At 48.7% G+C, this 114,814-nt stretch carries 114 protein-coding genes, 1 riboswitch and 1 other annotated feature (1 of these 116 only partly in view); of the genes, 44 read left to right on the forward strand and 70 right to left on the reverse strand.

The features are described 5' to 3' along the window. Positions 1 to 256 precede the first annotated feature (256 nt). On the reverse strand, positions 257 to 457 hold the full coding sequence (locus ABIC15_RS03465) for a cold shock domain-containing protein (RefSeq protein ID WP_012371294.1): 201 nt from the start codon (positions 455 to 457) through the stop codon (positions 257 to 259). 250 nt (positions 458 to 707) lie between these two features. Here ABIC15_RS03465 and ABIC15_RS03470 point away from each other — a divergent pair, with 250 nt between their 5' ends. The 8 genes from ABIC15_RS03470 (at position 708) to ABIC15_RS03505 (ending at position 7,811) form a co-directional block, all read left to right on the forward strand. Beyond that, a complete protein-coding gene (locus ABIC15_RS03470) occupies positions 708 to 1,214 on the forward strand; it encodes a competence protein ComK (RefSeq protein WP_026827557.1) in 507 nt (168 codons plus the stop codon). A 94-nt stretch (positions 1,215 to 1,308) separates the two neighbouring features. Then, a complete protein-coding gene (locus ABIC15_RS03475) occupies positions 1,309 to 3,225 on the forward strand; it encodes a serine/threonine-protein kinase (protein WP_354019719.1) in 1,917 nt (638 codons plus the stop codon). Between the two features lie 9 nt (positions 3,226 to 3,234). Then, positions 3,235 to 3,525, forward strand: a complete 291-nt coding sequence (locus ABIC15_RS03480) for an EscU/YscU/HrcU family type III secretion system export apparatus switch protein (RefSeq protein WP_012371297.1) — start codon at positions 3,235 to 3,237, stop codon at positions 3,523 to 3,525. Continuing rightward, positions 3,522 to 3,914 carry a flagellar export chaperone FliS gene (locus ABIC15_RS03485; protein ID WP_290827633.1) on the forward strand — a complete coding sequence of 131 codons (393 nt, stop codon included), beginning with the start codon at positions 3,522 to 3,524 and terminating at the stop codon, positions 3,912 to 3,914. The genes ABIC15_RS03480 and ABIC15_RS03485 overlap by 4 nt, the downstream gene beginning before the upstream one ends. Further along, positions 3,914 to 4,807 (forward strand): flagellin N-terminal helical domain-containing protein, encoded by an 894-nt coding sequence (locus tag ABIC15_RS03490; RefSeq protein ID WP_354019720.1) that lies wholly within the window; start codon positions 3,914 to 3,916, stop codon positions 4,805 to 4,807. Before ABIC15_RS03485 ends, ABIC15_RS03490 begins: the two co-directional genes overlap by 1 nt. Positions 4,808 to 4,825: 18 nt before the next feature. Beyond that, positions 4,826 to 5,266, forward strand: coding sequence for a YaaR family protein (locus ABIC15_RS03495; RefSeq protein WP_114595095.1), 441 nt, complete (start codon positions 4,826 to 4,828; stop codon positions 5,264 to 5,266). Between the two features lie 23 nt (positions 5,267 to 5,289). Beyond that, a complete protein-coding gene (locus ABIC15_RS03500; protein ID WP_214849558.1) occupies positions 5,290 to 5,958 on the forward strand; it encodes a DUF2225 domain-containing protein in 669 nt (222 codons plus the stop codon). Between the two features lie 101 nt (positions 5,959 to 6,059). Continuing rightward, positions 6,060 to 7,811: a diguanylate cyclase domain-containing protein gene (locus ABIC15_RS03505; RefSeq protein ID WP_354019721.1), complete on the forward strand. Its 1,752-nt coding sequence runs from the start codon at positions 6,060 to 6,062 to the stop codon at positions 7,809 to 7,811. A 34-nt stretch (positions 7,812 to 7,845) separates the two neighbouring features. Here the strand turns inward: ABIC15_RS03505 and ABIC15_RS03510 are convergent, their stop codons facing one another. Genes ABIC15_RS03510 through ABIC15_RS03530 form a run of 5 tightly spaced genes read right to left on the reverse strand, consistent with a single transcriptional unit; the run spans position 7,846 to position 10,723 of the window. Next, complete coding sequence (locus tag ABIC15_RS03510) at positions 7,846 to 8,025, reverse strand: hypothetical protein (RefSeq protein ID WP_026827549.1); 180 nt, start codon at positions 8,023 to 8,025, stop codon at positions 7,846 to 7,848. Between the two features lie 27 nt (positions 8,026 to 8,052). Then, positions 8,053 to 8,406 carry a hypothetical protein gene (locus ABIC15_RS03515; RefSeq protein ID WP_354019722.1) on the reverse strand — a complete coding sequence of 118 codons (354 nt, stop codon included), beginning with the start codon at positions 8,404 to 8,406 and terminating at the stop codon, positions 8,053 to 8,055. Then, the gene (fliS, locus tag ABIC15_RS03520; RefSeq protein ID WP_131502214.1) at positions 8,403 to 8,774 is read right to left on the reverse strand and encodes a flagellar export chaperone FliS; all 372 of its coding nucleotides are present in this window, start codon (positions 8,772 to 8,774) and stop codon (positions 8,403 to 8,405) included. The genes ABIC15_RS03515 and fliS overlap by 4 nt, the downstream gene beginning before the upstream one ends. A gap of 12 nt (positions 8,775 to 8,786) precedes the next feature. Then, a complete protein-coding gene (fliD, locus tag ABIC15_RS03525; RefSeq protein ID WP_354019723.1) occupies positions 8,787 to 10,349 on the reverse strand; it encodes a flagellar filament capping protein FliD in 1,563 nt (520 codons plus the stop codon). Between the two features lie 17 nt (positions 10,350 to 10,366). Further along, entirely contained in the window at positions 10,367 to 10,723 is a 357-nt protein-coding gene (locus ABIC15_RS03530) for a flagellar protein FlaG (protein ID WP_014971207.1), read from the reverse strand. Between the two features lie 139 nt (positions 10,724 to 10,862). Between ABIC15_RS03530 and ABIC15_RS03535 the strand changes: the two genes are divergently transcribed. Continuing rightward, positions 10,863 to 11,693 (forward strand): endonuclease, encoded by an 831-nt coding sequence (locus ABIC15_RS03535; RefSeq protein WP_354019724.1) that lies wholly within the window; start codon positions 10,863 to 10,865, stop codon positions 11,691 to 11,693. 394 nt (positions 11,694 to 12,087) lie between these two features. Here ABIC15_RS03535 and hag read toward each other — a convergent pair whose 3' ends face one another. The 6 genes from hag to ABIC15_RS03565 form a co-directional block, all read right to left on the reverse strand. After that, complete coding sequence (gene hag, locus ABIC15_RS03540) at positions 12,088 to 13,035, reverse strand: flagellin Hag (RefSeq protein WP_354019725.1); 948 nt, start codon at positions 13,033 to 13,035, stop codon at positions 12,088 to 12,090. 223 nt (positions 13,036 to 13,258) lie between these two features. Then, positions 13,259 to 14,542, reverse strand: coding sequence for a methyl-accepting chemotaxis protein (locus ABIC15_RS03545; protein ID WP_354019726.1), 1,284 nt, complete (start codon positions 14,540 to 14,542; stop codon positions 13,259 to 13,261). Positions 14,543 to 14,736: 194 nt separating this feature from the next. Next, positions 14,737 to 16,251, reverse strand: a complete 1,515-nt coding sequence (locus ABIC15_RS03550) for a peptide ABC transporter substrate-binding protein (RefSeq protein ID WP_354019727.1) — start codon at positions 16,249 to 16,251, stop codon at positions 14,737 to 14,739. Positions 16,252 to 16,347: 96 nt separating this feature from the next. Beyond that, positions 16,348 to 16,583: a binding site (T-box leader), on the reverse strand. A gap of 62 nt (positions 16,584 to 16,645) precedes the next feature. Further along, positions 16,646 to 17,038 (reverse strand): hypothetical protein, encoded by a 393-nt coding sequence (locus ABIC15_RS03555; protein ID WP_354019728.1) that lies wholly within the window; start codon positions 17,036 to 17,038, stop codon positions 16,646 to 16,648. A gap of 364 nt (positions 17,039 to 17,402) precedes the next feature. Continuing rightward, entirely contained in the window at positions 17,403 to 18,233 is an 831-nt protein-coding gene (locus tag ABIC15_RS03560; protein ID WP_354019729.1) for a GNAT family N-acetyltransferase, read from the reverse strand. 88 nt (positions 18,234 to 18,321) lie between these two features. Beyond that, positions 18,322 to 18,804, reverse strand: a complete 483-nt coding sequence (locus tag ABIC15_RS03565; protein WP_354019730.1) for a hypothetical protein — start codon at positions 18,802 to 18,804, stop codon at positions 18,322 to 18,324. Between the two features lie 137 nt (positions 18,805 to 18,941). On the opposite strand from ABIC15_RS03565, the gene ABIC15_RS03570 reads away from it, so the two are divergent. Then, positions 18,942 to 19,445 (forward strand): hypothetical protein, encoded by a 504-nt coding sequence (locus tag ABIC15_RS03570; RefSeq protein WP_114595083.1) that lies wholly within the window; start codon positions 18,942 to 18,944, stop codon positions 19,443 to 19,445. Positions 19,446 to 19,495: 50 nt separating this feature from the next. On the opposite strand, the gene ABIC15_RS03575 is transcribed toward ABIC15_RS03570, so the two are convergent. Both ABIC15_RS03575 and ABIC15_RS03580 read right to left on the reverse strand, forming a co-directional pair. Further along, positions 19,496 to 20,761, reverse strand: a complete 1,266-nt coding sequence (locus tag ABIC15_RS03575) for a HAMP domain-containing sensor histidine kinase (protein ID WP_354019731.1) — start codon at positions 20,759 to 20,761, stop codon at positions 19,496 to 19,498. Further along, complete coding sequence (locus ABIC15_RS03580; RefSeq protein ID WP_354019732.1) at positions 20,758 to 21,417, reverse strand: response regulator transcription factor; 660 nt, start codon at positions 21,415 to 21,417, stop codon at positions 20,758 to 20,760. Before ABIC15_RS03580 ends, ABIC15_RS03575 begins: the two co-directional genes overlap by 4 nt. Positions 21,418 to 21,546: 129 nt before the next feature. Between ABIC15_RS03580 and ABIC15_RS03585 the strand changes: the two genes are divergently transcribed. The 4 genes from ABIC15_RS03585 to ABIC15_RS03600 all read left to right on the forward strand — a co-directional run bounded on the left by ABIC15_RS03585 (position 21,547) and on the right by ABIC15_RS03600 (position 27,833). Then, a complete protein-coding gene (locus ABIC15_RS03585) occupies positions 21,547 to 22,680 on the forward strand; it encodes a hypothetical protein (protein WP_354019733.1) in 1,134 nt (377 codons plus the stop codon). Between the two features lie 431 nt (positions 22,681 to 23,111). Further along, entirely contained in the window at positions 23,112 to 25,937 is a 2,826-nt protein-coding gene (locus ABIC15_RS03590; protein ID WP_354019734.1) for a sensor domain-containing protein, read from the forward strand. A gap of 81 nt (positions 25,938 to 26,018) precedes the next feature. Next, a complete protein-coding gene (locus tag ABIC15_RS03595) occupies positions 26,019 to 26,900 on the forward strand; it encodes a YitT family protein (RefSeq protein WP_354019735.1) in 882 nt (293 codons plus the stop codon). A 30-nt stretch (positions 26,901 to 26,930) separates the two neighbouring features. Continuing rightward, positions 26,931 to 27,833: an alpha/beta hydrolase gene (locus ABIC15_RS03600; protein ID WP_318928860.1), complete on the forward strand. Its 903-nt coding sequence runs from the start codon at positions 26,931 to 26,933 to the stop codon at positions 27,831 to 27,833. Positions 27,834 to 27,881: 48 nt separating this feature from the next. Here the strand turns inward: ABIC15_RS03600 and ABIC15_RS03605 are convergent, their stop codons facing one another. The 15 genes from ABIC15_RS03605 to ABIC15_RS03675 all read right to left on the reverse strand — a co-directional run bounded on the left by ABIC15_RS03605 (position 27,882) and on the right by ABIC15_RS03675 (position 38,681). Beyond that, the gene (locus ABIC15_RS03605; protein ID WP_354019736.1) at positions 27,882 to 28,706 is read right to left on the reverse strand and encodes a squalene/phytoene synthase family protein; all 825 of its coding nucleotides are present in this window, start codon (positions 28,704 to 28,706) and stop codon (positions 27,882 to 27,884) included. Positions 28,707 to 28,833: 127 nt separating this feature from the next. Further along, positions 28,834 to 29,061: a carbon storage regulator CsrA gene (csrA, locus tag ABIC15_RS03610; protein ID WP_026827533.1), complete on the reverse strand. Its 228-nt coding sequence runs from the start codon at positions 29,059 to 29,061 to the stop codon at positions 28,834 to 28,836. Next, positions 29,061 to 29,501 (reverse strand): flagellar assembly protein FliW, encoded by a 441-nt coding sequence (gene fliW / locus ABIC15_RS03615; protein WP_318928862.1) that lies wholly within the window; start codon positions 29,499 to 29,501, stop codon positions 29,061 to 29,063. The genes csrA and fliW overlap by 1 nt, the downstream gene beginning before the upstream one ends. A 4-nt stretch (positions 29,502 to 29,505) precedes the next feature. Next, positions 29,506 to 30,084, reverse strand: a complete 579-nt coding sequence (locus ABIC15_RS03620) for a DUF6470 family protein (RefSeq protein ID WP_114595073.1) — start codon at positions 30,082 to 30,084, stop codon at positions 29,506 to 29,508. Positions 30,085 to 30,101: 17 nt separating this feature from the next. After that, entirely contained in the window at positions 30,102 to 31,061 is a 960-nt protein-coding gene (gene flgL, locus ABIC15_RS03625; protein WP_131502233.1) for a flagellar hook-associated protein FlgL, read from the reverse strand. A gap of 7 nt (positions 31,062 to 31,068) precedes the next feature. After that, a complete protein-coding gene (gene flgK, locus ABIC15_RS03630; RefSeq protein ID WP_114595071.1) occupies positions 31,069 to 32,598 on the reverse strand; it encodes a flagellar hook-associated protein FlgK in 1,530 nt (509 codons plus the stop codon). 12 nt (positions 32,599 to 32,610) lie between these two features. Continuing rightward, the gene (locus tag ABIC15_RS03635; protein ID WP_114595070.1) at positions 32,611 to 33,018 is read right to left on the reverse strand and encodes a flagellar protein FlgN; all 408 of its coding nucleotides are present in this window, start codon (positions 33,016 to 33,018) and stop codon (positions 32,611 to 32,613) included. A gap of 92 nt (positions 33,019 to 33,110) precedes the next feature. Next, the gene (gene flgM / locus ABIC15_RS03640; RefSeq protein WP_114595069.1) at positions 33,111 to 33,359 is read right to left on the reverse strand and encodes a flagellar biosynthesis anti-sigma factor FlgM; all 249 of its coding nucleotides are present in this window, start codon (positions 33,357 to 33,359) and stop codon (positions 33,111 to 33,113) included. Positions 33,360 to 33,395: 36 nt separating this feature from the next. Further along, positions 33,396 to 33,776 carry a hypothetical protein gene (locus tag ABIC15_RS03645; RefSeq protein ID WP_114595068.1) on the reverse strand — a complete coding sequence of 127 codons (381 nt, stop codon included), beginning with the start codon at positions 33,774 to 33,776 and terminating at the stop codon, positions 33,396 to 33,398. Between the two features lie 42 nt (positions 33,777 to 33,818). Further along, positions 33,819 to 34,223, reverse strand: coding sequence for a ComF family protein (locus ABIC15_RS03650; RefSeq protein WP_251135966.1), 405 nt, complete (start codon positions 34,221 to 34,223; stop codon positions 33,819 to 33,821). Further along, on the reverse strand, positions 34,210 to 34,335 hold the full coding sequence (locus tag ABIC15_RS03655) for a hypothetical protein (protein ID WP_354019737.1): 126 nt from the start codon (positions 34,333 to 34,335) through the stop codon (positions 34,210 to 34,212). Before ABIC15_RS03655 ends, ABIC15_RS03650 begins: the two co-directional genes overlap by 14 nt. 127 nt (positions 34,336 to 34,462) lie before the next feature. After that, positions 34,463 to 35,677, reverse strand: coding sequence for a helicase-related protein (locus tag ABIC15_RS03660; protein WP_354019738.1), 1,215 nt, complete (start codon positions 35,675 to 35,677; stop codon positions 34,463 to 34,465). A gap of 159 nt (positions 35,678 to 35,836) precedes the next feature. Then, on the reverse strand, positions 35,837 to 36,682 hold the full coding sequence (locus ABIC15_RS03665) for a DegV family protein (RefSeq protein WP_354019739.1): 846 nt from the start codon (positions 36,680 to 36,682) through the stop codon (positions 35,837 to 35,839). 134 nt (positions 36,683 to 36,816) lie between these two features. Continuing rightward, positions 36,817 to 37,512, reverse strand: a complete 696-nt coding sequence (locus tag ABIC15_RS03670; RefSeq protein ID WP_012371334.1) for a response regulator — start codon at positions 37,510 to 37,512, stop codon at positions 36,817 to 36,819. Next, a complete protein-coding gene (locus ABIC15_RS03675) occupies positions 37,509 to 38,681 on the reverse strand; it encodes a sensor histidine kinase (RefSeq protein WP_131502238.1) in 1,173 nt (390 codons plus the stop codon). Before ABIC15_RS03675 ends, ABIC15_RS03670 begins: the two co-directional genes overlap by 4 nt. A 98-nt stretch (positions 38,682 to 38,779) precedes the next feature. Here ABIC15_RS03675 and ABIC15_RS03680 point away from each other — a divergent pair, with 98 nt between their 5' ends. From ABIC15_RS03680 to ABIC15_RS03690, 3 genes are all read left to right on the forward strand, one after another. Beyond that, a complete protein-coding gene (locus tag ABIC15_RS03680) occupies positions 38,780 to 39,421 on the forward strand; it encodes a YigZ family protein (protein ID WP_354019857.1) in 642 nt (213 codons plus the stop codon). Positions 39,422 to 39,489: 68 nt separating this feature from the next. Beyond that, the gene (locus ABIC15_RS03685) at positions 39,490 to 40,521 is read left to right on the forward strand and encodes an LCP family protein (protein WP_354019740.1); all 1,032 of its coding nucleotides are present in this window, start codon (positions 39,490 to 39,492) and stop codon (positions 40,519 to 40,521) included. After that, positions 40,496 to 40,927, forward strand: coding sequence for a GNAT family N-acetyltransferase (locus ABIC15_RS03690; RefSeq protein ID WP_354019741.1), 432 nt, complete (start codon positions 40,496 to 40,498; stop codon positions 40,925 to 40,927). Before ABIC15_RS03685 ends, ABIC15_RS03690 begins: the two co-directional genes overlap by 26 nt. 296 nt (positions 40,928 to 41,223) lie before the next feature. Here the strand turns inward: ABIC15_RS03690 and chrA are convergent, their stop codons facing one another. From chrA to ABIC15_RS03710, 4 genes are read right to left on the reverse strand one after another with little or no spacing between them, the layout of a single operon-like run. After that, a complete protein-coding gene (chrA, locus tag ABIC15_RS03695; protein ID WP_354019742.1) occupies positions 41,224 to 42,381 on the reverse strand; it encodes a chromate efflux transporter in 1,158 nt (385 codons plus the stop codon). A 54-nt stretch (positions 42,382 to 42,435) separates the two neighbouring features. Further along, positions 42,436 to 43,557 (reverse strand): DUF418 domain-containing protein, encoded by a 1,122-nt coding sequence (locus ABIC15_RS03700; protein ID WP_354019743.1) that lies wholly within the window; start codon positions 43,555 to 43,557, stop codon positions 42,436 to 42,438. Between the two features lie 56 nt (positions 43,558 to 43,613). Next, a complete protein-coding gene (locus ABIC15_RS03705) occupies positions 43,614 to 44,657 on the reverse strand; it encodes a glycosyltransferase family 4 protein (RefSeq protein ID WP_012371341.1) in 1,044 nt (347 codons plus the stop codon). A gap of 57 nt (positions 44,658 to 44,714) precedes the next feature. After that, positions 44,715 to 45,116: a Rok-like winged helix domain-containing protein gene (locus ABIC15_RS03710; protein ID WP_012371342.1), complete on the reverse strand. Its 402-nt coding sequence runs from the start codon at positions 45,114 to 45,116 to the stop codon at positions 44,715 to 44,717. A gap of 292 nt (positions 45,117 to 45,408) precedes the next feature. Here ABIC15_RS03710 and ABIC15_RS03715 point away from each other — a divergent pair, with 292 nt between their 5' ends. Next, entirely contained in the window at positions 45,409 to 46,875 is a 1,467-nt protein-coding gene (locus tag ABIC15_RS03715) for an N-acetylmuramoyl-L-alanine amidase family protein (RefSeq protein WP_354019744.1), read from the forward strand. Positions 46,876 to 47,026: 151 nt separating this feature from the next. Here the strand turns inward: ABIC15_RS03715 and pgmB are convergent, their stop codons facing one another. Further along, positions 47,027 to 47,689 (reverse strand): beta-phosphoglucomutase, encoded by a 663-nt coding sequence (gene pgmB, locus ABIC15_RS03720; protein ID WP_354019745.1) that lies wholly within the window; start codon positions 47,687 to 47,689, stop codon positions 47,027 to 47,029. Between the two features lie 276 nt (positions 47,690 to 47,965). Here pgmB and secA2 point away from each other — a divergent pair, with 276 nt between their 5' ends. Then, positions 47,966 to 50,326, forward strand: coding sequence for an accessory Sec system translocase SecA2 (gene secA2, locus ABIC15_RS03725; protein WP_354019746.1), 2,361 nt, complete (start codon positions 47,966 to 47,968; stop codon positions 50,324 to 50,326). Then, positions 50,310 to 51,068 (forward strand): SLAP domain-containing protein, encoded by a 759-nt coding sequence (locus ABIC15_RS03730; RefSeq protein WP_354019747.1) that lies wholly within the window; start codon positions 50,310 to 50,312, stop codon positions 51,066 to 51,068. Before secA2 ends, ABIC15_RS03730 begins: the two co-directional genes overlap by 17 nt. 50 nt (positions 51,069 to 51,118) lie before the next feature. Here the strand turns inward: ABIC15_RS03730 and ABIC15_RS03735 are convergent, their stop codons facing one another. Beyond that, on the reverse strand, positions 51,119 to 51,451 hold the full coding sequence (locus ABIC15_RS03735; protein ID WP_236624326.1) for an Asp23/Gls24 family envelope stress response protein: 333 nt from the start codon (positions 51,449 to 51,451) through the stop codon (positions 51,119 to 51,121). A 51-nt stretch (positions 51,452 to 51,502) separates the two neighbouring features. Next, entirely contained in the window at positions 51,503 to 52,570 is a 1,068-nt protein-coding gene (locus ABIC15_RS03740; protein WP_354019748.1) for an acyltransferase family protein, read from the reverse strand. Positions 52,571 to 52,613: 43 nt separating this feature from the next. Here ABIC15_RS03740 and ABIC15_RS03745 point away from each other — a divergent pair, with 43 nt between their 5' ends. Both ABIC15_RS03745 and ABIC15_RS03750 read left to right on the forward strand, forming a co-directional pair. Further along, positions 52,614 to 53,354, forward strand: coding sequence for an SGNH/GDSL hydrolase family protein (locus ABIC15_RS03745; RefSeq protein ID WP_290827703.1), 741 nt, complete (start codon positions 52,614 to 52,616; stop codon positions 53,352 to 53,354). 363 nt (positions 53,355 to 53,717) lie between these two features. Further along, positions 53,718 to 54,185 (forward strand): hypothetical protein, encoded by a 468-nt coding sequence (locus ABIC15_RS03750; RefSeq protein ID WP_354019749.1) that lies wholly within the window; start codon positions 53,718 to 53,720, stop codon positions 54,183 to 54,185. A gap of 62 nt (positions 54,186 to 54,247) precedes the next feature. Here the strand turns inward: ABIC15_RS03750 and ABIC15_RS03755 are convergent, their stop codons facing one another. Beyond that, positions 54,248 to 54,847 (reverse strand): alpha/beta hydrolase, encoded by a 600-nt coding sequence (locus ABIC15_RS03755; protein ID WP_354019750.1) that lies wholly within the window; start codon positions 54,845 to 54,847, stop codon positions 54,248 to 54,250. After that, positions 54,844 to 55,782, reverse strand: coding sequence for a VOC family protein (locus ABIC15_RS03760; protein WP_354019751.1), 939 nt, complete (start codon positions 55,780 to 55,782; stop codon positions 54,844 to 54,846). Before ABIC15_RS03760 ends, ABIC15_RS03755 begins: the two co-directional genes overlap by 4 nt. Before the next feature lie 178 nt (positions 55,783 to 55,960). Here ABIC15_RS03760 and ABIC15_RS03765 point away from each other — a divergent pair, with 178 nt between their 5' ends. The 3 genes from ABIC15_RS03765 to ABIC15_RS03775 all read left to right on the forward strand — a co-directional run bounded on the left by ABIC15_RS03765 (position 55,961) and on the right by ABIC15_RS03775 (position 58,544). Further along, on the forward strand, positions 55,961 to 56,854 hold the full coding sequence (locus ABIC15_RS03765) for an ABC transporter ATP-binding protein (protein WP_354019752.1): 894 nt from the start codon (positions 55,961 to 55,963) through the stop codon (positions 56,852 to 56,854). After that, the gene (locus ABIC15_RS03770) at positions 56,844 to 58,046 is read left to right on the forward strand and encodes an ABC transporter permease (protein ID WP_214849610.1); all 1,203 of its coding nucleotides are present in this window, start codon (positions 56,844 to 56,846) and stop codon (positions 58,044 to 58,046) included. The genes ABIC15_RS03765 and ABIC15_RS03770 overlap by 11 nt, the downstream gene beginning before the upstream one ends. A 66-nt stretch (positions 58,047 to 58,112) precedes the next feature. Next, entirely contained in the window at positions 58,113 to 58,544 is a 432-nt protein-coding gene (locus ABIC15_RS03775; protein ID WP_354019753.1) for a hypothetical protein, read from the forward strand. 107 nt (positions 58,545 to 58,651) lie between these two features. Here ABIC15_RS03775 and ABIC15_RS03780 read toward each other — a convergent pair whose 3' ends face one another. From ABIC15_RS03780 to ABIC15_RS03815, 8 genes are all read right to left on the reverse strand, one after another. Further along, positions 58,652 to 59,281, reverse strand: a complete 630-nt coding sequence (locus ABIC15_RS03780; RefSeq protein ID WP_012371356.1) for a helix-turn-helix domain-containing protein — start codon at positions 59,279 to 59,281, stop codon at positions 58,652 to 58,654. Between the two features lie 25 nt (positions 59,282 to 59,306). Next, the gene (locus ABIC15_RS03785) at positions 59,307 to 61,241 is read right to left on the reverse strand and encodes an ABC transporter permease (RefSeq protein WP_354019754.1); all 1,935 of its coding nucleotides are present in this window, start codon (positions 61,239 to 61,241) and stop codon (positions 59,307 to 59,309) included. Then, entirely contained in the window at positions 61,207 to 61,971 is a 765-nt protein-coding gene (locus ABIC15_RS03790; RefSeq protein ID WP_214765902.1) for an ABC transporter ATP-binding protein, read from the reverse strand. The genes ABIC15_RS03785 and ABIC15_RS03790 overlap by 35 nt, the downstream gene beginning before the upstream one ends. Further along, positions 61,964 to 62,956: a sensor histidine kinase gene (locus ABIC15_RS03795; RefSeq protein WP_354019755.1), complete on the reverse strand. Its 993-nt coding sequence runs from the start codon at positions 62,954 to 62,956 to the stop codon at positions 61,964 to 61,966. The genes ABIC15_RS03790 and ABIC15_RS03795 overlap by 8 nt, the downstream gene beginning before the upstream one ends. Further along, positions 62,953 to 63,639, reverse strand: a complete 687-nt coding sequence (locus tag ABIC15_RS03800) for a response regulator transcription factor (RefSeq protein WP_012371360.1) — start codon at positions 63,637 to 63,639, stop codon at positions 62,953 to 62,955. The genes ABIC15_RS03795 and ABIC15_RS03800 overlap by 4 nt, the downstream gene beginning before the upstream one ends. Before the next feature lie 82 nt (positions 63,640 to 63,721). Further along, the gene (locus ABIC15_RS03805) at positions 63,722 to 65,638 is read right to left on the reverse strand and encodes an ABC transporter permease (protein ID WP_354019756.1); all 1,917 of its coding nucleotides are present in this window, start codon (positions 65,636 to 65,638) and stop codon (positions 63,722 to 63,724) included. Next, complete coding sequence (locus tag ABIC15_RS03810; protein ID WP_354019757.1) at positions 65,625 to 66,386, reverse strand: ABC transporter ATP-binding protein; 762 nt, start codon at positions 66,384 to 66,386, stop codon at positions 65,625 to 65,627. Before ABIC15_RS03810 ends, ABIC15_RS03805 begins: the two co-directional genes overlap by 14 nt. 165 nt (positions 66,387 to 66,551) lie before the next feature. Then, on the reverse strand, positions 66,552 to 67,055 hold the full coding sequence (locus tag ABIC15_RS03815) for a PTS sugar transporter subunit IIA (protein ID WP_012371363.1): 504 nt from the start codon (positions 67,053 to 67,055) through the stop codon (positions 66,552 to 66,554). Between the two features lie 174 nt (positions 67,056 to 67,229). Between ABIC15_RS03815 and ABIC15_RS03820 the strand changes: the two genes are divergently transcribed. After that, on the forward strand, positions 67,230 to 68,936 hold the full coding sequence (locus tag ABIC15_RS03820; RefSeq protein ID WP_290827726.1) for a M3 family oligoendopeptidase: 1,707 nt from the start codon (positions 67,230 to 67,232) through the stop codon (positions 68,934 to 68,936). A gap of 105 nt (positions 68,937 to 69,041) precedes the next feature. On the opposite strand, the gene ABIC15_RS03825 is transcribed toward ABIC15_RS03820, so the two are convergent. Both ABIC15_RS03825 and ABIC15_RS03830 read right to left on the reverse strand, forming a co-directional pair. Next, positions 69,042 to 71,843: a putative bifunctional diguanylate cyclase/phosphodiesterase gene (locus ABIC15_RS03825; RefSeq protein WP_354019758.1), complete on the reverse strand. Its 2,802-nt coding sequence runs from the start codon at positions 71,841 to 71,843 to the stop codon at positions 69,042 to 69,044. Between the two features lie 138 nt (positions 71,844 to 71,981). Then, a complete protein-coding gene (locus ABIC15_RS03830; RefSeq protein ID WP_012371366.1) occupies positions 71,982 to 72,404 on the reverse strand; it encodes a CBS domain-containing protein in 423 nt (140 codons plus the stop codon). Between the two features lie 176 nt (positions 72,405 to 72,580). Here ABIC15_RS03830 and ABIC15_RS03835 point away from each other — a divergent pair, with 176 nt between their 5' ends. The 3 genes from ABIC15_RS03835 (at position 72,581) to ABIC15_RS03845 (ending at position 77,359) form a co-directional block, all read left to right on the forward strand. After that, positions 72,581 to 74,824: a methyl-accepting chemotaxis protein gene (locus tag ABIC15_RS03835; protein WP_354019759.1), complete on the forward strand. Its 2,244-nt coding sequence runs from the start codon at positions 72,581 to 72,583 to the stop codon at positions 74,822 to 74,824. A 168-nt stretch (positions 74,825 to 74,992) separates the two neighbouring features. Next, positions 74,993 to 76,147: a helix-turn-helix domain-containing protein gene (locus ABIC15_RS03840; protein ID WP_214849623.1), complete on the forward strand. Its 1,155-nt coding sequence runs from the start codon at positions 74,993 to 74,995 to the stop codon at positions 76,145 to 76,147. A gap of 21 nt (positions 76,148 to 76,168) precedes the next feature. Further along, positions 76,169 to 77,359: a CDP-glycerol glycerophosphotransferase family protein gene (locus ABIC15_RS03845; protein ID WP_354019760.1), complete on the forward strand. Its 1,191-nt coding sequence runs from the start codon at positions 76,169 to 76,171 to the stop codon at positions 77,357 to 77,359. 103 nt (positions 77,360 to 77,462) lie between these two features. Here the strand turns inward: ABIC15_RS03845 and ABIC15_RS03850 are convergent, their stop codons facing one another. The 11 genes from ABIC15_RS03850 to ABIC15_RS03900 all read right to left on the reverse strand — a co-directional run bounded on the left by ABIC15_RS03850 (position 77,463) and on the right by ABIC15_RS03900 (position 89,426). After that, positions 77,463 to 77,837: a hypothetical protein gene (locus tag ABIC15_RS03850; RefSeq protein ID WP_354019858.1), complete on the reverse strand. Its 375-nt coding sequence runs from the start codon at positions 77,835 to 77,837 to the stop codon at positions 77,463 to 77,465. Next, positions 77,782 to 78,426, reverse strand: coding sequence for a hypothetical protein (locus tag ABIC15_RS03855; RefSeq protein WP_354019761.1), 645 nt, complete (start codon positions 78,424 to 78,426; stop codon positions 77,782 to 77,784). Before ABIC15_RS03855 ends, ABIC15_RS03850 begins: the two co-directional genes overlap by 56 nt. 178 nt (positions 78,427 to 78,604) lie before the next feature. Further along, entirely contained in the window at positions 78,605 to 79,969 is a 1,365-nt protein-coding gene (rlmD, locus tag ABIC15_RS03860; RefSeq protein ID WP_354019762.1) for a 23S rRNA (uracil(1939)-C(5))-methyltransferase RlmD, read from the reverse strand. A gap of 29 nt (positions 79,970 to 79,998) precedes the next feature. Continuing rightward, positions 79,999 to 80,967, reverse strand: coding sequence for a diacylglycerol kinase (locus ABIC15_RS03865; protein WP_012371373.1), 969 nt, complete (start codon positions 80,965 to 80,967; stop codon positions 79,999 to 80,001). Between the two features lie 146 nt (positions 80,968 to 81,113). Continuing rightward, entirely contained in the window at positions 81,114 to 82,547 is a 1,434-nt protein-coding gene (gene gatB / locus ABIC15_RS03870; RefSeq protein WP_012371374.1) for an Asp-tRNA(Asn)/Glu-tRNA(Gln) amidotransferase subunit GatB, read from the reverse strand. A gap of 13 nt (positions 82,548 to 82,560) precedes the next feature. Continuing rightward, the gene (gatA, locus tag ABIC15_RS03875) at positions 82,561 to 84,003 is read right to left on the reverse strand and encodes an Asp-tRNA(Asn)/Glu-tRNA(Gln) amidotransferase subunit GatA (RefSeq protein WP_354019763.1); all 1,443 of its coding nucleotides are present in this window, start codon (positions 84,001 to 84,003) and stop codon (positions 82,561 to 82,563) included. A 16-nt stretch (positions 84,004 to 84,019) separates the two neighbouring features. Further along, complete coding sequence (gene gatC / locus ABIC15_RS03880) at positions 84,020 to 84,310, reverse strand: Asp-tRNA(Asn)/Glu-tRNA(Gln) amidotransferase subunit GatC (RefSeq protein ID WP_026827487.1); 291 nt, start codon at positions 84,308 to 84,310, stop codon at positions 84,020 to 84,022. 201 nt (positions 84,311 to 84,511) lie between these two features. Next, positions 84,512 to 85,732, reverse strand: a complete 1,221-nt coding sequence (locus tag ABIC15_RS03885; RefSeq protein ID WP_354019764.1) for an Nramp family divalent metal transporter — start codon at positions 85,730 to 85,732, stop codon at positions 84,512 to 84,514. A 151-nt stretch (positions 85,733 to 85,883) separates the two neighbouring features. After that, complete coding sequence (gene putP, locus ABIC15_RS03890; protein ID WP_354019765.1) at positions 85,884 to 87,395, reverse strand: sodium/proline symporter PutP; 1,512 nt, start codon at positions 87,393 to 87,395, stop codon at positions 85,884 to 85,886. 71 nt (positions 87,396 to 87,466) lie between these two features. Next, the gene (gene pruA, locus ABIC15_RS03895) at positions 87,467 to 89,011 is read right to left on the reverse strand and encodes an L-glutamate gamma-semialdehyde dehydrogenase (RefSeq protein ID WP_012371379.1); all 1,545 of its coding nucleotides are present in this window, start codon (positions 89,009 to 89,011) and stop codon (positions 87,467 to 87,469) included. Between the two features lie 127 nt (positions 89,012 to 89,138). Further along, positions 89,139 to 89,426, reverse strand: a complete 288-nt coding sequence (locus ABIC15_RS03900; protein WP_012371380.1) for a HesB/YadR/YfhF family protein — start codon at positions 89,424 to 89,426, stop codon at positions 89,139 to 89,141. Positions 89,427 to 89,554: 128 nt separating this feature from the next. Between ABIC15_RS03900 and ABIC15_RS03905 the strand changes: the two genes are divergently transcribed. The 4 genes from ABIC15_RS03905 to ABIC15_RS03920 all read left to right on the forward strand — a co-directional run bounded on the left by ABIC15_RS03905 (position 89,555) and on the right by ABIC15_RS03920 (position 93,755). Then, positions 89,555 to 90,397: a hypothetical protein gene (locus ABIC15_RS03905; protein WP_354019766.1), complete on the forward strand. Its 843-nt coding sequence runs from the start codon at positions 89,555 to 89,557 to the stop codon at positions 90,395 to 90,397. Positions 90,398 to 90,409: 12 nt separating this feature from the next. Further along, positions 90,410 to 90,859: a thioredoxin-dependent thiol peroxidase gene (bcp, locus tag ABIC15_RS03910; protein ID WP_012371382.1), complete on the forward strand. Its 450-nt coding sequence runs from the start codon at positions 90,410 to 90,412 to the stop codon at positions 90,857 to 90,859. 326 nt (positions 90,860 to 91,185) lie between these two features. Further along, complete coding sequence (locus ABIC15_RS03915) at positions 91,186 to 92,835, forward strand: peptide ABC transporter substrate-binding protein (RefSeq protein ID WP_354019767.1); 1,650 nt, start codon at positions 91,186 to 91,188, stop codon at positions 92,833 to 92,835. A 269-nt stretch (positions 92,836 to 93,104) separates the two neighbouring features. After that, positions 93,105 to 93,755, forward strand: a complete 651-nt coding sequence (locus tag ABIC15_RS03920; RefSeq protein WP_012371384.1) for a homing endonuclease associated repeat-containing protein — start codon at positions 93,105 to 93,107, stop codon at positions 93,753 to 93,755. Positions 93,756 to 93,977: 222 nt separating this feature from the next. Here the strand turns inward: ABIC15_RS03920 and ABIC15_RS03925 are convergent, their stop codons facing one another. Next, entirely contained in the window at positions 93,978 to 95,675 is a 1,698-nt protein-coding gene (locus ABIC15_RS03925; RefSeq protein WP_354019768.1) for a GGDEF domain-containing protein, read from the reverse strand. Between the two features lie 128 nt (positions 95,676 to 95,803). On the opposite strand from ABIC15_RS03925, the gene ABIC15_RS03930 reads away from it, so the two are divergent. After that, positions 95,804 to 96,412, forward strand: coding sequence for a YktB family protein (locus tag ABIC15_RS03930; RefSeq protein ID WP_354019769.1), 609 nt, complete (start codon positions 95,804 to 95,806; stop codon positions 96,410 to 96,412). A 32-nt stretch (positions 96,413 to 96,444) separates the two neighbouring features. On the opposite strand, the gene ABIC15_RS03935 is transcribed toward ABIC15_RS03930, so the two are convergent. The 6 genes from ABIC15_RS03935 to ABIC15_RS03960 form a co-directional block, all read right to left on the reverse strand. Next, entirely contained in the window at positions 96,445 to 96,954 is a 510-nt protein-coding gene (locus ABIC15_RS03935) for a hypothetical protein (protein WP_012371387.1), read from the reverse strand. A 134-nt stretch (positions 96,955 to 97,088) separates the two neighbouring features. Continuing rightward, entirely contained in the window at positions 97,089 to 98,162 is a 1,074-nt protein-coding gene (locus ABIC15_RS03940; RefSeq protein ID WP_354019770.1) for an ABC transporter substrate-binding protein, read from the reverse strand. 3 nt (positions 98,163 to 98,165) lie between these two features. Continuing rightward, the gene (locus ABIC15_RS03945; RefSeq protein ID WP_012371389.1) at positions 98,166 to 98,969 is read right to left on the reverse strand and encodes an ABC transporter permease; all 804 of its coding nucleotides are present in this window, start codon (positions 98,967 to 98,969) and stop codon (positions 98,166 to 98,168) included. Next, complete coding sequence (locus tag ABIC15_RS03950; protein ID WP_012371390.1) at positions 98,966 to 99,772, reverse strand: ABC transporter permease; 807 nt, start codon at positions 99,770 to 99,772, stop codon at positions 98,966 to 98,968. Before ABIC15_RS03950 ends, ABIC15_RS03945 begins: the two co-directional genes overlap by 4 nt. Further along, a complete protein-coding gene (locus ABIC15_RS03955; RefSeq protein WP_012371391.1) occupies positions 99,772 to 100,869 on the reverse strand; it encodes an ABC transporter ATP-binding protein in 1,098 nt (365 codons plus the stop codon). The genes ABIC15_RS03950 and ABIC15_RS03955 overlap by 1 nt, the downstream gene beginning before the upstream one ends. Positions 100,870 to 100,882: 13 nt before the next feature. Then, positions 100,883 to 101,428, reverse strand: coding sequence for a helix-turn-helix domain-containing protein (locus ABIC15_RS03960; protein ID WP_012371392.1), 546 nt, complete (start codon positions 101,426 to 101,428; stop codon positions 100,883 to 100,885). Between the two features lie 186 nt (positions 101,429 to 101,614). Between ABIC15_RS03960 and ABIC15_RS03965 the strand changes: the two genes are divergently transcribed. From ABIC15_RS03965 to ABIC15_RS03975, 3 genes are read left to right on the forward strand one after another with little or no spacing between them, the layout of a single operon-like run. Next, positions 101,615 to 102,460, forward strand: coding sequence for a DegV family protein (locus ABIC15_RS03965; protein WP_354019771.1), 846 nt, complete (start codon positions 101,615 to 101,617; stop codon positions 102,458 to 102,460). 59 nt (positions 102,461 to 102,519) lie between these two features. Next, on the forward strand, positions 102,520 to 103,248 hold the full coding sequence (locus ABIC15_RS03970) for a TspO/MBR family protein (protein ID WP_012371394.1): 729 nt from the start codon (positions 102,520 to 102,522) through the stop codon (positions 103,246 to 103,248). Positions 103,249 to 103,299: 51 nt separating this feature from the next. After that, entirely contained in the window at positions 103,300 to 103,647 is a 348-nt protein-coding gene (locus ABIC15_RS03975) for an iron-sulfur cluster biosynthesis family protein (RefSeq protein WP_131972264.1), read from the forward strand. Between the two features lie 255 nt (positions 103,648 to 103,902). Here the strand turns inward: ABIC15_RS03975 and ABIC15_RS03980 are convergent, their stop codons facing one another. The 3 genes from ABIC15_RS03980 to ABIC15_RS03990 form a co-directional block, all read right to left on the reverse strand. Next, complete coding sequence (locus ABIC15_RS03980) at positions 103,903 to 105,945, reverse strand: putative bifunctional diguanylate cyclase/phosphodiesterase (RefSeq protein ID WP_354019772.1); 2,043 nt, start codon at positions 105,943 to 105,945, stop codon at positions 103,903 to 103,905. 195 nt (positions 105,946 to 106,140) lie between these two features. Next, positions 106,141 to 106,899: an anti-sigma factor gene (locus tag ABIC15_RS03985; protein ID WP_354019773.1), complete on the reverse strand. Its 759-nt coding sequence runs from the start codon at positions 106,897 to 106,899 to the stop codon at positions 106,141 to 106,143. After that, positions 106,899 to 107,444, reverse strand: coding sequence for an RNA polymerase sigma factor (locus tag ABIC15_RS03990; protein ID WP_012371398.1), 546 nt, complete (start codon positions 107,442 to 107,444; stop codon positions 106,899 to 106,901). Before ABIC15_RS03990 ends, ABIC15_RS03985 begins: the two co-directional genes overlap by 1 nt. A 229-nt stretch (positions 107,445 to 107,673) precedes the next feature. Between ABIC15_RS03990 and ABIC15_RS03995 the strand changes: the two genes are divergently transcribed. The 4 genes from ABIC15_RS03995 (at position 107,674) to ABIC15_RS04010 (ending at position 110,281) form a co-directional block, all read left to right on the forward strand. After that, the gene (locus ABIC15_RS03995; RefSeq protein WP_012371399.1) at positions 107,674 to 107,937 is read left to right on the forward strand and encodes a metal-sensitive transcriptional regulator; all 264 of its coding nucleotides are present in this window, start codon (positions 107,674 to 107,676) and stop codon (positions 107,935 to 107,937) included. A 148-nt stretch (positions 107,938 to 108,085) separates the two neighbouring features. Further along, a complete protein-coding gene (locus tag ABIC15_RS04000; RefSeq protein WP_131502291.1) occupies positions 108,086 to 108,610 on the forward strand; it encodes a YceI family protein in 525 nt (174 codons plus the stop codon). Between the two features lie 36 nt (positions 108,611 to 108,646). Next, entirely contained in the window at positions 108,647 to 109,450 is an 804-nt protein-coding gene (locus ABIC15_RS04005; protein ID WP_214767472.1) for an SMP-30/gluconolactonase/LRE family protein, read from the forward strand. A 102-nt stretch (positions 109,451 to 109,552) separates the two neighbouring features. Beyond that, positions 109,553 to 110,281: an MBL fold metallo-hydrolase gene (locus ABIC15_RS04010; protein ID WP_354019774.1), complete on the forward strand. Its 729-nt coding sequence runs from the start codon at positions 109,553 to 109,555 to the stop codon at positions 110,279 to 110,281. 101 nt (positions 110,282 to 110,382) lie between these two features. Here ABIC15_RS04010 and ABIC15_RS04015 read toward each other — a convergent pair whose 3' ends face one another. Beyond that, the gene (locus tag ABIC15_RS04015) at positions 110,383 to 111,993 is read right to left on the reverse strand and encodes an alpha-glucosidase (RefSeq protein WP_354019775.1); all 1,611 of its coding nucleotides are present in this window, start codon (positions 111,991 to 111,993) and stop codon (positions 110,383 to 110,385) included. A gap of 163 nt (positions 111,994 to 112,156) precedes the next feature. Here ABIC15_RS04015 and ABIC15_RS04020 point away from each other — a divergent pair, with 163 nt between their 5' ends. From ABIC15_RS04020 to ABIC15_RS04030, 3 genes are all read left to right on the forward strand, one after another. Then, the gene (locus tag ABIC15_RS04020) at positions 112,157 to 113,344 is read left to right on the forward strand and encodes an aminotransferase class I/II-fold pyridoxal phosphate-dependent enzyme (RefSeq protein WP_354019776.1); all 1,188 of its coding nucleotides are present in this window, start codon (positions 112,157 to 112,159) and stop codon (positions 113,342 to 113,344) included. Positions 113,345 to 113,406: 62 nt separating this feature from the next. Then, positions 113,407 to 113,510, forward strand: a riboswitch (SAM riboswitch). A gap of 82 nt (positions 113,511 to 113,592) precedes the next feature. Beyond that, a complete protein-coding gene (locus ABIC15_RS04025; protein ID WP_354019777.1) occupies positions 113,593 to 114,606 on the forward strand; it encodes a methionine ABC transporter ATP-binding protein in 1,014 nt (337 codons plus the stop codon). Continuing rightward, a protein-coding gene (locus ABIC15_RS04030) for a methionine ABC transporter permease (protein ID WP_354019778.1) crosses the window boundary here: on the forward strand, positions 114,596 to 114,814 show its beginning. 447 nt of this gene lie beyond the right edge of the window; only the first 219 of its 666 coding nucleotides appear in the window; its start codon is at positions 114,596 to 114,598; its stop codon lies off the right edge, out of view. The genes ABIC15_RS04025 and ABIC15_RS04030 overlap by 11 nt, the downstream gene beginning before the upstream one ends.

The following is a 114,814-nucleotide window of genomic DNA, read 5'->3' on the forward strand; positions in this document are numbered from 1 at the left end:
AACCTATGAATTCGTCATCGTTTCAGTCGTTTCCTTCTGAAGATTCAAAATTCTTTTGGTTCGTAATTATTATACCACGATAAGCCCTGCAAGGAAATGAAAACGGTGACATTCTGTTGAACATCTCCTGCTAAACCTAGCGTACTATAATAGTTGTTGCCTGTTGATATTAGCGTATATACCCTTAACAAATTGAGATGAAACAAAAAAACCGCTTTTAGGAGATTCCTAAAAACGGTGGTGGCTGCTAACAGAATTACAGTTTCGAGACGTTTGCCGCTTGCGGGCCACGATCGCCGTCGACGATTTCGAATTCTACTTCTTCGCCTTCTTCAAGTGATTTGTAGCCATCTGCTTGAATTGCCGAGAAGTGGACGAAGACGTCTTTTGCATCCGATGTCTCGATGAAGCCGTAACCTTTTTCAGCATTAAACCATTTTACTTTACCTTGTTCCATTCGAATTCACGTTCCCTTCGCAAACTGGATTGCGAGAGCAAGCTCTCTACCGAGTATACTATCAAAAGAAGCAATTATTGACAATTAAAAATTCTGATTAATTTGAATTAAATATTCAATTGAATTAAATTTCCTTATTTATTGCTCTATTTTTCAAAAAATTACATTGTCATTACAGGTGTAGTATTGTATTATATCGTTAGTAATTACCTATTTTATCCATTGTCCTATCTAAGGAGGATGTAGTCGAATGCGACCATTCCATAATGACGAAAAGTATCGAATCACGAAACGGACCGTTGCGATCTTACCGTGCTATGACATGATGAAACAATCCATCATCGTCTTAGAAGACGGATCAACGATCATGACGCCGCTTCGTCCGTATCAACTCCTGCAGCTCTCTTGCAGACAGTACAACAGTTCCATCGAGGAACGGATCGTCACCGCCAAACGTGTCGCTTCCGTGAAAGGAAAAGTCCCAGTCGTCATCGAACCGACACTCGGTCTCGTCTTTTTCCCTACCAAATCACCAAAACGTGATGATTGCGAGTGGTACGCCTGGAGCCACATGTCCGAAGTCATCGAGGAAGACGGACAGACCAAACTCAAAACTCGTAACGGCATGATCCTTCCCGTAAACGCCTCTCCTTACATCGTCCGCAACCAAATGAAAGCAACCGGCGAGCTGATGGCTCGTTACCAGCAATTGAACGCGATGACATTAGAGGACCGCTTTAATGCAATTAAATCGTAAAAAAAATGGGTTGGGCGATGATTTCGCTCAATCCTTTTTTGTTTGTGCCGATATATAATAAGATGAAGAATTTTTCAAGAAAGGAGGTTCATCGATGAACATCCAGATGAATCCAACGAGTCCGACCCGTTCCGCCCCCACGACCACCTTATCGGAGACCAAAACATACAGCGGGACCGTCCTCGAAAAAACGGGTCCGAACACGGCCCTCGTCCAGGTCGGCCGCGAAAAGGTCGAGATGACCTTCACCGGTGATGTTCCGGAAGGCACGTTTCAATTCCAGGTCAAAGGCCAGACGGCAGAAGGTTATCTGATTGAACAGGTAACGGAACAGACCGAGCCCGATGTCCCGGTAACCGGACCAACGAAACCGGATTCGTCTGGTGTCGATGCGACCTTACTCGACGATCTCCCGCCGGAATTAAAACAAGCCGTCGCCCGGTTGCTTGCGACCGGTCAACTGCCTCAGACGCCGGAAACGGTTGCCCGGCTCGTCGCTGCCCTGCAAGGGACGTATAAAGATTTAGTCTTACAACTCGTAATCCGTCCGTCCGACAGTGCGTTGCCGGCTGACGCCGACGTCCTGATTGCCCAGTTGCTCGGCTCAACCGATTCGTTGGTCCACGTCTTACCGGAGCGCCAGGCGGTCCTCGAGAAACCGACGCTCAGCAACGTCATTGCACTCGATGTTGCCCGTGCGACGCTTCCGACGCATCACGATATCGATCAAGCGACACCGGTCGCCCTCCGGCAGATTGCGGCGCATGTCCCAGCAGACGCCCGACCGGATCTCCTCGCCCAAATCGACCGCGGTGAACTACCAGAAGTCCGTGAACAGTTGCGGTCTTATTTCCCGAGTGAACGTCCGGTACTCTCGGAGCGACCAGCGCCAAGCAAACTCGAGCAATTGACGGCTGTCATTGCCCAAGCACAAGCAGCACCGGCGGAAAAAAACGTTCCGTCCGCTGCACCGATCCGGTCGAATTTGACGGTCATCGCTGAAGTGACACCCCGGCTTGCCGAAGTGACCAATGATTTCCGGCGTGAGCAACGAACAATCGTCTCGCAACTGCGGCAAATCGAACCGCTTGTCGAAGAACGCCCACTCCAGATGGCCCAGGTCATCGAAAGTACGGCAAATCGTCTGCGGCAAACATTCCAACAGACGGACGCGATGTTACATACGAGCATGCGTGATGAAAAACAACTTATTCAACTGTTATCGAAACTCGAACGGGGAACGGAACTCGCCCTGCTCGGACGCGGCGCGGAAGCCAAAGCCGTCGTCCAGGAGGTCCGCCTGATCCTGGAAGCATTCCGCTATGCTCCGGCAAACGTCCGGACCGCTTACTTACCGGAACTGAATCCAAGCTTACGTCCGGCTGTTGCCAACACGCAGCAAACGCCGGTTCCGTCACAAAGCCAGCCGGCTTCGACCGGACAACGACCGATTCCCTATGAGCCGGGACAAAACAGTCCGCGTGTCCTGCAGGAGACAGTCCAAAAAACACTCCAGTTGCAGACGGCGGAATTGAAACTCGCGACGCCGGCAGCGAACCCGGAAGCGGCAAAACTGCAAACGTTTCTGAATACGCAGCAACAGGTCAATAAACCGGATAACAACCAGCAGTTGCAGCAACTGTTGCTCGCCCTGCCCGTCCAACTCGTCGAAGGCACCGCCGGACTGCACGTCCACTTACAAAATAAACGACCGGATGAAGTCATCGACTGGGAAAACAATACGTTATATGTCCAGCTCGAGACACCACGACTCGGCGACATCGGCGTTCGTGTCGAGACCGTCAACCGGAAGATGCAGATTACGATTGAAAATGATTTTCCACTGCTCGAGCGTCTGGCAACACCGTTCCTCGAACGGACGACGGAAGCCCTGCAGGCGACCGGTTACCAGGACGTCCGGATCCGCTTCGATGCCTTTACGAAAGATCAGACAATACCGGAAACCGTCAAACCGGACGAGACACCGACCGGTTACGACTACCGGATTTAAGGAGGCCCTATGTACCAGAAAATTGATTTAAAACACCGGAAATCAGCGGCCGTCCTCCGGTACGATGAAGCGTCCGGTAATGCCCCGATCGTCGTCGCCCGGGCAACGGGTGCCGCAGCCGACCGGATTTTACAGGAAGCCCGTGCCAGCGGCGTCGCGATCGAACAGGATACGTCGTTGCTCGGTCATCTGCTCGACCTGGATCTCGGAACGGCGATCCCGCCGCAACTGTATGATGTAATGGCCGAATTGTTATTATTGATTGAAGAACTTGATCACGCGAAAGGACGGAACTCATGACCGAACAGGAACTGTATCAAATGACTCCCCAACAATTGACGGAGACGATGTTAAAAGGTCTCGTCTTTCAATATGAGCAGGCGATTCTCAATCGCGACGAGCACCGGTTCGATACCGTCAACGTCCGTCTGCAAAAAGCCTACCAATTGCTTGAAAAACTGCAGGCCGGTCTGAACGACGAAGGTGGCATCATCACGGCCCAGCTCGATCAACTTTATTACTACTTAGCGGAACAGACATTACAGGCTTACCTCGAGCCAATGCGTTTAAACGAAGTGTTACAACTGACGGAAGAATTGTTGGTCACCTGGCAAGCGGCCAGTCTGAAGAAAGACCGTCCCCTCGTCCGGGCGGCACACCATGAGCGTTACGAAGGGATGGACTATTAATGCGGATTTCAAACAATGTACAGGCTTTGAAAGCCTACCGAAACTTAAGTGCCAATCAGATGAACGTCAAGACGACGATGGATAAACTGTCGAGCGGTCAAAAGATCAACCGCGGTGCTGATGACGCGGCCGGTCTCGCAATTTCTGAAAAGATGCGGAACCGTCTTAAAGCGCTTGATAAAGCGGAACAAAACGTCCTCGACGGCATTTCGATGGTCCAGACGGTCGAAGGCGGACTAAGTGAAACACACAACCTGTTGCAACGGATGCGGGAGCTGGCCGTTCAAGCCGGTAATGGAACACTTGCGACGGAAGACCGGACGGCGATCCAGGAAGAAATCAACCAGTTGACGAATGAAGTCTCACGGATTGCCGAGACAACCCAGTTCAACGGTAAAAAACTATTGACAGGCGGCTTCAGTACAGAAGACAATGCTGTCTTCATTCAGACGAATGCCGGGGCGAACGAAGGCATTTCTTTAACGATTGATGATATGCGTGCGCGCAACATCGGAATCAGTACGACCGTCAAACCAAATGCCGACGCCCGGGCACTCGATTATCCAAGCGTCAACACAACACCGGAATACGCGCTCAGCGTCATGACGAGCAGCGACGCCGATGAAGCTATCAGCCGTTATACACAGGCCATCGATACGATTTCCCAGCAACGGGCAAAACTCGGAGCAATCCAAAACCGGTTCGAAGCAACATCGTCCGTCCTCAGTGTCAGTAAAGAAAACCTGACGGCGTCTGAGTCACGCATTCGTGATACCGATATGGCGCGTGAGATGATGGAGTACGCGAAGTATAATATCCTCAATCAGTCGGGTATGGCGATGATCGCCCAGGCAAACGCCTTACCGCAAGGCGTCTTACAACTACTCAACTAATCAAAGGAGGAATCCCCGATGGACATCCGGCGCATTCAAGAAACAAGCCGCCTGCAGACACCGAAGACCGGACCACGTGAGGTCGAAGCATCGACGACGTTTTCTGCCTTGATGCAGGATAAGCGTGAACATAAAGGCTACGAACGTCTACAACAAAAGTTGATGCTCGTCGAAGAGCACGGTCAGTTGCTGGCGGAAAGCCAGACAATCGAACACCTCGAAGCTTATAAAGAAAAAATTAAGGACTTCTTAAAAGATGCCCTCGATCAGTCACAACAACTCGAAGAAAAGCGTGGCTTCAATCGCCGTGGCCGAACGAAAATCTACAAGGTTGTCGAACAGGTCGATGCGAAGTTGCTGCAACTGACCGACAACGTCATTTCAGGCGAATCCCGTCGACTCGAGATTCTCGACCAGGTAGGTGAAATCAAAGGAATGCTCGTCAACGTTTTTGTCTAAATTCATCTTGAGGAGCACGTATCATGCCTGATCTTTATCTTAAAAAATGCCGTTGCCCCTACTGTCTCAAAGAAACGGAGACGAAACGTGTTCTGAGCCGCCATATTCGTGTCGAACACACCGATATGGATGGCTTCGTTCATTATCAGGGACCTAACGTCTATTTTTACGAACCCATCCAATGTAGCCACTGTCGTTTCATTTTCCATGAAGCGTTTGAAAAACTACGGCCTGATGTCCGAACGCTACTAGAAACGGACATCTTATCAATGCTTCCGGTCTTACCTTTCTCTGCAACAGAACGTTCTGTGAAACAGGTACTGTATCTATACAAACTATGTTTGTATATGGCACAAGTCACGTTACAAAAAGACAGCATCCAAGCGATGCTTGGTATTCGAATTTCCTGGATGTATCGGTTGCTGGAAGATTTGGAACAGGAACTTTCTTGGACGATGCGATCTGTCCAAAAATACGAAACCATCTACTTAGAGTATTCGGATGCGGTCCGAACGGGCATTCCTCACGATGTCTTACTTTTACGGATCAGTGATTTGTATGCGACGTTAGGCGATACAGATAACGCCAAACAATGGTACGGTCTCATTTTCCAAAGTAAAACGGTTTCCGATCGAATTAAAAAAGAAGCCCGCGAGCACTGGGAACTGTACCGCGAACAACATCCCATTTAATTTTCTCCCCTGTTTGTCTGCGATGTGTTGGACGAAACAGGGGTTTTCTTTTTGGTTGACGAAATCCATACATATAAGACATCGAGGAAGGAGGCGAACACATGACGAGACCTTACGCAACCAGTCTTTATTTACTTGTGACCTATCTGATTCTAGCATTGACGTTTGACCAGACGTGGACCCCTGCCATCGCCGGCAGCATTACCTTAATCGGCTTAAGTTTCTGTTCCTGGTCAGCGTTGGTTCATTTTTTAAGACGACCGAATCATCCGTACCGTAGAATCGGTCAGGCGATTGTGTTATTTTGGCTCGGAATTGTCATCAACTCTGTCTTAGCATCGTTACCCGACCGGTTCCACCCTATTTGGTCTGACGCCTTGGCAAATGTGACACTGACACTTTTCTTATTCTTGACCGCGATGACCTTGGCCCAACTAATCGATTGGTCCTCGTTCCGCCAACATCGGTTACTTTATCTTGACGGTTTTATTTTATTCGGCATGTCGTTCGTCTTCGGTTACGTGATGATTTTACAGGACGTGCCTGATTTTGCCCGAAATACCGTCGAACTGATCGCGATGACCATCTATTCGCTCTGTTTCATGGCACTGATTTTGTTTTCTCTGATCCTCTACACGACGGGGCTAAGCGATACAGTACGTCACCTGACGCTCATCCAGGCCATTGCCCTGTTTTGTGTGGCGAACTTCGGTTACTACACGTTTTTGATTCGTGACCAGCTTGATCTTGCCGCTTTTTTCTTACCGCTTTATCCACTCAGCTTGTTCGGACTCATCCGTTACTTCCGCTGCGTCCCGGTATCGACGACACGAAAGTATACGTTGTCCCGTCCGTATTTACCGTACGTCAGCCTGATGCTGTTGCTCGTCTGGATTTCCTTTTTCCAAGTTCCGCTTCTCGTTTACGTCTTGTCAATCGCCTTATTGTTTTCGTTGTTTTTAATTCGTCAGTACTTTTCAGAACGGCTAAACCGGCGTTTATTAGAAGAATACGAAGTCATCCAGCTTGATCTCGCGCAGCAGGTCAAGGAACAGACATCCCTCCTCGAACTGCGGAAAGAAGAGTACCGGCGATTGTTTCTCGATCATCCAGAACCGATTCTTCAAGTCAACCGGACGGGGACTCTCCAAACGATGAATCCGCCGGCCTTGCAGCATTTCGGTCAGCAACTCCCGGAATACCTGTCGTCACAACTCCGTCGAGAAGTCGGGCGCCTGGAGATAAGCCGGAAGCTGTTGTTGCATGAAGGAACCAAAACATACGATACGACGCTGATTCCCGTCCCCGATCACGAATATGTCTACGTCCTGCTGTCGGATATCACTGAAACGCTCGAACAGCAACAGTGGCTCGAAGAACTTGGCTATCATGACGCCTTAACGCGGTTACCGAACCGCCGTTATTTCGAAGACTTCCTGCAGGACCGATTGACGCAGATTGAAGACGGTTCGTTGCTGTTCATTGATCTCGACGGGTTCAAACAAGTCAACGATCGGTACGGACATGACGCCGGCGATTATGTCCTACAGGAGACGGCGAACCGGCTCCTGCTTCATCTCCGGGAACATGAAGTTGCGGCCCGGCTCGGCGGAGACGAGTTCATCGTCTTCTTACCGCGTTCGAAAGCAGAGACGATTCGCTATACGGAAAACTTGATTGATCAACTCAACCAACCGTTCTGGTTTCAGGGAACGGCGATGTCGATCACACCGTCGATCGGGATTGCCCGTTATCCGGAAGACGGTGCAACGACGAGCCTCCTGTTGATTCAGGCCGACGAAGCGATGTACAGTGTCAAACAGCACGAAAAAAATGCATACCGTTTTACATGAAAGAGGACCTCCCACGGTGGAAGGTCCTCTTTCGTTACAACGACTCGCGTCGATATTTTTCTTCTTCATACGCATCCGGTAAATCGGAAATCGGCCGTTCGGCCTCTTCCCACGATTCCGACTCGACATCCGGTTCGATGAACTGATCGTACGAGCCGTCGGAACGGTAAAATGGTTTGACGACCTTTCGTTTCTTGTCTTCACGTTTTGGCACGCGAGATCCCTCCCTACGTCTAGAAAGTTACTGACGAGAATCAAAATACGGTGAAAAACTACCTTCGACTTCTTCGTACGGATCGATATACGATTTCCGACTTGTTTTCGTCTGACGCAATTGATTGATTTGTACCCCTAATTTAGCGGTTTCTGACGATAATTTCAAGTCGATTTTTTGACTTTCTGCAACTAGCTCTTGAATGACGGCTTGATTGGCGCCGGCCAGTAAGTTCGAATGAGCGGCGATGAACGCTTCCCGCTCATTCAATAAGTTTTGAATCTTCACTAGCCACTCGTCGTAGACGTCTTCCTCCGGCGTTTGCTCCAGCAACTCCATCAGATGTTTCGTCTTCAGACGGAGCGGGTCAAGCGGACTCATCGTTGACGCGCGAGCTTCATCGCTTCTTTCCAGGTCTCACGGAACTCTTCCGCAAAACCGATCACTTCGTCGATTGCCACAACATCATTTTTGACATTGGCGTCAATCAGACGACCTTGCATGTAGTCGTATAAATTATTTAAATCTTTTGATAAGGCAATTGACTGGTTGAGTGTCAGCTGAAGTTCGAGGATAATTGCCTGCGCTTTTTGAATGTTCGTGTTTTTTTGTTCAATCAGACCCTGTTCAATCGACCGTTTTGCAAGCATCGAAAATTTAATCAGTCCTTCATACAGCATTAACGTTAAATCTTGGGGTAGTGCGGTTGTAACAGAATTCGTTTGGTACGTTGCATAGGGGTTGGCCATCTGAAGTCCTCCTTATTGTCCTAAGTATGAAGCGAGTGTCGCCGACTGGCTGTTCGCCTGGTTCATCGCCTGTTCCATTGCAGCAAAGCGACGATAGTAGGCATTCTCTTTTGTTTTTAACTTATCTTCCCAGGTCAGCATACTCTTATCGAGATCAGCCAGTGATTTTCCGAGACGATACGTTGTCGAAACCGCGCCGTCTAGTCCTGCGACCTTCGAGATTTTATCGCGCATCGTTGTGGCGAATCCTTGAATTTGCCGGACGAATCCATCGAGTCCACCTAGATTTGGTGTAACTGAGCCATCAGGATTCTTAACAGGTTCCGGAGCATCAGCTGTAAACAGTTTATAGACACCTTCCGGCTGTTCTTCGAGCATCTTCTTTAGTTTCGTTTCATCAATTTTGAGCTTTCCACCATCACGGAAGTCACTTGTTGAAGTGATTCCAATTTGCGACATGTAGTTCAATTGAATCGTATCAGTTCCCGACGTATACGAATATCCTGTATCAATCTTTGCAGAGATTGCACTCCGGAACGACGTCATCCCATCACGAAGAAAACTGTCATTTTTCAATACACCGCTCATCGCTTTCTCTTCCCATTTCTTGACTTCGTCTTCACTTAACTCTTTGCGCTGCGCATCCGTCAATGGTTGGAAATCACGGTATTTTTCTTCACGAACTTTTTTATTCATCTTATCAATCAAGTCATTATACTTATCAACAAACTTCTTAATGGAATCAAAGTTTGCTTGTGTGTCGAGTTTTGTATTGATGGTTGTCGCGGTTGTCGACGTTCCGTTCAATGTAATCGTCAGACCGTTTTGCGTGAAGGTATTGGTCCGCTGCTCAAGCTCTTGTCCACCAATCGTATACTTGGCATTTTTGCCATCTTGTCCAACACCATCAATTTGAGAATTTACTTTTTCTGTACCTAAATTCGCATCGATAATTGTGATATCGGCTCCACTTGGATTCAGTTTTCCGGTACTTGTTTTGGTTAAGACCAACTTACCCGTAATGTCGTTATAGACAGCACTCATGCCGAGACTCGATTTACCATTAATGGCTGTTGTTAAATCAGACAGCTTTTGTGTCGAATCCAACGAAATCGTTTCACTAATTGCTGTTCCATCAGCAGAAAAGCTGTTGATTTGAATATTAACTTTCCCATCTGTCACATTAAACATGCCACTCGCAGCAAGTGTGGTATCGGATGAATTCCCTACTGTTGTCGTCATCGTTACAGAAGCTGCTGACGCTAACTGGCCAATTTTATCAATCGTTACACTGCCAGCTGTTGCGGCCGGGCTTGCGGTAACCGAGACCTTTGATGCGTCCGAACTGGTTGCCGTTTTTGCGATATAGTTTTTAGACAACAGCATATCGCTCGCTGCTGTTCGTAAATCGAGCAAGCCACGATTCATTTCGCGGTAAGCATCCCGTTGCCATGTTAAGGTTTGTTTCTTTTGTGACAGACGATCTACTGGTGCACGTTCTGCCTGCATTAATTGCTTAATCATCGTTTCTGTATCAATCCCACTTGCGAGACCACTAAGACGTATCCCTGCCATCCAATCAGTCCTTTCTCTTAAATCCGCTTATCGATTAATTGATTAAATTCCATAAAGGCTGCAAAAAAATCGAGTTCCTTTTTACTCGGAATTTCTTGAACGACATGGTTATTCGTATCAACGACTTGAATATAAAATTCATTGAGCTTTTCATGTTTGACGAACTTTAAACCAGTTCGTTGTGCTTCAAGCTGAACATTCGCTTTCTCAATGGCCGTTTCGAGCTTTGTGATATGTTGTGGCGTCGGCAAGATGACGATGCCGTCCTGTGCCAAATCTTCTTGATTCGCTTCGACGAAGACGTTTCGTGTCGCTTCGTAAGGTAACACATTTTCAGGCAGATGAAGCCGGATTTCCGTATTGATGGAATTCATGGACAAACACTCCTTTTTCTTCTCTATGTATTATATCGGTTTGGACTATTCTTTTTATTAGTTTTATTTTAAAGTTTAGAAAATCGGGAATAAAAGAACATATGTTCTTTTATCGAAAGGAGTTTCCTTAATATGTTGATTGATACATTATCATAAAGCTCAACAATCTGTTTTACTGGCCAGTATTTTAGCAGATGGTGAAATCACAAAATGTTATCCAAAGTCCCGACGAAAAAATAACAGTTACCGGGAGCACTTTGGTGAGACACAACGGTTTTATCGGGAATGGAAGCAAAAGCAACTTCCCGATATCTTATACATTCGGCAAAGCAACCTTGTCTCTAAATCATTGCCAATAATGACCGAACTGTATCACTATTTTTATCAAAATCATAAAAAGATAATTCCATTTGAACTGCTCTCGCGTTGTGCACATCCGTTATTTCTATTAATACTCTATTTAGATGACGGTTCACTTATGATTTCTAAACGCACGAACCACGCCAATCAGTTGTATGTCACACCTTCCATCGCACTTTATCTACAGTCGTTTTCAAAAGAAGAGCTGATTCCTTTTTGTAATTGGTTAAATCAGACATTCCATCTCAACTTTCGTCTATCACAAACATCCAACGGTTGCGGTTATTTCTTGAAAACGACTCGTGTCACAGATACGCTCACATTTTTGGAGCAAGTTGCACCATATACAGCGGACTTGCCAAAGTTTGCTTACAAGTTAGACTGGGAAGCTCGTCTCATGCAACTTCAGCATGGACATCCACAGTATCAAGTACTTCCATCAAACCCTTCAAGACCATATACATTAGAAGAGTGCACTACTATTTTAGAACTCAAAACAAGTGGATGGACGACACAAGCCATTGCTGAAAAACTCAACCGGACATACTGGTCCGTCACTTATAAGTTTGGACAACTAAAAAAGGCCATGGAACAAGTCCATGACCTTTAAGTAAGCTATACGACCAATTACGATTAACGGAGTAATTGGAGAACGCCTTGCGGCTGTTGGTTCGCTTGCTACGCGCATTAACTTTCGCTAATGATAAGACTATATCTTCATCCTAGGTATACTAGGAGCTGGGCGCTTCCCCCGCCGTTTACGGAGTACGGATTTCATAACCATCGGAAGTCTCCATTAGGTCGTCTATCCTAGTCGTTGAACCTTCACCAAGGTTTCCCTACAGGTGCTTGGCTGCTGATTGTCCAATCCTTGACGTTTTTCAGAACGGTCACGCTCGCCGTTTCCAGCCACGTTGTCGTACATCAAGGCTCTAAAGGAGTTCCAGCAATTCACCCAGTCATGCTCTGACCAGTTACCCGATCAGACGCCCGGTGGAATCAAATTACCGAAGGAGTTGAAGAACGCCCTGGGGTGTTTGATTCGATTGAGCCAACATTGCTTGTGCAGCTTGTCCAAGAATCGAGTTCTTCGTTTGGTTCATCATTTCTTTCGCCATATCAACGTCACGGATACGTGATTCCGCAGCTGTTAGGTTTTCAGAAGATGTTTTGAGGTTGTTGATTGTGTGCTCGAGACGGTTTTGGTTTGCACCGAGCTTCGAACGTTCAGCAGAAACACTATCGATTGCTGTCTGGATTCTAGTCACAGCAGAACCAGCAGTAGCTGAGGTAGAGAGATCTAATGCCATTTCGGCTGGTGTATTATTTGTTCCATCCGTTACCGTATTAGCTGCCGTAAATCCTGCACCAGTTCCTGTAATGCCAAGTGCTGCCGCACGCATATCAGTAAACTCTAGCGTCATCGTTTGGTTTTCGTTCGCACCAATTTGTGAAGTGAAAGATGATTTGGCTGGAACTGCGGCAACAGCTGGAGGTCCAGGTGCTGCGACAACTGCTGCAGTAACAGTACCTGCAGTTGCATTCAACAGTTTTTGACCATTGAACTCAGCCGTGTTACCGATACGGTTGATTTCACTTGTTAATTGGTTAACTTCTTTTTGAATTTCTCCACGATCTGAAGTTGTGTTTGTATCGTTACCAGCTTGGACAGCCAGTTCACGCATCCGTTGAAGGATATCGTGCGTTTCGTTCAAAGCACCCTCAGCCGTTTGGATCATTGAAATTGAATCCTGTGCGTTACGTCCAGCTTGGTCGAGACCACGGACTTGCCCACGCATTTTTTCAGAAATCGCAAGACCTGCTGCATCATCGCCTGCTTTGTTAATACGAAGACCTGAAGCCAATTTCTCCATTGATTTCCCTTGAGCTGCAGTTGCGCTCGAAAGTTTGTTGTGTGTGTTAAGTGCTGTAATGTTGTGATTGATAATCATTTTAAGTTTCCCTCCATAGGAATAAATTTTTTGTCTCTTTGAAGATCCTTCTTCTCCGAGATGCGCCCCCTGGCCGGCCCAAGAGTAGCGCGGTGGTTGTAGTCGATGACTGCTTCCACTCTATATATCGTCGCCGTACCGAAATGTTTAACAGTTTCTCTCAAAAAAAATAAAAAAGTTCAAACAAAAATCGCAGACGCTACTTCCGTCCACGATTTCTGATTTACAGACGCGTCGCGCCTGTCTCTTCCTGTAGTTGTTCCGCGACTGCAACCAACTCTTCCATCGCGCCGTTGACCTCACCAAGTGAAGCCGCTTGATGGCTTGATGCCTGCAAGACCTGCTCCGCGTGTTTCGATGCTTCTTCGACCATCGCGAGGATATTCGCCGTCGTTAAACCAACCTGATCGATTTCCTTATCGGACTTGATAACCAATTGATCGACCGACTGAACACGGGAATAGACACTTTCCGTCGACTGGTGAATCTCTTCAAACGACGAACCGGCTTGTTCGACGAGTCCGACACCAGTCGCCACTTCTTTTTGGACGTCCGTCATCGCGTTCGCTGTATCATTGACGAGACGTTTAACACCGGAAATCAAATCGGTGATTTCTTTTGCCGACGTTGCGGTCTGTTCGGCGAGTTTCTTAACTTCCGCTGCAACAACGGCAAATCCACGCCCGGCGTCACCGGCCCGTGCTGCTTCAATCGAGGCGTTGAGACTGAGTAAGTTCGTCTGGGCCGAGATGTCACTGATAACATCGGTAATCCTCGAAATTTCACCTGTCATGCCGGTCAGTCGACTGTTCAATGTCGCTGATTGTTCCATCTTACTTGAAATCATATGCATCGCTTCGACAGAATCTGTCGCCAGCGTCTTCCCGTTCTCCGCTTCCGTCTGCATGACGGTCGCCGATTTCAACGCTTCGTTCATCTCTTTTGCCACTTCATCCATCGTCCGTTTGACGGCGCCGAGCGCGTCCATCGACAGATAAGCTTGATCGACGTTTTCATTCATCTTCGTTGACAATTCTGCCATCGCTGAACGGATGCTTTCGCCCGATGCATTGCCTTCTTGGACAGCCGCCGCAATCTCTTGCGCTGACGCGGTCAATTTGTCACTTGAACTGCCCATCTGCGTTGCCTGTTTGCGGATATGTAAGACCATGACTTCGAGTTCATGCATCAACTGATCAACTTCGTCGCCGCGTTTCGCTTCTTCAAAATCAACGTTAAAGTTACCGTTTGCGACTTCACGCGCTGTTTCCGTCGCCTTTTCAATCGCTTTGATTGGTTGACGGAGAATCAATTGGATCAATGCCGAACCGATGACGGATAAAACTAACCCAATCCCGGCGCCTAACCAAATCGACGGTCCGTCAGCGACATTAAGTCCCCGGTTTAAGAACAACGTCAACTGTGTTGAAATCCCACCCGTAATGACTGAAATCGCCAAGACCCAGACAAACAACCGCATCTTTAAATTTTTCCGTAGCTTACTCATCTTCGAAACTCCCTTTCCTGTTTCAAATCTCATCACCTTCTTTATCGGTCACTTCTGAGAACGCTTTAATAGGATTGACCTGATTTTACAGTTCTTCCTTCTCGTGCTTTTGTCACAAATGCAACTACGCAAAAAATACCCAAGCAACACTTCTATAGAAAGAAGGTTACTTGAGTATCTGCAAGGTGAATTCGTTACTTACGGTCAATCTCGACATATTTATACGAGATATCTGTTCCAACATTGTGACGGGTCAGGTTTTTGACTTCCGTATTTTGAAGGAAGGCATTTTTCCGTTGATAAACCGGTGAAATCGCTTGATCGTCAAGCAACATCGTTTCTGCTTTGCTTAACAGTTCTAAACGTTTATCTTGATCAAGTTCGTTTTCCGCCTGTTTCAAGAGACCATCGTACTTCTTGATCGAGTAGTCCATCATGTTAAACGGATTCCCTGTCATGAAGAGGTTCAAGTACGTTGTTGCATCTTGATAATCTGGAGCCCAGCTCGCGAGTGACAAGTCGTAATCCCCTCGTCCTTCACGCGCCAACCGTTCTTTTTTCGGCAGTGACAACAGTTTAACGTCGACGTTTTGTTGTTTCAGTGAACCTTGGATGTACTCACCGATTTTCTTCGAGACATCGTCGTCTTCAATGATCATCGTCAGCTCAAGGTTTTGACCAGCCAAGACTTGTTTCGCTTGTGCCGCGTCAAACGACGCTTCGATTTGACGGGTCTTGTCGTATTTCGGATCAAGATCTTGCGGGACGATGTAATCAGCCGGCAATGAACCGTTTCCGAGTAAGGTTTCCGTCAGTGCTTTTTTATCGTAGGCCGCATCAATCGCCTGACGTGTCTTCTGATCTTTCAGTGCATCTGTTTTTTGATTCATCCGGATGAAGAACATTCGCGAATCGCTGAACGTGTTGTACTCTTTTTTGTTTTTGTACGTGACGACGTTTTCTGAGTTGAGTGGTGCAACGTCGAGTTCGCCTGTTTCAAACAAGTTGATCGCGAGCATCGGATCCTTGATGATTTTGACATCAACTTCGTCGATCTTGACGTTTTTCCGGTCGGCATAATCGGCATTTTTCGCAAGCGTATAACCTTGCTCCGCCTGATATTTCTTGAACGTAAACGGTCCGTTGTAGACGTTTGTTTCCGGGTCCGTTCCGAACTTGTCGCCTTGCGCTTTGACGATGTCTTCCCGGACCGGCATGTATGTGCCAAACGTCGTCATGCTGAGGAAGTATGGTGTTGGGCGTTTGAGTTCAATTTGTAACGTCTGATCGTCGATGACCTTTGTTTCTTTAACCGGCTCAAGCAGGTACGCGAACGGTGAATTCGTTTCGATGACGCGCTCGTAGGCATAACGGAAGTTTTCCGCTGTGACCGGTTTGCCGTCAGACCATTTAGCGTTTTTGTCCAACTTAAACGTATAGACTTTGCCATCTTCCGACACGCTGTGCGACTTCGCTGCTGCCGGGACCAGTTCATTGTTTGCATCAAAGCGGTAGAGTCCTTCATAAATCTGGTTAAAGATATTTGATGTGATGGCGTCTGCCGGGTCGACCGACAAGAGGTCATAACTTTCCATCGTGTGCAGGACTTTCTTGTCATTCTTATTTGGTGTTGCTTGTTCTGTATCCGTTGTGGAGCATCCTGCGAGCAGGAACGCCGTACTTGCCGCCGCAATCAATGTCTTTTTCATAAATAATTCCTCCTAAAGATAATGTGCGTTGGATGATTCGGCGTTCCTTGACGTAAACAAAAAAGACGCCCTCTATGCCACAGCAAAAGCTGATGCATAGAGGACGCCTGTATCCGCGCGGTGCCACCTCTAGTTGAGATTAAAAATCTCCTCTTGTCGCTGGTCCAACAACCAGCTAGCCCGGTAACGGGGGCAACCGTCCTGTCTACTGAATCGTTCAACAGGCTCTCAGCGGTCCATTCCCTAATCAGCTTACCGCGTCAGGCTCTCACCTTTCCTGACTCGCTTTGTCGGCAGTGTTGACGGTACTTACTCCGCGTCGTTGATTTGTTTGATATGGCTTAACTTGTTGTTTACTTTACACGGCTTGTTTTCTCCTGTCAACGAAAAAAACTTAGAACGGATGGTCTTCTTTGCGTTCCTGTTCTTTCCGGACCGGACGCGGACGGATCGGTTCGACGCGTTCCACATGTGTCCGCGTAAGAATCCGACTTCCGAATGCCGCATCCAGTAAGATCGTGATTGCTGCCGCCATATGCAACAGCATCCCGACGACCGGAATGACACCGACTGTCGACGCGACAATTCCGACGATGTTCCCTTTTGACACTCGACCCGCTCGTGCCGTCAAGACGACGACCACGATGTGAAACGCGAGCATTAACCAAAGGGCATTGTAACCTGAGAAAATGACAATCGAACCACCTAAAAACGGAATCCCGAGCACCGCTTCCATTCCACCTGATACCCACTTCAACGTCCGTAATGAATCCTGTCGACCGTTCATGACGTCGCCTCCTCTTTTTTTCCATATGTGTAGTATACGACAAAACCGAGAGAAGGTTTCAGTTTTCCTTTAGATTATGAACTTGTTTTTTTATTTCATCTTTTCACTGTACCTGAACAAATTTTCCATGTAAAAATTTCCGTTGTCCGGGCGCGACTCCTACGGGAAAAGGAAGGGCTTGTCCCTTCCGTCAGGAACAGGCAAGACCCGGTCGTCCGAAGAGGACGATCGCGGCTTGCGTTCCGCCCGAGGAAAGCGCGCCAACGGACGAGCGGAAACTTTTAACATGAGAAGATCTGGGGTCTCATTTTTTAATACGATTCCATAAAAAAAAGCCCACTCGCGTGGACTTTCTGCAAAACAATTACAAGCCAAGTACGTGGAATTGGTAACCACGTCCGACAACGAACCCAGCCTCTTTATAGAGATCAAGTGCCCGGGCATTATCCGTCTCAACATCAAGTTCAAGCTGCGTCCGACCTGTGCGGAACATCGCCTGGACCATCAGCTTCAGCATCTTCTTACCGTATCCGTTGCCCTGTGCTTCCGGACGAACGGCAAAGGCATGAATGCTCGCCTGCGTGTCAGACGCGAGATACGCCCGAATGACACCGACCGGTTTGCCGTTTGCGACACCGATATACGTGACTCGATCGTCTGACTCGATCGCCTGATAGATCGATTCTGCTTCATCCGCCGTGTTGCCAAATGATGAACCAAGTGTCTCAACGATGAACGGACGATCGTCCGCTGTTGCTTCCCGCAGTTCGAAATCCGGGTCCGCTTTTAAGAACAATTGCGCTTTTTTCAGAACCATATTGTATTCCGTCATCCGGTACTCGGCACCGAGCTGACCCAGGACGGCTTGTCCCGACTTGCTTTCATCATCAATGACGAACGTAAACGCTTCGACGCCTTGCGGACGAGCTGCTTCTTTTGCCGCTTCAACGAGTTGCGTGAAGACACCCTGTTTCCGGTAATCCGGATCGACGAAGACATTGATTTCCCACTCCGTCGGTAAGTAGGCAAATGCCTGAAGATAACCGATTAATTTCGTATCGTCATAAATCGCGAAGTCATTTTGTCCGACCCAATCCGCAGCGACTTTCAATTCAATGCCGTCGTGATCGTTGACACATTTCTCAAGTTGTAAGACTTCTGTTGTTTGTTTAACTTCTGTTACTGTCCATTCCATTTCACTTCACCTCAACCTTTACTATATCGGACCATCAAAAGAAGCACTAGCAAAAGCTAGTGCTCCTTGCAGTTTCCTCGCAGTTTCCTCATTTTAATTTGAATGTCTTCATCATCGCCGGAACGTCGCGTGTGATCAGGTCGGCAATCTTTTGCTTTCCGGCTGCACCTTTGACAGCTTCCGTCGGTTGCACATAATAGTATGTTTTATTGCCTTTTGTGCCGAGATAAGTTCCAAACCCGACCTGCTTCTCAAATTGTTTTTTCGTTAATTTTTTCGGTTCAAAGTTCAAGTTGACGAGCATTTGATCTTTGCCCTTTACTTTATAGTAGAGCGAAAACGTCCCGCTGCGTGTCACGGTGCCGTATTTCGTCTTGACGGTTTTGTTTTTGACGACATCGACCTCATCCTGCTTGATTGCTGTCTGCAAGGCGGTCGTCGCCTTGACGGAATAGCCGAAGTCCTTGTTTTGAATCGTACCTGTTTTGTACGTTACGTTACTTGCGCCGAAAGCTGTCACCGGAATTAGACATGCTCCGATTAATACCCCTGTCATTGCTACTCGTTTCATGCTAACTCCCCCTTAACTCTTCGATAGTAGAGGAATTCCCTTTTGCGAAATAGGTAAACTCTATTCTTGAAAAAGATTTGACGGAATTGTCTAAATTTCTTACGATAGAACTAACGAAACGAAATGGGGTTAAACTGATGGCTGAACAAGAACTATTAACGCAAGAACAGCTCGATAATCTGCTGAAGAATTCGTTTGCGATGCAGGTACCAATCCTCGAGAAGTTCATGAAAGATACACATGACCGCTATGCACTTGCAACGACATCGTTCAAACGCGACATGGATACGATGAAAGAATCAGAGTGGCACCAGTTCTTCGCCGGTAAATTGTTACCGCACTTCTTCCTCGAGCATCTTGGTTTCGGGGCGTCGTTCCGCTTTAACGGACACGACAAGGAAGTCGATCTTCCGGAAAACGTTGTCCCGGTTCGGAATGATGCCGATGATCAAATCGCAAAAGTCGTCCTCGGCGTTGAAAAAGCGATGAAGGATATGCACATCAAAAATCATAGTCTGGTCGCGAAATTCTACCAGGAGACACTTGAGCTCGCCTGTCAGATGGGCAGCCGCGTCGGGATGAGCGATGAGTTCTATACGCTCGTCAAACCGAGTCTCGTTCAAGCCAACGATTCTGAATAACCAACAGGTCCCGCTCTTCACTCAGGTGAATGACGGGACCTTTTTTCGTTTTATTTGAACCGGATATAAAAGCAGGCCCCGCCGAGCACACTGTCCCGGACACCGTATGTTAAGCCGTGACTGTCGAGAATCAACCGGCTGATCGCAAGACCAAGACCATGCCCGGAACCGCCGGTCTGTTTGACATACAAATCCCAGATTGTTGACCGGTCGTTTTCTGCGACACCCTTTCCGGCATCTTCGACCGTCAACTCAGTGGCCGTCAGCCGGACCAACACGTCGCTTCCGACCGGTGCCGCGACTTGAGCGTTCACCAGGAAGTTGACGAGAACCCGTTCAAACATCCGCCGATCCAGCGAAAGCCGAACTGGTACTGTCTCGACCGTCAAACGGAGACCGTCTTTTTGGAACGTCGATTGTAACCGTTCCGCTGTTTCCTCAACTAATTGATCGAGTACCACTTCTGTCCGGTCCAATGGCATCATCCCGCCGGCCAGTTTCGAATAAACTAACGTCTCGTCAATCAACAGCCCGAGCCGATCTGTTTCTTCGATGATACTGGTTGTGACGTCCGGCAGTTCGTCGACTGGAATCACTCCGGCCGCCAGAGCTTCCGTCTCGTTGCGGATGATGGCGAGCGGCGTCCGCAAATCGTGGGTGATTCCGGCAATAAACGATTTCTGCAAGGCTTCTTTTTGGATCAGCTGTTCCTGCATCTCGTCGACGGCATGAATCAAATCACCGACTTCGTCGTTAGGCCGGACCGGCAACGCGACGTCCTTTCGACCGTCCCCAATCTGTTTGGCGACCGTCCGCAATTCCATGATCGGCCGGATGAATTGCCGTCCCATGTAATAGGCCAGCCCGGTTGCCAGCAGTAAGGCGGCAAGTAACGCCACACCGATTGCCAGATAGACGCCGTCGAGGGCACTGCTTGCGAGCGGTGCTTCGCGAATCGTCGTGATGACCGTATCGCCGCTCGTCAACTGATAGGTCAACAGCCGGTTCCCCTGGACTTCGATGATGTCTTTTTGTTTGAGATCGTCAAGAATCGGCAGTTCGATGACTTGCCGTCCCCGTCCCCCGATTCGTTCCGTCACCCCGTCACGCGTGATAAACCCTTGGATTTCCCGCGGTACCGGACGATTTTCCGCCAGTGCTTCCTCGATGATATTTGCTTCCCGCATCAACTGACTGTAACGTTCATCTTCCGCAAACCGGTTGACGAGGAACGCCGTCAGACTGAAACTGAGTATACCCATAATCAATAACGGCGCAATGACAGCCAGCAAAAACTTTCGCATCAACTTACTCATTCGATTGCCTCCAACCGGTAGCCGACCCGGTGGACCGTCTTCAACTGTTGTTTAATCGTCGGCATCTTATCCCGCAACTGTTTGACATGTGTATCGACCGTCCGCGTATCGCCTCCGAACGTATAGCCCCAGACTTCATCGAGAATTTGATCGCGCGTCAGTGCTTCGCCCATGTGCTCAAAGAAATAGACCAACAGTTCGAATTCCATCTTCGCGAGACTGACGGTGTCCGGTCCACTTTGGACACGGCGCGCCTTCTCATCAATCGTCACGTCCCCTAACTGCCGACCGACCGGCAACCGTTGCTTCAATGCCCGCTCGAGCCGGATGATCAATTCCTTGAGGACAACCGGTTTAACGAGATAGTCATCTGCTCCCAGTTCCAGTCCGAACACCCGGTCGTCCGCTTCCCCGCGTGACGTCAGCATGAAGACGACAGGCGCCGGGACGGTCGCTTTGATGCCCGGGACAAGCGACCAGCCGTCCCCGTCCGGCAGGCGGACATCAACGAGGGCAGCGTCAAACGATGTTCTTGCAAGTTTTGTTTTAGCCTCCGCAAGCGACGCCGCGATTGTGACCGTATAGCCGTGATGACGCAGGAACCGTTCCGTCACCTGTGCCAGCTTCAGTTCATCTTCTATCACTAAAATGTTCATCTTCATCCCTCCACTTGTAGTGTACCGTCTTTTTTGAACGGTTGACGTTTCTTTGCGATTTCCTTGCAACTTCCTCACAACTTCGCAGTCGTGTCCCGCTAACATAAAGGGTGAAAGGAGTGATCACCCATGCAATTCAAAAAACAATGGATCACCGCACTGACAATCAGCGCCTTAACAGTAGGAGGCGCGTCTGCTTATGCTGCAACCAATGACGACAGCTCAACAGAAACGAAATCAGAACGTCCGCATTTCGAAGGGATGAAACGACTCGATTTTACATTACTGCTCAAAAAATTGAATCTGACGGAAAAGCAGGTCGATGCGGCCCGTGAAAAAGGTTTATCGATCGCAGATCTGGCCAAACAAAAAGGAATTTCGTTCAGTGACTATAAAAAGGCGGAACTCGCCGCCGCAAAAGAACAGCTCGCTTCACTCGTCAAATCAGGTAACTTAACGAAGTCGCAGGCAGCGGATATGTTAAAACATCATACAGAACGTTTTAGCGGGGTTTCGAGTTATGCTGATTTAAAAGAACAGATGCCAAAAGGACATCGCGGTGACAAAGGCGGCTTCTTCAACGAATCGTTGATTGCCGACGTCTTGAAGGCACTCGGTCTGAGCCAAGATACATTCGATGCAGCCAACCAATCGCTCGCTGCTTATGCGAAAGCCCAGTCCATCAAGTTCGCAGATTACAAAAAAGCATTGCTTGCGGCGCAGACGACACAGCTCGATCAATTCGTCAAAGACGGGAAGATGGCGAAAAAACAGGCGACCGAGATCAAAGCCCGCCTGACAGAAGAGTTCTCGGATGCCAACAGTTACGATGACTTACCGGACCGCGGTCAACATGGACCAGGCGAACACGGTGGACCCGGTCATGACGTCTTCGGTGATACAACGTCCGCTATCTTGAAACGGCTGAATCTCGATGCGACGAAGTTCAAGGCAGCGAACCAACCGTTACCGGAATTTGCGGAAGCGAACAACATCTCCTTCGCTGCTTTTGAGAAGGCTGTCCTTGCCGAACAAACGAAAGCAATCGATGCGAAAGTCAAAAGCGGTGCCATCACGAAAAAACAAGCGACGGCGATCAAGAAACGGATGCAGGAACGGGCCGATGAAGTCTCAAGCTATGACGACTTACAGCAAGGACCGCGCGGACATGGACCGGGACGCCATCATGGCATGAACGATTCCGACCGACCGGATCAGGCTGATCCCAATGCCAGCGAGACTTCTGTTGATCTTGCCATCTAATATGTAAAGCACGGACAAACTCCAGCATATGCCATTCAACAGGCATCGGCGGGGTTTGTCTTTTTGTCTTTCTGTACGTTTCCTTCATTGATGATTTTTTATATTTTTTTGCCCGATCGAATGATTCGGGTACGTCTGCTTTCGAAGCTCGACTTCTACGGGAAAAGGAAGCTTTGCTTCCGACAGGAACAAGGAAGACCCGGTCGACGGTCACGACGACCGCGGCTTCCGTTCCGCCCGAGAAAAGCGAGCGAAAGAAAGCAGACTTCCCGTCCCACCCTCTTCTTTTCCATTCCACTTCCTCCCATTCTCCAAAAAATGATTCGCTTTTTTTGAAAAAAAAGTCTATTCTTCGAACTTTGATTGCAATTGATCTTCGTTTACTCCGATACTAAGAGTGAGAGAAAAAATTCGAGTGAGGAGATTTGTCTATGACTTTTTTCGACGCGATGCAACGGCTGAGCCGTTCATCTACATCCCCTCTGCTGATTGGCGGGTTAGAACTGTCACGACCAGAACGTGTGGAACCTTTTTTTCAGCAAAGTACAGATGCTGTCTTTTTCTTTAATCATCTTGGTGAAATCATCTATTTCAACGAACAACTTCCACGGATGCTCGGTTATTCGAAGGAAACTTTATATAATCATTTCGCCGTCTTTAATCCACCGGAACAGCATGCGTCCGTCACGGCGTTTTTCGAGCGGGCCCTGGCCGGTGAGACGGTCCACTATACGGCACAAGGTCTGCATGCCGATCAACACCGGCTGACGCTCAAAATCACGAACATGCCGATTGAACAGGATGGTCATGTCGTCGGGGTGTACGGGATCGCACGTGACATCACACGCGAAAAACAGTTGGAGGATGATGTCGTCCATATCCGGTCGCAACTGGAACTGACAGAACAGATTCCGGAACTGGTCGTCTTTCACTACGATCCAACGAGCCGGACGATCGAGTATTCACCTTCGTTAATCAAGTACTTAGGCATCGAGTCCAATCCGGTGCAACCCTTTACGAATGAACAGTTACATCAACGTATCCATCCGCGTGATTTTGATCCGCTCCGCTTTCAGATGATCCGCCTGCTTGATGGAGAAATCGATACGTTCGAACAGGAAGTATCCGTCCTGAATGCCGACTACGAATATCAACTGTTACGCCTGAAGGCATTACGACGCGACGGTCCGACCGGATTGATTTCTCTGATTCTTTATGATTTGTCAGAAGTCAGCGAAGCGCGCCGTGAACTGGCACGCGAACGGGAACAGACGCGTGAAATCTATGAAGCACTCGAAGCCGCTATTTCACAAATCGACTTATCAACCGGACGCCTGTTGTTTCATTCCAAAGGATTTTTCCAGATTTTCGAAGAGTTGCCGCACGATCTGATCCTCAGTCAGGACTGGCTGTTCGAGCGACTCGATCCGCGTGACGTACCGGCGATGAAACGATTCATCCGCCGGCTGACGTCCGGAAAGCCGAGTACGATCCAGTATCGTCTGCTGTTCCCGGATGGGCGTATGAAATGGATTGAGGACCAACAAATTCCAGTCTTCCAGCTGGACGGTTCGATTGCCTACACGAACAGCATCATGCACGACATTACGCTTCAAAAAGAGTACGAGGAACGCTTGCAACAGCTGGCGATGTATGACTCGGTCACCGGTCTGCCGAACCGTCTTTCGTTGACGGAGACAATCCGTGACTGGATGCAGGCGAACACGGCATTTTCGATTCTGTCGATTTCGTTTAACCGGATTTCGGATATCAACAATGCGTTTGGTCATGCTTCCGGTGACCAGTGGATTCAGGCGACAAGTGCACTCCTCAACACCTCAAAACCGGAGGGTGTCTTTTTCGGACACCTCGGAGGCGACGAATATGCAATCCTCGTTCCGTCGAGCCTCAAGGACGATGTCACGTCGTATGCGGAAACGTTATTGTCTTTATCCGTCGAACCGATTTTAATTGATCCGTACGCCTTATTCACCCGCGTTTCGATCGGCATCAGCCGTTTTCCGGACGACAGCAGCGATCCGGTCGAATTGATGAAACATTCGTATACGGCGCTCCGGCGGTCACGACGTGAAAATCAGAGTACCGTCCATCATTATGCGTCCAATCTCGATATCGATTATTACCGCCGTTACCGGCTCGAACAGGATTTACACTATGCGATTGAACGGAAGCAACTGTTTCTTGAGTACCAACCGAAAGTCGACAGCTGGACGGGGAAAATCATCGGTCTCGAAGCGTTAATCCGCTGGCAACACCCGGAATGGGGACGGATTCCGCCCAATGATTTCATCCCGCTCGCCGAGGAAAGTGCCCTGCATATCGCAATCGGCGACTGGGTCGTCGAGACAGCGTGCCAGGCGATGCTTGACTGGTCCAGTGCCGGTGCCGATCTTGTCCCGGTATCTGTCAACGTCTCGCCGAAACGGTTTTTGATTCCCGGGTTCGAACACCAGATTGAACAGATACTGGCTGCGTATCAATTGCCGGCCGGGCTGCTGGAACTGGAAATCACCGAAGCGGCATTGATCATGGATGATCCGAACATCAGCCGGACGCTGGAACATGTCAGCCGGCTCGGCGTCCGGATTGCGCTCGATGATTTCGGAAAAGGCTATTCATCAATGGTCTACCTGCAACGGTACCCGATTGATGTCGTCAAGATCGATCGCCAGTTTGCGGTCCATATCGCCGAGGATAAGAAAGCCCAAGCCATCGTTAAAAGTATTCTCTACATGGCGAAGGAGTTTAATCTTGCCGTCATCGCGGAAGGGATTGAAACGATTCAACAGCTCGAGACGTTCCGGTCGCTTGAATGTCCGAACATCCAAGGGTATTTATTCAGCCGACCGGTGTCCGCGGCCGTCATGGAAAGTTTTCTGATCCGGGAAGTCTTGTATCCGATCGAAGCCTGTTCGCTTGCCTCGGATAATGTCCCGAGCTTTACGGTCCAAGGCAAAATTAAGATGCTACAACATCAAAATCAGACATTCGACTTTAGTTTTTCCGAGATTCAAGCCCACCGGACGAGTACACGTCACCTCTACTTTACGACCGATACTCCCTTACCTCTGCAAACCGCGACGTTTGAAGTCCGGTTGTCGGAAGGTCTGCAGCTGGTCTCCTGCACCCTGACTGTCACTGCTTTTGAGGACGGACAATATGCCGGACGCTATACGACGACGCAGGAAGCGGAACTGGTCTTACGGTTTTTCCAGACATTACGCTACAACGGGTGAAATAAGCACTAAGGTCGTTCTCGCGTGCCTTAGTGCTTTTTTGTTATAGTAATGAAAAGTGTATGTAAAAGGAGGGGTTCGATGCCCGCAGCTGAACAGGCCAAACGACACCGCCGTTCAACGAAATGGCAACTGGTCCGTCGTTTGTTGTTGCTTACGATCGGTGCCGTGATTTTCGCTATCGGACTCAAAGGATTCCTTGTTCCGAACAGTATCATCGATGGAGGGATTGTCGGCATTTCCATCATCGGATCGAAACTGACCGATTCGACACTCGCATTGTGGTTATTCTTTCTCAACATCCCGTTCATCTTCTTCGGTTATAAACAAATTGGGAAAACGTTTGCCTTATCAACGCTTTATGCCATTTCCGTCATGGCAATTGCGACGAAGTTACTGGAAGACATCGGTCCGATGACACGGGTCGATCTCCTCGCAACCGTCTTCGGCGGGTTGATTCTCGGAATCGGGGTCGGGATCGTCATCCGGGCGAGTGGTTCACTCGACGGGACCGAAATTTTAGCAGTCTCGTTCAGCCGCTCGACCCCGTTTTCCGTCGGCGAAATCGTCATGTTCTTCAACGTCTTTATTTTAGGGGCTGCCGGTTTCGTCTTCGGTTGGGACCGGGCCATGTATTCCTTGATTGCTTACTTCATCGCCTTCAAGACGATTGATGTCGTCATCGACGGGCTCGATCAGTCGAAGAGTGTCTGGATCATTTCGGAAAACCATGAAGAGATCGGTCTTGCCATCATGGACCGGCTCGGCCGGACGATGACGTACCTGAACGGGGAAGGCGCTTTTTCCGGCGATGACAAAAAAATCATCTTTTGTGTCATCAGTCGGTTGGAGGAAACAAAGCTGAAGGAAATCGTCCGCGATTTTGACGAAGAAGCCTTTATCGCGATCGGCAACATCCATGATGTCCATGGCGGTCGTTTCAAGAAAAAAGATATTCATTAACGTATCCTACTGCAGAGAGGAAGAATCGCCGTGTCGTTTTTGAAAAAACATCGCAAGAAACTGATTGCCGGACTGATTGTCCTCATCGTCTTAGTGTTGATTGCCATCGTCGGTATTTCTGCTTATGTCGGTTCTTCCTTAACGGAGCCGCCCCGGGAACCGTTGACGACCAATCCGAAAAAGGCGGAGGATCTGGCGTACGAAAATGTCTCGTTCCGCTCTTATAAAGACCGGACCCGTTTATCCGGCTGGTGGATTCCAAGTGAAGACGCCAAGTTGACAATCGTCTTTGCCCACGGGTACGGAAAAAACCGGGAACAAAACGATGTCCCGGTGTTGCCGCTGTTCAAAAAGTTCCATCAAGCCGGCTATAACGTCCTGACGTTTGATTTCCGCGGCTCCGGTCAGTCGGAAGGAAAACGCGTCACGGTCGGTGCGAAGGAACAGGATGATTTATTGACCGCCGTCCGCTACGCGAAATCCCGGGCCTCGGAACCGGTCGTCCTCTACGGCATCTCGATGGGCGCGGCAACGTCTCTCGTCACGGCACCGAAAGCCGAAGTCGCAGGTGTCATCGCGGACAGTCCGTTCAGTGATCTCAAGAACTATCTTGCGACGAATCTGCCGGTCTGGAGCGGTCTGCCGAACTTCCCGTTCACGCCGGTCATTCTCCAGGTGACACCGCCTTTGACGGGACTGAACCCGGAACGTGTCCAACCGCTCGAAGCCATCCGCCGGATTGATTATCCGATCTTGATGATTCACGGCAAGGACGATGATGCGATTCCGGTCACGGAAAGTATGCGGCTGCAAAAAGCGGCACCGCGGTCTGAATTGTATGTGACGGAAAACGGCGGACACGTCCAGTCGTACAAACATGACCGGAAAGCCTATGAAGAAAAAATCCTATCGTATCTCGAAGATATTCGCTAAAAAAAGGAGGCACTGTTCCGAGGAACAATGTCTCCTTTTGTCTATCCATTATCGTTTTAGAACGGCACTCCCGACAATTTTCATGACTTCCGGCCGGCTGAGTTTTTCTTTTCCCCGTGCGAGCGCATCCAGTGTTCCGTGGGCGAGTGCAAGCGGAATCTTGCAGAACTCATAAATCGTCGTCTCTCTTGGAATCGAGGCGAGATATGCATCGGCTTCCGCCAGATTCTCCCGGGCATACTCGAACATCGTCTCCGTCGTCCAACCCGGTGGGAAATAGCCGACACCGCGTTCGGCGTCCTCCTGTTGATTGCGCAGGATGTTGACGGCCTGCAGTCCCCGTCCGAATCCGATTGCCTGTTGCTTGTCCGTCACGATACCGGCTTTCCAGTACCAGATGTCGGATAACATGACACCGACCAGTCCCGCAACGTAATACGTGTACTCGTCAAGATCTGCTGCCGTTTTGACCGTCCAGTCCCGCTCGGCCCAAGTGGCCATGCCTTCTGCCATCTCGGCTGTCGATTCCAGGACTTTCGCCCGAATACCGACCGGACAATACGCAATCCATTCTGACAGGCGCAGCGTCACTTCCGGCAACTGATTCGCGTAAGGGGCGATCATCGTCCGGTATGTCTGCTCGTCGAATGTTCCCCGCATCATTAACGCCGTTTCGCGCAATAATGTCGTCTTGACCCCGGTCGGCAATTCTTCGTGGTCCTCGATTTCATCGATCGCCCGCATACATAAGTAAGCCGCACCAACGGCTTCCTGTAGTTCCTGTGACAGACGGCTGATCGGTATATAAAAGGTCCGGCTCGTCGCTTTTAATACACGATTCGCATCTTTCTTCAGCTGCTTCGTCTCATTCATCCATTACACTCCCTCTTTAGTCAAAAAGGTTTCTTTTCTCTACATTACTATACACGATTCAAAAGAAATGAGCATTTTTTTGTTGAACGAAAAAACAGGACCGACATTGAAGTCCGTCCCGTCCTGGTCATGTATCTGTCCGTTGTTTTAATAATTGGCTCATCAGACCGGTACTTTGCGAAGCTTCCGCGTTTTCATCCTGAATCGCGAGATAGATTTCTTTGCGGTGGATATCGATTTGCCGGGGCGCGTTGATGCCGAGTTTGACCTGATCCCCTTCGATTGCGAGAATCGTCAACTCAATATCATCCCCGATTTGAATCGCTTCTCCCGTTTTTCGTTTTAAGACGAGCATCAGTGGCCACCTACTTCGGTCAAACTGCCGATCATCCGACGATTCGCATACGTTTCATCGAGAATGATCTGTTTCGCTTGACGGCGTTTCGTCTCCATGACGAATGGTGCCCGTAAGTTCGTCGTCGATTCCTGGAACGGTTCACGTAACGTGACCGTCGTATAGACGGCGACTTGTGCCGTTTCCTGAATCCCAAGTTGTTCCTTCGCCGATTCCGGTAATTCAAACACGTAATCCGGATCAATCCAAAATGGATTCGTCACGACAAACGCACACTCCGGCTGGTCAATCGATTGGAATGACCAAAAAGGAATCCCTTCTCCGAACGGTAAGAGGATAAAGCGTCGTGCTTCCGGAAAACCCGGTACTTCCGAGGCGAAGGTGATGATTTCACTTTCGTCGACTTGAACCGGACCAAAAAAATCAGTCATGATTTGCATATGATTATCCTTCCCCATCGAACATGCCGCCGACCGGCCACATATCCAGTTGATTTTGTTCCCGCAGATAAATTTCGACCGTACCTTCCGTCACATTCAACTCCGGTCGATTGACCTGAACCTCGATTCGCGGTCGTTCTGCTGTGTAATTGAGTTGCACTTCCGCCGGTGTATAATTGATTTTGACGCGTTCGAGACTGCGTGGCGAAAAGCCGAGTGTCGTCACTTCAGCAGGCGGTGTGTCCCGCGATTTTGCGACGCGGGAGACCGCATTTCCCCCTTGCTCGATTCGCATCAATTGATCGCCTTCAGACGCTGCCCGGCCAACTGCCTGTTGCCCCATCTGACGACCATATTCTGCATAACGCTGGACTGACTCAAAAGCTGGAAGTCGTCCCGTTTCAATCATCGCTTGGGTCGAATCAATTTCGAGTCGTGCTGCGACGGTTTCAATCGACAGATTCCCTTTTGGCTGTTCAATCGATAATGTCGCCGGTGCCTGATGTTGCTCAAGTGTCGCACGGGTGGTGTTGATTCCAATCTTCGCTGACGTTTGACGCATCTCAAGATGTGGCAGATTCACCGTCCGTCATCTCCTTCTTAACGTAAGAAATCAAGCAAGGTTGGCTGAATGATCCGCGCCCCCGCGCTGAGTGCCGCACGATGTAACGTTTCATACGACTTCAGTTCCATGATGACTTTTTCGGCTTCGATGTCTTCGTTATCCGACATGACCGATTTTGCGATAATTTCTTGATCTTCCAGACGAGATGCGTTCAGTTCAAGTCGGTTGACCCGCGCCCCAAGGTCAGCACGCGTTTCGACCGTCTGATTGAGCATACTATCAAGATCTTTTAACATCCCTGATAATTCGGCTCCATTATTTGAACTATCAACGGCACCTGCGTCTGAAACCCCACCAAGAGCATCGTATAATTTTTTGAGCGTCGTGAACGTTTCCGGACTAAATACATTTGTCGGTGAAACGTTGACTTGAACTTCAATTCCGGAAGAGATTTCATAACGGATGACTTCTTCTTCTTTTAGAGTTGGATCACCGTCTGTAAATACGGTATTAACCGCCTTACCCGGTGTTGTTAAATATTCTTTCAGACCTTCCATCGAAATGAAGGGTTGATCCGTCTTTGTTCCATTAAAAATGGCTTTTTCATTATATTTCGTGTTCGCCAGTGTCCCGATATGTTCAATCAGCTGACCCACTTCGCTCTGAATTGCTTTCCGTTGCGTAGCATCATACGTATCCGTCGCAGCTTGTGTCGTCAATTCGCGGACCCGACTCATGGCGGATGTCACTTCGTTGAGCGCCGAGTCCGTCAAGTCCATCCAACCTGTCGCTTCATTGACATTTTTTTTGAACTGTTCGACTTCACGCACTTCTGTCCGGTAACGAATCCCTTGCATTGCGACGACCGGATCTTCAGATGGTCGCTGAATCTTTTTTCCACTGATTAATTGTTCCTGCATCGCACTCAGTTTTTGATAACTGGCGGAAAGATGTCCGATATTTGTTTTCGTCAGCATCGTTTGTGTTACGCGCATTTAGTCATCACCGTCCTACGATTCCCATACCATTGATGATTTTATCAAGCATCTCATCAACCGTAGTAATATTACGCGCTGCCGCGTTGTATGCATGTTGGTACTGAATCATCATCGTCATCTCTTCATCGATTGAAACAGCCGAAACCGACATACGGCGCTGTTCCGCACTTTCCATCAAAACGGCAGAACTCTGACCGAGCCGAGCGACCTGATCCGTCGCGACTGCCATATCTCCAATGACATTTTGATAAAACGAACCGATTGTCGTCGTCGTATCGGATCGTTCAAAACGAATGTTTGCCGTTTTCATGTTGGCCAGTTTCAAGGCACCGGCACTATCACCGATGTTTCCGTCTGTCGAGGTAGCAATGTTATCCAGGCTCTTTTTAATGTCTGCTCCAAGCGTAATCGACTTTGCTGTGATTACTCCTCCGTTGGAAGAAACAAAAAATTCACTTGTACCCGCTGTTTTGTCTTTTTTTACATTCGTCGCATGAGCTTCGTTGAATGCTGTCGCAAACGTTGCTGCCATCTCATCCAGGTGTCCCTGCATATTGACATACTCACCCGTTGCTTGACCATCCTCAACGTGTCCGTACATCTCAATCAGACCAATTAATCGACCTGATGAAAAACCACCGGCTGCGTCAAATGAGATCGTTTGTGAATCTGTTTTGAATCCTGTATAGAGACCATTGTCATCTGTTGTAAAGGTCAACGTTCCTGCTTTTGGTAAATCTGAATCCACTGCAAGCAACTTATCACCATTCGGTAATTTGATTCGAACATCAATCCGACCTTCTGCCGTTTTAACCGTATTCCCAAGTGTTCCTTGCTGAATCGCATCACCGTCGACTGATACTTTTTCAAAATCAACGTACTCTGCGAGTTCATCGAAATAACGGTCTCGTTCATCATAAAGTGCATTTGGTAACACACCAAGCGGTTCGACTGTATGGATTTCAGCATTGATATTATGAATCTTTTTGAACAGATCATTTACTTTTTTAGTCGAGACCTCAATTTCACTTTTCAGGTCACCTTGTACTTGATTAAGTGCCTTCGCCATGTAATTAAACGTTTGTGTCAATGTCTCCGCTTTTTGACGGACGACACTCCGGGCACCTGAATCCTGGGGATTCGTTGATAAGGTCTGAAGGGATTCCCAAAACCCGTCAAATGCTTTAGACAAGCCTGTATCCGACGGTTCATTGATGACATCTTCCATACGACCGAATGCTGCTTCTTTTGTACCATAGTAAGATGTCTTCGTCGCCTCGTCTCGATATTGTTTATCGAGCATGACATCGCGGACACGTTCGAGGAGTTCACCTTTTACACCCGTACCGATTTGTCCCATTTTACCTGTACCGATTGCCATCGACAATTGCTCTGTCGTCGCCATGACAAGACGTTGCCGTGAAAAGCCGGCCGTTCCTGCATTGGCGATATTGTTTCCGGTCGACTGGAGCGCCCACTGATTCGTCGTCAGTGCACGACGACCGGTTTCAAGCCCCATGAATGTTGAACCCATGTATTTGCCTCCTTAAGCATTTCGATTGAAATGTGCGCGATCAAGCGCGGACTGACCATATGTAAAATCATCTGCTTCTGGTATCAGCAATTCCAGATGCCAGTTTAAATAGTGTAACGATTGAGTGAGTAAGTCAGCGTTCAACTCGTTCAGTACCTTCAACTGACCAATCGTTTGAAGCAACCGACGCATGGAATCGACATCCTCCGGGTGCGCTTGCAGCCACTCCGTCATCGTCATCGTCCCCATCTGAGCGAGACGCTGCTGCTCCAACTGTTCGATTCGTTTTAAATGAATCGGTTCTTCCTTGACGAGCTGCGAAAGACGCGGCATATCATTTTGAATCAAGACCTGTTTTTTTTCTTCCGCCAGTTCCAGTAGTGCGGCATGTTCCGCCGTCAGCTGATCGATGAGTTCCATCCGTCCTGTCCTCCTCCGTCTATGTTCGTTCATATAAAAAGCGACCCGCGCATCCGTGCCCCGAGTCGCCTCTATTGTTTAAGTTAGTCTTCTTACAAGTTCAAGAAACGTTCCGCGATTTTCTTCGCATCCGGTTTATAGGTTCCATCCTGAATGGCTTGTCGAAGGGATTCGATTTTTTCGGTCCGTGAAGGCGTCGTTTCGTTAAAGCGCAACCGCGCTTCGCTTGAAATCGTCACTTCATCCGGCCGATTCGTGCGTGTTGGTTCTGTTCCTTCTACTTTTTGATTTTTTTCGTACGTCTTAGGCATGTTAACCCACTTCGTAGAATCAATTCGCATGTGAACACCTGCTTTCTAGACTACAAGATTCTTAATTCAAGTTCGATACGTTCGCGGTTTCGAAGGGGCAGAAGAATCAAGCATCGCTTGAGCGAGTTCACGTCGCAATTTTTCGCGACATTCGGCACAAATCGTGCCATCACGGGAGGGCTTCCCGCAACTCTCACACATGATCTCCATCTGAGAAATTTCAGAGATCAACAATCGCCCTTCTTTAATGTAACGGAAGACCGTTTCTCTCTTTACTCCGATAGCCATCTCAACATCTTTAGGTGAGGTTCGGACTTTTCGCCGTTCTCGCAGGAACTCACGCACCTTCTCAAAATCAGTATGATCTTTTCTGATACAATCGACACACAGATCAGAAGATTGACGAACAAATAACTTCCCGCAAGTTTTGCAGTTTAATACATCCATTTCCTTCACCTCATATTGAATATCGGCAGGAATGAAGATTTTTTAAACACTTCGAAATAAAGTTACCGCAGAAATTTCTTTGGCGCCGGCTTCATAAAGCCGTGAAGCCGCTTGGTGCAAGGTGATTCCGGTCGTATAGACGTCATCGACCAGCAAAATCGTTTTTCCGGTCACCGGCTGAATGACGTGATACGGATTGTCCCGTTCCAGTCGTTCGTGCCTCGTCTGATGACTGAATGCGACTCCGTCCGTCCGTTCCAGCACAAGCCGGACCCGTCCCCGCATCATCCGGGCGATCAGTTCCGCCTGATTGAATCGGCGTTCGCGCAAACGTTCCGGACTGAGCGGAATCGGGACAATCCAATCCTGTTTGACTTTTACCTTTTTGAGCTCTGTTTTAAACACGTCGAGCAAAGCCGTGTCCCCGAGAAACTTATACCTTTTCATGAACGCCTTTGCTTGTGTCTGATAAAGAAATAGCGGGTGCGTGACCAATCGTCGTCCCTGGTTGCGCCAGTTCTGACAATCCGGACAGAGCGGCAGTCCCGGTTTTCCGCAATCCTCACACCCTCCGCATTCCCCTCTTTTTACAAATTCTATTTTACAGGTCGGACACAGGGTTTGACTAGTCCAGACATTTGATAACGTCCAGCCGGGTAAAAAGTCCTGCCTGCACAGGTAACAGTTCATCGAAATCCCTCCCGGTTCGCTCGTTTAATGTGATGAATCGCTTGGTACATCGCATCGGACCGGTCATTCGCAAAAAATACGACGTCCCCTTCCGGAAAATCAGCATTTCGTCCGACCCGTCCGCTGATTTGAATCAAGGCCGCACTGCTGAAAGATTGATCGGCATCGAGAACTGCCACTTGAACGTCGACTAACGTCACGCCCCGTTCGAGGATCGTCGTTGTCAACAAAATACCGGTCGTCTGACGGAAACGGGCGACCTTTGTGACCCGCTCCGGATCTGCAGCATGGACGGTTTCGCACTCGATCCCCTGCTGATGCAAAAAGGTCTGCCATGTCTCAAGCGCCGCGACTTGCGGCACGAACAACAGACGTGGTTTAGTCGCATGCGTCCGAAGCCAGTCTACGATATCCTGTTTCGTATAGGGAATCTGCAGGCGGGGAATCGGCAACGGAAAACCATGATAGCGGCGCATCAAACGAACCGTTGGCAGGCGTTGATCGCGCAACGAAGGTGTCGCACTGAGTAAAATCAAAGAAGAACCGGGAGCCGTCGCCTGACGGACATAGCGGTGTAACGTCCGATCGGTCCGGTACGGAAAGGCATCGACCTCATCAATGAAGACGACGTCAAAACACGCGCGGTAATGAATCAATTGATGGGTCGTACTGATTGTGATGTCGCCGAGTCCCAACCGGTCAGCGGACCCTCCAAACAACGAAACGATGGTTGCCTGTTGAAACGCCCGTCTCAGATGCCCTGTCAATTCCCGGACGACGTCCGCGCGCGGCGTCGTGATCAGGACACGGCGATTCGTACAAAGTGCCCGTTCGATGCCCGGAAACAACATCGGCGTTTTTCCGGCGCCGCAGACGGCATGGACAAGCAGCTTCTCTTGTTGATCAATCGTCCGGATAATCGCATCGGCAATCCGTTGCTGATCACTCGTCAAATTCAGTTCCGTATGATAATCGGGACGGACGGGGTCAAGCGGGCGCGGATCCGTGACAAGGCGGTCACACGTCCGCAGTTTGCCGAAAATCAAACAATGGCGGCAGTAATAACAGCGTTTCCCGCACGTACACGGTCCGCGGGTCGGTAATTTTCCGCACCGCTCGCAACGCCACGTGACAGCCGGCCGGTATTCAAGAGGAGCATCGACCGACATGTCGAGCCGGTAGTCGGGAATCAATCGTCCACGTAAATCCATAAGTCACTTCCTTTCGTTGACTGACTCTCCCTTTCGGCAAGACGGACGGACTTCCTGCCGCCGCTTGAAAGCCCCTATTTGGAATAACGGGACGAAAAAAACGTACCTGCTTTCGCAGATACGCCGTTGTTCGTTGTATGTCCTATGGATAATACAGGGTTACGCTTCTTGATACCAGGTAATACCGATTGCACCGGGTCCTAAGTGGGTTCCGATGACGGGACCAAACACACTCATCTCAATCCGGGCATCCGGGAACCGTTCCTGTAAGACGGCAATTTCTGCTTCCGCTTTGGACGAATCTTCCGCATGGATGACACCGATGACATGACCGGCACCTGTTCCTTGAATCGTCTCGTCCATCATTTCCTCAATCCGTTTGACGGCCCGTTTGAACGTCCGGATTTTTTCGAACGGCACGATTTTCCCGTCGACGAAATGGAGAACCGGTTTGATTTTCAGGAAAGAACCAACGACGGCTTGCGTCATGCTGAGACGTCCGCCGCGTTGGAGGTGTTCCAAGTCATCGACCACGAAATAGGCACGGATGACTTCTTTTAATGCTTCAAGACGGGCGACGATGTCAAGCGCTGTCGCACCGGCATCACGCATCCGAACGGCTTCTTTGACTAAAAAGGCTTGCGGCATACAGGAAATCCGCGAATCAATCGGATGGACCTGAACGTGTTCGATCATCATGTTAATCGTATGTAAGGCCTGGTACGTCCCACTGATTCCGCTTGATAACGTGATACCGATGATATCCGTCCCTTGCGGAAGTTGTTCAAACGAATCAACAAGATCACCGATGTTCGGCTGTGAGGTCGTCGGTAAACTTCCTGTCTGAATCCGTTGATAAAAATCAGGTACGGAAATATCGAGTCCTTCACGATACGCATCTCCGTCAAAGATGACACTAAGCGGTGCAACATGGACATTGTTTTCTTCACAATAGGTAGTTGGCAGATAGGCAGTACTATCCGTTAAAATCACAATCTGGCTCATTCGTGAATTTCCTCGCTTTTAAGAGTTCCGTCGTGACATAAGGTATTCTGACAGGTCACAATCGGTTTTTATCATATCACAGGTTGAAGTCTAAAAAAAAGAAAGACGGAGCCGAATCGGCTTCCGTCCTGACCTTAAACGACGACGACCCAGCCGCGGCGAATCGCTTCGACGACAGCACCGGTCCGATCGGGTACATTCATCTTACGTAAAATAGAGGATACGTGGTTTTTAACGGTTTTCTCACTGATGAACAACGTATCGCTGATCGCCCGGTTCGAGAAACCGTCCGCGAGCAGCTGCAGGACTTCACATTCCCGGCGTGTCAACACATGTAACGGTGCTTCGGCGACACGTTTTTCAATCGGTTGTGAAGACATCGTCTGCTTCATCTTCATCAGACGACGGTATTCCTGTAACAGGTTCGGTGTGACTTTCGGGTGGACATATCCGCCTTCCCGGTACACAGACCGGATCGCATTGACCAGTTCATCCGTCGCCATCTCTTTTAAGAGATAACCGACCGCCCCTGCTCCAAGCGCATGCATGACATACGTTTCATCGTCATGGATTGACAGGATGATGACCCGGACTTCCGGATGGACTTCCATCAAACGTTTCGTTGCTTCGACCCCGTTGACTTTCGGCATATTTATATCCATTAAGACGATATCCGGCTGATGTGCTTCAACGAGTGGAATCACGTCTGCTCCACTCTCGCCCTCCGCGACGACGACGAACTCTTCTTCGAAATCAAGAATCCGTTTGACGCCTTCCCGGAATAACTGATGATCGTCGATGATGACTACTTTTACTTGCTCGTTATTCACAGTGTTTCTCCTCTCACTCCGGATTCCTCAACTGGAATCCTTACCTTGATGACTGTCCCTTTACCTGGCTGCGTCTCAATCTCAAATTCCCCGTCTATCAATTCAATCCGTTCCCGCATCCCGATCAGTCCGAATGACTCATCACACGATTCGACGATGGAATCAAAATCAAATCCGATCCCGTTATCTTTAACATGAATTCGAACGGAATGTTGATACTGTTCTATGATAATACGAATGTCCCCTGCTTTGGAATGCTTAACTGCATTTTGGACCGCTTCCTGCACAATTCGGAAGACGGCGACTTCATATGTGGACTCAATCCGTTCGCCGCCTCCGAGATAATTAAAGTGAATCGGGATGTTGGAAATTTCCTGCATATGTCGTAAATAGCGTTCAAGTGTCGGGACGAATCCGAGATCATCCAGCGTCATCGGCCGTAAATCATAGATGATACGTCGAATGTCAGCTAATCCATCACGAATCAATTTCCGCAGACGATGTATTTCTTCAAAGGCCGCTTCCGCGCCATTATGCTGGTGAATCTTTTCAATCAAATCAGCCCGGATCAACACGTGGGCAAGCGTCTGCGCAGGACCGTCATGCATATCCCGCGACAGGCGGCGGCGCTCATTCTCTGCCGACTGGAATACTTTTAAACCCATCTCTTGTTTTTGCATCGCTTTTTCGTACTTTTCGTTCATGACCTGCATGTCGTCCGTCAGGAAATTCAACACGACCGAAACACGGCTGATCAGCATGTCGGCACGTTCTATCGTTTCGTCCAGTTGAATCAAACGTCGTTCGAGCTCGTCCCGCCGTTTGCGGCAGTTCATCTCATCGCGTTGATTGATGAATGACTCGAGCTGAAGCGAGTTCGCCGTCTCATAAGCAGAACGAATATCTTGTTCCGAGTAGTTGTCGAAGTTTTTGCTCACGATAACGAGTCGCGCTTTCGAATCCTTAATGTGTCGTTCCAGCCGTTCAGCTTCTTTAATGTAGTCGTGAACACGTGTCTTCAACTCCCGTAGCTCCTGCTGAATTTCAGCATACTGCTCACGTGAACTTTCGGTAATCCGGACGATTTCTTCCCGGCTTTCTTCTACGACACCAATGATGTTCTGTACGATATCATTCAAGGACAGTCGCTCCCCCATCTCATTCGTCATACTACTCCCTCCGTTCCTTGCCAGTCCCCACGGTTGTCTCTCTCTCAAATCGTCGTTATGCTAGAAAGAACTAGTTAACGAGGAGGACATTTTTGATTATGACATTATTTAATTATTATACAGTAAAAGAAAACGGTTTCCATGAAATCATTATCCAAAAGTCACGATTTATTACATATTTGGCGCGTGCCACCTCGGAAGAAGAGGCTCAGCGCTTCATTGCGGACCTCAAAAAAAAACATTCGGATGCCAATCATAATTGCTCCGCCTACATCATCGGCGAACGCAATGAGATTCAAAAAGCCAATGATGACGGCGAACCGAGTGGAACGGCAGGCGTCCCGATGCTGGAAGTCTTAAAAAAACGGAATCTCCGCAATACGGTCGTCGTCGTGACCCGATACTTCGGCGGCATCAAGCTCGGCGGCGGCGGATTGATCCGGGCTTACGGCTCGAGTGTCTCGGAAGGCCTGAACGCTGTCGGTATCGTTGAACGGATTGCCCACGATTTAGTGGAAATCACGGTCGACTACACCTGGCTCGGAAAGCTGGAAAATGAATTACGGGCAACCGAACACATCATTGATCAGATTCATTATCTTGATCATGTCAAAATCGATGTCTGGGTCGAGGAAACAGCCGTCCCCGCCTTCCTTGAGTGGATGACGAATTTGACGAACGGGCAAGCCCTGCTCGAGAAAACGCATTCGCGCTATGTCGAACGTGACATTCAACCTTGACCTGCTATACTGATTGTAAAGAATTTAAAAGTTTTCTAATAATTCAGTAAATTAAGGAGTAATGAATCGTGGATGATTCCAAACGATCCCGTTCTACCAAACCAAAACCAAAGCGGTCGTGGTTTAAAGTGTTCGTCACCGTTTTTCTAGTCGTATTTATCGCTGGAGGTGCTGCATTTGCCTATGTCGCTAATAAAACGTTCCAAACCGCCAAACAATCAGAAGTCGAACTGTCACGTGGAGATAAATCAGATAAGCGGGCAGCTGCCGTCGACTTAACGAAAGATCATTTTTCCGTCCTGCTCGTCGGAACGGATGAACGTCCGGGTGATACGTCCTCACGTGCCGATACGATGATTGTCGCAACATTCAACAAAACGAATAAACAAGTCAGTTTACTGAGTATTCCTCGTGATTCCCTCGTCATGATCCCATCTGTCGGGTACGAAGATAAAATCAATCATTCCTATGCGTTCGGCGGCATTGATTCAACGATTGAGACCGTCGAAAAGCTGCTTGATATCCCGATTGATTATTACGGTTCAATCAATTTCAATGGTGTCGTTGCGATTGTCGATGCTGTCGGCGGCATTGAAGTCGATGTCAAATTACCAATCGATACGTTAAACTCTTCCGATAAAAAAGGAGGCGTCAAGCTCGAGCCCGGTCTTCAACGCTTAAACGGTGAGGAAGCTCTTGCCTATGCCCGGATGCGTTACGAAGATCCAGAAGGAGATATCGGACGGACGAAACGCCAACAACAGGTTGTTCAAGCGATCATCGATCAATCGACATCCTTTGGATCCATCACAAAGCTGAATAAGTTAATGGATGCGACCGGTGATAATTTCACGACAAACATGTCCCTGACGGAAGCGTTCCAATTACAGCCGTTCGTCAAATCCTTGAATACCGTCAACCGGATTGATTTAAAAGGGGCGGATGTCAAGATTAACGGTGCCTACTATTATCAGCTCGATCCAGGTTCTCTTGCCGATGCGAAAACGATGTTAAAGGAACAGTTGAACTTACCGGAGACTGCCGATGAATCGACATCCACACCGGAGGTTACCGATGATTCAACCGTTGAAAGTAACTGATTATCCCGAACTTTACCGGCTCCAGCAACAAGCGTACCGGGTCGAGGCCGATTTAATCGGTGTCACTTTCTTTCCACCGCTTCTTCAGACGGAAGCCGCGTTACGCGAGGAACACCCGTCCGGTTATATCATGCGTCTCGACGGACGACTCGTCGGAGCAGTAACAGTCGACGGTGAGACCATCACCCGGTTACTCGTTTCCCCGGATTATTTTCGTCAAGGTATCGCCACGCAACTGCTCCGATATGCCTGTGAAAAACAACTGCTCCGCTTCGTTTCGACGGCCGCCTTAAACGAACCAGCCATCGCCTTGTATCGCCAATTCGGATTCCGGCCTGTTCATCAAGTCAGACAGGACGCAATCGTCCTCGTGACACTCGAACGTGACGATGTGTCTAATGCGTGACTGATCAAATAGAACAAGGGGCTGACTCAAAAGTCAGTCTTTACACAAAGATGAGGGTGGCAGAATAATAATCTGCCACCCTCATCACGTACAAAAAAGAATCACTCGCTTCACGCCACTCCTACAGGAAAAAGCGGATTTTTGCGCTGTCAGAGACGAACAAGACCCGGGTTCCTGCCTGAATGAGGCAGGAACACTGGCTTGTGTCTCGCCTGAGGAAAGGGCGTGAAAAGAGAAGTGATTCTTTTTTAAGTCATGCCCTTTTCAGCTGTAAAAGCTCGTACGTTTAACGTCAATCAGAACCAGCCCATGATCGATCCAATCACCGCACCGAGGATAACAATCCGGAGCGGTGATTGTTTATAAAATCGAAGCAGACAAAACAAACCGAACGCAACGAAAAAATCGACTCCTGTTTTTATGCTCGACGTGAAGATCGGATCATATAACGCAGCAAGCAGAATTCCGACAACGGCTGCATTGACACCAATCAACATCCGTCCGACCTGTTTGTTACCACGGACCCGGTCCCAAAACGGCAGGACACCAAGGACAAGTAAAAATCCAGGCAGGAAGATGGCGAGGGTCGCAAGGATTCCGCCCAGCAGCCCGTTCACGACCGTTCCAAGATACGTCGCGAAGGTAAAAAGTGGACCCGGGACGGCTTGAGCTGCCGCATATCCGGCTAAGAAACTGTCACCCGTCAAAAAGTCCGGCACGAGCGACTGCTGCAAGAATGGCAGGACGACATGTCCACCACCAAACACGAGTGCACCTGCACTGTACATGATACTCGTCAGTTGGAGATTTCCGGTTGCGACATTCGCTAAAACCGGTGTCACGACGAGCAGGACGACGAACAAGATCAAGGCACCGATGCTGAGAAGACGCGGCACACGAATATCTAGTTTCCCGCCACCTGCAGGCTCATCTTCAAACCAAAACAGACCAATCAATGCCGCAACAAGCAAGACACCGACTTGCGCGAGTGGATGGGCGAGCAACAAGACACCGGCCAACGCCAGCAGCATTAAAAATAACCGTTTCGGACCAACTGCAAGTTTTGTTCCCATACCGAGAACCGCATCCGCAACGATGGCGACCGCAACCAGTTTCAGACCATGGATGAAACCGGCTTCCGTTAAATCAAATTCGGTTGCGAGCAACGCAAAAAGGATCAACAGAATACTTGATGGTAACGTAAAGCCGATGAATGAGACGATTGCCCCGACGACTCCACCCCGGACAAGACCAATCCCCATCCCGACCTGACTCGAAGCCGGTCCCGGCAAGAATTGGCAAAGGGCGACGAGATCGGCATAGGCTTTCTCATCCACCCACTTCCTTCGCTTGACGTATTCCTCGTAAAAGTATCCTAAATGGGCGACGGGTCCGCCAAATGACGTTAATCCGAGCTTCAAGGACACGATAAAAATTTCAATCCATCTGTTCATATGACCACCTCCGCGCTGAATTATACGAAAACTGTGTAAATTTTCTGTGACCATTCAGACGTTTGATGATTTTTTCCCGCCATATGTGACAGTTCTCCAAACAGTCTCGACAGGACCTTGACGATACCGTTTCAGGTACCAGCTCGAGAACAGGATTTGCATGACTAGTACGACGATCACCAGTAACGTTCCCTGCCAGAGCGGAATCGTCCCGTATCGACCGGTCACGAAGAGCACCAGTGTAAAGACAAGCGTCTGCGTGAGGTAATTCGTCAACGCCATCCGTCCCAACACTTGAAACCCCATTAACGGACGTCCTGACCGGACGAGTAAGGCAATCCCCGCCGCATAGGCAACAGCGAGTGTGCGCCCCGACAGCCAGACAAAAAAGTAGTTGGCCAGTCCATCCGGGAAACGACCCTGATGAATCTGAACGATCGGATAGAGTAACGGTAACGACAGCAATAGACTGGCACCAAACACAAGACCGATTGTCCGGGTCGCCGGCGGGCGGACCGTGAACCGTTCCATCAAGTAAGCCCCGATTAAAAACAGGGAAAGAATTTCCGGCCAAATCGCCAGTGAATTGTTTAAGCCGTGCGGTAATTGAACGGTCGCATGATAGGTGACGAATTCTATGATGTCACGTGCCGCCACGATCGATTGCAGGGTCATATCCGGGTCCGGAATCGACCGGTCCCCGACAGACTCGGCATATTGATAAATCGACAGATACCGAAAGAAGACATACAGCTGTAAGGCAAGACCAATCCACAGTTTTGTTGATGGTCGTGTCTGAACGAACGCAAGCAGCATCAAACCGCACAGGGCATACGTCTGCAGAATATCCCCTCTCCAAAACAGCAGATGGATGAGACCGAACAGAAATAAAGCGAGTAAACGGCGGACAAAAATCCACAGTGATTTGCGTTTTACCCGCAAGCGGTTGATGAACAGAATGAAGCCGGCTCCGAATAAAACGCTGAACAACGTATAGAATTTTGTTTGGATGAACAGGTCAAACAGGAGACGCAACAGCTGATCGGTGCTCCCCATCTCACGCGTGAAACGTTCGCCGAGAAAGCTCGGCATATTAACAAAGAGGATGCCGCATAAAGCGAATCCCCGCAACACATCCAGATAGATAATTCGGTCGGCTCGTTCAATCGGATTCATCTTGACTCCCCTATTCGCCAAATCAGCCGCCCAAATTCCTTTGAGCGGCTGATTGGTCATTTTGATGTCATTCGTTCCAGCAAATTCAGTAACGGTCGATAGCGCTCGCCCAGTAATCCAAGCGATTCGACTAAAATATCGAGTACGAGCAATAACATCAGCAAGGAAACGAGTGCTCCCAGCGAAGTCGTTTGTGAAAACAGGACCGCTGTCATCCCGAAGACGGCACACAGTCCGTAAATGACGAGTACCGCCTGCCGCATCGTAAATCCAAGGTCAAGTAACCGGTGATGCAGATGGGCTTTATCCGGTGCAAACGGTGGTTTTCCCTGTAATACCCGGCGCACAATCGCAAACAGCGTATCGGAAATCGGGATGCCGAGCAGGATGACCGGCACTGCGAGTGAAAACAGGGTGACGTTCTTGAAACCAAGCAACGACAGGACACCCAACATGTATCCGAGGAATAACGCACCGGTGTCTCCCATAAAAATCTTGGCCGGATAAAAGTTGTGGAACAGAAAACCGAATGTACTCATCAATAAAAGAATTGCGACAATCGTCACGTAGACATTGCCCTGGATGACGGCCAGGCTGATCAGGGTCAGCAGGACGATACTTGAAACCCCTGCCGCCAGTCCGTCCAGTCCGTCAATCAGGTTGACGGCATTCGTGATGCCGATGACCCAGAGAAACGTCAGCGGGACACTCCACCAGCCGAGATACAATTGTTGATCGAACGGCAGATTGATAAACTCGATCCGGATCCCGCCGTTTAAGACGACCACGGCCGCAACGATCTGCCCCATCAGTTTCAGTCGGGCATTTAATTGAAAACGGTCATCGAGTGCGCCTGTCAAAATCACGACAAAGCCTCCGACCAGAATATGTGTCGCATACGGGCTTGAAGGTTGCAAAATAAAGTAACCGATCATAAATGCAATGTAAATCGCAAGACCGCCTAAACGCGGCATAATTCGTACGTGTACTTTTCGTGCGTCCGGACTGTCAACGGCACCGACGGCAATCGCAAAGCGTTTTACGACGGGTGTGATCAGTAAGGCCGCGATAAAACAGACAATGGACGCCGTCCATAACATAATAACATCACGCTCCTGCGCGAATTATATCATAAAAAAAAAGAGCCGACGAGCGGCTCACATGAAGATTGGGACTTCTGCAGATGGATCATATGTATAGATGCCGCGTCCGACTTTTTTAATCGCCGGATTCGCTTGTTCCACTTTTGCCATCAGTTGATAGATGTTGCTGATTTGGTGACGGTACCGGAGTTCCAGTTCCATTTGAATGTCCCGTGCCGACATTGATTCGCGTTCACGCATCAAGTCGCTGATTTGATGCACATAAACTTCCAGTGGGTAACGTTGGTTGACTCGGCGTTGCTTGAGCGGACGTTCCTGTGTCACGGCAACTTCTTTTGCCGAATCACTTGTTCCCCGACTTAATTCTGCGATTAAATATTCAGCGCGCCGTTGCAGACGACGGTATTCCTCTTCAATTTCCATCAGTTCTCGGTAGATATGTTCACTCGATCCCATTTGTTAACCCACTTTCCTAAATTAAACATAAATATTTCAATTATGTTTCAATTGTATGTTTTTTGAAATAAAATAAACTACAATTTGCCTCTTTAATATATAATTTTATTATATATTTAATTATTCTGTAATATTTTTCTCTCATTGGTTGTCACTTGACTACACTTCATATTAACAGAAAGGAGATAGAACGGAACAGATAAATTATAAATTAAACTATTTTAAAAATACTTAATTGACTATATAAGCTTTTCTACGTATTTATTCTACTTAAAAGGAGACTGGAAATTTAATGGACAAATTAACTAAAATCCTCACAATGACGCTAGTACTTTTGCTTCTGGTGACCATCGCTTTTCCGTCCTCATTAGTATCGGCTGCTTCCGGTGTAACGTTTACGAAAACGACCTATCAAACGACAGATTTACTGAATTTACGTTCGTCCGACTCGGTTTCCTCCAAAAAATTAACGACGATCCCGAAAAAAACGTCGCTGACGTCCAACTACCGGATTGGTGACTGGTATCGTGTCACCCACAGCGGAAAGACCGGTTACGTACTCGGTCAATACTTAACGAAAGTCGTCAGCGGGACGGCCTACCAGACGACGGATGCTTTATCGTTGCGTCAGGCTGCTTCGACATCTTCAGCCCGCCTTTTGACCATTCCGGTCAAGACGACGGTTACGTCGAGCTTCCGTGACGGCAATTGGTACAAAGTGACGTATAACAATAAAACCGGTTTCGTATCGGGTGCCTATCTAAAGAAAGTGGCGGCATCGTCCACAGCCTATACGACGACGGAACGGCTGAACTTCCGGACTGCACCGACGACCTCGGGCAAGCTGTTGATGACGATTCCGAGCAATCAAGTCGTCCAGTCCTTATCCGTCAGCTCCAACTGGCACAAAATCAGTTACGGCGGGAAAACCGGATATGTCATGGGGACGTATTTAAAAAAAGGTACGGCTTCTCCGACCGTCCCGACTGCCGGAACGGCTGATTACAGCGGCAGCAAGATGTATGTCCTGATTGATGCCGGAAGCACCGTCGCCTTACGGGCATCCGCTTCCGTCCTCAGCGGACAAGTGACCCGTCTCGGACGCGGTACACCGCTTCTCGTGACAAACACGTTCCATCAGACACGCGGTTTCGTCGCAGTCCAAACAGCGGACGGACGCCGGGGCTATGTCGAAGCCACTTATTTGACGCTGTTCCAACCGAGCCCGGCGAATCGTCCGTTGATCGTTCTCGATCCCGGACACGGTGCTTACGATCCGGGCGCTGTCCGGGCAGGACTCGCAGAACGGGACATCGTCCTGTCTGTTGCCCGTCAAGTCGCCGGTCTGCTGGCAGGAAAAGTGGATTTGACGTTAACACGCTACACAAACGATTATTATCCGTCACTCGGCGACCGGAGTGCGATGGCAAACGCTTTGTCGACGTCACGGTTCGTCAGCATCCATATCAATGCTTCGAATGGTACCAGTGCGTCCGGTGCGGAAAGTTACTACTATAAGGGAACAACTTCCGTTCAGCTCGCACAGGCGATTCAGCAACGGCTGACAGGTTACGCCGGCATGCGCGACCGCGGTGTCCACTTTGCCAATTATGCTGTCATTCGCGGAACGCAGGCACCGGCCGTCCTGGCGGAACTCGGTTTCCTATCGAATGCGTCAGATCGTGCGAAACTGGCAGACCCCGCTTATCAGGCACGTTATGCCCAAGCGATTGCCGACGGTATTCTCGCGACACTTTAAGTTCAAAGACTGTAAAACGCTCATTCCGTCTATCGGAACGAGCGTTTTTTATATGACAAAAGGACCGCTCAGGGAAGCGGTCCTTTTGTACTCACATGAAAAGAGATTGATCAGATAAAACCATCTGCCATCAGGGAATGGCGGATGTTCATTAGCGACTAGCTAGAATCTGCTCAAGGGAAAGCAAATCCGTCGAATCGACACGATAGTCTGCCTCATGTAACGTCGTTTCCGGACCGACTCCGACAGCATACATACCCGCTGCGTGAATGGCCGTGATTCCTGCCGCTGCATCTTCTACACCGATGCAACGTTCAGGTGCGACGCCAAGCGCCTCTGCTGCCCGTAAAAACACTTCAGGGTGTGGTTTTGACTGGGCGACGGTTGCCGCATCGACGATGTCATCAAAATAGTGCCGGACTCCAAGTGCCTCAACGACAGTCAACGCATTTTTAGAAGCTGACGCCATTCCGATTTTCAGCCCAGTCGCACGGATTTCATCCAGGAATACAATGATTCCCGGTAAAAGATCCTGTTCTGAAATATGTTGGATCAACGTGACGTAATGGTCGTTCTTTTTCGTTGCGAGCGCTTCTTTTTCCTGAGCGGTAAAAGCATCCTGCTTCCCGCCAAGTATCAAAATCCGCTCCAGTGAATCAGTCCGACTGACGCCTTTCAGTGTTTCGTTGAACTCCCGGTCGAACGGAATGTCCAACTCCTCACCCAGTTGTTTCCAAGCCAGATAATGATACTCGGCTGTATCGGTAATTACGCCGTCCAAGTCAAAAATGACCGCTTCAATCGTTGGTGCCATCCGACATCCATCCTTTCATCCATCGTACATGAAAGACAAGAAATCGAATGATTTGCGCAAACGATTGCACTTGCCTCAAGAATTATTTTACCTGTTCCCCTTCCCCTTTGCAAGCGTTATCAAAAAACAAATCCAAATCGTTTCCCTTTCTAGAAAGAAACCGTTTTCAATTTCAAGGGAATGTTTTACTTATTTCGTTCTTTTCTATTCGTTTTACAATTTTTAACTGTTATAATAAAAGCGAGTTTGACAGTCGAACCGAAGGAGTGACCAATCATGTTTCAGCGCGTTAAACAATTAATAGATGAACAGAGTCGCAGAATGCGTCGTTATGAAAAAACCGTTTTATTAATTAACAGCTTAGAAGCAGAAATGGAACAAAAAACGGATGAAGAACTACAGCTTTTGACCACATCTTTGAAAAATCGTCTGCAGGCCGGTGAGAAAATCGAGGCAATCACCGTGACTGCCTTTGCCCTTGTCCGGGAAGCCAGCAAGCGGACACTCGGTCTTCGTCATTACGATGTCCAGTTGATCGGCGGACTCGCCCTTCTGTCCGGACATATCGCCGAAATGGCGACCGGTGAGGGAAAAACACTCGTCGCGTCACTCGCTAGTTTCACCCAGGCCCTGCACGGTCAAGGGGTCCATGTCATCACCGTCAACGAATACCTCGCTCAGCGTGATGCGGAACAGATTGGTCAGATTCACCGTTTCCTGGGTTTGACGGTCGGCATCAATTCAGCAGAACTGTCATTCGAAGAAAAACAGCAGGCTTATGCCGCTGATATTACATACGGAGTCGGAACGGAATTCGGCTTCGACTATCTGCGGGACCATTTGGTCATGCGGCAGGAAGATCGTCTGCAACGTCCCCTCCGCTTCGCGTTAATCGATGAAGTCGACAGTGTCTTGATCGACGAAGCCAAAACCCCTCTCATCATGGCGGAACGGGACACCGTTCACGAAGGTTTACAACAGTTGGTCCGTCATGTTGTCAAAGACTTTAAAGAAGACGCCGATTATACGTTCGATGAAGAAATCAAGGCGGTCGCCTTGACGGATCAAGGCATCGAGACGATTGAGCGGACTTTCGGCATCGATCAGCTGTTTGCAGCGGAACATGCCGTCTTGTTCCACTATGTCATCCAGGCACTGCGGGCTCATGTCGTTCTCCAAAGAGACGTCGATTACATCGTCAAGGACGATAAGATTGCACTCGTCGACCTGTTCACCGGTCGTTTGATGGAAGGACGCAGTTTATCGGACGGTCTCCACCAAGCGCTTGAAGCGAAGGAATACGTCAGCGTGACCGAAGAAAATCGGACGACAGCGCAAATCACGATCCAGCATTACTTCCGTCTCTATCAACACGTGTGCGGGATGACCGGGACCGCTGCCACTTCCCGTGATGAATTTTTGAAGACGTACCGGATGGATGTTGTATCGATTCCACCGAACCGTCCGAAAATCCGAATCGATGAAGCGGATGTCCTGTTCTTGACGAGTCCTGAGAAATACAGCGCGATTGCGACAGCGACCGAAACAGCTCATTCGACGGGGCAACCGGTCTTGATCGGAACGACTTCGATCGAACAATCCTTAAAGGTGGCAGACGTTCTCGATCAGCGGCACATTCCTTACGAGATTCTGAACGCCAAAACGGTTGACCAGGAAATCCGGATCATCGAGTCCGCCGGCCGCCACGGCCGGGTGACGATTGCGACGAACATGGCAGGACGCGGAACGGATATCCTGCTCGATGATGCGGCGAAAGCGCAAGGCGGTCTGTTCGTCATCGGCACGGAACGTCACGAATCAGTCCGGATCGATAACCAGTTGCGTGGCCGGGCGGGACGTCAAGGAGATCCCGGTCTGACACGGTTCTACCTGTCGCTCGAAGATGAACTGCCTCGACGGTTTGCCCGTGAACGGTTAGAGCGCGTCAAAAAGAAGCTCGGTTCCGTCACCGGTCCGATCAGTGCAAAAGAAGCTCAGCAACTGATGGCTTATGCGCAGGAAACCTGCGAATCGGTCAACCGCAGTGTCCGTGACGATCTCGTCCAACTCGAGGAAGTCATCAGTGAACAACGTCTTGCCATCTATCGTCTCCGCAATCAAATCGTTGATTCGGCGACACTGGACCAATTCGTCCAGCCGTTTGCCGCCCGGACCGTCCACGCCTATCTCGATCAGTATTTGACGGACGACCTCGTTCCGGAAGAATGGCCGATTGAATTATTGACGACGGAACTGGAACAATTGTTGCATCAGCCGGTCGAACTGCCTCTGGCTGACTCGATTGAAACAATCAAACAGCAACTGGAACCGCTCATTGCTGCGGTCGACCAGCAAATGGCCTTACAGATCACCGAAGATGAAGAAACGGCGCGACGGTTCATGTTACTGGCACTCGATGAGCAGTGGACGAGTCATTTGACAGCGATGAATTCCCTCAAGGAAGGGATTCATTTACGTAGCTACGGTCAAGAACAGCCGGTCCGGATTTTCGAACGGGAAGGTATGGATTATTTCCGTTATGCGATCTTCAGTTTTGAAAAACAAGTCGTTTCCGGACTATGCCGTCTGGAAGAAACCACTCTGCAAGGAGGACTGCTTCATGCAACCGTCGATTGAAGATGAAATTCAACCTGCGCTTTACTTTACCGAAGATATGCCGATCGTCAAAGAAGACGAGTATGTTTTTCGGTACGCACTCAATCAGTTACCGAAACTCGGACCGAATCAGTTGGCTATCCACCTCTTTCAAGTATTGCAGACGGAACCGTTGCAGCTGATTGCGTTGTTCCAAAATACACTTGAACGTTCTTTCCAGCTCAATGATCTGGTTGTCCTCGTCCTGTCAGGCGATCAGCTCGTCGCAAGGAAGACATTTACGATTGAAGAGGTACCGGTGTTGCTTCCGAAAGCGACCTTACCGCTTTGGCTCGACTTTTCGGAGGAAGAGCAGTTCGTCGAGTTGTCGACGCTTGATGCTCCGCTCGAACTGGTTTTCTCCAATGAACAGTTAACGGATCTCGTCATCGATGATTCCTTTACTGCTTCGGAGCAACGCCTGATTCGTCAAATTGCTTTCTCTCATCCTACTCCACCGACAGACGGCTGGTCCTTGTTGCCGGTCTCGATTTTCAAACAGGAACAGATCGTCGAGTCGATTTTACTGGTCCGCAATCCGAGTGGACAAACGCTTGAACTCGACCCGCTCGCGTTTGAGTTGTTGCTTGGTGATCAGGCGGTCGCCGCAACCCGGCATGCCTCTGTGACCGTGTCTCCGCAAAGTGAACAAGCGATCCGCCTGCAGTTTGACTACACGGCGCATCCGAGTGATGCATTGGCTTTACGGTACCTGCCGGAATAATCCCTTCAAAAAAAGGGGCTTCTCGTCAATGACGAAAAGCCCCTTTTGGATTATCCTTTTAATAAACCGATGACGCGAACGTTGACCGCTTTCGGTTGGAATGCCAACATGTTTTCCATGTCTTGGGCAATCCGTTCCTGTACTTTTCCTGCTGTTTTGATGATCGACATCCCGTATTTGATATGAACCGAAAGACTGACTGTAATGGCACCGTCCACGTCTTCGACCTTCACGAGCTTGACCATCTGTTTTTCCTGTAACTTCGAATCGTCCTGTGTAAAGGCAATTCCTTCCGTTTCCTGAACTGCTACCCCGGCAATCACTTCAATAACTTGTTGAGAAACGTTGACGACACCATCCGCATTGTTTAAGTTATACGACATACTTTCCACGCCCTTCATCTATTAATCGCTCTACTTTAAAGTGTATAGCATTTAGCCTTTTTTTGAAAGGTCTTGTCGTTCTTCGACGATCGGGCGAATATCGATTTCGATCAACGGACGCATCAGACGAACAATCAGCGGATGAATGATGACGCTGACAATCAACAAGGCGACACCGATGACAATCAGTAAGGCGAGCCAGGTTTGCGGCACGAAAGCTGTCGTTACGTACTGCCGCCATGCCATGACGAAGAAAACGTGCAACAGATAGACATATAAACTGAGCTCTCCGGCCCGTGTCACGAGCGGCAGACGACGCATCGGGACGAGCATCATAAAGCCTAGAGACGCCGTAATCGACAGGAAATAGATGACACTGTGCTTCAACACACCGACCCAGGCATCACTGTCATACTGTTCGACATACGGGAAACGATGCTTGAATGCATTTGCCAAGGCGACGATTTCCTGTGGTGTATCGCGCCATGCTTCATAGAGAAGGAAACCGACGACGCTTGCGAAAGCCAGCCCGCCGATCAATCGGACGTTCATCCGCCGTTTAAAGCTTTTCGGCATTTCGAAAATCCGGATGAATTCGTGTTCCGACAAGTAGTTCCCGAGCAGGAAGTACGGATAGAACATGATCAATTTTCGTAAAGCCAGAAATCCGGTGTTTTCTAATTCAAAACCGTATAATAAGGCAAAAGCGAGTCCGAACCAGACATAGCCGCGCAGATGGACGACATACGGCGTGACGATATACCAGACAACCATGACGAATAAATACCAGAGTGCCCAGTACGGCCGGAGCAGATGCGTTCCGAGATTTTGTCCGGATAACAACGGCAGTCCTTCTCCAAACGTTGCCCATGAGCCAATCAAAATCTGCCAGACACAATAGACGGCAAACAGTTGAATGACACGCAAGTATTTATTTTCCCGGAAGAAGTAGCCGCTTAAAATAATGAATAATGGCATGTGAAACGAATAAATGACCAGGTACACTGTTTCGAGTAACTTTCCATCGTAATCAAACCGTAAATCCGTCAGCATGTGACCAATTACTACGAAAATGACAAGGAATCCTTTGATATTATCAAACCACGGATTTCGATTCATGTTACACTACCCCTTATACTCCCTCGAAAGGAACGATTGTTTCATGAAAAAAGCACTAGTCATTCTCTCGATCGTCGCCAACGTCGTCCTCCTCGCGTTATTGCTCGGACGTAAACCGATCGAGTTATTCGAGCAGGCCTTTCCTGCGACGAACACACAGCCTATTTCGACATTCCAATATACGAAAAATCCGAACTACGTCCGCTTGAATAGTCTTTTCCATACTTATCAATACCCAAAATCACCGAATTCTGTCATGCTCGGTGACTCAATGACGAATTTTGGTGATTGGCGGATACTGCTCAATGATCCGACGATAGTCAATTTCGGAATTCCTGGTGATACGACGGAAGGTTTTCTGACCCGTCTTGACCTGATTGTCGAGATGAAACCGAAACGTGTTTTCTTGATGGGCGGCATCAACGATATCCGGCACTTCACCCCGATTCCGACGATTACGGAAAACATGACGACAATCGTGACGACACTGCGAAAAAATAACATTGACGTCGTCATTCAGTCCACGTTACCCGTAGCACCTAAGTACTCCGATTCAGTCCGCGTCAATCGTGACGTCGAAGCCCTGAACCGGAATCTCGAACAGCTTGCCAAATCAGCCGGTATTCCGTTTGTCGATTTACGACCGGAGTTGACCAATCAGCAGGGTTACCTTCAAAACCGGATGACGTACGATGGACTTCATTTGGTCGGCGGCGGTTACTTGCGATGGAGTGATGCCTTAAAACCGTTTGCGGAACGGATTCAGATTACGGAAAACAAATGAACGACAGTCGAAAAAAGGAGATTCCGATGTTTACGGAATCTCCTTTTTCGACGTTCATCTACACGGTGACAGGCACCGTGTCATCAGTCTTCCTGGTTTTTGACACCCATGTACGCGGCGACGCTCGATGCTGAAAATACAGCGATTGCGACGATGCCGACTGCAATCCATACGACTTGATCCATCATTTCTCCCCCTTGTATGTAACCGTTCACTTTCTTTTTTTAGCGTACACGAAATTCGTCAAGAAAGAAACACATTTTCTATGTCTAACGACTGGACGTTTCGGGAAAAAGTAACTATAGTAGAAGGACAACTATAAATTGTCAGAAAATTCGATATTTTAACGAGGAGGTGATTCTGATGTCAACCCCAATCCTAAAACCCCGACTCCAGATGAAGCAACGAAGTATAGTCAACTTTAGTTATTGGTTCGTCATCGGTCTCATTGGATGGACGATGCTCAGTTTCGTAACCGGACTTCGCGATCGACTGGCGAGCCTCCCCATCTACGAAAGCATTCCGCTTGTGTTGGCTGTCCTCTTGACTACCGGTGTCCTGTTAAAAATGGCCCGGGATGAATGGTGGATCCGGTACCTCAATCGTCAAACCCAGTTTTACATCGGTCATGAAACCGTCGTGACTTGGTGCCTCATCATCGACAGCATGTGGTTGATCCGTAAACCGATGCGCCGTGAACTCCGTCACCTCTACCGACACATCACCCGAACGAAAGCTTCACCAGAAGCCATCGAGACGCTTGCGAACGAACTGGTCGAACGTGGTATCCTCATCGTCTATTCCCGTCCTAAGAGTGACCATCCTGCTTAAACATAAAGAGCATGGAATGTCAGGACATCTGCTCCCTGCATCCCATGCTTTTTTGCGTGCCGTTATTTTTGAGTCAGCCAGGCGGCTGCTGCTTCAATCGTCGGCATGACGAGCTGATGACCATGGTTCGACCAGGTCACATCGACCGTAGCTCCCGCCTGTTCGAAAATCTCTTTTAAGTCTTCTGTCTCGGAAGCCGGGCAAATCGGATCATTGGTTCCGGCTCCGATAAAGACGCGAACTTGTGACAAATCCGGTAACGTCACGCCGCGACGCGGTACCATCGGATGCAACAAGATCGCCTGTTCAAACAACCGTTCTTCGAACATCATATTCGCCGCGATGTTCGCACCGTTCGAATAACCGACCGGAATGACGTCTTGAAGGGAAAAGCCGGACGTATGGCTTGTCTCTTTTACGAAGTCCATCAGACGGGCTGTCCGCAAAGCGAGGTCTGCCTCATCAAAGACACCTTCCGCCAATCGTTTAAAGAACCGCGGCATCCCGTTTTCTGTCACTTCGCCCCGGACCGACAGATAACCGGCCTCCGGATCGAGGAGTCGGACGAGCCCGACTAAATCCTGTTCAGTTCCGCCTGTTCCGTGTAATAAAAGAAAAATCGGTGCGCCCGGTCGTTTCGCCGGTTCAAATAAATGAATCATACAAGTCTCCCCTTTGGTAGTGTAATTGGTGCGACATGTCCTTCGATCGTCGCCCGGTGTGCTTCAAACTGTTCCGGTAATTTCAAATCTTCTCCAAGCAGCTCAAACGCTTCGTCGACCGTAAATCCCGGATTGTCCGTTGCGATTTCATGCAGAATCCGCCCCCGGTCGTGGAAGTAGATCGATGTAAAGTAATTACGGTCCTTCACTTCCGTCGTCATCAATCCGAATGCATTGATTTGTTTCATCCAGTCCAGTTGTTGGGTCTGGTCGTCGGCCCGCCACGCAATATGGTGGACTGTGCCGGCACCCGGACGGCCGACCGGTACGTTCGTATGCAAAATATCGATGGTATTGCCGAACTCGCCTTCCGCTGTATAGCGGTCCATCGTCTCGGAGCGTTTCGCAATCGTTAATCCGAATGCTTCCGTCAAAAGACGTGCCGTATCGGCCGGATCATGTGACAACAGCGTCGCACCGGCAAATCCTTTGATCGCGACATCCGTCGAGATCCCGTCGATTTCAAAGCGGCTGTTCGGACCTTTGCTTCGTTCAACCAACTCAATCTGTAATCCGTGCGGATCTTGGAAAACAAGCTGATTTTCTCCGAATCGTTCTGCTTCTTCGAACGTCACTAACTTTTCCGTTAAACGGTTTTTCCAAAAGTCATAGCTGCCTGTCGGAATCGCATATGCCGTCGTTCCGACTTGACCCGCTCCGACTTTCCCCTGCTGCATGCCTTCAAACGGGAAAAAAGTGATGATTGTTCCAGGTTTACCCGATTCATTGCCGAAATAAAAGTGATAGGTTCCCGGATCGTCAAAGTTGACCGTTTTCTTGACGAAACGCAGACCAAGCGTCGTACCGTAAAAATCAAGATTTTCCTGTGGATTACCGACCATTGCTGAAATGTGATGAATGCCTTTCGTTTTCATATTCGTTCGCACTCCCTTCTTTCATTTCCTTTAACACAATAATAGTAACTTATTTACTAAAAGTAAACCATTATGCTTAAACATCTCTTTTTTGGAACCTTTCTTCCATTTACCCGTAAGAATAAGAGATACTTCAACTGGACCATGCACTTTATCTGAATGAAGGAGGACTGATTCCATGCTTGAAATTAAAGCCATCACGAAACGATTCGGGTCGTTCACAGCGGTCGACGATTTATCATTCGAAGTGCCGGAAGGACAGATTTTCGGATTACTTGGAGCGAACGGAGCCGGAAAAACAACGACGTTCCGGATGTTGCTCGGTTTATTGCAACCGACAGAAGGGTCGATCACGTGGAAAGGACAACCGATTCCTTTATCAAAAATCGGTTACCTTCCTGAGGAACGTGGCTTGTATCCGAAAATCCGGGTCGATGAACAATTGATTTTTTTAGCTGAACTCCGCGACATGAAACGAAAAGATGCCAAAGCCTCTTTACTCGAATGGCTCAACTACTTCCAGATTCCGCAGTACGAAAAGATGCGGGTCGAACAATTATCAAAAGGAAATCAGCAAAAAATCCAGCTGATTTCTGCCGTCCTACATAAACCCGACTTATTGATCCTCGACGAACCGTTCAGCGGACTTGATCCCGTCAACGTCGAACAGTTGAAAAAAGCGGTCCGGAAACTGACGGCAGAAGGCACGACAATCGTCTTCTCAAGCCACCGGATGGATCATGTCGAGGAACTGTGTGAACATGTCGCCATTCTCGATCACGGGAAACCGGTTGTCGCCGGGTATCTTCCGGAGATCAAGGCAGGATACGGCAAGACACGTGTCTTATTGACGACCGATGCGCCTGCCCTGCTTTGGGATGCACTGCCGGGCATTCTTCAAGTCGAATCGGACGGAACCGGCCACAGCTTACAAGTCGAGTCAAAAGAGGCGGCCGACTTGCTGCTCCGTCATTTGATTACAGAAGGATTCCATGTCGATCGATTCGTATGGGATCAATTATCCCTGCAAGACATCTTCATCGAGGAGGTTGGAAAACGTTATGAACCGTAAATTCCTGACATTGTATCGTTTCAGTCTGTTTCAAAAATTACGGGCGAAAAGTTTTCTGATTTCGACCGTCCTGATGGTCGTGTTCCTTGTCGGATTCAGCAACATCGAGCGGATCATCGACTGGTTCTCGGGAGACGATCCTAAAATCGCGGTCGTCAGCTCGCTTGAAGCTCCGATCGTTCCGGTTCTAAAAGAAGTCGGCATCAAAACAAAGATCACCGAAAAAGATTATTCCCTGAAGCAGGCACGACAAGTCGTCGACAAAGGGACGTATGACGCAGTCGCTTTGTTGTCCGACGATCCGTACCGGGTGACGTTAATCAGTGCCAGTCCGGAACAGGAGTTGCAGACACAACTGTCGACTGCTTTAAAACAAGTCCGTGACCAGACGATCATTACGGACGCCGACGTCGATCCGGCATTGCTTGCTTCGCTTGCTGCTCCCATCGACGTGAAACAGGAATTGACCTCAACCGGCGGTAAGAGCGAGGACGAATTGTTCGCCGCGTCGGCTCTCGTCTATGTGTTGCTGTTCCTGATGTACTTTACGATTGCCATCTACGGCGGCATGATCGTGACGGAAATCGCCAATGAGAAATCATCACGTGTCATGGAGTTGTTGATTTCCGCCGCCAGTCCGATTCAACATATGCTGGCCAAGATCACATCGATAGCCACCGTCAGTCTGATTCAATTATCGTTACTCGTCGGAGTCGGTTATTACAGTGCCCAAAGCAGCAGCCTGTTTGATCAGCTGTCGCTTGATTCCCTGAGCGTCAAGACGATTGTTTACCTGTTCGTCTTTTTCCTGCTCGGTTATCTGCTGTATGCGACGCTCCTCGCCGCACTCGGTTCGCTCGTCAGCCGGGTCGAAGATGCCCAACAGGTCACCCTACCGGTCATCATGTTGATCGTCGCTGCTTTCACGGTGTCGATTTTCAGCCTGAACGCTCCGACGAACCAGGCCGTCGTCATTCTGTCATTCGTGCCGTTCTTTACCCCGATGCTGATGTTCCTACGCGTCATGCTGACGGAAGTCCCGGTCTGGCAAGTCGCGTTATCACTCATCCTGATGGTGATCAGCATCGCACTCGCCCTGTTCGTCGGAACACGGTTCTACCGCGGGGGGGTCCTCTTTTACGGATCAAATCCGTTGAAGCAATTGCGCCGTATTTTAGGCGGTCGCCAGTAGTAGTTTACAAGACGAACCGTTTCCGCTATCGTTAGGTGAGAAAAAGCCTTGAGGAGGAATTACGTTATGCGGTCTCGTTTTTGGGCAGCGATTTTATTCACAGCTGCCGCCATCGTCTCGTCCCTTGTCATGTTCACGAAATTTCCACAAGCAAGTGAGACATGGAAGCTGGTCCTCGCTTACGGCGGAGTGACATTCATCGTCAGTTTATTTTATTGGTCTTTCCTCGCTGTACGGGTCCAGTCCTCGCGATTATTCGGAAGCTGGATCGGCGTCTTTATCGGCGTAACGACGGTTTTACTCGTTTGTGTCGCTCGTTTCCTGATTCGGGGAGACTTCATGATGATTTTAAAATGGCAGGCCATGCTCGGCAGTCTGACTTTAAACTTCGGCTATGTCGGCTGGGTGCTTGTCATCGCAAATGCCATCATCGGTTTCTTGATTGGACGGACACGACAAAAGGGACGCCGGGCTCCACGTCCTGCGCCACAGCGTTAATCGTTAAAAAAACATCACCGGCTTTAGCGTCGGTGTACACAAAAGAGGAAAACGGACATTTGATCCGTCTTCCTCTTTTTGTTTGGTTGAACATCAATTCCGGTCGTTCATTTGCGGTGATAACGTGTTCGGTCAATCTTTCGGCTGAACTCCGTATAACAATCGGTTGTCGTCGTCTCGGTGTCTTCCGTCAGACGGTTGAGGTATTCATCGAGTTGAAGCATCGTCGGGAGTTTGTCGGCAAACAGTTCAAACGTCTCTGCCGCGTCTTCCCGTTGCAATTCCCCCGCCTCCATGACCGCCTCCACCAGCTCATGAAAAATCCGTTGTTCCGTTGCACTCATCGTCTGTTCAATCCGTTTGACGTCCTCGTCATACATCAAATCAAACAGGCGCATCCGTTCTTCCAGCTGCTGTTCAATCATCGTTTCGTCTTGTCCCATTGTCTGTTCATACGCCAATCGCATTTCTTCAAGCGGCGTTTTTTCCTGCATGACGAATTTTAAGGACTCCCCGGTCCAGATATGCCGTGCCAGATAACTGGAATCGATATGCAGGGCTTCCGCCAAGGATTCGATATAAGCTTTTGTCGGATACACTTCGCTGAGTTCCGTCCGGCGGATGAAATAGGGAGCGACCCCGAGATTGTCCGCTAACTGATCGATTGAGATTCCGGCGCGTTCCCGTAAGATTCGGATGCGGTCACCGTATCCCCGGTAAGGTGAATGGTCCAGCATATTACCCCTCCTCGCTATGCTATTATCATACCCTCGAATCCGGTATCGGATACATCGAACTTTCGCACGATTTTTTTAATAAATAACGCGGATAGCGGACCCATAACGGCAGGATACTGATGAAATAACAGCCGGTGACGATTCCGATCCAGGTGAAGGACAACGGAAGAAACGGACCGATCTCGAGTCCCCCTTCCGATATGATGACTTGAAAGAGTAACCAGGCATGAAAAATCGAAATAAAGTACGGAACCATCAACACCGTACCGTATTTGATGAACAGGAAACGGCGAATGCTCTCTTTACTGAAACCAAGCGCAAACAGGGTCTTCAGCCGTTTTTGTTCACGCTCCGCCGTCATTTGCATCCAGACGTGCAGGAAGCTTGCATTGATGACAAACAGCCAGATCGTCAACAGGATGGCGACAAACGAGACAAGACGAATGATCCGGATCCCGTCCAGTTTATCTTCCGTCTCATTGATCAATTGATAAGGAACCGATGCTTTTTTACCGAGCTCCGTTTTCGATTGGATGTCCCGGACAATCGACATCCAACTTGTCCAACGCTCTGTCCCGTAATCGGCGTACGAGGGTGTATCAAAGACACGGATCCGGGCGACCGGACGATTCATCGTCGCAAACGCCCGGTCACTGACGACGAACAATGTTTTAATCCGGTCGTTGTATCCGAATAACAGGCCGTGCTCCGCCATTGGTTCCAGCTGATAGCCGGCTTGCTTCATTTCCGTTTTTGCTTTTTTCATCGTCGGTGTCACTTCTTCGACTTGAACCGGACGGGCCGGAATCATAAAGGTCTGTTTGTCCGTCAACAATGTCCGTTGCTCGTAACCCAAATGCTTCATCAGCTGATTGTAGTCCGATAACGGAATCACGTACCGGCTCTTCCCGCCTTTGAGCCGGACATCCTGCCGGTATTTATCCGGAAACGTTTTTATCATCGTCCGTTCCAGTTTTTCCAGACGCTCGGACGGGACGGCGGCTTCTTCGTAATAGACCAGTCCGAACTGATTTTTCGATGAGAGATCAAATCCGATCAGCTGAAAAATAAAGACGAGACCGACGGCCGTCAACGCACAGGAGGTCAAAATCGTCCCCAAGGCAACCAGTGTACTGTTCGTCCGTAATTGAACCGCGATTTCCGAGACGATTAACTTGCGTAACGACAACCGGCGAGGCCGGTAGAGTTTGAGCGCGACCGGAATGACGTGGCGGCAGAAAAAGAACGAACCGACGAAGATGATGAAGGGAAAGACAAATAGAAAGTTATCCTGCCGCGTCAATGCCATGAAATAGCCGTAAAACAGAATCAGTACGGCCATACCCTGCATCGTAAGACCAAAGCGGATCCGAAAGCGCGAACGGGACCGGACAGGCCGGTCCGGACGGAATCTATAAATCGCGAGGACCGTCGCAATCAACAGCGTCAACATCGCTCCTGCAATCAATACTAAAAAAGAAAGAACGGAAAGCTCAATCGTCAGGCGCGGTAAGAACATGACTTTTTCAATCGAAAGTAACATCAGCTTCGTCAAGACAACGCCGAGCGTGATGCCGCCCATAATCGCGAGCCCGCCGACAATCAGGATTTCAATCATAAAATATTTCAGAAAATGTGAAAATCCGCTTCCAAGCGTCCGCATGATCCATAAGTCGTTTTTCCGATGCTCGAGCATCGTATAGGTCGTCGAATAGATGAATAAAATACTGAAAAACAGAATGATGACTTCGGCAATGAACACAAAGATCATCGTCAGTTCGATGACCTGATTCAATTGGCTCAGGACTTTGGCGATGTTCTGAAACGATTCACTGACGACGAGATTCCAGTAACTGGTCGCAATCGTCATCGCGACGATGATCGTTAACGCATAGCCATAATAAAGACGTTGATAACGTCTGATGTTACGTAGGGCGTATTGCAGATAAGTGATGTTCATCCCCTCCTAATAACGAGAGCGATTCGATGACACGCTGGAAAAAGACCCGGCGCGGTTCATCGCGGAAAAGTTCCGTCTGAATGCTGCCGTCCTTCAGAAACAGGACATGATTGCAATACGAGGCGACCGTCGGATCATGGGTGACGATGACCATCGTCATACCGGCTGCATTCAGTTCTGCCAGCAACTCCATGACGTGTTTCGTCGCCTGAAAATCAAGTGCCCCCGTCGGTTCGTCGGCGAGCATCAGACGCGGTGCGTGAATTAAAGCCCGTCCGATGGCCGTCCGTTGCCGTTGCCCGCCCGAGACCTCGTCGACCTGTTTATCAAGCAACTCATCAATCTGTAACCGTTTTGCGAGATGCTGCATCTCTTCCCGGGCTTCCTTCGTTTTTTTACCGCTGAGCATCAAAGGAACAAGCATATTCTCAGCCACCGTCAACGAATCAAGCAGGTTGAATTCCTGAAAGATGATTCCGAGCGTCTCGCGCCGGAAGCGGGTTGTTTCTTTCCGTTTGAACGTCGCCGTATCGATGCCTTGAATCAAAATCGAGCCCCAACTCGGCTGATCCAGTGTCGCAAGCAGATTGATCAAGGTCGACTTGCCGCTGCCGGACGGTCCCATGACGGCGACCATCTCCCCTTCTTCCACACGAAAATTGATGTCGGTCAACGGCTGTTCCGTCACTTTTCCGGGATAGACTTTTCCTAACTGTTTGACTTCAATCATCTTGTTTCCCTCCTACGAGCGTCAGACGACAGGTCGTCCCGACCCCTTCCGTGCTGTCGAGTTCAATGGTATGACCAAGCTTCAGGCAAATCTGACTGACGAAGTACAATCCCATTCCGGTTGATTCGCCGTAACGCCGGCCGTTTTCCCCGGTGAAGAAGGCGTTGAAGACACGCGGCAGATCGCGTTTCGGTATGCCGACGCCGTCATCTTCAATCGTCAGCACGATTTTCCCCGCTTGTTCGACGGCACGGATATAGACTTCATGTCCGTGACCGGCCGTGTATTTGACGGCATTCGTCAGCAATTGCAGGACCACGAAACGGAACCACTTGGAATCGGTATAGATGTACAGTTCCGGCGCAAGCTCAAGCTTCGGATACACTTTATTTTTGACGAACAGCCGTTTTTCCTGGTTGATGATGCTCGTCACTAATGTCCGCAGATTCAAACGTTCCGCCTTTAAGTCCGTCTCGATTGCTTCGAGACGCGACGAATACAACATCTGATCCAGTCCGATCCGCAGCCGGTCGACTTCATGACGTAAGTCCGCCTGAAACTGTTCGCCCGGATGTTCCAGAATCAACTCGATGACCGACAGCGGCGTCTTCATTTGATGAATCCATTGGTCGACATACCGGTGCCGTTCCTTTTCCTTCCGTCGTTCAGCAAACAAACTGTTCCGAAAGACAGTCTGTTGGCGTTCCAAGAAGTGCTCGACGGCTGCTGCCAGCGGTTCGTCACTGTCGGCCCGGATCGGTTCCGCAACCGACTCAATCGGTGTCTGCAATCGTTTGAGCAACGGTAACATACTGAAGAAACGGTAACTTAAATAAATCAGCAAGGCGATTGCATTTAAGAGCGCGATGTAAAAAAAAGCCGCCGGACGATACAGATCGTATAACCACAGGATAAGAAACAAGGCTACCATCTGCCCACTGAAGAACAGAACCCCCGGAATCGCATGTTTGAAGAAAAGTCTCATTTGTCGAGGACCAATTTGTAGCCGACTCCCCGAACCGTCTCAAGACCCCCGATGCCGATTTCCGCCAACCGTTTCCGGACACGGGTGATGTTGACGTTCAGGGTATTTTCATCGACGAACGCTTCATCATCCCAAATCCGTTCCAGCAAGTCACCCCGACTGACGATCCGCGGACTCACCGTCAACAACATCTCTAAAATCAGTCCTTCTTTTTTCGACAGCTCGATCGATCGGTCCTCGTGCTCGACGATATACCGGTCCAAATATAACGTCAGTCCGTCACGACTGACCGTCCGCTCGTCACTTTCCTGCGACAATGTCCCGTAAGCGCGTCGAATCTGACTTTTGATTTTCGCGATGACGACGGCTCCCTGGAACGGCTTGACGATGTAATCATCCGCGCCGTATTCGAGTGCCATGACTTGATCCATCTCCCCGACCCGGGCCGAGATGAACAGAATCGGTGCCCGCGTCTTCATTCGGAGCTGGCGGCACCAGTAAAATCCGTCAAACTTCGGTAAATTGACATCAAGCAGGATGACGTCCGGTTGCGTTTCTTCGAATCGAGCAACGACGTCTCCTAATCCATCTTCATGAATGACGTTAAAATCATACCGTTCCAACAATTCTTTTAATAACAGTGCAATTTGTTGATCGTCTTCTACCAATAAAATCGTTTCCATCTGCAGATTCAACTCCTTCTTCTTCCATGATACCGAACAAAAAATGGACTGGAAACGATTAATCGTCTCCTGTCCATTTACATTAGATGACAATCCGTCGATATGCGCGTACCGTGACGAAATAGTACACGAGATAAACGACGGTATAACAACCGATTGCAAGCGACATCGGTAACCGCAAATCATAATTTAATAACTTTTCCAGGACCTGCATCGCAAACAGGCTGTGGACAAGACCGAGCAGATACGGCAGGACGAACATGAATCCGACTGATTGCCGGATGATACCGGTCTGTTCTTGCTGATCGACGCCGATTTTTTGGATGATCGTAAACCGTTGTTTCGATTCTTCCGCCTCTGCGAGCATCTTAAAGTAGATGATGGATCCCGTCGCCAGTAAAAAGACGAGTCCGAGGAATCCGGCGGCAAAGGCAAGCAGACCTGTCGTCGCTGTCGTCATGGCATAGACCGGATAATAAGCGGCCATCTCCGTCTTCGCTTTTTTGCCGTACAATTGCTCCAGTCGGTCGATCAGTCCGTCATCTGAACGTTCGTCCGAGAACTGATAGTTTGTCAACATCGCTGCTTTTTCCGGCATCATGGTAAAGACATCATCCGAAACGGCAAAGGCCAGCCGTTTTTTCGCATAGAGTTGAGTGATTGGTAAATTCGTCGCACCGGTAATCCGAAAGGACGAGTGATCGTCTTTAAACGTCACGCCCACCGGTGACTTGACCGATTCCTTCAGCAAATCGTTCCCTTTGAACGTCTCAAGCACGATTGCTTCACCGGCTCCCGGTTCCGGCAACTGCTTCTTCCCGTTGCTTTTGGCCAACTTCTGATAGTCGGAATAACTGATGTAGCTGAACTGTCCCGGCTCGCCGTCAAATCCGAATGTCTGATAGGACATCGTAAACGACAACGGATTTGGTAACTCCTTCAATGGATGATTCACCGTTTTGACGTTGACCATCGTCCGCGATTCAATCGTTTGGTCGGATGACCGAATTAATTTTTCGGCTGCCTGTTGCTGGCTTGCAATCGATAAACTGTACGGCATCTGTTCCTCGACTGTCCGGTCAATATAATAATAGATTGACGTCGCGGTTCCGACCGTCGTCAAGGTGACGGCCGTGATGACGGTAATCGTCGACAACATGACGGCATTCGATTTAATCCGCGATAGCAACTGTCCGTGTAAGATCAGGTTCGTACCGCGATAATGGCGACCACGGTTGCTGAGGAGACGGAGTAAAAAAATCGTGAAATAGCTCATCGTACCGAACGTTCCGACGATGATGCAGAGCATCAAGACCGGCGCAACAATCGTAAAGTGTGCGAGCAACGGTTCCCCGGTCAAATAATACCCGACACCAATCAACAGGACGGAAACAAGAGCCAGGACCGGATGGACTTTCGGAATGGTTTCGACCTGCTGTTTCGCCTTAAACAACTCGATCAGGGTAAATCGATAAATCGTCCGGGCTGACCGGAGCGCAATCACAAGGAAAATCGTCAAAAAGACGACAACCGTCTGACCGATTGCTCCGGCATTGATGGAGAAATCGGATTCAATCGTCATTCCCATGACGTAGGCCAACAGTTGGACAAAGTATTTTGAGGCAATCGTTCCGAGTGAAACACCGATCAATAGACCGATCAGTCCGTACCCCATCGTCTCAAGAAACAGCAACTTGGCAATTTGCCGGCGTTCGAGACCGAGCAGTGCATACAGCCCGATTTCCTGTTTTCGGCGCCGCAGGAAAAAATCACTCGAATACCAGATGAAGACAGCGGAAAAAAGAGCCAGGATGACGCTTGAACCGGTAAAGACCGTCCCGAGTTTCCCGTATAGTTCATTGGCTTGTAACATCGCCTCATTGGAACGGATGGCTAAAAACGTGTAATAAATCAAAATCGCGAACGTAACTGCGCCGAGATACATCATGTTCTGCCGGATGTTTTTTAAATTCCGGAAAGCTAACTTAAACAAGTTCACGGACCGCACCTCCGAGTTCACGTTGGACTTCCATGATCTGTTCGAAAAACTCCTTGCGTGTCCCGAACTGGTGAATTTCCCGGAACAATTCTCCGTCTTTGACGAACAGCACCCGTTCCGCGTACGATGCGGTCACCGGATCGTGGGTTACCATTAAAATCGTTGCACCCTGTTCATTCAAGCCGACCATGGCTTCAAGCAGACCGGTCGCTGATTTCGAGTCGAGTGCTCCGGTCGGCTCATCCGCCAAAATTAATGACGGCTGATGAACGATGGCGCGTGCAGCAGCTGTCCGTTGCTTTTGACCTCCCGACAGTTCAGACGGCCGTTTTGCGAGCAGATCCTCAATTCCAAGCTCCCGGGCGACGGATGTGACTCGGACGAGAATATCGGCTTTCGGCATTTGTTGTAACGCCAGCGGTAAGGCAATGTTTTCTTCGACCGTCATCGTGTCGAGCAGGTTAAAGTCCTGAAAAATAAATCCGAGCTGTTCTCGCCGAAACCGGGCCAACTGTTTTTCTTTCATCCCCGTCACGTCTTCTCCATTGATATGAATTGTCCCGTCCGTCGGTTGGTCAATGGTCGACAACAGATTTAATAAGGTCGACTTCCCTGCGCCTGACGGTCCCATGATGCTGACGAACTCTGCGTCGTGAATCGTCAGTGTCGTCGGTCGGAGTGCCTCGTGCCGTGCAATTTTCGTATGATAGACTTTCGTGATCTGTTCTGCATGTAAGATGGATTTCATGATGTGTTTCCTCCCGTATTCTTGATCTTGCTGTCAGTATACCGGGCAATCCGTCTTTCAAAGAATCGGTCAGACTTTCATTCATCTTACAAAATAGTAAGTTCGGGTAGGAGACAACAAAAAAAGTCCCTTCGTCTAAGACGAGGGGACGTATTCGTTACATGATTATTTATGTGTCGCTTTGAAGAGTTCTGTTTCGCCTGCGACGACAGATGTTCCTTCAGCCGGTACTGCAGAAAGTGTAAATTGATCGTGGTTTGTCACGATGATTGGTGTGATTGTAGATGGTGCGTTTGCACGGATAAATTCGAGATCGAACTCAACGAGGACGTCACCGGCTTTAACTTTATCGCCAGACTGAACGTGTGCCGTGAAGCCTTCACCTTTAAGGTTAACTGTGTCTAATCCAACGTGGATCAACAACTCAAGACCATCTTCGCCTTTAAGACCAATTGCGTGTTTTGTAGGGAAGATTGTTTCGACCGTTGCGTTGATTGGTGAAACGACTTTCCCTTCCGTCGGCTCGATTGCGATACCGTCACCCATCATTTTTTGCGAGAAAACTTGATCAGGTACGTTCTCGATGCTGACGATTTTACCTGTAAGGGCAGAAGCGATTTTTGTGTTTCCTGCGTCATTACCACCAAACAATTTTTTAAAGAATCCCATGATACTATCCCTCTACTTTCTCGATCGTTTTCTTCTTAAAGAAGATTCGATTTTTTTATAGGAGCCAGTTAAATGCAAACTCGCTCACGTTCTCACAAAAAGCATACGTTTGTAACTCTGGTTTTGCAAGTATTTTTGTGTGATAATAGTTAGAAATCACAAGGAGGCGCTTACATGTTAACATTTTCAGAACTTACATATGTCCGTCCTGACCTGAACGTCCTTGAAACTTCTATGCATGCTGCTATCGATCGCTTGCGTGAAGCAACAGATGTCGATACAGCAAACAATGCCATCTCTGAGATTAATACCCTTAGAAATCAATTTGAAACAGCCAGTCAGTTGGTGGAGATCCGTCATACGATCGATACGCGTGACGGTTTCTACGAAACAGAACAGGGTTTCTTTGACGAAGCCGGTCCGGTTTACCAAGGATACGTCTCGAGTTATTATCAGGCACTGACGACTCATCCTCTCCGTTCTTCGCTCGAATCGACGTGGGGCAAACAGCTTTTCTTACTTGCGGAAGCCAGTCTGAAAACATTCTCTGACGCCATCATTCCGAAACTCCAGGAAGAAAATCGCCTGGCCAGTGAATATACGAAACTGATGTCGGCGGCGCAAATCGAATTCGACGGCAAGACACTAAACTTGTCCCAGTTCGGTCCCTATCTCCAGTCAGCTGACCGAACTGTCCGAAAAGCTGCTTCCGAAGCACGCTACGGCTATTTAAAAGAACACGGTGACGCCATCGATACGATTTACGACAAACTTGTCCATGTCCGGACCGATATCGCGAAGACACTTGGTTTCCCGTCGTTCGTCGAACTCGGCTATGCCCGGATGTTGCGTGTCGATTACGATCAATCGATGGTCGAAAACTACCGTCAACAAATTCTTGAGACGATCGTCCCGATTGCGACATCCCTCAAAGAACGCCAGCAGCGCCGGATCGGCGTTGATTCCCTCTACTATTACGATGAAGGATTTGCTTTTAAAACCGGCAACGCGACACCGCAGGGCGAAGAAGCATTCATCATCGAAGGCGGGAAAAAGATGTACCGTGATATGTCACCGGAGACAAATGAGTTCTTTGAATACATGCTTGAACGCGGCGCGCTCGACTTGACGGCGAAACCGGGTAAAGCAGGCGGCGGCTATTGCACGTACATCGCGGACGAAAAACTCCCATTCATCTTCTCGAACTTCAACGGAACGGCCGGTGACATCGATGTCCTGACACACGAAGTCGGACACGCGTTCCAGGTCTACGAAAGCCGTCACTTCACCGTGCCGGAATACGGGTTCCCGACGTATGAAGCCTGTGAAATCCACTCGATGTCGATGGAATACTTTGCTTATCCGTGGATGGAAGAATTCTTCGGCGCTCAGACGGCCAAGTACAAGTTCAGTCACCTTGCCGGTGGCGTGACGTTCCTGCCTTACGGAGTCGCCATCGATGAGTTCCAACACGTCATCTACAATCAACCGGAACTGACACCGGCTGAACGCCGGACGGCATGGCGTGACATTGAGAAGAAATATCTGCCGCACCGCAACTATGAAGAAAATGATTACCTGGATTCAGGCGCTTGGTGGCATCAACAAGGCCACGTTTTCGGTAGCCCGTTCTACTATATCGATTACACGCTGGCGCAAGTCTGTGCCTTCCAGTTCTATGCCTGGATGGAGCAAGACCGGGAAGCCGCCTGGAAATCGTATCTTGAGCTCTGTAAAGCGGGTGGATCGGAAAGCTTCCTGACACTCGTGGAACGTGCCGGACTGAAATCTCCGTTCGCTCCGGGAACCGTCGGGGCAGCCGTCGAACCGATCAAAGCCTATTTATCGGAAACGGATGATCTCGCACTCGATCGTGTTTGATTAATTCGCCGGCAAGACGTTCTGATTCCATTAAAAAAGTGACCGCTCCCGACACCAGTCGGGAAGCGGTCACTTTTCGTATGCAGATGATATCGGATGAATGGATCATCCGGATTGTTTAATATCTTCTTGATAACGGTCATACCAGATTTCGAATTCATCAGCCGGAATCGGACGAGAGTAATAGAACCCTTGACCATACTCACAATCGAGCTTTCGTAAGTTCTCTCCCTGTTCGGCCTGTTCAATCCCTTCCGCCACGACATCATACTTTAACGTATGGGCGAGTCGGATGATTGTCTCGATTAACGGAGCATTTGAACAGGCATCCGTTCCACTGATGAACGAACGGTCAATCTTCAGTCGTTGAATCGGCAAACGGCTCAAATACGACAGCGAGGAATAGCCGGTTCCGAAGTCGTCAATCGCCAGCCGGTAACCGAGTCGATGCAGTGTCTGCAAGGCATCAAAGACGCGCGTATCGGAAAAAACACCAAATGATTCGGTAATTTCCAGCTCCATCCGTTGTTCAATCCCGGGGTAACGTTCCCGGACATCCGTCAACAACTCGACGATCCGGCCGGAGACCAGTTCTTTGACGGATAGATTGGCGGACACACGAAGTGACTCAAGCGGTGTCCCTTCCCATCGTCTGACCTGATTGACGGATTCCTGGACCACCCACATTCCGATTTCTTCAATCAGCATCGACCGTTCGGCAATCGGGATGAAGACAGCCGGACTGATCATCCCACGCTCGGGATGGAACCAGCGCAACAAGGCTTCGCATCCGTCGACCGTTTTGGTTTTCAGATTGACTTGCGGCTGATAAAACAGTTGCAGTTCGTTCCGGGCAATCGCTTCCCGCAACTCGGCTTCGAGAACGACGGATTCCCGGTATTCTTCACTCATCCAGGACTCAAACCAGATCGGTCCACCGGTCTGTTCCCGTTTCGCATGCTGCATCGCGATGTCGACGGAAGACAGCAACGACGTCACCGCGACCGCATCATCCGGATAACGGACCATGCTCATGCTGATACTGACATCGATTTTTTCACCGTCAATCCGGTAAGGACGTTCCAAAATCGTTTTCAGATCGCGGTAATCAACGATCTCCTGTTGGAAAATCAGGACGGCAAACTCATCGCCGCCAATCCGGGCTGCTGAACCTGTCCCGATGAAATGGTGACGCAAGCGGTTTGCCAGTTCTTTTAGGATTTGATCACCGGCACTGTGTCCGTAGATATCGTTGATCCGTCTGAACTGCCGGACGCCGATCGTCACCAGTTCTCCCGGTTGCGGCGCAGCGATGGCTTCCTCCATCTTTTGCTCAAACCCGTTCCGGTTCAACAAAGAGGTCAGCACATCAAACAGGGCCAGTTGCGTGATCTTTTCTTCGCGCTTAAATTGATCGGTCTCATCATGACAGGTCAGATAAAGTGCCGTTCCGTTGCCGTTTTTCGAAGGAACATGAATGATGTTGACGAACATGTTCCGAATGTCCTGCTTGAAAATCATCTGGCAACGGATGGTCTGGCTGTACCCGTCGATTGCCTGGTTGAGGGCCCGGCGGACACGGTTTAAATCTGCCGGATGAATCAGTTCCTCGATTGTCATCAATTCAGACGACTGGGCCAACTGTTTGAAACGGTCATTTCCGCTGAGCAGTTGAAAATCAGAGGAGAGTGCAACAATCGGATTCGTATTTTGAGAAAATAAGGATTCGATTTCTGCTTTCTTCTGTTTGATTTCCATCGTTTTTTTATCGTTATAATCGAGTAATCCGGAAATGATCGTCGTCATCGTCCGGAACGCTTCAACGACCGGATGGAAGTCGTTCAACTCCGGCACCTGATGATGCGACTGTTTCGGACCTTCCGCAAAAAAGTCGGCTTCCGCCTGCAAAATATGTAAGTCCTTTCGGAATGCCCGCAACAGGGATAAGGTCAGCCAAAGCAGAAGCAGAATCACACAGCACGTCGCAATGAACATCAGCCAGGCATTTCGGATCAACGTATTTCCATGATCCGTCATTTCGGTCTGGACATCGGCAATCCCTTGATCAAACGACCGGTACATACTCGTTTGATAGCGTTTTGCCACTTCGTCCATCGTTCCGTATTGTTTCAGTTCCGGTTGATTGATGGTCGCATCGATCATTCGTAAATAGGCGTACATCTGGTTGCTCATCACCGAGATATCCCGGCGGAGCTCTTCATCTTCCGGCCGCATCGTCGCGTAGAAGGACCGGATCAAAGCGTTGTTCCGTGAGTTCAGCTCCTGACGCGTCTGACGAAGACGCAACAGATCAATCGAATTCAATTGCTCCTCCCGGTTAATGCTCACTAAAAATTGTCCCGCCCGGCCAAGCTCTTCCTGCATCAAAAAGAGATTCGAGAAAAACGTGTAGTAGGTCCCGGTCTCGCCGCTCAAATACAGTTGGTTGAACAGGACTTCACTTTTATAGGCAGTCGCTGCCTGAAAAAATTGATGCTCCGACTGATATCCGCCGGTCTGCAGACGGTTGATTTCAGTCAGGAGTTCTTTTTGGGCCGGTCCCTCCATCTTGAGATCTTTGATCTGCCGGTCAAGTGCCGTCAGTTCGGCTTTTGTTTGCTGCCACGTTTCGGTCCGTGCCGGAACGGTATCGTCCGCTGTTTCACTTAAGGTGAGGTAATACTCATTCGTCACACTTCGTTCGACCTGATTGAGTCGTTCAAAAATATCCATCATCTCGCTTGAGCGTTTGAACTGATATCCGTCTTCCAGATTCTTAACCAGTTGTTGCATCGCGATTAATAACGCTAACAGACCAATAACTGAAATCATCCATGAGAACGTTTTGTAGTAGGAGCGTTTTCGGAATGCTTCTACGATGGAGACTGGTGATAAACGTCGCAACACATCGTCCTCCCTAACTTGTCATTATGGTTCTATATCGTCTTGTCGGGCCGGTTCGTGAAGTCAAAAGCAGTTAAAAAGGGTCAATAAAAAGCACTTCTTTCCACTTTTCGTGAAAATCAGTGCTTTTTATACTAAATTTTAGTATTGAACGTTCTCGCGTGCCACTTTTTTAGCAAAATAGTCAATGATATCCCGCCGGCGAATGATGCCGATAAAGTGTTTCCCGTCATCGATGACAGGTACGAAATTCTGATCCGTGATGACTTCAATCATCTCTTCCATCTGTGCTGTGATCGAGACCGGCTTGTACCGGACACGTTGTTTGATATCCGTCAACCGGGTTTGCAGGACATGATCGTAATCCGCATGTTCAAGATTTTTTTCAAGTGCCCACAGGACATCCCCTTCCGTCAGGGTTCCCGCATATTTTCCTTTGTCATCAACGAGTGGGACCGACGTGAACCGATGGTGTTTCATCTTTTCAAGTGCTTGTCTGACTGTTGATTCAGGATCTAAGTATTTCACTTCGTCTTTTGGTAATAAGAAAAAAGCAATATTCATGTTCGTTCCTCCCTAGCCACTCTGTGACACCGCTTCTATTTTATCATGAACTCAGGTTTCGTTCAGTTCCCAAATCATGAAAATCTCCCCACAATTCCTTCATATTTAGTACTACCCTTCCGATAATCAGAATAGACAGATTTTAAAGACTATTTCAAAAGATAGGAGAATTACATATGCGTCTTCCGATAACACGCCGGCTTTTCATCGGGCTGATTTTACTGCCTGCCCTCACGTTAGGAGTCTCGACCTGGTTTTCTTACGATCAGACGAGTCAGACCGTCGAACGGCTGGTCGATTCGACCTCCCAAACGGCCTTGAAACAACTTGAGCAATCCTTCTCCCGCATCATCGATGACACGAAAAAAGATACGACCCTGTTGGCCGGCCTCCCGTTTAACCGGACGAACGGACAACTGCCGAGTTACATAAGCAACACGCCGGAACCGGGGGCGGAACTCCCCTCTCAAAAAGCGAAAGATATCTACAGCGTCCTTGAGAAATACGGTTCATCCAAAATCGAAAATTCCTTTGTCCAGTATGCGGATACCAAGGGCGGTTATTTAAACTGGCCGAAACAGCAAGCCGCGTCGGGGTACGATCCCCGCCAGGACGTCTGGTACAAACAGGCGTTGGAAAATTCGAGTACGGTCGCAATGAGCGAACCCTACTATGATCAAGCCACCAAGCTGTCGGTCATCGGTTTTTCAAAAGCAGCGCTTGATGATCAGGCGAATATCAAAGGCGTCCTATCCGTCTATAAAAGTGTCGACCGGTTATCGGAAGACATGAAACGGATTGAAATCGGTCAAAAAGGATTTGTCTTCAGTTATACAAAAGACGGAAAAGTCGTCACGCATCCGAATAAAAGCTATTTCTTTAAGAAAGTCGACCAGCTACGTGAAGATGGAAAACCATATTTCGAAGCACCTAAACAGATGATCAGTCAGGAATCCGGTTCGACGATCATGGAAGTCGGCGGAAAAAAATCGGTCGTCATCTGGCAACTGTCCTCGAAGACAGGCTTTAAATTAGCTGTTGTTCTCGACTATGCTTCGTTGTATGCGCCTAAGGATGCAATGCTGACACAATCACTGATCAACTTCGTCATCGCGATTGCCTTGGCGACTTTGATTGCCTGGCTTATCGGCCGTTCCATCAATCGGCCGTTAGCCGGTCTTCGCCGTGAGGCGTTAGCCATCGCAAGCGGTGATTTACGCGCAACGAAACGCCCGAAACGCTGGATTCGCGACGAACTGTCAGATCTCGGTGAAAACTTTGACGCCATGCGCCAAAAGCTTCGTCAAACGATCACAGCGATGACCCAGTCTGCCGGAACCGTCCGGGATGCTTCGCACGATTTATCGTCGAATGCGACCCACGTTCAAAATGCATCGGTTCAAATCGGACAGACGATGGAAGAAATCGCTGCTGCCGGCGAGACACAGACGAAACAAGCGGAACGGTCTTCCCATGCGGTTTACGGCGTCAAAGAACGATCGATCGCGATGCAGACAGCCGCTACCGAAACGCTGACAGAAGTCGCATCCGTCGCAACTGCAGCGACACGCGGCAGTCGCCTGACGAAACAGACCATCACGGATCTGTTGCAGCATTCTGATTCATTGGAGCAAGAAATCCAAAATACATCTGATTTTCTCGGCAAACGTTCTGAAGAAATCGGCAAGATTCTCGGAACGTTACAGGCCATCTCCAGTCAAACCAATCTATTGGCCTTAAACGCGGCCATCGAGGCAGCACGTGTCGGGGAACAGGGACGCGGGTTTGCCGTCGTCGCGAGCGAAGTGCGGAAACTGGCCGAAGAAAGTGATCAGTCTGCGAAACAAATCAAACAGTTACTCGATAATATCCAACACGAAACGCAGACGGCAATGGGTGCGATGAACGGCGTCATGGATGACTTAAAACACTCGCTAGAATCGGTCAAGACGACCGGAGTCGATTTCGAACAGATTGCCGGGTCCGTCCAGCATGTCTCGAACCGGACAGAATCTTTGACGGGAGATATCAGTGCCCTGACTCATGCGACCGAAGAAGTTTCTGACGCGATGGGAACGATTCTTGCCTTGACGGAAGAAAATGCTGCCGGCATCGAGACGAGTGCCGCAAGCATCCAGGAAACAAATGCGACGATCGAAGCCGTCACGACAGCAGCGGCTCATCTCGCGCAAATCGCAACGGAACTCCATGCCTTGACCGTCGACTTCCAAGTCGATGAACCGATCGACGGGGACGAACTTCTCCCTCCGGCTGAAACATCTGAACCACTCGTACACGACCTGTCTTACGACGAAGTAGCGGCTTCACTCGATGAACATGCTGAACCCGAGCAAACGTCAAAGGACGATGAATCGGCTGATTCGGCTGACTCAGACTCTTCTGACGATGCTCCCCGGTAAACGATTTTCCCTCCAACTCAAAAAGACATCAACCGCCTGAACAAACGGGCCGTTGATGTCTTTTGTTTTTTTTAATGTCTTCTCGGCTTCAAATGATTCTTGCTATACAATCATCGGGACACGACGTAAACTGAAAACAACACGTTTTTAAAGAACGGAGGAACTCCAGTGTCGCCCTTATCAACAGAAGATTTGATTCAAATCGCGGAAAGTCTTTACGGGACGACGGGCTTTTTTGTTTCGTACCAGTCCCTGACCGGTGAGAAACTGGATATCAGTCCGGCCGCGCCTTCGCATCCGAGCCGGTTATCGATTGAACAGGAATGGCCGGCACCGGATCAGACACCGCTCCTGTATACCTTAAAAGATGGAACGGCTTACCTGTTTATTCCCGTCCAGGAACAAGGACAGTACCGGATCGGTCCGGTCTTACTGCAATCGGCTCTGTTCCGTGCGCACATTCAGGATGAAGCGTTCCATCAATTTTATAAAGCCTTGACCCGGACGACGGAAAACCGGTTGATCGACTGCGCTCATCTGGTCCACCGTTTACTGACCGGCCAGCAACTCGCTAAACGGGACATCCGAACCGAATCGGAAAGCGAAGAGCAGGAAATTCCGCTGATTGCCGATGTTTCCCCTCATACTGCAACGACTGCCTACATCAAGGCCTGGGAGCGGGAACAGCAGATCATCGAATGGATTTCGTCCGGACAAAGCGAACGCTTGGCGACGACCTACTCTCTACCCGCTTACGGTGAATTCGGATCACTCGCGCGTCACCAGCCGTTACGGGCTGAAAAAAATCTGTTGCTCGGCACAGTGTTGTTGAGCGCCCGGGCTGCGATTAACGGCGGGCTGGAACCGGATGAAGCCTTTATGCTCAGCGACCGGATGATTGAATCGATTGAAGCGGCAACCAGTATTTCCGAGCTGCGTAACCGCCACGTCCGGATCACGGTCAGCTTTGCAGAGGCCGTCAAACAGATTCAGGAGTTGCGCCATTCGCCGCACGTACTCGCCGCGATCCGTTATATCCAGCAGCACTTGTATGATCCGTTATCGGTCTCGTCGATCAGCCAGGCGATTCACGTTTCATCAAATTATTTATCCGTCCTGTTCAAGGAAGAGACGGGACTTCCGCTCGCACGTTACGTCATTCGTGAACGGATTCGTGAAGCGAAACGGCTGTTGCGTTCGACGGATGATTCCCTGCTGACGATCTCGAACAAGTTACATTTCTCGAGTCAAAGTCATTTTAGTCAGGCGTTCAAACAGACGACCGGCGAGACACCGACTCATTACAGACAACATCATTTTTAATCTTTTTTAAAGGAGTATGACATGACACAGCTACTTACGAAAATCCGCCGCAAGAAAATCCATAAAGGATTGCTTCTCTATCGGCTGTTTCAACAGCTTCCGGTTCAAAAAAATCTTGTCCTGTTTGAAAGCTTTTTAGGTCGCGGTTATTCGGACAATCCGAAAGCGCTCTACCTGACACTTCAAAAACAGCGTCCGGAACTTCAGCTCGTCTGGATTTTTGCCAAAGAACCGAACGCCGCAGTCAAGGCAGCTTGTCCGAACTGGGTATTGCGGAACAGCCCGAAATACTATTACCTGATGGCCCAGGCGCAGTACTGGATTTTCAATACGCGTCAGCCGCTCAGCTTAAAAAAACGACGGGAAACGATGTATTTACAGACCTGGCACGGGACTCCTTTAAAACGGCTCGGACTCGACATGGATGAGGTCCATATGCCGGGTACGAATACCGAACAGTACAAAAAGAACTTTTCTGCCCAGGCCAAGGAATGGAACTATCTGCTCTCACCCAATCCCTATTCCAGCGCCATTTTCAAGCGGGCCTTTGATTTCCGGGGACTGCTTCTTGAAACCGGTTATCCGCGAAATGACCTGTTGTATGCGCCGGACCGTCAGCAACAAGCCGAGCAGATCAAACAGTCACTGCGATTGCCGCCCGGTAAAAAAGTCATCTTGTATGCACCGACCTGGCGGGACGACGAGTTCGTAACGAAAGGTCAGTACCGGTTTAATCTCAAACTGGATTTGAAACAGATGCAATCCCGTTTAGGTGACGATTACATCGTTCTGTTACGGATGCACTACTTGATTGCGGAACACCTGGACTTGACGGCGTTTGACGGGTTTGCATACGACGTGTCCGCATACGGCGATATCGCGGAACTGTATCTGATCAGTGATCTGTTGATTACGGATTACTCGTCCGTCTTCTTCGATTATGCTCACTTGAACCGTCCGATGTTATTCTTTACGTATGATTTAGAGAAATACGCTTCCGTCCTCCGGGGATTCTATTTTGATTTTGAAGCGGTCGTTCCCGGGCCACTGTTAAAAGAAAGTGATCAGGTCATCGATTATATCGAACACATCGAAACCCGATCCAAACAGTACGAAGAGAAATACACCGCGTTCCAGGAACGCTTTTGCAGCCTGGATGACGGGAAAGCCAGTCAACGGGTTGTTGATGCATTGTTTCCACGGGAAAAATGAAGTGATCTCTAAGCAAAAAACCTGCATGATATTTCTTCTTCCGTCTAGAAAAAGAAAATCACTCAGGTTTTTTGTTATCACTTTAAAGAAAAATCGATTGCGTTCATCTTCTTCGTCGGAGCGGTTTATTCGGCACCAGCTCTTCAAATTCCGGATGAACATAAGCAGGTCTTTTTCTCGTCCAGTCTTTTCCTAGCAATTTTGTCGCTTCTTCCCAACCACGGACGACAGACGACTTCGTCTGAAGAAAGGCGTTCAGATTATCTTCATCTTCTTCGTCAAAAAATGCGGATTCGTTTGTTTTTTTCAGGAACACCCATTGTCCGTCCGGTTGTTTCTGTCCCATCAAAGTGACACGCCCACCTTCAAATCGCAGTACCAGTATTTCTTCCCATGTTCCCGTCAAATGATTGTCCCCCGTTTCAATTCCCACGAAATTGTGTTTGATGTAACTCGACAAGTTCTGCAAAACGAACATTTCGGTCTGCCACCTTTTGAGGAGAAGGATGATAGTAGTCTATCGTTCCCTGCTTTTCTTTCCCGAAGAAAGGAACTCCTGATGCTTTGATTCGTCTCATCCACTCTTGTTTCGCTTGATTGAGATAAAACCACGATTTCCGGTTTTCGACACCCCAACCGAGAAGCAGCCAAGGATGTGTCTTTAATTCTTCAACAGTCACAAAGGAATCGCTCGAATCGTACATTTCAAGTCGGGATAATTCTTCGAAATATTTAATAGACTCGACGTTTTTACCATGACGAAGTTGAAACAAGTTATACAAATGGAATCTTCCGGATAAGGGTTGTTGATGCGCATGAATCTGTTCAACGATCCGGATCAGCTGTTTCATTGTCGGATCATTCGCGTGGATAGGTCCAGTCGCTCGTCCAGTTGCATGCAGAACTGCGTCTAAATCCTTTGTTAATTTTGCAGATCCTGGGTTCAGTAACAGGCAGGCGCCAAGTGAATTCGTCCCTTCCCCCCATTGCAGATACGTCTCGTTCCGGTGAATCCGGTCCCCGACCTTCACAAAAGTACCAAATGCTTGAACGTTCTGATGAGCCATACTCGACCATTCTCCCCTTCAAAATGGAATTAAAAAATTTATATTTACATTTTATCACATTTTTAAAATAAAATGTTTTTGTCGGTTTTTCGCCGATAATCCCTACTTCAGATAAAAAAAGACTCCTTTGATGAAACGAAATTTCCGTTTCATCAAAGGAGTCTCAAGGTTAGATAAATTAGTTTTCTTCACGCACGAACAAAGCAACGCTCTCGACGTGTGTCGTATGCGGGAACATATCGACCGGTGTGACTTCCATCAGCTTGTAGCCGAGTTCAGCGAGAAGCTTCGCGTCACGTGCTTGTGTTGAAGCGTTACAAGAGACATAAACAATCCGCTTCGGCGCAACTTCAGCAGCAGCACGGAGGAATTCTTCGTCACAGCCTTTACGCGGCGGGTCAACGACGATGACGTCCGGCTTGATGCCGCCTTTTACGAGTGTCGGCATGACCGTTTCTGCCGTTCCGTATTCAAACGATACGTTATCGATGCCGTTTGCTTTGGCATTCCGGCGTGCATCGTCAATCGCTTGCGGTACCATTTCAATACCGTAGACGTGTTTTGCCTGTTGCGCGAGCGATAACGAAATCGAACCGATTCCGCAGTACGCATCGACAACGATTTCATCGCCTGTCAATTGCGCATATTCCAGCGCTTTTCCGTACAGTTTTTCCGTTTGTAACGGATTGACCTGGAAGAACGAGTGCGGTGAGATTTCATACGTCAATCCGGCGATTTGATCGCGGATGACGGACGGTCCGTGTAAGACGATGTTCCGTTTTCCGAGAATGACATTCGTCTCGTCCGGGTTGATGTTTTGCTGGATGGATGTAACGTTCGGGACAGCTTTTAAGATGCCTTCGACGATTTTATCAGCACCGCGCAATTGTTTGACCTTCGTCACGAGGACGATCATCAATTCGTTTGTGTGGTACCCGTGGCGTGCCATGATGTGACGGATGACACCGCTGTTTTTCTTTTCATCGTAAGCCGGAACCTTCAGGTCAGCGAGTACTTTGCGGACAGCTTGGATGGCATCATCATTCTCTTTATTTTGGATCAGACAGTAATCCATGTCGATGATCCGGTGACTGCGTTTTTGATAAAAACCGGCCATTAACTTGTTGGATTGGAACGCGACCGGCACTTGTGCCTTATTGCGGTAACCCCATGGATCTTCCATGCCCATCGTTTCGTGGACCGGAATCTCAAGACCGGCAAGACGCGCGAACGCATCACGGACACGGTTGTGTTTGAATTTCAGTTCTGCCTCATACGAGAGATGCTGCAGCTGGCAACCGCCGCACTGGTTGTAGACCGGGCAAGGCGGCTCGACACGATCGACACTCTTCGTTTTTTGACGGATGATCCGTCCGAAACCGTATGATTTCGTCGTTTTCGTAATTCTGATTTTGACTTGTTCCGTCGGCAGGGCACCGGGAATGAAGACCGTGTAGCCGTCAATCCGGGCAACTCCTGAACCGTCGTGCGTCAAGTCGACGATATCGACGACGTGCTCATCGTTTTTTTGTACTGGAATCATATTGTTTTCCTCCTAGAAAATCTTGCGTCTTAAGCGAGATTCGTTTCCTGTTCTTGTGCCTGTAGCTGTAAATTGATCGTTTCCATCTCGTCGATCCGGAACTTCGGCGTCATGACGTCGAAATGCGATTGAAGATTCGTCATCTCCCCTTCACAAATTCCGCCAAACTCGCCATCGATGTTCAAGCTCATCTCGGATGTATTTCGCATCCGGACGAAGGACGTCGTCACATGTTCAATACATGGATCAGAGAAGTGGTCTCCCTTTAACGCCAACCGCATGACACGGATTAACTCAACGAGATTACATTTTTTCAAAATGAATAAATCAAAGCGTCCATCATTGAGGGAAGCATTCGGTGAAAGTTTTTCAAAACCACCTACAGAATTGGTGTTCGAAGTCAAAAACAACATGACTTCGCCTTTAAAAATCCCGCGTTCGTGTTCAAGCTCGACATAGGTCGGACGGATTTGCGGGAGTTTTTCCATCCCTTTGACGTAATACGCCAATTGTCCGAGTGCCGTCTTCAGTTTTGATGGAACTTCATACGAAAGTTCCGTCATGATGCCACCACCTGCGATGTTGATGAAGTAGTGGGTGCCTGTCGTCCCTTCGATCTTTCCGATGTCGACGGGCATCGTGTACCCGGTACAGATGACATCCATCGCCCCTTCAATCGTCAAAGGAATCCGCATCGCCCGGCCAAAGTCATTGGTCGTCCCGACTGGTAAGACACCGAGTTTCGGACGAACCGGATACGATGCCATGCCACTGATCACTTCGTTTAATGTGCCATCTCCACCTGCAGCAACGACAAGGTCAAATTCGGCTTCACAGGCCCGTGCTGCTTCATATGTCGCGTCACCGACCGCTTTCGTCGAATAGACGGAAGTCTCATAACCCGCTGCTTCCAGCCGGTCTAAGATATACGGCAGATTACGCTTTACCATCTCTTTCCCGGAAGTCGGGTTATAAATCACTCGCGCTCTAGGTCTCATAAGATTTTCTCCTTTTTTACTCAACCGATCCATTTGATACATAACTGTTTTATTTTACATGAAGTACCGGCACATTACAAAGGCAAAAAAAGAAGCACCGCTTCCTTCCCTTGGTTTAAGAGAGGAAAGCAGTGCTTCAGCAGGGCTTATTTTAATTTTTCGAGTTCTTCGTAGAACAGCTGATCGAGCAGTGCCGGATTCGCCATTCCTTTTGTCTTTTTCATGATTTGACCGATGACAAACCCTTTTTTCCGGTCGCGGCCGTTGACGAGTTCTTCAACGACTGCCGGGTTCGCTTCAAACATCTCGACGACCAGTCCGCGAAGCAGACCTTCGTCCGAGATTTGCGCGAGTCCTTGTTCTTCGACGTAAGCACGCGGTTCGACACCTTGTTCGATGACTGCCGTAAAGACTTGTTTCGCGATTTTCGATGAAATCGTTCCGCCGGCAATCAGTTCGATCATTTCGGCGAGACGGGCCGGTGTGAGCTTGATCGTGTCGAACGTTTCCGTCGATTTGTTCAAGTGACCTTGGACTTCCCCGACCGTCCAGTTGGCAGCGGCTTTCGGTTCCGCACCGGCTGCGATCGTCGCTTCGAAGTACTCGGCCATCTCACGTGTGACCGTCAATTGTTTCGCATCATACGCCGACAGGCCAAGCGCTTCCTGGTAGCGGACGCGGCGGGCATCCGGTAATTCCGGAATGCCGGCGCGGATCGCTTCTTTCCAGTCGTGGTCGAGGACCAGCTTGACGAGATCCGGTTCCGGGAAGTAACGGTAATCGGACGCACCTTCTTTGACCCGCATCAGGACGGTTTGTTTTTTCGTTTCGTCAAAGCGGAGTGTTTCCTGGCGCATGACGCCACCGGATAACAACAGCTTACGGTGACGGTCTTCTTCAAACTCAAGTCCTTTTAAGACGTTTCCGAACGAGTTCAAGTTCTTCAACTCGGTTTTCGTTCCGAACTTCTCTTGACCGTATGGACGGACGGAGATGTTACAGTCGCAACGTAACGAACCTTCTTCCATCTTGACGTCCGAGACACCGGCATATTGCAGGACTTCCTTGAGTCGTTCGAGGTAAGCAACTGCTTCTTTTGGTGAGCGCATGTCCGCTTCACTGACGATCTCGATCAACGGGGCACCGGTCCGGTTGAAGTCGACGACCGAATGGTTGGCACCGGTATGGTTCATCTTCCCGGCATCTTCTTCGAGGTGGACGCGTTCAATCCGGAAACGTTTTGTTTCGCCGTCGACCTCCGCATCGATGTAGCCGTCAAAACCGATCGGCTGATCAAACTGCGAAATTTGATAGGCTTTCGGTGTATCCGGGTAAAAATAGTTTTTCCGGTCGAATTTCGTTTGATCGGCGACATGACAGTTTAACGCCATCGCAGCACGAACCGCGAGTTCAACCGCTTTTTCGTTGATTTTCGGCAGCACGCCGGGATGACCGAGACAGATTGGGCACGTCTTCGTGTTCGTTTCTGCGCCGTATTCCCGGGCACAGCCGCAAAACATCTTTGTATTTGTATTTAATTCGGCATGGACCTCAATACCGATGACCGTTTCAAAGTTCATAAGGCATTCTCCTTTATAACTTCGGAAGCGCGAATCCGCCGGTCGCAAGCTCAAATGCATGCGCCGCACGATAAATCGTCGCCTCGTCAAAGTGTTTTCCGATGATTTGCAGACCGACCGGTAATCCGTCGACAAGACCGGCTGGGACCGAAATTGCCGGAACACCTGCCAGGTTGATTGGAATCGTCAGGATATCGTTGGCATACATCGTGACCGGATCGTCGTTTTGGGCACCGAGTTCGAACGCAGGTGTCGGAGCAGTTGGTCCGATGATGACGTCGTAGTTGGCAAGGACTTGGTCGAAGTCCTGTTTGATCAACGTCCGCGCTTGTTGTGCTTTTTTATAGTAGGCATCGTAGTAACCTGAGCTGAGGGCATATGTGCCGAGCATGATCCGGCGTTTGACCTCGTCACCGAAACCTTGAGCGCGTGAATACTTGAAGACATCTTCGAGTGCATCGGCTTCGGCACGGACACCGTAACGGATTCCGTCGAACCGTGCGAGGTTCGAGGAAGCTTCTGAAGAAGCAAGCAGGTAATACGTTGCGAGCGCATATTTCGAGTTCGGAAGCGAGACTTCGTCGACTGTCGCGCCAAGCGATTCAAGTTTCTTGATCGCGGCACGGATATTTTCTTTAACGCCTTCACTGATTCCTTCGCCGAAGTACTCTTTCGGGACAGCAATCTTGAGTCCTTTGATATCCCCTGTCAATGCTTGCGTGTAATCGGTCGGGTTGACGTTCGCTGACGTCGAATCCATGTCACAATGTCCGGCAATCGCACTTAATAAGTACGCATTGTCTTCGACTGTCCGTGTCAAGGGGCCGATTTGGTCAAGTGACGACGCAAATGCGACGAGACCGTAACGCGAGACGAGACCGTAAGTCGGTTTCAAGCCGACGACACCACAGTAAGCGGCCGGCTGACGGATGGAACCACCCGTATCCGAACCGAGGCTGAACAGGACTTCTCCGGCCGCGACAGCAGCTGCTGAGCCGCCTGACGAGCCGCCCGGGACGTGTTTCGTGTTCCACGGGTTACGGACCGGCTTGTAGGCCGAGTTTTCATTTGATGAGCCCATCGCGAACTCGTCCATGTTGAGTTTCCCGATTGTGACGGATCCTGCTTCATGTAGACGCTCGACGACTGTCGCATCGTGTGCCGGTTCGAAGTTTTCGAGGAACTTCGAACCGCACGTCGTCGTCATCCCTTTCGTGACGATATTGTCTTTCACACCAATCGGTAAACCGAATAACGGGTTTGCTTCGTGTTTCGCAATCTCGTCCATCCGTTTTGCCTGTTCGAAAGCATCTTCGTTTAATGATAAAAATGCGCCGATGTTTCCGTCGACACGGTCAATGCGGTCAAAGGATTCCTGGACAAGTTCGGATACTTTGACTTCCCCGTCTTTGACGAGTGTGTGTAAGTTCTTTACACCATGTTCAAAAAGTGACATATCGGTGGTCTCCTCCTTATTCGAATACTGCCGGGACACGGACTTGTCCGTCTTCCCAATCAGGTGAGAGTCGTTCTACTTCCGTGCGCGGTAGCGACGGGCGGACTTCGTCTTTACGCAAGACGTTTTTGAGATCGAGGACGTGTGTCGTCGGTTCGACGCCTGTCGTATCAAGCTCATTTAATTGTTCAGCGAACCCGAGAATCTTCTCAAGTTGAACGGTAAATTGTTGGACTTCTTCATCTGTTACGGCGAGACGTGCTAAATGCGCCACATGGCGGACTTGTTCTTCATTAATCTTTGCCATCTGATTCCACCTCCGGAACTTTTTCAATATATTTTACACTATTTTTAATCATAGCACTTTTTGTCCAGACAAAAAAGACGATGGTGCATCGGGGGGAGGTCCGCACCATCGTCCTTATAGGGGTAGCAAAGCTTCCGGGCAGAAAGCTTCTAGTAATGAATTACCCGTGCTGTCGGTAAGCAAAACAAAAAATCTGATTATTCAAAATAAAAGATCACTCAGCAAATAGACATTGAAGACGATGACGATACTGACGATCGTCCAGGCAATCCCTTTCGTTAACGGCTGATTTTTATATTTGCCCATGATCCGTTCATTGGATGTGGCACGGATCAACGGGATTAACGCAAACGGAATTCCGAACGATAAGGCGACTTGACTCCAAATCAACGCCCGGGTCGGGTCAAAGCCGGATAACAATAAGAGGATCGCCGGTAACATCGTCACACTGCGTCGGAGGAAAATCGGAATCTCCATCTTCAGGAATCCGCGCATGATGGCATCCCCGGACATCGTCCCGACACTCGACGAGGCAAGTCCGGAAATCAGTAACGCCCCGCCAAATAGATAAGGTGCCGCGCCGCCGAGCGACGTCCCGAGTCCGTGAAAAATACTTTCCAGTGTCTCTGCCTGTTGGCTCGTTCCGAAGAAGACCGTCGCGGCAATGACAAGCATTGCGCCGTTGACTGCCCCCGCAATCAGCATCGCAGCCCAAATATCCATCTTTTGAATCCGTAACAACCCTTTTTTATCCGCGATTGTTCCCATCCGGCGTTTCGTTAAATCGGAATGGAGATAAATCGCATGCGGCATGACCGTTGCCCCGAGCATCCCTGCTGCAAGGACAATGCTCGACGTTCCGGAAAATCCGGGAATCAATCCGCCGGCGACATCACGCAGGACCGGTTTAACTTCAATGACCTGAATCGCAAACGCCAGAGCGATGACGAGGACCAACGCTCCGATGACAGCTTCAAAATGCCGTAACCCTTTCCGTTCAAATCCAAGGATGAAGAACGAAGCAACCGCTGTCAGCAAGGCGGCGATTTTCAAATCGATGCCGAACAGCAGGTTAAAACCGAGTGCCGCCCCGACGAACTCCGCTAAATCCGTTGCCATCGCGACGAGTTCGGCCTGCGCCCAATAAAGAATTCGCATGATCGGCGACAGTTCATCCCGAATGACTTCCGCAAGGCTCGTATTGCTGACCAGCCCCAGTTTGGCCGATAGTGTCTGAATCATCACGGCCATCAGGTTGGCGGCAACAATTACCCAGAGCAGTAAAAATCCGTAATGGGCTCCTGCCGTCATGTTCGTCGCAAAATTCCCCGGATCGAGGTAAGCGACGGCGGCGACAAAAGCCGGTCCGATATAGTGTCTTTTTTTCAAACGCTCCACTGGAACGATCGGTTGACTTACCACTTTGCCTCACCTCTCTTTAGTTGTTAGTATACGCTTTTTTTGCGTATAGGCAACATATATGTTTTATGTAAAGATATGTTCACCAAGTTAGTTTCTTCTATAGAAAAAGAATGTCCGGCGCACAAGGCACCGGACATTCTCTCTGCTAACATCAAACTACTTTCCGTTGTTGCTCCGCTCCTTTAAGTTGAGCTTGTACTTCATCGAATTCATCATACATCGCTTGGCTTGGTGCCTTCGTCAAGAGACTGCCGACAACAAGTGCGACGGTGGACGCAATGAATGCAGGAATCATTTCATACATCTCCGAGATGTAAAACGGAAGATCTTTGACGTACATCTTCACTAAAATCCAGGCGATGACGACGACTGACCCTGTAATCATCGAAGCAAGCGCCCCTGTTTTGTTCATCCGGCGCCAGAGTAGGCTGAACAGGACGACCGGTCCAAAGGCGGCACCGAATCCGGCCCACGCATATCCGACCAACGTCAGGATGGACTTTTGCGCACCGAATGATAAGGCGATCGCAAGCAGTGCAACGACGAGAACCATGATCCGCCCCATGACCATCAACTCTTTATCTGATGCATTCCGTTTCAGGAAACGCTGATAGAAATCATTGGTTGCAGCACTCGACGAGACGAGCAGTTGCGTCGAGATAGTCGACATGATCGCTGCGAGCAATGCTGCGAGTAATAATCCCGTGATGAAACCTGGGAACAAATCACGTGACAGTTGAATGAAGACGTTCTCCGGATTATCGAGTGTTCCGCCTTGTTGTGTGAAGTAGGCGTATCCGAATAATCCCGTCACCATGGCCCCGACAATCGAAAACGTCATCCAGATCATTCCGACCCGACGCGCCGATTTCATTTCGTGCAGGTTACGAATCGCCATAAAACGGACGATGATGTGCGGCTGACCAAAGTAACCAAGTCCCCATGCCAGCAGGGAAACAATACCGATCACGGTCGTTCCTTTGAACAACTCGAGTTTCGAACCGTCCGTTGAACGAATCGTCTCAAGCGTTTCATTGATTCCGCCGCTGAGTGCCAGCGTGACAGCCGGAACGATCAGCAAGGCGATGACCATGATCATGCCCTGAACGACGTCCGTCCAACTGACGGCAAGGAATCCGCCGAGGAAGACATACGCAATGACGACCCCCGCCAAAATCCATAGGCCGGTTGTATATTCGAGTCCGAAGACCGATTCAAACAGACGACCACCGGCAACAAAACCACTTGAAGCGTACATTATAAAGAATATTAAGATAACTCCAGCTGAAACTGTACGCAGGACACCACTTTTATCGTGGAACCGCTTTTCAAAGTAGTCAGGAATCGTGATGGCATCCCCGGCATGTGCTGTATACGCACGTAAACGTGGTGCGACGAGCAGCCAGTTGGCATAGGCACCGAGCAATAACCCGATGACGATCCAACCACTGGACAGACCAGTTGCAAACATCGCACCCGGTAATCCCATCAACAGCCACCCACTCATATCACTGGCTCCTGCTGAGAGCGCTGTGACGACAGGTCCGATTGTTCGTCCTCCCAGCATATAATCGTTCATGTTTTTTGTCCGATAATACGCGACGACACCTAGTGTGACCATCAAACCCAGATACAACAAAATCGCGAACCACATTCCGTTCATCTCGTGCTCCCCCTTTTCTAAAAAAAACGGGTATGCAGGTTGCATACCCGTTTCATCTATTAAACATCATTTTAGAACATTTCAGAAGTAGTCTTTGCTTGAAGATGTAAAGTCAAGTAATCCGGTCCGCCTGCTTTTGAATCCGTTCCTGACATGTTGAATCCGCCAAACGGTTGGTACCCAACGATTGCACCTGTGCAACCGCGGTTGAAGTACAAGTTACCGACATGGAAGTTCGCACGTGCGTATTCCTGGTTCGTACGATCTTGAGTGATGACGGCACCTGTCAAACCATACTCCGTGTTGTTGGCGATGTCGATTGCTTCTTTGAAGTCTTTTGCTTTTGTGAACGCAACGACCGGTCCGAAGATTTCTTCCTGCATCAGACGGTCCGTCGGTTGGACGTCAGCGACGATTGTTGGTGCGACGAAGTATCCTGTCGAATCATCCGCTGTACCACCTGCTGCAATCCGGCCTTCTTGTTTTGCGACATCGAAGTACGATGTGATTTTTTTGAAAGCTGCTGCATCGATGACAGGTCCAACGTTGTTTGTTACGTCGACCGGGTTACCGATACTGAGTTTGTTTGTGTTTTCGACGACTTTCGCGAGCAATTCGTCATATACCGAATCCAGTGCGACGACACGTGAACAAGCTGAACATTTTTGTCCCGAGAAACCGAATGCCGCTTTTGTGATCATGTCTGCCGCGTAATCGAGATCAGCCGACTCGTCGATGACCATCGTGTCTTTTCCGCCCATTTCCGCGATGACACGTTTAAGCCAGATTTGACCGTCGTTCAATTTTGAAGCACGTTCGTTGATGCGGAGTCCGACATCACGCGAACCTGTGAAGCTGATGAAGCGTGTTTTCGGGTGATCGACGAGATAGTCGCCGACTTCCGCCCCTGGTCCCGGAATGAAGTTCAAGACGCCGGCCGGAAGACCCGCCTGTTCCATGACTTCAACGAATTTAGCAGCGACAACCGGTGTCGTCGATGCTGGTTTCAAGAGGATCGGGTTACCTGCCACGATCGCAGCAACCGCTGTTCCTGCCATGATGGCCAGTGGGAAGTTCCATGGTGAGATGATGACACCGACACCGAGTGGAATGTAGTCGTACCGGTTGTATTCGCCCGGACGGCTCTCGACCTTCTTGCCTTCTTTTAAGACAAGCATCTGACGCGCATAGTATTCGAGGAAGTCGATCGCTTCCGCTGTATCCGCATCTGCTTCGTTCCATGGTTTACCTGCTTCTTTGACGAGGTAAGCCGAGAATTCATGTTTGCGTTTCCGGATGATGTTTGCGGCTTTGAATAAGACGTCCGCACGAACACTCGGATTGACGAATTTCCACGTTTCAAATGCTTTGACAGCTGCCTGCATGGCATCTTCAGCGTGTGCTTGTGTCGCTTTCGAAACGCGTCCGACGATTTCTTCTTTGTTTGCCGGATTGACAGAAACGATTTTGTCCTCTGTCGTCACACGTTCTCCCCCGATGACGAGCGGATAATCTTTTCCAAGCTCTTTCGATACAAGTTCAAGCGCCTCTTCGAACGCTTTCTTGTTTGCTTCCTGTGAGAAGTCCGTGAATGGTTCGTGTTTGTACGGAATCATCTCTATTCCCCCTTTTATACTTGCTTTTAATCGCTTACATTCTCCATTGTACAGAAGCATGTCGCCGCTTACAATTATTCTAGACAAAAAAATGAAGAAGACCGTGGAGGTCCTCTTCATTTCATATTCATTGCTTAGCCTGTGAAAAGACGATCTCTTCATTTTGAACAGATACTTCGACATCCTGTCCCTGGAACAACCAGTCATCCTGATCAGAAACGACGAAATGAATCCCGTCGACGGTTTCTTCAACCGCTGCCCGGTCAACGGTCTCCATGTGGACTCCGACTGAGAACCCTTGCGTTAAATCGGTAGAGCCGCCGTACTTGGCGAAAAAGCGGATCGTATCGCCTTCCTTTGCTTCCATCTCTTCTTTGAAATATTGTAGTGCCTCGTCTGTTACGTGAATTTTCATGTTGAACCCACTCTCCTTTATGTTAGTGTACCTATTCCCTACTCAAAAAAGCGAATTTCCTGTATGGTGAAGACATAATGAAAGATGTTGTTCATAAAAGATGTTGTTCATATAGGAGGAACTGAAATATGAAACGATTATTGACGGTACTCGTATCAACGGGAATCATCCTCGCCGGATGCGGAAACGATTCCGCTCCGTCTACTGATACTGAATCCCCGAAGTCGACGGAAACGAAACAAACGAAACAGGCAAGTCAAGACGTTCTTGATGTCTACAAGACGTATCAACAAACTGTTGGTCAGTCCGGTACAGCTGATGCTGAAGCACTTGCCGCGATTGAGTATACGGGGGATCAAAAGTTGTTGCGGGCCGCGACACTCGGTGCCAAGAATTTAAAGATCAAACCGGGTAAAGTCGTCAAAAGTTTTCAGGAAGGTAACGTCGCCTACATCATTCACGAATTCAACGATGAAGACGGATTGCCTTTACCGAACCGCGCTTCAAAACTGTTTTTAAAACAGGACGGTGAATGGAAAGTCGTCATCGTGCCGACGAAGTTTGATCCCGAAGTCTTTACGACCCTCGCCTCGCTGTTTGAATCCTTTAATGCCGATGAATACGGCGTCAATGCGAAAGCAGCGGAAGCCGTCGGGAATACGAAAGAAGATAAGCAGGATGAAGTCTTTACCCGGGTCAATGCCCAGACGGACTACATGGCGCTTGAAATGAACAGCAACATCCTGATGATTTACGGTCCGGCTCTTGGGAACAAGGGAAACCCGGAGACCCTTGTCCATTACTATGAGGATTATGCCGACTGGTACGGGGAGGAACAAGCCTTATTACTGAAGACGGCAAAAGCCGGCACTGACTTTGAAAAGTATTTGATTGCGCTCGATCCGTTAAAGGAAAGTCTGCAAAAGAAACTCGAAAAATACGCTGACCAGTTGAATATGGAACTGGGTTGAGGAGGACCATTCATGAATACAGTCGATTTTACACTGCCGAATGCGCAAGGAGAGATGATTTCACTAAGTGATTTCCGCGGAAAAAAAGTCATCGTCTACTTTTATCCGAAAGACTCGACACCGGGGTGTACGACGGAGGCATGTGACTTCCGTGATGCGTCGGAAGCCTTTGCTGCAAAGAACACGGTCATTCTCGGCATTTCCGCTGATAGCCAAAAGCGTCACCAAAATTTTATTTCAAAATACGAACTTCCATTCGAATTATTGTCTGATGTCGACCATACCGTCTGTGAGCAATACGGTGTCTGGCAGTTGAAAAAGAATTACGGAAAGGAATATTATGGAATCGTTCGTTCTACTTTTTTAATCAATGAATCTGGTGAATTGATTCAGGAATGGCGTTCCGTGAAAGTCAAAGATCATGTCACAGAGGCACTTTCCTTCCTCGAACAACTGAACTGACCGGATTAAAACACGCCATTTGATGCGCGTGTTTTAATTTTGGAATCATTTTTACCTCCCAATATTATCCTTCCGAAAAATTATTTTTACAAAAAAACCGTTGATATTACACGAAATTTTAATCAATTTGAAATAATCTGAAAATAAGCTATTGATTTTTCTGAATATTGTATTTATTATTGGTAACAAGTTGATCCGGTGCTTTCCTTCAACAAAATAAAAGGCGATGACCCCTCTTATTTTTTTAATAGGACACCGGATCGCTATTCTAATCGGTACTCATTTTTCAATCATATATATTCATTCTTGGGAGGGAACTTATTATTATGAAAACGAAAAAAACACTTGCACTTGTTGGTGCTTTAGCCATCGCCGGATCAAGCCTCGCTGCTTGTACATCGACAGATGATTCAAAAGATACTTCAGGTTCGACTGATACGAAAAAGGCGTCGGACAAACAGGTTCTTAACCTCACAAGCGGTTCAGACATCCCGGCACTCAGCCCGACCGTTGCGACAGACTCAGTTTCATTCACAGTCTTAAACAACGTCCAGGAAGGTCTCTTCCGTCTCGACGAAAAACAAGAGCCGACACCTGGTGTTGCGGAAAGTGTAGACGTCTCTGAAGATGGTCTTACATACACATTTAAATTACGTGATTCTAAATGGTCGGACGGCAGTGACGTCACGGCAAAAGACTTCGAATATGCGTGGAAACGTGTTCTTGATCCGAAAAGCGGATCGCAATATGCGTACATCATGTATATCATCGATGGCGCTGAAGCCTACAACACAGGAAAAGGAAAACCGGCTGACGTTGGTGTTAAAGCGGTTGACGACAAGACACTCGAAGTCAAGCTGACACAACCGGCCGAATACTTCAAAGCATTGACTGGCTTCGGTTCATTCATGCCACTCAAACAGGAATTTGTTGAAGAAAAAGGCAAAGACTTCGCGACGAACCCGGAGAACTTCCTTTACAACGGACCGTTCCAACTGACGGACTGGAAAACAGAAGTCGGCTGGAGCTACAAGAAAAACGATCAGTATTGGGATGCAGATACGGTCAAACTCGAAGAAGTCAACTATAAAGTCGTTAAAGAAGTATCAACAGCCGTCAACCTGTACGAAAAAGGTGATATCGATACAGTTGGTCTGACAAGTGAGTTCGTTGATCAGTACAAAGATAGCGAAGACTTCGATACACGTCTTGACGCGTCGATGTACTACATCCAAATGAACTTCAAAAACGAATTGCTCAAAAACAAAGACATCCGTAAAGCAATCGACTCTGGTTACGATAAAGAGCAGATGGCGAAAGTCCTCTTAAACAACGGATCGATCCCTGCTTACTACTATGTACCAAAAGAATTCGCTAAAGGTCCGGACGGAAAAGACTTCCGTGACGGCAACGAAGGTTTCGGATCATTCGATGCTTCATCGGCTAAAGCTTCGTTCGAAAAAGGTCTGAAGGATATCGGTAAGAAATCCGTCAAGCTTGAGCTTCTTTCATACGATGACGACAACTCGAAGAAAATCTCCGAATACCTCAAAGGCGAGTGGGAGAAAAACCTTCCAGGTCTTGAAGTTACAATCAAACAGCAACCGTTCAAAAACAAATTGGACCTCGAGTCTAAAGGTCAGTTCGAACTTTCATTCGCAGGATGGGGCCCTGACTACCAGGATCCAATGACATTCCTCGACATGTGGATGACAGATGGACCGTACAACCGCGGTAAGTACACAAGCGACAAGTACGATTCACTCATCAAGTCGGCGATGAAAGAAACAGATGCAGCAAAACGTTGGCAGTCACTGAAAGATGCGGAGAAAATCTTACTTGAAGACGATCAAGCGATCTCAGTTATGTACCAACGCGGTGCTTCCCTCTTACGTAAACCGTACGTTAAAGGAATCGTCAACCATAAAGTCGGTGCGGATACTTCGTTCAAATGGACGTATATCGAAGGAAAATAAGTATGACCTAAGACCAGTCTCGCTCCATGCGGGTCTGGTCTTTTTTTCCATATGAGACAAATGTACTGTTTTTATACGGTTCATTAAAAATTGGTAACATTCTGTTTTCATTTGGATTACTTCCATTTATACTTAGCAGAAGAATGATTTTCACTTTATTTACAATATTTCACGGTAATTATTCATAATTAATGGAAAAGTGCCGATATATTCTATACAGAGGACTTTTGCCTCAACTATTACGATTTACTAGGAAGGAGGACTCACCCTTGAAACAACGTGTACTTACGAGTCAGCAAACATGGACGGAAGAACAACTTGAAATGATTCAAGCCATCCAAGCTTTAGGCGAACTCATCCAGGATCGTCCCCGCCGGACGATTTATCGTCGTTATGCCATCGAACATGGTTGGCCGCAACCGGAAACCATCATTCGTCAGTTCGGATCTTGGCCGGAAGCTTTATCAGCAGCCGGTTATGAATGGCATATCGATCAACAGCCGGAAGAACTCGAGCGGGCTCCGAAATATACAAAAGATGAAATCCTGAAGTCGTTTCACCGGTACGCCCAGGATGTCGGATCGACCATCACCTTAAAGAAATATCAAATCTGGCGTAAATCGGTTCATCATGCTCCGAGTCATTATCATATCGTGAAGATGTTCGGATCTTGGCATGATGCCTGTACGGCCGCCGGATTAGAAGCAAGCGTCACCTATTCAAAAGCCGAGCTTGCTGCGTCGCTGCGCCAAGCGATTGAAGAAGTCGGTTTCTCGCTCTCATTCGAAGCCTATCGTGAATGGGCGAAACGAAACAACAAACCGTCGACGAAAGCTCTACTGCACCGGTATGGTTCTTGGTCTGCGGCCATCCATGCGATTGAAAGCGAAATCCGTACGAGCAACCAGCAAGCTCAATAATCCTGCTTTTATTTTTCCTTCAAATACATTCATAATCACTGAGCCTCCTTCTCTTGCAGAACGGGGCTTTTTTGTCTCTGACAGCGCAAAATCGCGCTTTTCCCTGTAGGAGTTGCGTGAAAAGAGTGTTTCTTTTTTTACGCGAAAAGGGTGGCAGATTCCAATTCTGCCACCCTTCTCTTTGTAGAATCCGACTTTTGAGTCAGCCCCTTTATCTTAAGCTTAGATGACACGTTCTTTCCATTCTTGGTATGATGCGACACGGTCGCGTCCTTGGAACTTCGCACCGATATACATTGCCCGGTCGGCATTGCGGATCAGACTCGCTAAATCACCCAGCTCGTTTAACGTATCGACACCGATACTTGCCGTAATCCTTAACGAATCTCCTTCAACCTGAATCGGATTGGCATGTAACGTCTCGCGAATCCGTTCGGCAACGATTTGAGCCGATTCCAGATCCGTATTCGGTAACAAGACAACAAATTCCTCGCCGCCGTAACGGGCCACAAGATCCGTGATTCGCGTCGCCTGCATTAACAGCTTGGCGACTTCAAACAGAACGATATCCCCGACTTCATGCCCATATGTATCGTTGATCTGTTTAAAATGGTCCAAATCGATCATCAAGGCTGAGAATGGATATAGATCACGTTGCCGAATCCGGCGATCGCCCCACTCCTGCAACGCCCGGTAGTTCGGTAATTTCGTCATCGCGTCCGTCCGGCTGTCCGTCAACAGACGTTCCCGCTCCTGTGCCCGTTCAACTGCCCAGGAGAGGACACGTAACGCGCGGTACAATTCATAACCAAAGTCTTTTGTGAACTCGCCGCTCGCTTCAGATGCTAAAAATAAAGAGCAATTGATTTTTTCGGTTGCTTCCGGCTGAATAAACAGAATCGATTGCGTTTCTTCCGGGACACAATCATACAGGCGGATATCCCATTCCTGTTGCACACCGTACAGCAACACTTCTTCTTTTTCGTCAATGATATCTTCAATGATGATGCCGTGGACATGATCCGCTTTTAATTTCCGACCGTCCTTTAACGAATAATAAATCGACTCGCCTTCACCGAAATCAAACTTAATCCAGGCGATATCCGGACGAACGAAATGGTTCAATTGGCGTAAATACCGTTCGATGATGAACTGGGCATCGCCGTCTTTCCAGGCTGCTTCCTTCAATCGTTCAATCTGTTCCCAGTGCTCGATCCGGTCACTGGCATGGACGGAACTGCCAAGCGACCGTTTGATGATGAACAGCGCAAAAGCTGTCATGACAAGACCGCTGTTGCCGTTGTTTTGAACCATCAATGTACTGAAAATTCCAAACAGCAATTCGGCGGCAATGACAACTGCCTCAAACCGAAGCAACGGTAGCATGACACTGTTCGGGATGTTTTCACCAAGTAAAAAGTTCGACAATTTATACTGGAACAGTAAGACGATCCATAAAATCAAGACCATGACGAGCAACGGTCCGACGTTTTCAATTAATAAAAAATCTTTTCCGTGCGTCCCGCCGAGCGCATTGTAAGCTAGTCCGGCAGGCAAAATCAATAACAGCTCGAGCGTGACATTAAACGGGTAATTATGTAGCATACGCCGGCGGCCGATTGCGGTATGGAACGTCCGCAATTGGTAAATCAACATCGTCAATTGTCCAACACAGATGGCAGACAGGAGTCCATACGTTAAAAACGTAAACAGGACGAATCCGAAATGAAACGTAAAGCTCATATGTCTTCTGCGCACCGGATCAATAACAAAGATGGTGGAGAGTGCAACAACAAGCGTAAACGTAAAAAAGTCGATGCTCAGGTTGTAATCTCTTGATTTCGCCAGTAAATCAATTCCGATGACGACAAGAAAAAATACAATCCAGCTTCGAAGGAGATATTGTTGAAAGCGACGCATGTTGACTTCCCCTTCCTAACACATTTTGTGTATATATGAAAAAAACAATCTGATTATCACTCATTTGAGCATTGAGGTCTATTCTTCACGCTTTGATTTGTTACACTAGCAATAGAGGTGATAAATCAGTGACTACACAATTTACAAAAGAAGCATTTGATACATTTGAGATTGAAGGACTGGAACAGCGGATGCACGCGATTCGGGAACGGATTCAACCCGTTTTCAAACAAATCGGACAGGAAGTCTTACCCGATTTAACGGTCAACCTGGCAGAAGATATGTATGTGCATATTGCACAGCATGCCCGCCGGAAAGTAAATCCCCCGAAGGACACATGGATGGCTTTTTCCCCAAACAAACGCGGCTACAAAAAGCATCCGCATTTCCAAGTCGGCTTATTTGATGATCATCTGTTCATCTGGCTCGCTTACATTTACGAACTTCCGAATAAATCACAGTACGCGACAAAACTCCTGAATCATCAGGAACTGTTGCACGCTCTTCCGTCTGATTTCGTTGTTTCTTACGATCATATGAAGAAAGAGGCACAACAGATTGACGAGATCGGTCTGGAACAAGGACTGGTACGATTCCGTGATGTCAAGAAAGCGGAATTTTTGGTCGGCCGTCATGTCTCTGCCGAAGAAGTCAGTGCGATGTCGCACGAAGATCTAGTAAAATTGATTCGAAATACCTATGAACAACTCGTGCCAATCTATAAAAAAATTCAATAAAAAGGATGGCCCAAAAGGTCATCCTTTGTTCGTTAGTTATATTTTACTAGAATTGACATGACTTGTGTACGTTCAGAATTTAAATTTAGATAAATGTTGACCTCTTTTGTTGAAACGGTCATCAGGTTGAATGTTTTGTCGAGTTTTGCCGTTGAGTACGCTTTTTTGACTTCTTTGACGGTAATTGTCCGGCCGATCACTTTTGGATTGTAGACGATGGCTGAGACTTTCGCTTTGCGGTCAGGCACACCGAATGTCGAGCAGTAGTGAACTGCTTTGTTCGGAGCGACCAATCCTTTACCGCTTTGGCACCACGTCGAGTTTTTTTCCCCTTTGTACGCGCTATGTACCTGGGCTAACGTCGTTTTTTCCAATGTCACTTTTCCATCGACGGATTTGGCTTTTGACGCTGTCGTTTTAACTTGTTTCAACCAATCGATATCCGTCGGCTTCGCAGCTTCGGCAGACTGGTTATATGAAGGACCTGAGACGAGGCTCATGGTAAGTGCGGCAGTTAAGATAAGACCAAAAATTTGTTTCATGATGTGCTCCCCCTTGAAATGCTTTGATAAATATCTCATTCCCCCATTTTCGAAATAATATTCACTTTACATACATTTCTTTAAAAAATATTTTTAAAAAAGTTGTTACCCGGATCGGGCAACAACTTTTCCTGTTATTTCTTATGCATTTTGAACTCTAAAAATAGTTCATTATAATGAGCGAGCATTTCTTTCCCTAAGTTTTCATATACTTCAAGTGTATCCGTGACCTCTTTATCTGGATAAAAACGTTTGTCTTCCCGTACGTCCCGATCGAGCAATTTCAACGCTGCTTTGTTTGGCGTCGAGTATCCGACATAGTCCGCATTTTTAGCGGCATTTTTCGGGTCCAGCATGAAATTGATGAATTCATGGGCACCTTTGACGTTTTTAGCCGTTTTCGGAATGACGACGTTATCGAACCAGACATTTGATCCTTCCTTTGGAATCACATAGTTCAAATTCTCATTTTCACTCATGATCTCATTGGCATCACCGGACCAGACGACACCGATTCCTGCTTCTTCATTGGCAAGCAAAAGCTTAATTTCATCCCCGACGATCGCTTTGACGTTTGGTGTCAAATCCATCAAGTTGGCTTTGGCTTCCTGCAGTTTCGTTTCATCGGTCTCGTTCAAGGAATAGCCAAGACTGTTCAGACTCATCCCCATCACTTCACGTGCTCCGTCTGCGAGAAGGATTTGATTTTTCAATGCCGGATCCCAGAGATCTTTCCAGCTGGTCGGTTTTTTTCCGTCAATCAGTTTTTGATTGTAGACGATCCCGACCGTTCCCCAAAAATAAGGAATCGAATACTTGTTGCCTGGATCAAACGATAAATCGAGGAACCGTGGATCGGTGTTCTTCAGATTGGGAATCTTTTGTTGATCGATCGGCAACACTAAATCCTCTTCGATCATCTTTGCGATCGCATAATCGGACGGCACAGCGATATCGTACGTCGTTCCGCCTTGTTCGATTTTCGTCAGCATCGCTTCGTTTGAATCAAACGTCTGATAGACGACTTTAATACCGGATTCCTTTTCGAACTGATCAATCAGTTCCGGATCGATATAATCGCCCCAGTTATAGATGTTCAGGACATTTTTGCCCGAATAACCTTGCGTCGCGTTCAACCGGTTCAACGCAAACAGGATGATACCGGAAATCAAGAAAATCGCGACAAACAATTGAATGAGTTTTTTCATCGATTATTTCACCTCCGGTCGGGACAACTTCATCGCAGAACGTTGGTTCAGGAAGTAATAGCCGATGACGAGTAAGAATGTAAACAGGAAAATCACGGTCGACAAGGCGTTGATTTTCATCGAAATCCCCTGCCGCGCAAGCGAATAGATTTCAACGGACAATGTCGTGAATCCATTTCCGGTAACGAAAAATGTCACCGCAAAATCATCGAGTGAATACGTCAATGCCGTAAAGAAGCCGGCAAAGATACCTGGTGTAATGTACGGCAGGATGACTTTCGTCAGAACATCAAGCCGGCTCGCTCCTAAATCACGCGCTGCATCAACGAGTGTCGGACTCATTTCCTGCAGTTTCGGCAGGACCAGAATGACGACAATCGGGACGGAGAACGCGATGTGTGACAACAGGACCGACGTAAAGCCGAGCTGAATGCCGAGCATCGTAAAGAAGATCAGGAACGACGCCCCGATGATGACATCGGGACTGACAATCAAGATGCTGTTGAGCGTCAACAGCGACGTTTCGATCCGTTTCTTGCGGACCGCCTGGATCCCGATTGCTCCAAGAACACCGATGATCGTCGAAATCGCTGCGGACAGAAGCGCAATGACTAGCGTGTTTAAGACGATGATCAAAAGTCGGGAATCCTGGAACACTTCCTTGTACCAATCCCACGTGAAGGAATCAAAGTTCGTCATGTTGTCGGCACTGTTAAACGAGTAGAAGGCCAGATAAAGAATCGGGGCGTACAAGATGATGAAAACACCGATCAGGTACAGATTCGCTAATTTTAATCGTTTCATCATGTCGTCGCTCCTTTCTTCCGTTTCGTACTCGTTAATGCCAGAATGATTGCCATCGCAATAATCAGGAAGACGGCAATCGTCGCGCCCATTCCCCAGTTTTGCGTGACAAGAAACTGTTGTTCAATCGCTGTTCCGAGCGTGATGACCCGGTTCCCGGCAATCAGACGTGTAATCATGAATAACGACAGCGCCGGAATGAAGACGAGCTGACAGCCCGATTTAACTCCGTCAAGCGTCAATGGAAAGACGACACGACGGAACGTCATGAAATTCGAAGCCCCGAGATCGCGGGCCGCAAACACAAGTGACGGATTCAATTTTTCAATCGCGTTAAAGATCGGCAGGATCATGAACGGAATGAAGATGTAGACGGAAACGAACACAAAACTGAAGTCCGTGAACAAGATCTGTTTCCGGCCGATTCCGATCGCTTCCAACGTTTGGTTCGCCCATCCGTAAGTGCTGAACAGACCGATGAATGCATAGGCTTTTAAGAGCAGGTTGATCCAGGTCGGCAAGATGATCAACAGCAGCCACAATTGTTTATGCTTTGTTTTCGTCAGCAGATAGGCGGTCGGATAACCAATTGCCAGTGAAAACAGTGTGATCAAAAAGGCATACCAAAACGAGCTGAGCGTCATCGTCAGATACGTCGAGGTGAAGAACTTCTGGTAGTTGACGAGTGAGAAATGTCCTTCGAGATCGAGAAACGAATAATAGACGACGAGGACGATCGGCGCAATGACGAACAACGCAATCCAGAAACTATACGGAATCAGGTACCAGTTACGTGTCTTCTGCATCACAGCACCCCATCGTAGGACTCAAGCCGTTTGTCGAATTCCTCTTCCGTCTCATTCAGACGCATGACGTGAATCGCTTCCGGATCAAACGTCAAGCCGATCTGTTCCCCAACCGTCGCTTTTTTCGTACTGTGGACGAGCCATTCGTTTCCGACTTCATCCATGCAGGCAATCTCATAGTGAACACCGCGGAACAGCTGGGAATCGACGGTCACGCGCAACTTCCCTTGGGCGACGCTGGTGATTTCCAAGTCTTCCGGACGGATGACGATTTCGACCGGTTCATTTAATTCGAGACCGCGGTCGACACATTCAAATTCTTTTTCTGCGAACGAGACCCGGTAATCCATCAACATCCGTCCCGGGATGATATTCGATTCCCCGATGAAATCAGCGACGAAACGGTTGATCGGTTCGTCATAAATATCCGTTGGTGTACCCGACTGCTGAATCAGACCGTGATTGAGGACAAAGATTTCGTCCGACATCGCCAGTGCCTCTTCCTGATCGTGCGTGACGAAAATGAACGTAATCCCGAGACGACGCTGTAAATCACGCAGCTCATACTGCATTTCCGTCCGGAGTTTCAGATCGAGTGCCGATAACGGTTCATCCAGTAAGATGACTTCCGGTTCGTTGACGATCGCCCGGGCGATGGCGACACGCTGGCGCTGTCCGCCTGACATCTCCGTGATTTCACGGTTTTCGTATCCGGATAAGTTGACGAACTTTAACGCATCGAGCACACGTGTCTTGATTTCCGCGTCTTTCATCTTTTTGATCCGCAATCCGAACGCGATGTTCTCAAAGACGTTGAGGTGCGGGAACAACGCATAATCCTGAAAGACCGTGTTGACCTGCCGTTTGTTGGCGGGAACATCGTTGATCCGTTTTCCATTGAACAGAATATCGCCTTCCGTCGCTTCGGTGAACCCGGCAATCAGCCGTAAAACCGTCGTTTTCCCGCAACCGGATGGTCCGAGCAGCGTATAAAATTTTCCACGTTCAATTTCAAAACTGACGCGTTCAAGAACCGTCTGATCGTCAAAACGTTTTGTCACGTCTGTAAATTGAATGATCGTATTGTTGTCTGCCAAATCTTATTCCTCCTTATAAGTACGAATCCGTGGCCGTCACGAGTACTTTCGTTTCCGCCTTTGAATCATTTCGTAACTGATGAATTTCTGAAGCTTTATAATAGAGCGTCTCGCCTTGCGTCGCCACGAATGATTCCCGGCCAAGCTTCAACGTGACCGCCCCTTCAAGTACATAGACGAACGTTTCCGATCCGGACGGTTCGTATGCTTTAAAGTGTCCGCCCGGTGCCAATCGCAGTAAGACAGGCTCCATTTCCTTTTCATTTGATTCCGGAATCAGCCATGTCACATGATACCCTTGTTCCGGGTCCTCATAACGCGTGACATCTTTTTGCGAATAAACGACCTTTTGATTTAATGTGTCTTCATCAAAGAAATCCTTCGCCGAGATGCCGAGTACTTCCAGAAGACTGAACAGCGTCTCAATCGACGGTGAACTGATCTCACGTTCGATTTGCGAGATGTATCCTTTACTTAAATCCGTCCGTTCGCCAAGTTCCTCTTGCGTCAAGCCTTTTTGAAGACGCAGATTTTTGATTTTGTTTCCGATCGTCCGCAATCCGCGCCCTCCTTTCCAAATAACAGTTTAGTATAAGACGACTTCAAGTTTACTAATCACGTACCGATTATAGCGTATTGGGCCAGTTAATCAACTAAAATGTTTCAAAAATTTAAGGGTTCATTTGACAGCGATAACGCTTACAACTACAATTAATACCAGGTACTAAAATAAGGAGGAAACAGCATGAAGATTGCATGGATTACAGACAGTACGACGATTTTGCCCGATTCGATTTCTCGGCACGAAGACTTGACCGTCGTCCCTCTTCTCGTCATGAAGGATGGTGAAAGTTTTACGGACGGTGTCGATGTCGAAGCTGAGACCGTCTATCAATGGATCGATGCGAAACATAAGGTCACGACCAGCCAACCGTCCATCGGGACGTTCACGGAACACTATGAACGGTTAAAAGAACAGTATGATGTCGGTTTTGCGATTCATCTTTCAAGCGAGCTGAGCGGTACGTACAATGCGTCTGTCCAAGGTGCGGAAATTGCCGGATTCCGGTTGATTGCCATCGATTCCCGTTGCGGTATCTATCCGGCGGGCCAATTGCTTGCGGAAGCGATGCAACTCGCAGCAGATGGAATGGCAGTCACAGAGATCGAGCAGTACATTTTAGAGCGCCGCTTCGATCATCATATCGAGTTCACGGTCGCGAACCTCGATCAGCTGCAGGCAGGCGGACGCATTTCCTCTACGAAGGCGTTTGTCGGTAATTTACTTCAATTGCGGCCTCTGTTTCATTTCGAAGAAGGGAAAATCGTACCGTATCAGACGGTTCGAACGTTCAAGAAAGCGCATGGGAAGATTTATGACCATCTCGTTGAAATGCTTGAGAGCGGAACGGTCACTGATGTTTCGTTATTCCATGCAACTGCCTACGATTTGGCGTTCGAGTGGAAAACGAATCTCGAAAAGCGGTTCGATGTCACGGTTCGCATCGATAACTTAACGCCTGTTCTCGGTTCACATACCGGTAATCCGGCCATCGGCATGTCGTTCTTAAATCCGACGAGCCGACGCTGATGTCTAAAGAGTCAAATATCCGGGTAAACCTCCTTTAGAGATTAAAGGAGGTTTTTGTATTGAAAAACAAATGGATTTGGCTCAACTGGCTTGGTTTTGTTTTTACGATCGCTGTCAATGCGCTTGACGGTGGAAAGACAGGACGGATTTCGGACACGATCATGACCTATTTCAAACCCGCAGGTTATGCTTTCTCAATTTGGGGACTTATCTATCTTGTTTTGCTCGTCTGGTTGATCATGCAGACGATTCCGAAATTCAAGGAACATGATATCGCAAAAAAAATCGGACCGTGGTTCTTGATCAGTTGTCTGTTCAATGCCGGTTGGATTGTTACGTTCTCATACAAGTTATTCCCGCTGTCGGTCGTCGTCATCGTCGGTCTTCTCGTTTCACTGATCGTGATTTACTCAAAAATCGACCGCGAGACAAAAGCCTTACGCTTTAAATTGCCGTTCTCGCTTTACCTCGGTTGGGTATCGGTTGCGACGATTGCCAATATCTTCTTGACCATCGATACCGAAAACATCAACTCATGGCTTGGAATCGGCGATGCCGGTTGGACGATGATCATGCTTGGTGTTGGTGTAGTTCTCGCCTTGTTGTTCATGTTCTTTAACCGCGATCCGATTTATCCGCTCGTCTTCGTCTGGGCTTACATTGCAATCAACTTCCAGTCGGATAACGGGCTTGTTGATACAGTTGTTCTCGGAAGTGTCGTCGTCCTGCTTGCCGGATATGTCTTCCTGCTCGTCCGGATGCGCCGGCAAATGCGCGTGAGCAACTAACGTTATTTTCTGCCCGGTTCGGCGTATAATGAAGTCAAAGGAGTGAATGTCATGCATATCACATTTACAGAAACGGCTCTGGCACGCATCGACCAGTTACGCGGGGATACTCCCGGTCAACTGCATCTTTATTATGATACGGAAGGATGCGGTTGCGGGAACTCCGGCATCTTCAGCATCCGGCTCGTCGAAGGGGCGGCGGACGAAGATATGACGATTGATTCAAACGTCGGACCGGTCCTCGTTAAACGGTGGTCAAGCCATTTTCTCGATCAGGAAATGACGCTTGATTACAATCCCGAGAAAAAATCATTGATTCTAAAAAGTGATGGTCAATACTTCAATACGAACGTCCTCGTTACCGATCAGACCGGCTGCCAGTTGACAGCCAACCGGTAAGACGACAAAAAAGGCAGCTTCCCTTGTGGAAAGCTGCCTTTGTAGTGTGATGGACAGACAGGTACTGGATTGAGTAGAGAGCTGAGCAACCATCGAAATGTACGGCGATTCTGTCTGCATCTTGCACAAGTCGAACAAATTCCTGCCCGGAATTCGTTCACGAAGCCATTGCGTCCCCCATGATCGCACACATATTCCTCGTGTGCTTATCCAGTATACGTAAAAAGACACGGATTGGATTGAACGGATGTGCTGTCAGCCCACATCCAGGACAGTTCGTTCAATCGTCTGCTGGTCGAGATCCTTGACCTTGACCGGACGGCTGTAATAATAACCCTGCCCATAGTCACACCCGAGTCGTTTCAGGAATTCATGCTGCTCAAGCGTCTCGACGCCTTCCGCCACCACTTCAATCCCAAGACTCTTCGCCAACTGGATGATCATTTCGGTAATCGCCGTTCCCCGCTCATCATGCGGTACTTCATCAATGAATGATTTATCAATCTTCAAGATATCGATCGGTAAATGCTTTAAATGCGTCAGCGAGGACAGTCCTGTCCCGAAGTCATCGAGCGCAATCGTCAAACTCAATTGCTTCAATTCTCCGAGCATTAATAAGGCCCGCTCCAGATTTTCCATGACGGATGTCTCGGTAATTTCCAGTTGAAGTTGCAATTCTCCGCCGTTCTTCAACGAATGATGAACGATTTCCTTGATCATCAAATTATGCGATTCCGACCGGAAATGCATCGCTGACAGGTTGACGGAGACTTGACGGATGAAGTGATCCTCTTCCCGCCAGACTTCCATTTGCTTGACAGTTTCCTGCAGTACCCACTGGGTCAGCCGATGGATCAGACTGTACTTTTCAGCGAGCGGAATGAATTCCGCCGGTGAAATGAAACCGAATTTCGGATGATTCCAGCGAATCAGGACTTCTGCCTGCTCGACCTTGCCTGTTGCCAGCGCAATTTTCGGTTGATAGACGAGATTAAACTCTTTAAAGTCCGTCATGGCCCGACGGAGGGAACCGACGATTTGTTGTTCCCGGCGATCCGAATGGAGCAGTTCATCGTAGATGACAAAACGGTCCCGTCCTTCATTTTTCCCTGCACGCAGGGCGCTTTCCATCTGACCAATCCGCATTTCCAGTGTATCCGTAATATTCGGAACGATGATGCCGATGGTCGCAGTCAAATGAATCTCCTGCCCGTCGAGAAAAATCGGTTGCCGGATTGCTTCCAGGACATCCGTGAAGGCCTCTTCGAGCAGATCGGGATGGATGTTTTGAATCAGGAAAAATTGGGTCCCATTGTAACGGATACAGGCTTCATCTTCTTGAAGTAACGCTTTGATCCGGTCCGAGAATTGCCGAATGACGATGTCTCCCTGATCAAAGCCGAATGTATCATTGATCCATTTGTACCCGTCCAGATCGAGCAACGCCATCGTCATCCGCTTTTTCGTCCGGCTGTATTGTCCGTCGACTTTTGACATATGATGATCCAGCCAACGGCGATTGTGCAATCCGGTCAAATGATCCGTATACGCCATCATCTGTAAGGCCCGCCGTTCAAGATGAATATACAGTCCGACGATCAACAGAACGATTAAAAAGACCGGAACTGCCACGTCGCTTAAGATATTTGATGTGACGGAGCTGGCTGAGACGTCCACTCCCGAAGCACCAGGAACACAAAACGTCGTCCCGAGCATTCCGACATAGTGCATCGTTGAAATACCAAACCCCATTAAGATGGCAACGGGAATCAAAATTCGTTTTTTATCGACAAGCCGTGTCATATACAGCAACAGGAGGGCGACATAAGCGACCGTGATGGCAATCACAATCGATAACGTGAATAACGCCGCATCATAGCGGACATCCCCATCGAACTGCATCGCAACCATACCAAGATAATGCATCATGGCGATTCCCGTCCCCATTAACGTTCCGGCAATGATGACTTTTTTCCGTGTCAGCTCCGAATAATATAAGAGATAAAAGGCAATCCAGGCAGCCGTCACGGCGGGGACGATTGACAGGAACATCAGCACCCAGTCGTATTTGACCGGTACCGCCAACTCAAATGCCCCCATGCCAACGAAGTGCATACCCCAAATGGATAATCCCATCGTCAAGGAAGAGACGAACAATGCTCTTTTCTTTAAAGATACGGCTTTTGCCAACCGGCGATTTAATTCAAGTGAGGCATAGGATCCGACAATGGCCACGATGACCGATAGGATGACCAATGTCTCTTCGTAATGTTTCGTTAAGGTGATCCATTCATTCATGATAAGTGCCTCTCTTTTTTGACTGACATTCCTATTAGTATCGTCTGCTTACCGGTATTTTTTCAGTCTTCTGAAGAAATTTCATTAGAATGCGTGTGCTTTTTTCTAAAAGAGGCGGATATACTCGAAAAACGAACAAAAAAAGGGATGCTGTTGATATCGCATCCCTTACTGTTATCTCTCATTCACTGATTGTTATAACGCGACGGAAGCCACGACTTCGCCGGTCGGTTTTTCTAAATCCGGTTCAGGTTCGACTGTGATGGCGACCGCATCAATTGTTCCGTCTCCTTTGATCGGGAAGACAGCTGCCGCTTCTCCGTCCTGTTCGATGACCCCGTTCGCACGAGGCGTATCACCTTGAATCGTCCAAAGTTGATACAACTCACCCTTCTTCAGCGGCGGTAAATCTTTCAGTTGGACAAGCATGAATTCCTGATCATCTTTTGTAAAAATCATGCTTGACCCCTTAATTGAGGCCGTACTTTCAAAGTTGCCCATTCCTTTGACTTCGTCCATCGCAAACTCTTCCGCCGGAGAAGACTCGTCTTGCGACAAGAAGTAGGCGTTGGCACCAAGTGACAGGATCAAGGCGGCTGCGATACTCATCAACCATCCGAGCGGCACAGACCGTTTTTTCTCTTTCTTCGATCGTGCTGCGTCGAGGTCAGACAAGTGCGTCTCCTCTACAGCCGGTTTTTCAACTGCTGCTTGCACCGGTTTTTGTCCTTGTTTCGTCGATCCAAGGACTTCACCGAGAATTCTTGACTTCATGCCGGTTGGTATCGGTCGTTCCGGAAGTGATTCCGCGATGGGCAGCATCAAGTCTTGCATCTCTTGGAGCGCCTGTTTGCAGTCATCACAAGTCGCCAAGTGTGCCTCGAACGCGTCGCGATCGGCAGCTGATAATGTTCCGTTGAAGTAATCGATTAAATCATGACAACGTTCTTCCATCAACGTTCCCTCCCGTCTAGTAATTTCCGGAGTGCCTGGATAGCACTCCTTATTCTGGTTTTCACCGTTCCAAGCGGTAAATTAAGCTGATCTGAAATTTGTTGTTGTGTCAGGCCTTTAAAATAAACGAGTTCAATTAACTCTTGTTGATCGGGTTTCAGTTCATTGACGGCATCGCGGACTTCCGTCGCTGTTTCCCGCTGCATGACCGTCCGTTCGACCGGTTCATCATATCCGCCGTCCCGCTCCTCGACTTCAATCGTCGGTTGGCGTTTCTCGCGTCTCAGACAGTCGAGCGCTGCATTGCGGGTAATCGTTAATATCCAAGAGGAGAACTTTCCTTTATCGGTATTAAAATCGACCCGTCCGTTCCAAATCTTCATCCAGACTTCCTGGATGACTTCTTCTGATAAACGATCATTGTTCGTAAAGCGATGAGCGAATGAGAACAACAGTCTTTCATACTTGTCATACAGTACTTCGAGAGCTTGTTCATCTCCACTGCGCATCTGATGATAAAGCGATTCATCGGATTGAGTATGCATCCTTCTCCTCCTTGGTGATCAGTCAGCCTTATCATATAGTATACGCAAGCTGACACAAAATCGTTTTAGTTTTTTCACTTTATTTCATTTTTTTGTCCACCACATCCATATTCCCTATTCCGCTAAAAAATATAGCTGAAAAAAGCGGTTAGATTGACAGCAATACCGTGATGGGCATAGCATAAAGGTATCGAACAGACGGATTGCATCTTAGAATGGAGGAAAATGAATGGATTACGATCGTAAAATGAAGAACCGGGTCAGCCGGATCGAAGGACAACTTCGCGGTATCTTGCGAATGATGGAAGAAGGACAGGATTGCCGTGATGTCATCACGCAACTGTCGGCTGCCCGCTCCGCCATTGACCGGACGATTGGTGTCGTCGTCAGCTCCAATCTGATCGAGTGTGTCAAAGAAGCCGAACAATCCGGCGAAGGACAGACGGAGGAATTGGTTAAGGAAGCCGTTAACCTGCTGGTAAAAAGCCGCTAATCGATTCCTTGGAATCGTTGATAGTCTTGCTCTGCTTGGATGTGGTGCAAGACTTATTTTTGTTTCCGCTGTATGTTTTGGAATCGAGATAAAAAGGAACAATAAAAGGCATGACGAAAAGTGACTTGAACATGAGGAGGAACCGAATATGGCTACGTATCAACTCGATCAGGACCACAGCTCCATCACATTCTCAGTCAAACACATGATGATTTCAAAGGTTAAAGGAGAGTTTCGTGACTTTACCTTCGATGTCAGTGGAGAAGCACATGATTTGGAAAACGCTTCTGCTGTCGTAACGATTCCGGTCGCTACGATAGACACACGCAGTGCGGACCGCGATACACATTTAAAATCAGCTGATTTCTTCGATGTCGAGCAGTATCCGAACATTACTTACCGTGTGACTTCGTTTAAAAAACACTCCGGTGACGAATATGAAGTGACCGGTGATTTGACGATTAAGGATGTTACGCGGACAGAAACGTTTAAGGTCGAGTATGAAGGCAGCGGTGTTGATCCTTGGGGTAATACACGTTCCGGTTTTGAAGTCGACGGGAAGATCAAACGGGAAGACTACAATCTCACCTGGAACGTCGCGCTCGAAGCCGGAGGTGTTCTGGTCGGCAGTGATGTGAAGTTCCAATTGCACCTCGAGTTCATTCACGGGTAATTATTAGAGATCATAGTAGATGTAGGGGGAAATCAGATGACAGTTTCACTTTTTATTGATGTTGCATGTAAGACCGGGGAGTCGCCCGTCTATGACGCTAAAACAAAACGATTTTATTTCGTCGATATTCCGGGCAAGCTTCTTTTTTCATATGATTTAACGACAGAGGCTTTAAAACCGTACCAAGTACCAAGTGCCATCACCTCGATTGCTTTGACGGATGCGCCGGACTTTCTGCGCGTCACGTCGGCACACGGTTTTGGAACGTTTGATTTAAAAGAAGGACATCTCTCACTGGAAACCCAGTTGACGCTCCCTGACTCCGACCGAATGAACGACGGGAAGCTTGATCCATCGGGTCAGTATGTGGCCGGAAGCATCAATGAAGAGGACGGCGAGACCGCTTCCCTCTATCGTCTGCGTCATGACGGTTCCGTCGATGTCCTCCTCGAAAACTTAACGAACTCGAACGGACTCGTTTGGTCCGAGGACGGTAAGACACTCTATCACATCGATACGCCGACGAAAAAAGTCTATGCCTTCGACTATGCTGCGGATCAACCGTTGACAAACCGCCGGGTGGCCATCGACTTAGAGGACGAAGACGGTTTCCCGGATGGTATGACCAAAGACACGGAAGGTCATGTCTTCATCGCCCATTATGCCGGATCATGCTTAACACGCTGGAATCTTGAAACCGGTGAAAAACTCGCCCAGATTGATTTCCCGGTTTCGAACCCGACTTGTCCGATTCTGTACGAAGACCGTCTACTGGTCACGACAGCAGCAGACGGGGACGATTCCGAACATGCCGGAGCCGTTTTCGAAGTGACGTATTAACACCTTTGCTCCCTCACGAGAGGGAGTTTTTTTGTAGACGTCTGTACTAAAACAGGCGATACTAAAACAGAAGTGTATATTATGACGAGGGAGTGTAATCGGATGCATATTTCGACGATCGAACGACTTCATCAACTGCAAACAACGCCGTCCTTCTTCCCGGTCAACTGTTACTTATTTGAAGAAGCGGACAGCCTCGCCCTGATTGATACGGGGATTTCACTGAATGCCAAAGCGATTTATTCCGTCATCAAGTCGTTTGACAAACCGTTACAATCCATCATCCTGACTCATGCGCATGCCGATCACGTCGGATCCCTTGATTTTTTAGCAAGTGCTTTCCCGCTTGCCGAAGTCTCGATCAGTTACCGGGATGCGGCTCTCCTCAGCGGGGATGAGTCGTTGCGCGAAGGCGAGACGACACCGCTGAAAGGCGGCATTCCAAAAAACATCAAAACCCGTCCGGACCGGCTGCTCGAAAGCGGTCAACAGATCGGCAGTTTAAGTGTCATTGCTTCTCCGGGACACACACCGGGTTCCATCTCCCTGTGGCATGAAGGCAGTCGGACTTTGATTGCCGGTGACGCTTTCCAAACTCAGGGTGGTCTGGCGGTTTCGGGGGACACGCGTTGGCAGTTCCCCTTCCCGTCACTTGCGACCTGGGATAAGGAAGTCGCCCTCCAATCGGCACATCAGTTGACGGAATTGACACCGGACGTCTTGGCAGTCGGTCACGGACCGCTCGTCGTCGCACCAAGCTTTGATATGCGCCAGGCAGTCGACCGGTTCGAACAGCTCTTATCCTCGAAAAAGCGCAACGGCTATACGTAAAAAAATCAGCTGGTTCAAAAAAATCCGGACATTTCCTGCTCCTCATTTAGAAATGAAGAGTAGAAGATGTCCGGATTTTTTCTGTTGACCATCGCCGCCAGTTAAGGCATCTCATATTGATACAATCGGGCTTCGTACGGTGCCAATCGATTGATGTCCGCGGTCTCATAATTCGTCAGAATCAACTGTTCTTCCAGTAAACCAAACGTCGTCGTCACCGGTTCATCATGGACGTTCAAGACGATCCGCCAAACCACTCCGTCCAGGACCCGTTCATAGACATACAGGTACGGATCCTGAATAGCCAGATCACGATAACCCCCGTAAACCATGACCGGATGAGTCTTCCGTAAATCAATCAGTTGCCGGTAAAAAGCCAGCACGGAATGCGGATCCTGTTCCGCCGTTTCGACATTGATGTCACGGTAGTTCGGATTGACCGTCATCCATGGCGTCGCTGCGGTGAATCCGGCTGCTTTGCCGGTATTCCACTGCATCGGTGTCCGTGAATTATCTCGCGCCCGCAACTGCATCGAGGACAGGACGGTTCCGGGTGATTCGCCGGCGGCAATCCGTTCGGCGTATTGATTCCGAAATGCGACGTCCTGATAAGACTCGGGATCAGAAAAACGAATACCGGTCATGCCGATTTCTTCCCCTTGATAAATATACGGGATGCCCGGTAACGTGTGCAGCATCAAGCCCAGTAGCTTGGCACTTTCGACACGATACCGTTCGCTTCCGAACCGGGTCACCTGACGGGTGTGGTCATGGTTATTCAAAAACTGTGACGCGACTCCGCTCGGATAAAGCGCTTCGTACCAACGCTTCTGGATTTGTTTGAAGCGCGGTAAATCCATCGTCTCCATGTCATCCGCGACTTCGAAGTGAAACAGCGTTCGCAACTCATTCCGTTCCTCACCGACATACAGTAACCCGTCTTCCGGGCCGACGAACGGAATCTCACCGACGGTAAAGAAATCGGTTCCCGCCAGTACTTCTTGGTGCATCTCCTGCAAGAATTCATGAATGCCCGGCTGGTTCCCTAAGTAGGATAAATTCAGAGGATCTGCGACATCATCATACGTCGCCCGTTTCTTGATCAGGTTGATGACATCCATCCTGAAGCCGTCGATTCCTTTCTCGGCCCACCACCGCATCATCGTATACACAGCCTGCCGGACTAGAGGATGTTCCCAGTTCAAGTCCGGTTGCTCCGATGCAAAGGAATGGAAGTAATACTGCTGGCGTGTCTCATCCCACGTCCAAGGGCTCGGCGCAAAATACGACCGCCAATTGTTCGGCGGCGTTCCTTTGACCCCGTCCCGCCAAATGTACCAATCGGCTTTCTCGTTTGTCCGACTGCTGCGTGATTCTTTAAACCACGTGTGTTGATCACTCGTATGATTGACGACCAAATCAAGAATCAGTTTCAGTCCCCGTTCATGGGCGGACGCAATCAGTTCTTCCAGATCCGACATCGTTCCCGCCTTCGGCATAATCGAATAATAATCCGAAATGTCGTATCCGTTATCGACATCCGGTGATGTATAACAGGGATTTAACCAGACGATATCGACACCCAGGGAAGCGATGTAATCGAGTTTTTCAATTACTCCGCGTAAATCGCCCATCCCGTCTCCGTTCGAATCTTTAAAACTGCGCCAATACACTTGATAGACAACGGCTTCTTTCCACCAGGCCCGATTCATCCCATCATCTCCTTTGTGATTCAATCGTATTCTAGTTTAGTGTATCAAAAACACGAAAGCCATCGGTTCTTTTTCCCAATTATCAGCAATTATTAAAAAACTCTTTTCTTTTTTCTGAAAATTCGTTATCCTTGACGACAATACCCAACAAGGAGGAAGACAGATGAAACATTTCGCCCCATCTATTGCGATTGATCGGTTACCCGCTCCGGTCTTTGCCGAGCTCGCCCAGCGGATCGGTGCCGTCAAGGCTGCCGGTCATGACGTCATCACGCTTGGTCAGGGAACACCCGATCAGACGACACCCGTACATATTCTGGATGCCTTGAAAGAAGCGATCAATGACGCTTCAAACCTCCAGTACCCGCCGTTTCGCGGCCATGATTTCCTCAAGCAGGCCGTTGCTGACTTTTATCAGACGGAGTTTGGTGTAACGATTGATCCGGCTTCCGAAGTCGCCATTCTGCTCGGCAGCAAGGCGGGCATCGTCGCGTTACCGCAAACGATCGTCAATCCGGGCGAAGGCGTCATCGTTCCGGATCCCGGCTACCCCGACTACCTGTCCGGTGCGGCCCTTGCCGGAGCTTACCCGATCACATTGCCGCTCCTTGCGGAAAATGCCTTTTTACCTGACTACACGTTACTTGATACGACAGATGTCGAACGGGCCCGGATGTTGTTCCTCAACTACCCGAGCAATCCGACCGGGGCGACGGCAACAGCGGAAGCCTTCGAGCAAACGGTTTCCTTCGCTGATGCGAACGACATTTGCGTCGTCCACGACCTCGCCTACGGCGGAATCAGCTTCGACGGTCCGACCCGCAGTTTCCTCCAGACGGAAGGCGCAAAAGACGTCGGAATCGAACTGTTTTCATTATCGAAACGTTTTAACATGTCCGGTTTCCGAATCGCCTTCGCCATCGGGAATCCGTCCGTCATCGCAAGTATCGAGACGTACCAGGAACACTTATACGTCAGTGCTTTCACACCGATTCAACAGGCAGCAACCGTCGCTCTTTCAAGCGATCAGACGTGTGTCCGCGAACTGAGCGCTCTGTATGAAGCCCGGCGTGATGCCTTGTTCGGAAAGTTACAGGAAATCGGTTGGGACGGACCGATCCCGGGCGGTTCGTTCTTCGTCTGGTTGCCGGTCCCGTCCGGCTACACGTCCCAAAGCTTTACCGATCACCTGCTCGACGAAGCGCATGTCGCCGTCACACCGGGACATTTCTTCGGCGAATACGGCGAAGGCTACGTCCGGATCAGCTTGATTGCCGACGCCGAACGACTGGTTGAAGCTGCCGAACGAATCGGTCAATTGAATCTGTTTCGCCAGACCGTTGCGGAATAATTCTGAAAAAACGTTTGACAAATGGGAATGATTTCCGTTACAGTAAGTCCCAACAGCATATCTACTTATCGAGAGCGACCGAGGGATTAGGCCCAACGACGTCCGGCAACCACCTTTAAGGAACGGTGCCACATCCTACAGAATGTTTTATTCTGAGAGATAAGTTACGAAATCTTACACTTCGTCGCTTTTTTCTGGTTGCTCTTAACTGGAAAAAGGCGATTTTTTGTATAGGGAGGAAACGACAGATGATTGAATTTAAAGGAATCACAAAACGGTTCGTTCGTGACCGGACACCCATTTTCGCCTTACGTGACGTCAATTTAACGATTCAACAAGGTGAAATCTTTGGCATCATCGGTGAATCCGGTGCCGGAAAAAGTACCCTGCTCCGTCTGATCAATGGACTGGAGACACCGACACAAGGAACGGTTAAAGTATCGGGCACTAATCTGTCCGGCCTCTCCAAAGGCAGCTTACGCGAACTTCGTTTGAACATCGGGATGATTTTTCAACATTTCCAACTGATTCAATCCCGGAATGTTGCAGATAACATCGGATTTGCCTTAAAGGCAGCCGGTGTCAAACGGAGTGACTTCCCGCAACGGATCAAAGAACTTGTCACGCTGGTCGGTCTTGAAGGTTTCGAGACGAACTTTCCGAGCCAGCTGAGCGGCGGTCAAAAGCAACGGGTCGGAATTGCCCGCGCCCTTGCGAATAATCCGAGTGTCCTGTTATGTGACGAAGCCACATCAGCTCTTGACCCGGTCACGACGCTGCAAATCCTGGAACTCCTGAAGGACTTAAACGAACGGCTTGGCTTGACGATTATCCTGATCACCCATGAAATTGATGTCGTCAAACAAATCTGCCACCGTGTTGCGGTCATGGCGCAAGGCGAAGTTGTCGAAGTTGCGAGTACCTATGACCTGTTCAGTCAGCCGGCCCATGATGTCACAAAACATTATGTCGACACGGCACTCCAAATCGAATTGCCGGAACGGATTTTACGGACGACACCCGGTAAAATCATCCGCCTGCAATTCACGGGTGAAAAGACCGGTGAAAGTACGTTATCGGAAGCGATCAAACAGTTTGATATTTCCGTCAGCATTCTCCACGGCAAGGTCGATTATATTCAAAACGTCGCATTCGGAGTCCTGATCGTCAGCTTGACCGGTCCGACCCTTCACGTGAACCGGGCCCTGACGTGGCTCGAAGAACAACTCCATACGCTTGAGGTGATCCAGGATGTGGCTTGAACGGATTGAAACCATGTTACCGGATCTTACGAAAGCGTTAGCGGAAACGGCTTTGATGGTCGGAATCTCACTTGGCTTCGCCCTCATCATCGGCATTCCACTCGGGATTCTGCTATTCATCACGGACCGGGGATTGTTTTTCCAGAACGTCGTCGTTCGCAGCATCTTGGACTTTTTCGTTAATATTGTCCGTTCGTTACCGTTCATC

It is taken from the genome of Exiguobacterium sp. PvP048 (assembly GCF_040549175.1).
GTDB classification, from domain to species: Bacteria; Bacillota; Bacilli; order Exiguobacteriales; family Exiguobacteriaceae; genus Exiguobacterium_A; species Exiguobacterium_A artemiae.

What these genes read in the sequence shown, in the direction of transcription:
- flgL (WP_131502233.1), bottom strand. Translation starts at nt 31,061, where the DNA reads ATGCGCGTAACACAAACGATGCTGACGAAAACAAATATCGGACATCTT.
- ABIC15_RS03915 (WP_354019767.1), top strand. Translation starts at nt 91,186, where the DNA reads ATGAAAACGAAAAAAACACTTGCACTTGTTGGTGCTTTAGCCATCGCC.
- ABIC15_RS03810 (WP_354019757.1), bottom strand. Translation starts at nt 66,386, where the DNA reads ATGAAATCCATCTTACATGCAGAACAGATCACGAAAGTCTATCATACG.
- fliD (WP_354019723.1), bottom strand. Translation starts at nt 10,349, where the DNA reads ATGGCAGGGATACGTCTTAGTGGTCTCGCAAGTGGGATTGATACAGAA.
- ABIC15_RS03905 (WP_354019766.1), top strand. Translation starts at nt 89,555, where the DNA reads ATGAAACGATTATTGACGGTACTCGTATCAACGGGAATCATCCTCGCC.
- ABIC15_RS03945 (WP_012371389.1), bottom strand. Translation starts at nt 98,969, where the DNA reads ATGATGAAACGATTAAAATTAGCGAATCTGTACCTGATCGGTGTTTTC.
- flgK (WP_114595071.1), bottom strand. Translation starts at nt 32,598, where the DNA reads ATGGGTTCAACATTCATGGGGCTTGAAACCGGTCGTCGTGCACTGACG.
- ABIC15_RS03575 (WP_354019731.1), bottom strand. Translation starts at nt 20,761, where the DNA reads ATGAGTAAGTTGATGCGAAAGTTTTTGCTGGCTGTCATTGCGCCGTTA.
- ABIC15_RS03775 (WP_354019753.1), top strand. Translation starts at nt 58,113, where the DNA reads ATGCGGTCTCGTTTTTGGGCAGCGATTTTATTCACAGCTGCCGCCATC.
- ABIC15_RS03505 (WP_354019721.1), top strand. Translation starts at nt 6,060, where the DNA reads ATGACGAGACCTTACGCAACCAGTCTTTATTTACTTGTGACCTATCTG.
- ABIC15_RS03900 (WP_012371380.1), bottom strand. Translation starts at nt 89,426, where the DNA reads ATGAAAATTCACGTAACAGACGAGGCACTACAATATTTCAAAGAAGAG.
- ABIC15_RS03490 (WP_354019720.1), top strand. Translation starts at nt 3,914, where the DNA reads ATGCGGATTTCAAACAATGTACAGGCTTTGAAAGCCTACCGAAACTTA.
- ABIC15_RS04015 (WP_354019775.1), bottom strand. Translation starts at nt 111,993, where the DNA reads ATGAATCGGGCCTGGTGGAAAGAAGCCGTTGTCTATCAAGTGTATTGG.
- ABIC15_RS03845 (WP_354019760.1), top strand. Translation starts at nt 76,169, where the DNA reads ATGACACAGCTACTTACGAAAATCCGCCGCAAGAAAATCCATAAAGGA.
- gatB (WP_012371374.1), bottom strand. Translation starts at nt 82,547, where the DNA reads ATGAACTTTGAAACGGTCATCGGTATTGAGGTCCATGCCGAATTAAAT.
- ABIC15_RS04005 (WP_214767472.1), top strand. Translation starts at nt 108,647, where the DNA reads ATGACAGTTTCACTTTTTATTGATGTTGCATGTAAGACCGGGGAGTCG.
- ABIC15_RS03680 (WP_354019857.1), top strand. Translation starts at nt 38,780, where the DNA reads ATGACATTATTTAATTATTATACAGTAAAAGAAAACGGTTTCCATGAA.
- ABIC15_RS03730 (WP_354019747.1), top strand. Translation starts at nt 50,310, where the DNA reads ATGCAACCGTCGATTGAAGATGAAATTCAACCTGCGCTTTACTTTACC.
- ABIC15_RS03710 (WP_012371342.1), bottom strand. Translation starts at nt 45,116, where the DNA reads ATGGGATCGAGTGAACATATCTACCGAGAACTGATGGAAATTGAAGAG.
- ABIC15_RS03590 (WP_354019734.1), top strand. Translation starts at nt 23,112, where the DNA reads ATGACTTTTTTCGACGCGATGCAACGGCTGAGCCGTTCATCTACATCC.
- ABIC15_RS03585 (WP_354019733.1), top strand. Translation starts at nt 21,547, where the DNA reads ATGCAATTCAAAAAACAATGGATCACCGCACTGACAATCAGCGCCTTA.
- ABIC15_RS03645 (WP_114595068.1), bottom strand. Translation starts at nt 33,776, where the DNA reads ATGGATGTATTAAACTGCAAAACTTGCGGGAAGTTATTTGTTCGTCAA.
- ABIC15_RS03975 (WP_131972264.1), top strand. Translation starts at nt 103,300, where the DNA reads ATGCATATCACATTTACAGAAACGGCTCTGGCACGCATCGACCAGTTA.
- ABIC15_RS03465 (WP_012371294.1), bottom strand. Translation starts at nt 457, where the DNA reads ATGGAACAAGGTAAAGTAAAATGGTTTAATGCTGAAAAAGGTTACGGC.
- ABIC15_RS03770 (WP_214849610.1), top strand. Translation starts at nt 56,844, where the DNA reads ATGAACCGTAAATTCCTGACATTGTATCGTTTCAGTCTGTTTCAAAAA.
- ABIC15_RS03990 (WP_012371398.1), bottom strand. Translation starts at nt 107,444, where the DNA reads ATGCATACTCAATCCGATGAATCGCTTTATCATCAGATGCGCAGTGGA.
- ABIC15_RS03530 (WP_014971207.1), bottom strand. Translation starts at nt 10,723, where the DNA reads ATGAATTCCATCAATACGGAAATCCGGCTTCATCTGCCTGAAAATGTG.
- ABIC15_RS03495 (WP_114595095.1), top strand. Translation starts at nt 4,826, where the DNA reads ATGGACATCCGGCGCATTCAAGAAACAAGCCGCCTGCAGACACCGAAG.
- gatC (WP_026827487.1), bottom strand. Translation starts at nt 84,310, where the DNA reads ATGGCAAAGATTAATGAAGAACAAGTCCGCCATGTGGCGCATTTAGCA.
- ABIC15_RS03715 (WP_354019744.1), top strand. Translation starts at nt 45,409, where the DNA reads ATGGACAAATTAACTAAAATCCTCACAATGACGCTAGTACTTTTGCTT.
- ABIC15_RS03740 (WP_354019748.1), bottom strand. Translation starts at nt 52,570, where the DNA reads ATGAATCGAAATCCGTGGTTTGATAATATCAAAGGATTCCTTGTCATT.
- fliS (WP_131502214.1), bottom strand. Translation starts at nt 8,774, where the DNA reads ATGGCCAACCCCTATGCAACGTACCAAACGAATTCTGTTACAACCGCA.
- ABIC15_RS03735 (WP_236624326.1), bottom strand. Translation starts at nt 51,451, where the DNA reads ATGTCGTATAACTTAAACAATGCGGATGGTGTCGTCAACGTTTCTCAA.
- ABIC15_RS03835 (WP_354019759.1), top strand. Translation starts at nt 72,581, where the DNA reads ATGCGTCTTCCGATAACACGCCGGCTTTTCATCGGGCTGATTTTACTG.
- ABIC15_RS03765 (WP_354019752.1), top strand. Translation starts at nt 55,961, where the DNA reads ATGCTTGAAATTAAAGCCATCACGAAACGATTCGGGTCGTTCACAGCG.
- ABIC15_RS03950 (WP_012371390.1), bottom strand. Translation starts at nt 99,772, where the DNA reads ATGCAGAAGACACGTAACTGGTACCTGATTCCGTATAGTTTCTGGATT.
- ABIC15_RS03675 (WP_131502238.1), bottom strand. Translation starts at nt 38,681, where the DNA reads ATGACGAATGAGATGGGGGAGCGACTGTCCTTGAATGATATCGTACAG.
- ABIC15_RS03815 (WP_012371363.1), bottom strand. Translation starts at nt 67,055, where the DNA reads ATGGGATTCTTTAAAAAATTGTTTGGTGGTAATGACGCAGGAAACACA.
- ABIC15_RS03650 (WP_251135966.1), bottom strand. Translation starts at nt 34,223, where the DNA reads ATGAAAAGGTATAAGTTTCTCGGGGACACGGCTTTGCTCGACGTGTTT.
- ABIC15_RS03820 (WP_290827726.1), top strand. Translation starts at nt 67,230, where the DNA reads ATGTTAACATTTTCAGAACTTACATATGTCCGTCCTGACCTGAACGTC.
- ABIC15_RS04025 (WP_354019777.1), top strand. Translation starts at nt 113,593, where the DNA reads ATGATTGAATTTAAAGGAATCACAAAACGGTTCGTTCGTGACCGGACA.
- ABIC15_RS03935 (WP_012371387.1), bottom strand. Translation starts at nt 96,954, where the DNA reads ATGAAACAAATTTTTGGTCTTATCTTAACTGCCGCACTTACCATGAGC.
- ABIC15_RS03660 (WP_354019738.1), bottom strand. Translation starts at nt 35,677, where the DNA reads ATGGATTTACGTGGACGATTGATTCCCGACTACCGGCTCGACATGTCG.
- ABIC15_RS03995 (WP_012371399.1), top strand. Translation starts at nt 107,674, where the DNA reads ATGGATTACGATCGTAAAATGAAGAACCGGGTCAGCCGGATCGAAGGA.
- ABIC15_RS03830 (WP_012371366.1), bottom strand. Translation starts at nt 72,404, where the DNA reads ATGAATATTGCTTTTTTCTTATTACCAAAAGACGAAGTGAAATACTTA.
- ABIC15_RS03580 (WP_354019732.1), bottom strand. Translation starts at nt 21,417, where the DNA reads ATGAACATTTTAGTGATAGAAGATGAACTGAAGCTGGCACAGGTGACG.
- csrA (WP_026827533.1), bottom strand. Translation starts at nt 29,061, where the DNA reads ATGCTCGTCTTAAAACGAAAAACGGGAGAAGCGATTCAAATCGGGGAT.
- ABIC15_RS03745 (WP_290827703.1), top strand. Translation starts at nt 52,614, where the DNA reads ATGAAAAAAGCACTAGTCATTCTCTCGATCGTCGCCAACGTCGTCCTC.
- flgM (WP_114595069.1), bottom strand. Translation starts at nt 33,359, where the DNA reads ATGCGAATTGATTCTACGAAGTGGGTTAACATGCCTAAGACGTACGAA.
- ABIC15_RS03485 (WP_290827633.1), top strand. Translation starts at nt 3,522, where the DNA reads ATGACCGAACAGGAACTGTATCAAATGACTCCCCAACAATTGACGGAG.
- ABIC15_RS03550 (WP_354019727.1), bottom strand. Translation starts at nt 16,251, where the DNA reads ATGAAAAAGACATTGATTGCGGCGGCAAGTACGGCGTTCCTGCTCGCA.
- putP (WP_354019765.1), bottom strand. Translation starts at nt 87,395, where the DNA reads ATGAACGGAATGTGGTTCGCGATTTTGTTGTATCTGGGTTTGATGGTC.
- ABIC15_RS03855 (WP_354019761.1), bottom strand. Translation starts at nt 78,426, where the DNA reads ATGGCTCATCAGAACGTTCAAGCATTTGGTACTTTTGTGAAGGTCGGG.
- ABIC15_RS03940 (WP_354019770.1), bottom strand. Translation starts at nt 98,162, where the DNA reads ATGAAAAAACTCATTCAATTGTTTGTCGCGATTTTCTTGATTTCCGGT.
- ABIC15_RS03985 (WP_354019773.1), bottom strand. Translation starts at nt 106,899, where the DNA reads ATGGAAGAACGTTGTCATGATTTAATCGATTACTTCAACGGAACATTA.
- ABIC15_RS04020 (WP_354019776.1), top strand. Translation starts at nt 112,157, where the DNA reads ATGAAACATTTCGCCCCATCTATTGCGATTGATCGGTTACCCGCTCCG.
- ABIC15_RS03480 (WP_012371297.1), top strand. Translation starts at nt 3,235, where the DNA reads ATGTACCAGAAAATTGATTTAAAACACCGGAAATCAGCGGCCGTCCTC.
- ABIC15_RS03690 (WP_354019741.1), top strand. Translation starts at nt 40,496, where the DNA reads ATGATTCAACCGTTGAAAGTAACTGATTATCCCGAACTTTACCGGCTC.
- ABIC15_RS03980 (WP_354019772.1), bottom strand. Translation starts at nt 105,945, where the DNA reads ATGAATGAATGGATCACCTTAACGAAACATTACGAAGAGACATTGGTC.
- ABIC15_RS04010 (WP_354019774.1), top strand. Translation starts at nt 109,553, where the DNA reads ATGCATATTTCGACGATCGAACGACTTCATCAACTGCAAACAACGCCG.
- gatA (WP_354019763.1), bottom strand. Translation starts at nt 84,003, where the DNA reads ATGTCACTTTTTGAACATGGTGTAAAGAACTTACACACACTCGTCAAA.
- secA2 (WP_354019746.1), top strand. Translation starts at nt 47,966, where the DNA reads ATGTTTCAGCGCGTTAAACAATTAATAGATGAACAGAGTCGCAGAATG.
- ABIC15_RS03475 (WP_354019719.1), top strand. Translation starts at nt 1,309, where the DNA reads ATGAACATCCAGATGAATCCAACGAGTCCGACCCGTTCCGCCCCCACG.
- ABIC15_RS03515 (WP_354019722.1), bottom strand. Translation starts at nt 8,406, where the DNA reads ATGAGTCCGCTTGACCCGCTCCGTCTGAAGACGAAACATCTGATGGAG.
- ABIC15_RS03595 (WP_354019735.1), top strand. Translation starts at nt 26,019, where the DNA reads ATGCCCGCAGCTGAACAGGCCAAACGACACCGCCGTTCAACGAAATGG.
- ABIC15_RS03865 (WP_012371373.1), bottom strand. Translation starts at nt 80,967, where the DNA reads ATGAGACCTAGAGCGCGAGTGATTTATAACCCGACTTCCGGGAAAGAG.
- ABIC15_RS03795 (WP_354019755.1), bottom strand. Translation starts at nt 62,956, where the DNA reads ATGAGACTTTTCTTCAAACATGCGATTCCGGGGGTTCTGTTCTTCAGT.
- ABIC15_RS03560 (WP_354019729.1), bottom strand. Translation starts at nt 18,233, where the DNA reads ATGGAATGGACAGTAACAGAAGTTAAACAAACAACAGAAGTCTTACAA.
- ABIC15_RS03800 (WP_012371360.1), bottom strand. Translation starts at nt 63,639, where the DNA reads ATGGAAACGATTTTATTGGTAGAAGACGATCAACAAATTGCACTGTTA.
- ABIC15_RS03780 (WP_012371356.1), bottom strand. Translation starts at nt 59,281, where the DNA reads ATGCTGGACCATTCACCTTACCGGGGATACGGTGACCGCATCCGAATC.
- ABIC15_RS03790 (WP_214765902.1), bottom strand. Translation starts at nt 61,971, where the DNA reads ATGATTGAAGTCAAACAGTTAGGAAAAGTCTATCCCGGAAAAGTGACG.
- ABIC15_RS03925 (WP_354019768.1), bottom strand. Translation starts at nt 95,675, where the DNA reads ATGCGTCGCTTTCAACAATATCTCCTTCGAAGCTGGATTGTATTTTTT.
- ABIC15_RS03635 (WP_114595070.1), bottom strand. Translation starts at nt 33,018, where the DNA reads ATGGAACTCATCGATCAGCTGACGGCGGAACATGCCGCACTACTGGAA.
- ABIC15_RS03470 (WP_026827557.1), top strand. Translation starts at nt 708, where the DNA reads ATGCGACCATTCCATAATGACGAAAAGTATCGAATCACGAAACGGACC.
- ABIC15_RS03850 (WP_354019858.1), bottom strand. Translation starts at nt 77,837, where the DNA reads ATGTTCGTTTTGCAGAACTTGTCGAGTTACATCAAACACAATTTCGTG.
- ABIC15_RS03785 (WP_354019754.1), bottom strand. Translation starts at nt 61,241, where the DNA reads ATGAACATCACTTATCTGCAATACGCCCTACGTAACATCAGACGTTAT.
- hag (WP_354019725.1), bottom strand. Translation starts at nt 13,035, where the DNA reads ATGATTATCAATCACAACATTACAGCACTTAACACACACAACAAACTT.
- chrA (WP_354019742.1), bottom strand. Translation starts at nt 42,381, where the DNA reads ATGAACAGATGGATTGAAATTTTTATCGTGTCCTTGAAGCTCGGATTA.
- ABIC15_RS03500 (WP_214849558.1), top strand. Translation starts at nt 5,290, where the DNA reads ATGCCTGATCTTTATCTTAAAAAATGCCGTTGCCCCTACTGTCTCAAA.
- pruA (WP_012371379.1), bottom strand. Translation starts at nt 89,011, where the DNA reads ATGATTCCGTACAAACACGAACCATTCACGGACTTCTCACAGGAAGCA.
- ABIC15_RS03565 (WP_354019730.1), bottom strand. Translation starts at nt 18,804, where the DNA reads ATGAAACGAGTAGCAATGACAGGGGTATTAATCGGAGCATGTCTAATT.
- ABIC15_RS03760 (WP_354019751.1), bottom strand. Translation starts at nt 55,782, where the DNA reads ATGAAAACGAAAGGCATTCATCACATTTCAGCAATGGTCGGTAATCCA.
- bcp (WP_012371382.1), top strand. Translation starts at nt 90,410, where the DNA reads ATGAATACAGTCGATTTTACACTGCCGAATGCGCAAGGAGAGATGATT.
- ABIC15_RS03750 (WP_354019749.1), top strand. Translation starts at nt 53,718, where the DNA reads ATGTCAACCCCAATCCTAAAACCCCGACTCCAGATGAAGCAACGAAGT.
- ABIC15_RS03705 (WP_012371341.1), bottom strand. Translation starts at nt 44,657, where the DNA reads ATGTTATGGACGGCGTCCATTGTCTGTTTTATCGCGGCCTTACTGATC.
- ABIC15_RS03545 (WP_354019726.1), bottom strand. Translation starts at nt 14,542, where the DNA reads ATGAGTAAGCTACGGAAAAATTTAAAGATGCGGTTGTTTGTCTGGGTC.
- ABIC15_RS03965 (WP_354019771.1), top strand. Translation starts at nt 101,615, where the DNA reads ATGAAGATTGCATGGATTACAGACAGTACGACGATTTTGCCCGATTCG.
- ABIC15_RS03755 (WP_354019750.1), bottom strand. Translation starts at nt 54,847, where the DNA reads ATGATTCATTTATTTGAACCGGCGAAACGACCGGGCGCACCGATTTTT.
- fliW (WP_318928862.1), bottom strand. Translation starts at nt 29,501, where the DNA reads ATGCAAATCATGACTGATTTTTTTGGTCCGGTTCAAGTCGACGAAAGT.
- pgmB (WP_354019745.1), bottom strand. Translation starts at nt 47,689, where the DNA reads ATGGCACCAACGATTGAAGCGGTCATTTTTGACTTGGACGGCGTAATT.
- ABIC15_RS03555 (WP_354019728.1), bottom strand. Translation starts at nt 17,038, where the DNA reads ATGAACGGTCGACAGGATTCATTACGGACGTTGAAGTGGGTATCAGGT.
- ABIC15_RS03700 (WP_354019743.1), bottom strand. Translation starts at nt 43,557, where the DNA reads ATGAATCCGATTGAACGAGCCGACCGAATTATCTATCTGGATGTGTTG.
- ABIC15_RS03570 (WP_114595083.1), top strand. Translation starts at nt 18,942, where the DNA reads ATGGCTGAACAAGAACTATTAACGCAAGAACAGCTCGATAATCTGCTG.
- ABIC15_RS03605 (WP_354019736.1), bottom strand. Translation starts at nt 28,706, where the DNA reads ATGAATGAGACGAAGCAGCTGAAGAAAGATGCGAATCGTGTATTAAAA.
- ABIC15_RS04000 (WP_131502291.1), top strand. Translation starts at nt 108,086, where the DNA reads ATGGCTACGTATCAACTCGATCAGGACCACAGCTCCATCACATTCTCA.
- ABIC15_RS03665 (WP_354019739.1), bottom strand. Translation starts at nt 36,682, where the DNA reads ATGAGCCAGATTGTGATTTTAACGGATAGTACTGCCTATCTGCCAACT.
- rlmD (WP_354019762.1), bottom strand. Translation starts at nt 79,969, where the DNA reads ATGATTCCAGTACAAAAAAACGATGAGCACGTCGTCGATATCGTCGAC.